The organism is Peribacillus sp. NPDC055009 (assembly GCF_053608705.1).
The window spans coordinates 173,015-288,357 of sequence record NZ_JBSGVZ010000005.1; the positions used below are offsets into that span (position 1 = coordinate 173,015).

The 115,343-nt window shown below is 38.6% G+C and carries 102 protein-coding genes and 2 pseudogenes (2 of these 104 running past the window's edge); 85 read left to right on the top strand and 19 right to left on the bottom strand.

What is annotated here, in order from left to right; genetic code table 11:
• From ACWF5P_RS10695 to ACWF5P_RS10795, 21 genes and pseudogenes are all read left to right on the top strand, one after another.
• On the top strand, positions 1-353 hold the final stretch of the coding sequence (locus tag ACWF5P_RS10695; protein WP_434169339.1) for a nitrilase-related carbon-nitrogen hydrolase. It extends 1,417 nt beyond the left edge of the window; 353 of the gene's 1,770 nt are visible here — the last part of the coding sequence; the start codon falls outside the window, past its left edge; it ends in the stop codon at positions 351-353.
• A gap of 135 nt (positions 354-488) precedes the next feature.
• The gene (locus ACWF5P_RS10700) at positions 489-2,615 is read left to right on the top strand and encodes an ATP-binding protein (protein WP_452444844.1); all 2,127 of its coding nucleotides are present in this window, start codon (positions 489-491) and stop codon (positions 2,613-2,615) included.
• Positions 2,590-4,005 carry a sigma-54-dependent transcriptional regulator gene (locus ACWF5P_RS10705; protein WP_350302267.1) on the top strand — a complete coding sequence of 472 codons (1,416 nt, stop codon included), beginning with the start codon at positions 2,590-2,592 and terminating at the stop codon, positions 4,003-4,005. Before ACWF5P_RS10700 ends, ACWF5P_RS10705 begins: the two co-directional genes overlap by 26 nt.
• A gap of 192 nt (positions 4,006-4,197) precedes the next feature.
• Positions 4,198-5,076 (top strand): DUF6282 family protein, encoded by an 879-nt coding sequence (locus ACWF5P_RS10710; protein ID WP_434169341.1) that lies wholly within the window; start codon positions 4,198-4,200, stop codon positions 5,074-5,076.
• A 12-nt stretch (positions 5,077-5,088) separates the two neighbouring features.
• On the top strand, positions 5,089-6,492 hold the full coding sequence (locus ACWF5P_RS10715; RefSeq protein ID WP_434169342.1) for an FAD-linked oxidase C-terminal domain-containing protein: 1,404 nt from the start codon (positions 5,089-5,091) through the stop codon (positions 6,490-6,492).
• Positions 6,489-7,847 (top strand): heterodisulfide reductase-related iron-sulfur binding cluster, encoded by a 1,359-nt coding sequence (locus ACWF5P_RS10720; protein ID WP_434169343.1) that lies wholly within the window; start codon positions 6,489-6,491, stop codon positions 7,845-7,847. Before ACWF5P_RS10715 ends, ACWF5P_RS10720 begins: the two co-directional genes overlap by 4 nt.
• Before the next feature lie 134 nt (positions 7,848-7,981).
• On the top strand, positions 7,982-8,635 hold the full coding sequence (locus ACWF5P_RS10725; RefSeq protein ID WP_133349104.1) for an ABC transporter permease: 654 nt from the start codon (positions 7,982-7,984) through the stop codon (positions 8,633-8,635).
• 15 nt (positions 8,636-8,650) lie between these two features.
• Complete coding sequence (locus ACWF5P_RS10730) at positions 8,651-9,655, top strand: betaine/proline/choline family ABC transporter ATP-binding protein (protein ID WP_434169344.1); 1,005 nt, start codon at positions 8,651-8,653, stop codon at positions 9,653-9,655.
• A 13-nt stretch (positions 9,656-9,668) separates the two neighbouring features.
• Positions 9,669-10,409, top strand: coding sequence for an ABC transporter permease subunit (locus ACWF5P_RS10735; protein ID WP_434169345.1), 741 nt, complete (start codon positions 9,669-9,671; stop codon positions 10,407-10,409).
• 22 nt (positions 10,410-10,431) lie between these two features.
• The gene (locus ACWF5P_RS10740; protein WP_402942212.1) at positions 10,432-11,352 is read left to right on the top strand and encodes an ABC transporter substrate-binding protein; all 921 of its coding nucleotides are present in this window, start codon (positions 10,432-10,434) and stop codon (positions 11,350-11,352) included.
• Position 11,353: 1 nt separating this feature from the next.
• Positions 11,354-12,676 carry an MmgE/PrpD family protein gene (locus ACWF5P_RS10745; protein WP_434169346.1) on the top strand — a complete coding sequence of 441 codons (1,323 nt, stop codon included), beginning with the start codon at positions 11,354-11,356 and terminating at the stop codon, positions 12,674-12,676.
• A 709-nt stretch (positions 12,677-13,385) separates the two neighbouring features.
• Positions 13,386-13,646, top strand: coding sequence for a metal-sensitive transcriptional regulator (locus ACWF5P_RS10750; protein ID WP_101221745.1), 261 nt, complete (start codon positions 13,386-13,388; stop codon positions 13,644-13,646).
• A 39-nt stretch (positions 13,647-13,685) separates the two neighbouring features.
• Complete coding sequence (locus tag ACWF5P_RS10755; RefSeq protein WP_427572799.1) at positions 13,686-13,991, top strand: monooxygenase; 306 nt, start codon at positions 13,686-13,688, stop codon at positions 13,989-13,991.
• A gap of 109 nt (positions 13,992-14,100) precedes the next feature.
• Positions 14,101-14,580 (top strand): DsrE/DsrF/DrsH-like family protein, encoded by a 480-nt coding sequence (locus tag ACWF5P_RS10760; RefSeq protein WP_336866487.1) that lies wholly within the window; start codon positions 14,101-14,103, stop codon positions 14,578-14,580.
• A gap of 13 nt (positions 14,581-14,593) precedes the next feature.
• A complete protein-coding gene (locus ACWF5P_RS10765) occupies positions 14,594-14,962 on the top strand; it encodes a rhodanese-like domain-containing protein (RefSeq protein ID WP_434169347.1) in 369 nt (122 codons plus the stop codon).
• A gap of 18 nt (positions 14,963-14,980) precedes the next feature.
• Complete coding sequence (locus ACWF5P_RS10770; protein WP_434169348.1) at positions 14,981-15,277, top strand: rhodanese-like domain-containing protein; 297 nt, start codon at positions 14,981-14,983, stop codon at positions 15,275-15,277.
• 53 nt (positions 15,278-15,330) lie between these two features.
• Entirely contained in the window at positions 15,331-15,903 is a 573-nt protein-coding gene (locus ACWF5P_RS10775; RefSeq protein ID WP_434169349.1) for a sulfurtransferase TusA family protein, read from the top strand.
• Between the two features lie 13 nt (positions 15,904-15,916).
• A pseudogene (locus ACWF5P_RS10780) lies at positions 15,917-16,169 on the top strand (DsrE/DsrF/DrsH-like family protein); the annotation flags it as partial.
• Positions 16,170-16,216: 47 nt separating this feature from the next.
• Complete coding sequence (locus ACWF5P_RS10785; RefSeq protein ID WP_434169350.1) at positions 16,217-17,344, top strand: MBL fold metallo-hydrolase; 1,128 nt, start codon at positions 16,217-16,219, stop codon at positions 17,342-17,344.
• Positions 17,345-17,381: 37 nt separating this feature from the next.
• Positions 17,382-17,609, top strand: a complete 228-nt coding sequence (locus ACWF5P_RS10790; protein WP_101221752.1) for a sulfurtransferase TusA family protein — start codon at positions 17,382-17,384, stop codon at positions 17,607-17,609.
• 50 nt (positions 17,610-17,659) lie between these two features.
• The gene (locus tag ACWF5P_RS10795) at positions 17,660-18,439 is read left to right on the top strand and encodes a sulfite exporter TauE/SafE family protein (protein ID WP_260357318.1); all 780 of its coding nucleotides are present in this window, start codon (positions 17,660-17,662) and stop codon (positions 18,437-18,439) included.
• A 219-nt stretch (positions 18,440-18,658) separates the two neighbouring features.
• On the opposite strand, the gene ACWF5P_RS10800 is transcribed toward ACWF5P_RS10795, so the two are convergent.
• On the bottom strand, positions 18,659-19,141 hold the full coding sequence (locus ACWF5P_RS10800; protein WP_101221754.1) for a DUF456 domain-containing protein: 483 nt from the start codon (positions 19,139-19,141) through the stop codon (positions 18,659-18,661).
• Between the two features lie 361 nt (positions 19,142-19,502).
• Between ACWF5P_RS10800 and ACWF5P_RS10805 the strand changes: the two genes are divergently transcribed.
• A complete protein-coding gene (locus ACWF5P_RS10805; protein ID WP_452444845.1) occupies positions 19,503-19,823 on the top strand; it encodes a hypothetical protein in 321 nt (106 codons plus the stop codon).
• Between the two features lie 508 nt (positions 19,824-20,331).
• Here the strand turns inward: ACWF5P_RS10805 and ACWF5P_RS10810 are convergent.
• The 3 genes from ACWF5P_RS10810 to ACWF5P_RS10820 all read right to left on the bottom strand — a co-directional run bounded on the left by ACWF5P_RS10810 (position 20,332) and on the right by ACWF5P_RS10820 (position 24,078).
• Positions 20,332-21,654 (bottom strand): CitMHS family transporter, encoded by a 1,323-nt coding sequence (locus tag ACWF5P_RS10810; RefSeq protein WP_452444846.1) that lies wholly within the window; start codon positions 21,652-21,654, stop codon positions 20,332-20,334.
• 390 nt (positions 21,655-22,044) lie between these two features.
• On the bottom strand, positions 22,045-23,172 hold the full coding sequence (locus ACWF5P_RS10815; protein WP_452444847.1) for an AbrB family transcriptional regulator: 1,128 nt from the start codon (positions 23,170-23,172) through the stop codon (positions 22,045-22,047).
• A gap of 45 nt (positions 23,173-23,217) precedes the next feature.
• Positions 23,218-24,078 carry a LysR family transcriptional regulator gene (locus ACWF5P_RS10820; RefSeq protein ID WP_101221758.1) on the bottom strand — a complete coding sequence of 287 codons (861 nt, stop codon included), beginning with the start codon at positions 24,076-24,078 and terminating at the stop codon, positions 23,218-23,220.
• 268 nt (positions 24,079-24,346) lie between these two features.
• Here ACWF5P_RS10820 and tcuA point away from each other — a divergent pair, with 268 nt between their 5' ends.
• Entirely contained in the window at positions 24,347-25,858 is a 1,512-nt protein-coding gene (tcuA, locus tag ACWF5P_RS10825) for an FAD-dependent tricarballylate dehydrogenase TcuA (protein ID WP_452444848.1), read from the top strand.
• 589 nt (positions 25,859-26,447) lie between these two features.
• Here the strand turns inward: tcuA and ACWF5P_RS10830 are convergent.
• Positions 26,448-26,594, bottom strand: coding sequence for a hypothetical protein (locus ACWF5P_RS10830; protein WP_230176482.1), 147 nt, complete (start codon positions 26,592-26,594; stop codon positions 26,448-26,450).
• A gap of 57 nt (positions 26,595-26,651) precedes the next feature.
• Complete coding sequence (locus tag ACWF5P_RS10835) at positions 26,652-27,779, bottom strand: 2-methylaconitate cis-trans isomerase PrpF family protein (RefSeq protein ID WP_260357335.1); 1,128 nt, start codon at positions 27,777-27,779, stop codon at positions 26,652-26,654.
• Positions 27,780-27,928: 149 nt separating this feature from the next.
• Between ACWF5P_RS10835 and ACWF5P_RS10840 the strand changes: the two genes are divergently transcribed.
• Together ACWF5P_RS10840 and ACWF5P_RS10845 are read left to right on the top strand one after the other, a co-directional pair.
• The gene (locus ACWF5P_RS10840; protein WP_034313052.1) at positions 27,929-28,792 is read left to right on the top strand and encodes a LysR family transcriptional regulator; all 864 of its coding nucleotides are present in this window, start codon (positions 27,929-27,931) and stop codon (positions 28,790-28,792) included.
• Positions 28,793-29,043: 251 nt separating this feature from the next.
• Positions 29,044-30,354, top strand: a complete 1,311-nt coding sequence (locus ACWF5P_RS10845) for a CitMHS family transporter (protein WP_452444880.1) — start codon at positions 29,044-29,046, stop codon at positions 30,352-30,354.
• 92 nt (positions 30,355-30,446) lie between these two features.
• Here ACWF5P_RS10845 and yyaC read toward each other — a convergent pair whose 3' ends face one another.
• Entirely contained in the window at positions 30,447-30,980 is a 534-nt protein-coding gene (gene yyaC, locus ACWF5P_RS10850) for a spore protease YyaC (protein WP_452444849.1), read from the bottom strand.
• Positions 30,981-31,591: 611 nt separating this feature from the next.
• On the opposite strand from yyaC, the gene ACWF5P_RS10855 reads away from it, so the two are divergent.
• The 5 genes from ACWF5P_RS10855 to ACWF5P_RS10875 all read left to right on the top strand — a co-directional run bounded on the left by ACWF5P_RS10855 (position 31,592) and on the right by ACWF5P_RS10875 (position 35,961).
• Positions 31,592-33,037, top strand: a complete 1,446-nt coding sequence (locus tag ACWF5P_RS10855) for an alkaline phosphatase PhoX (protein WP_452444850.1) — start codon at positions 31,592-31,594, stop codon at positions 33,035-33,037.
• A gap of 57 nt (positions 33,038-33,094) precedes the next feature.
• A complete protein-coding gene (tatA, locus tag ACWF5P_RS10860; RefSeq protein WP_101221764.1) occupies positions 33,095-33,322 on the top strand; it encodes a twin-arginine translocase TatA/TatE family subunit in 228 nt (75 codons plus the stop codon).
• A gap of 48 nt (positions 33,323-33,370) precedes the next feature.
• On the top strand, positions 33,371-34,384 hold the full coding sequence (locus ACWF5P_RS10865; protein ID WP_452444851.1) for a bifunctional metallophosphatase/5'-nucleotidase: 1,014 nt from the start codon (positions 33,371-33,373) through the stop codon (positions 34,382-34,384).
• A gap of 989 nt (positions 34,385-35,373) precedes the next feature.
• The gene (locus tag ACWF5P_RS10870) at positions 35,374-35,601 is read left to right on the top strand and encodes a hypothetical protein (RefSeq protein WP_452444852.1); all 228 of its coding nucleotides are present in this window, start codon (positions 35,374-35,376) and stop codon (positions 35,599-35,601) included.
• A 63-nt stretch (positions 35,602-35,664) separates the two neighbouring features.
• The gene (locus ACWF5P_RS10875; protein WP_452444853.1) at positions 35,665-35,961 is read left to right on the top strand and encodes a hypothetical protein; all 297 of its coding nucleotides are present in this window, start codon (positions 35,665-35,667) and stop codon (positions 35,959-35,961) included.
• Between the two features lie 433 nt (positions 35,962-36,394).
• Here the strand turns inward: ACWF5P_RS10875 and ACWF5P_RS10880 are convergent, their stop codons facing one another.
• A complete protein-coding gene (locus tag ACWF5P_RS10880) occupies positions 36,395-37,153 on the bottom strand; it encodes a GTP cyclohydrolase II (RefSeq protein ID WP_101221767.1) in 759 nt (252 codons plus the stop codon).
• A 674-nt stretch (positions 37,154-37,827) separates the two neighbouring features.
• Between ACWF5P_RS10880 and ACWF5P_RS10885 the strand changes: the two genes are divergently transcribed.
• The 27 genes and pseudogenes from ACWF5P_RS10885 (at position 37,828) to ACWF5P_RS11015 (ending at position 70,236) form a co-directional block, all read left to right on the top strand.
• Entirely contained in the window at positions 37,828-39,897 is a 2,070-nt protein-coding gene (locus ACWF5P_RS10885; RefSeq protein WP_452444854.1) for a bifunctional aldolase/short-chain dehydrogenase, read from the top strand.
• A 184-nt stretch (positions 39,898-40,081) separates the two neighbouring features.
• Entirely contained in the window at positions 40,082-41,335 is a 1,254-nt protein-coding gene (gene rhaA, locus ACWF5P_RS10890) for an L-rhamnose isomerase (protein ID WP_452444855.1), read from the top strand.
• 1,020 nt (positions 41,336-42,355) lie between these two features.
• The gene (locus tag ACWF5P_RS10895; protein WP_452444856.1) at positions 42,356-43,393 is read left to right on the top strand and encodes an autoinducer 2 ABC transporter substrate-binding protein; all 1,038 of its coding nucleotides are present in this window, start codon (positions 42,356-42,358) and stop codon (positions 43,391-43,393) included.
• Positions 43,383-45,254, top strand: a complete 1,872-nt coding sequence (locus ACWF5P_RS10900; protein ID WP_452444857.1) for a cache domain-containing sensor histidine kinase — start codon at positions 43,383-43,385, stop codon at positions 45,252-45,254. The genes ACWF5P_RS10895 and ACWF5P_RS10900 overlap by 11 nt, the downstream gene beginning before the upstream one ends.
• On the top strand, positions 45,220-46,833 hold the full coding sequence (locus tag ACWF5P_RS10905) for a response regulator transcription factor (protein WP_452444858.1): 1,614 nt from the start codon (positions 45,220-45,222) through the stop codon (positions 46,831-46,833). The genes ACWF5P_RS10900 and ACWF5P_RS10905 overlap by 35 nt, the downstream gene beginning before the upstream one ends.
• 192 nt (positions 46,834-47,025) lie before the next feature.
• Positions 47,026-47,715: a ribulose-phosphate 3-epimerase gene (gene rpe / locus ACWF5P_RS10910; RefSeq protein WP_452444859.1), complete on the top strand. Its 690-nt coding sequence runs from the start codon at positions 47,026-47,028 to the stop codon at positions 47,713-47,715.
• Complete coding sequence (gene rbsK, locus ACWF5P_RS10915; RefSeq protein ID WP_452444860.1) at positions 47,712-48,683, top strand: ribokinase; 972 nt, start codon at positions 47,712-47,714, stop codon at positions 48,681-48,683. The genes rpe and rbsK overlap by 4 nt, the downstream gene beginning before the upstream one ends.
• A gap of 23 nt (positions 48,684-48,706) precedes the next feature.
• Positions 48,707-50,254: a sugar ABC transporter ATP-binding protein gene (locus tag ACWF5P_RS10920; protein WP_452444861.1), complete on the top strand. Its 1,548-nt coding sequence runs from the start codon at positions 48,707-48,709 to the stop codon at positions 50,252-50,254.
• Entirely contained in the window at positions 50,251-51,234 is a 984-nt protein-coding gene (locus ACWF5P_RS10925) for an ABC transporter permease (protein WP_452444862.1), read from the top strand. Before ACWF5P_RS10920 ends, ACWF5P_RS10925 begins: the two co-directional genes overlap by 4 nt.
• A gap of 15 nt (positions 51,235-51,249) precedes the next feature.
• Complete coding sequence (locus tag ACWF5P_RS10930; protein ID WP_452444863.1) at positions 51,250-52,224, top strand: ABC transporter permease; 975 nt, start codon at positions 51,250-51,252, stop codon at positions 52,222-52,224.
• A gap of 68 nt (positions 52,225-52,292) precedes the next feature.
• Entirely contained in the window at positions 52,293-53,330 is a 1,038-nt protein-coding gene (locus tag ACWF5P_RS10935; protein WP_048677830.1) for an autoinducer 2 ABC transporter substrate-binding protein, read from the top strand.
• 95 nt (positions 53,331-53,425) lie between these two features.
• Positions 53,426-55,090 (top strand): ribulokinase, encoded by a 1,665-nt coding sequence (locus ACWF5P_RS10940; RefSeq protein ID WP_452444864.1) that lies wholly within the window; start codon positions 53,426-53,428, stop codon positions 55,088-55,090.
• Positions 55,090-56,553 carry a rhamnulokinase gene (gene rhaB / locus ACWF5P_RS10945; protein ID WP_452444865.1) on the top strand — a complete coding sequence of 488 codons (1,464 nt, stop codon included), beginning with the start codon at positions 55,090-55,092 and terminating at the stop codon, positions 56,551-56,553. The genes ACWF5P_RS10940 and rhaB overlap by 1 nt, the downstream gene beginning before the upstream one ends.
• A gap of 15 nt (positions 56,554-56,568) precedes the next feature.
• Entirely contained in the window at positions 56,569-57,864 is a 1,296-nt protein-coding gene (locus ACWF5P_RS10950) for a class II aldolase/adducin family protein (RefSeq protein ID WP_452444866.1), read from the top strand.
• 119 nt (positions 57,865-57,983) lie between these two features.
• Positions 57,984-58,745 carry a DeoR/GlpR family DNA-binding transcription regulator gene (locus tag ACWF5P_RS10955; protein WP_101221779.1) on the top strand — a complete coding sequence of 254 codons (762 nt, stop codon included), beginning with the start codon at positions 57,984-57,986 and terminating at the stop codon, positions 58,743-58,745.
• Positions 58,746-59,148: 403 nt separating this feature from the next.
• Positions 59,149-60,048: an ABC transporter ATP-binding protein gene (locus ACWF5P_RS10960; RefSeq protein ID WP_230176469.1), complete on the top strand. Its 900-nt coding sequence runs from the start codon at positions 59,149-59,151 to the stop codon at positions 60,046-60,048.
• Positions 60,041-61,291: an ABC transporter permease gene (locus ACWF5P_RS10965; protein ID WP_434169372.1), complete on the top strand. Its 1,251-nt coding sequence runs from the start codon at positions 60,041-60,043 to the stop codon at positions 61,289-61,291. Before ACWF5P_RS10960 ends, ACWF5P_RS10965 begins: the two co-directional genes overlap by 8 nt.
• A 133-nt stretch (positions 61,292-61,424) precedes the next feature.
• Positions 61,425-61,727 carry a hypothetical protein gene (locus ACWF5P_RS10970; protein WP_101221782.1) on the top strand — a complete coding sequence of 101 codons (303 nt, stop codon included), beginning with the start codon at positions 61,425-61,427 and terminating at the stop codon, positions 61,725-61,727.
• Between the two features lie 554 nt (positions 61,728-62,281).
• Entirely contained in the window at positions 62,282-62,593 is a 312-nt protein-coding gene (locus ACWF5P_RS10975) for an ATP-grasp domain-containing protein (RefSeq protein ID WP_434169373.1), read from the top strand.
• A 401-nt stretch (positions 62,594-62,994) separates the two neighbouring features.
• Positions 62,995-63,147, top strand: coding sequence for a YfhD family protein (locus ACWF5P_RS10980; RefSeq protein WP_098373080.1), 153 nt, complete (start codon positions 62,995-62,997; stop codon positions 63,145-63,147).
• A 501-nt stretch (positions 63,148-63,648) separates the two neighbouring features.
• Positions 63,649-63,993, top strand: a complete 345-nt coding sequence (locus ACWF5P_RS10985) for a glutamate synthase-related protein (RefSeq protein WP_452444868.1) — start codon at positions 63,649-63,651, stop codon at positions 63,991-63,993.
• Entirely contained in the window at positions 63,990-64,577 is a 588-nt protein-coding gene (locus ACWF5P_RS10990; protein ID WP_452444869.1) for a glutamate synthase-related protein, read from the top strand. Before ACWF5P_RS10985 ends, ACWF5P_RS10990 begins: the two co-directional genes overlap by 4 nt.
• A gap of 818 nt (positions 64,578-65,395) precedes the next feature.
• Positions 65,396-66,283, top strand: a complete 888-nt coding sequence (locus tag ACWF5P_RS10995; RefSeq protein WP_098371998.1) for a S8 family peptidase — start codon at positions 65,396-65,398, stop codon at positions 66,281-66,283.
• 274 nt (positions 66,284-66,557) lie between these two features.
• Positions 66,558-66,748, top strand: a pseudogene (locus ACWF5P_RS11000) (nucleoside transporter C-terminal domain-containing protein); the annotation flags it as partial.
• 436 nt (positions 66,749-67,184) lie between these two features.
• Positions 67,185-67,523, top strand: a complete 339-nt coding sequence (locus ACWF5P_RS11005; protein WP_230176591.1) for a metal-sensitive transcriptional regulator — start codon at positions 67,185-67,187, stop codon at positions 67,521-67,523.
• Positions 67,524-67,539: 16 nt separating this feature from the next.
• Complete coding sequence (gene copZ / locus ACWF5P_RS11010) at positions 67,540-67,746, top strand: copper chaperone CopZ (RefSeq protein WP_076368959.1); 207 nt, start codon at positions 67,540-67,542, stop codon at positions 67,744-67,746.
• A gap of 102 nt (positions 67,747-67,848) precedes the next feature.
• The gene (locus tag ACWF5P_RS11015) at positions 67,849-70,236 is read left to right on the top strand and encodes a heavy metal translocating P-type ATPase (protein ID WP_452444881.1); all 2,388 of its coding nucleotides are present in this window, start codon (positions 67,849-67,851) and stop codon (positions 70,234-70,236) included.
• A gap of 179 nt (positions 70,237-70,415) precedes the next feature.
• Here ACWF5P_RS11015 and ACWF5P_RS11020 read toward each other — a convergent pair whose 3' ends face one another.
• A complete protein-coding gene (locus ACWF5P_RS11020; protein ID WP_452444871.1) occupies positions 70,416-70,919 on the bottom strand; it encodes a DinB family protein in 504 nt (167 codons plus the stop codon).
• Between the two features lie 622 nt (positions 70,920-71,541).
• On the opposite strand from ACWF5P_RS11020, the gene ACWF5P_RS11025 reads away from it, so the two are divergent.
• From ACWF5P_RS11025 to ACWF5P_RS11035, 3 genes are all read left to right on the top strand, one after another.
• Positions 71,542-72,462, top strand: coding sequence for a patatin-like phospholipase family protein (locus ACWF5P_RS11025; protein WP_101221785.1), 921 nt, complete (start codon positions 71,542-71,544; stop codon positions 72,460-72,462).
• Between the two features lie 1,064 nt (positions 72,463-73,526).
• Positions 73,527-74,825, top strand: coding sequence for an MFS transporter (locus ACWF5P_RS11030; protein WP_098371761.1), 1,299 nt, complete (start codon positions 73,527-73,529; stop codon positions 74,823-74,825).
• A gap of 21 nt (positions 74,826-74,846) precedes the next feature.
• Positions 74,847-75,833, top strand: coding sequence for an NAD(P)-dependent oxidoreductase (locus ACWF5P_RS11035; RefSeq protein WP_434169378.1), 987 nt, complete (start codon positions 74,847-74,849; stop codon positions 75,831-75,833).
• 477 nt (positions 75,834-76,310) lie between these two features.
• Here ACWF5P_RS11035 and ACWF5P_RS11040 read toward each other — a convergent pair whose 3' ends face one another.
• Positions 76,311-76,463, bottom strand: coding sequence for an aspartyl-phosphate phosphatase Spo0E family protein (locus ACWF5P_RS11040; RefSeq protein WP_098371763.1), 153 nt, complete (start codon positions 76,461-76,463; stop codon positions 76,311-76,313).
• Between the two features lie 487 nt (positions 76,464-76,950).
• Here ACWF5P_RS11040 and ACWF5P_RS11045 point away from each other — a divergent pair, with 487 nt between their 5' ends.
• The 12 genes from ACWF5P_RS11045 (at position 76,951) to ACWF5P_RS11100 (ending at position 90,682) form a co-directional block, all read left to right on the top strand.
• A complete protein-coding gene (locus ACWF5P_RS11045; protein WP_434169379.1) occupies positions 76,951-78,693 on the top strand; it encodes an alkaline phosphatase D family protein in 1,743 nt (580 codons plus the stop codon).
• 70 nt (positions 78,694-78,763) lie between these two features.
• On the top strand, positions 78,764-78,976 hold the full coding sequence (locus tag ACWF5P_RS11050; protein WP_096338675.1) for a twin-arginine translocase TatA/TatE family subunit: 213 nt from the start codon (positions 78,764-78,766) through the stop codon (positions 78,974-78,976).
• A 147-nt stretch (positions 78,977-79,123) separates the two neighbouring features.
• The gene (gene tatC, locus ACWF5P_RS11055; protein ID WP_402903739.1) at positions 79,124-79,825 is read left to right on the top strand and encodes a twin-arginine translocase subunit TatC; all 702 of its coding nucleotides are present in this window, start codon (positions 79,124-79,126) and stop codon (positions 79,823-79,825) included.
• A gap of 499 nt (positions 79,826-80,324) precedes the next feature.
• Positions 80,325-80,957: a YitT family protein gene (locus ACWF5P_RS11060; RefSeq protein ID WP_202190545.1), complete on the top strand. Its 633-nt coding sequence runs from the start codon at positions 80,325-80,327 to the stop codon at positions 80,955-80,957.
• A gap of 371 nt (positions 80,958-81,328) precedes the next feature.
• A complete protein-coding gene (locus ACWF5P_RS11065) occupies positions 81,329-82,741 on the top strand; it encodes an amino acid permease (RefSeq protein WP_101221791.1) in 1,413 nt (470 codons plus the stop codon).
• A gap of 168 nt (positions 82,742-82,909) precedes the next feature.
• Complete coding sequence (locus ACWF5P_RS11070; protein WP_452444872.1) at positions 82,910-83,356, top strand: hypothetical protein; 447 nt, start codon at positions 82,910-82,912, stop codon at positions 83,354-83,356.
• Positions 83,357-83,427: 71 nt separating this feature from the next.
• Positions 83,428-84,258, top strand: a complete 831-nt coding sequence (gene phnX / locus ACWF5P_RS11075; protein WP_434169381.1) for a phosphonoacetaldehyde hydrolase — start codon at positions 83,428-83,430, stop codon at positions 84,256-84,258.
• Positions 84,259-84,431: 173 nt separating this feature from the next.
• A complete protein-coding gene (gene xsc, locus ACWF5P_RS11080) occupies positions 84,432-86,195 on the top strand; it encodes a sulfoacetaldehyde acetyltransferase (protein WP_101221794.1) in 1,764 nt (587 codons plus the stop codon).
• Positions 86,196-86,344: 149 nt separating this feature from the next.
• Positions 86,345-87,697 (top strand): aminotransferase, encoded by a 1,353-nt coding sequence (locus ACWF5P_RS11085; protein ID WP_452444882.1) that lies wholly within the window; start codon positions 86,345-86,347, stop codon positions 87,695-87,697.
• A gap of 150 nt (positions 87,698-87,847) precedes the next feature.
• On the top strand, positions 87,848-88,597 hold the full coding sequence (locus ACWF5P_RS11090; RefSeq protein WP_452444873.1) for a PIG-L family deacetylase: 750 nt from the start codon (positions 87,848-87,850) through the stop codon (positions 88,595-88,597).
• Positions 88,598-88,642: 45 nt separating this feature from the next.
• Positions 88,643-89,695 carry a YeiH family protein gene (locus ACWF5P_RS11095; RefSeq protein WP_101221796.1) on the top strand — a complete coding sequence of 351 codons (1,053 nt, stop codon included), beginning with the start codon at positions 88,643-88,645 and terminating at the stop codon, positions 89,693-89,695.
• Between the two features lie 279 nt (positions 89,696-89,974).
• Positions 89,975-90,682, top strand: coding sequence for a GntR family transcriptional regulator (locus ACWF5P_RS11100; protein WP_101221797.1), 708 nt, complete (start codon positions 89,975-89,977; stop codon positions 90,680-90,682).
• Between the two features lie 172 nt (positions 90,683-90,854).
• Here ACWF5P_RS11100 and ACWF5P_RS11105 read toward each other — a convergent pair whose 3' ends face one another.
• Entirely contained in the window at positions 90,855-91,379 is a 525-nt protein-coding gene (locus tag ACWF5P_RS11105) for a divergent PAP2 family protein (protein ID WP_452444883.1), read from the bottom strand.
• A gap of 278 nt (positions 91,380-91,657) precedes the next feature.
• Here ACWF5P_RS11105 and ACWF5P_RS11110 point away from each other — a divergent pair, with 278 nt between their 5' ends.
• Together ACWF5P_RS11110 and ACWF5P_RS11115 are read left to right on the top strand one after the other, a co-directional pair.
• Positions 91,658-92,011, top strand: a complete 354-nt coding sequence (locus ACWF5P_RS11110) for a hypothetical protein (RefSeq protein ID WP_230176585.1) — start codon at positions 91,658-91,660, stop codon at positions 92,009-92,011.
• Between the two features lie 29 nt (positions 92,012-92,040).
• Positions 92,041-93,309, top strand: coding sequence for an erythromycin esterase family protein (locus ACWF5P_RS11115; protein ID WP_434169385.1), 1,269 nt, complete (start codon positions 92,041-92,043; stop codon positions 93,307-93,309).
• Positions 93,310-93,958: 649 nt separating this feature from the next.
• On the opposite strand, the gene ACWF5P_RS11120 is transcribed toward ACWF5P_RS11115, so the two are convergent.
• Entirely contained in the window at positions 93,959-94,393 is a 435-nt protein-coding gene (locus ACWF5P_RS11120; protein ID WP_434169386.1) for a GNAT family N-acetyltransferase, read from the bottom strand.
• Positions 94,394-94,516: 123 nt separating this feature from the next.
• On the opposite strand from ACWF5P_RS11120, the gene ACWF5P_RS11125 reads away from it, so the two are divergent.
• A complete protein-coding gene (locus ACWF5P_RS11125; RefSeq protein ID WP_063233436.1) occupies positions 94,517-94,969 on the top strand; it encodes a MarR family winged helix-turn-helix transcriptional regulator in 453 nt (150 codons plus the stop codon).
• Positions 94,970-95,070: 101 nt separating this feature from the next.
• Here the strand turns inward: ACWF5P_RS11125 and ACWF5P_RS11130 are convergent, their stop codons facing one another.
• Genes ACWF5P_RS11130 through ACWF5P_RS11140 form a run of 3 tightly spaced genes read right to left on the bottom strand, consistent with a single transcriptional unit; the run spans position 95,071 to position 99,127 of the window.
• Positions 95,071-96,930, bottom strand: a complete 1,860-nt coding sequence (locus ACWF5P_RS11130) for an ABC transporter transmembrane domain-containing protein (protein ID WP_434169387.1) — start codon at positions 96,928-96,930, stop codon at positions 95,071-95,073.
• On the bottom strand, positions 96,927-98,651 hold the full coding sequence (locus ACWF5P_RS11135) for an ABC transporter ATP-binding protein (protein WP_260357446.1): 1,725 nt from the start codon (positions 98,649-98,651) through the stop codon (positions 96,927-96,929). The genes ACWF5P_RS11130 and ACWF5P_RS11135 overlap by 4 nt, the downstream gene beginning before the upstream one ends.
• Entirely contained in the window at positions 98,648-99,127 is a 480-nt protein-coding gene (locus ACWF5P_RS11140) for a MarR family winged helix-turn-helix transcriptional regulator (RefSeq protein ID WP_101221808.1), read from the bottom strand. Before ACWF5P_RS11140 ends, ACWF5P_RS11135 begins: the two co-directional genes overlap by 4 nt.
• 470 nt (positions 99,128-99,597) lie before the next feature.
• Here ACWF5P_RS11140 and ACWF5P_RS11145 point away from each other — a divergent pair, with 470 nt between their 5' ends.
• From ACWF5P_RS11145 to ACWF5P_RS11165, 5 genes are all read left to right on the top strand, one after another.
• On the top strand, positions 99,598-100,593 hold the full coding sequence (locus ACWF5P_RS11145) for a thiamine pyrophosphate-dependent dehydrogenase E1 component subunit alpha (protein ID WP_101221809.1): 996 nt from the start codon (positions 99,598-99,600) through the stop codon (positions 100,591-100,593).
• Between the two features lie 12 nt (positions 100,594-100,605).
• Complete coding sequence (locus ACWF5P_RS11150; protein WP_434169388.1) at positions 100,606-101,589, top strand: pyruvate dehydrogenase complex E1 component subunit beta; 984 nt, start codon at positions 100,606-100,608, stop codon at positions 101,587-101,589.
• A 386-nt stretch (positions 101,590-101,975) separates the two neighbouring features.
• Positions 101,976-102,899: an EamA family transporter gene (locus tag ACWF5P_RS11155; RefSeq protein WP_434169389.1), complete on the top strand. Its 924-nt coding sequence runs from the start codon at positions 101,976-101,978 to the stop codon at positions 102,897-102,899.
• Between the two features lie 433 nt (positions 102,900-103,332).
• Positions 103,333-104,310: a ring-cleaving dioxygenase gene (locus ACWF5P_RS11160; RefSeq protein WP_252269646.1), complete on the top strand. Its 978-nt coding sequence runs from the start codon at positions 103,333-103,335 to the stop codon at positions 104,308-104,310.
• A 111-nt stretch (positions 104,311-104,421) separates the two neighbouring features.
• Positions 104,422-105,021 carry a nitroreductase family protein gene (locus ACWF5P_RS11165; protein WP_230176453.1) on the top strand — a complete coding sequence of 200 codons (600 nt, stop codon included), beginning with the start codon at positions 104,422-104,424 and terminating at the stop codon, positions 105,019-105,021.
• Positions 105,022-105,120: 99 nt separating this feature from the next.
• Here ACWF5P_RS11165 and ACWF5P_RS11170 read toward each other — a convergent pair whose 3' ends face one another.
• Complete coding sequence (locus ACWF5P_RS11170) at positions 105,121-106,464, bottom strand: aminotransferase-like domain-containing protein (protein ID WP_452444874.1); 1,344 nt, start codon at positions 106,462-106,464, stop codon at positions 105,121-105,123.
• Between the two features lie 116 nt (positions 106,465-106,580).
• Here ACWF5P_RS11170 and ACWF5P_RS11175 point away from each other — a divergent pair, with 116 nt between their 5' ends.
• Both ACWF5P_RS11175 and ACWF5P_RS11180 read left to right on the top strand, forming a co-directional pair.
• Positions 106,581-107,537, top strand: a complete 957-nt coding sequence (locus tag ACWF5P_RS11175) for a DMT family transporter (protein ID WP_452444875.1) — start codon at positions 106,581-106,583, stop codon at positions 107,535-107,537.
• On the top strand, positions 107,538-108,422 hold the full coding sequence (locus ACWF5P_RS11180; RefSeq protein ID WP_452444876.1) for a DMT family transporter: 885 nt from the start codon (positions 107,538-107,540) through the stop codon (positions 108,420-108,422).
• Between the two features lie 236 nt (positions 108,423-108,658).
• On the opposite strand, the gene ACWF5P_RS11185 is transcribed toward ACWF5P_RS11180, so the two are convergent.
• The 3 genes from ACWF5P_RS11185 to ACWF5P_RS11195 form a co-directional block, all read right to left on the bottom strand.
• Positions 108,659-109,228, bottom strand: coding sequence for an MFS transporter (locus ACWF5P_RS11185; RefSeq protein WP_101221817.1), 570 nt, complete (start codon positions 109,226-109,228; stop codon positions 108,659-108,661).
• Positions 109,225-110,655, bottom strand: a complete 1,431-nt coding sequence (locus ACWF5P_RS11190) for an FAD-binding oxidoreductase (protein ID WP_101221818.1) — start codon at positions 110,653-110,655, stop codon at positions 109,225-109,227. Before ACWF5P_RS11190 ends, ACWF5P_RS11185 begins: the two co-directional genes overlap by 4 nt.
• A 168-nt stretch (positions 110,656-110,823) precedes the next feature.
• Positions 110,824-111,429: a TetR/AcrR family transcriptional regulator gene (locus ACWF5P_RS11195; RefSeq protein WP_101221819.1), complete on the bottom strand. Its 606-nt coding sequence runs from the start codon at positions 111,427-111,429 to the stop codon at positions 110,824-110,826.
• A gap of 479 nt (positions 111,430-111,908) precedes the next feature.
• On the opposite strand from ACWF5P_RS11195, the gene ACWF5P_RS11200 reads away from it, so the two are divergent.
• The 3 genes from ACWF5P_RS11200 to hutU form a co-directional block, all read left to right on the top strand.
• On the top strand, positions 111,909-113,225 hold the full coding sequence (locus ACWF5P_RS11200) for an MFS transporter (RefSeq protein WP_452444877.1): 1,317 nt from the start codon (positions 111,909-111,911) through the stop codon (positions 113,223-113,225).
• A gap of 318 nt (positions 113,226-113,543) precedes the next feature.
• Positions 113,544-115,013 (top strand): helix-turn-helix transcriptional regulator, encoded by a 1,470-nt coding sequence (locus tag ACWF5P_RS11205; protein WP_452444878.1) that lies wholly within the window; start codon positions 113,544-113,546, stop codon positions 115,011-115,013.
• A 194-nt stretch (positions 115,014-115,207) separates the two neighbouring features.
• Positions 115,208-115,343 carry the beginning of a urocanate hydratase gene (hutU, locus tag ACWF5P_RS11210; RefSeq protein WP_101221822.1) on the top strand. 1,541 nt of this gene lie beyond the right edge of the window, so the window shows 136 of its 1,677 coding nt (coding positions 1-136); it begins with the start codon at positions 115,208-115,210; the stop codon falls past the right edge of the window.

A 115,343-nucleotide genomic window follows, 5' to 3' on the forward strand; every position in this document is an offset into this window, starting at 1 on the left:
GCTGGCATGGTGAATTTGGTGCAACACTGGCGCTTCCTGAAAAAATAATGGAAAATAAGTTTCCGATAAATTCGATGACGACATGGGACGCCACAGCAAGATTTTCGCAAACAAAAACACTCATTGCGAATTTTATAGGTTCAGATATTGATTGTAAAGGTGGGAGTGCCGTTTATACACCTGATCCGATTTATGGAAGTGACATGCCCGTAGTTGCCTCTTCTCACAGTGAAGAGGTATTGATAGTGGCTAATTCTAAAATGGAACAAAATTGGTGGTTTGATCAGCATAAGCTATTACTATCAAGAAGGCCGATTTTTTATCGGGAACTGGTAAAGAAGTTACAAATGTAAGCGCTTTGAATCGTTAGTATACTTTAATAATAGGTAACAATTAAAAGTGAGGGTGTTAAGAAGCACAAATAAAAAGTAATTTAATAACAATGTATAAAGTGCTTTTTTCATTTCTCACATATCGAGGTTTTGTAAATGAAAGTATTTCAATCAAGGCTAATGAAGCGTTATGTAACTATTGTTTTAGTTGTCATTTTGTTTGTACTGGCCTCTCTTTATTTGATTGCCATACATGTAATGAATGGATCTGTACGGTCACAAATGGAATATCGAGATGAACTTATAGCCAAAACCCTTGGCAACCAAACAGAGAATATTTTCAAAAATTCAATTTCCGATATGAGACAGGTATCGCCCATTGTTACAAATATTGATAACAAAGCAGAGAATGCTTTTCATGTAGAAATAGAGACGATTTTGGCACAGGATCCACTTTATCTGTTCATAGAAGTATATAAAGAGAATCAGTTGAACCAACGTATTCCGAATGTACCATTTTCTGATTTTATTGAAAATGGTACTATTTTAAAAAGGCTCACCTGGAGTCAGACAAGCTATATTTCAAATATGATGGAACTGCCTGACGGCCGCAAGACCATTGCGATTGCATATCCATCCATTAATGAAAAGGGAGAATTTAAGGGGAGTGTAGTCGCTTATTTAAATTTAAACATTTTATCAGAACACCTTCAAAAATTTGCAATCGGGGAAGAGGGTGTGAATGCAATAATTGACCGCAATGGAACAATTATTGCACATACCGACCAAAGTTATATTGGCAAATCCATTAAAAATCATGAAGTTGGGATTCATCTTCAAAAAGAAGATATAGATATTTGGAATGGCGAGATTTTCAACAAAGAAATGGCCATTGCGTATCGGCCCATTCTCTTGGGAGATATTAGTTTGATTGTGGGAGAACCGATTAAACAAGCGCTAAAGCCTGCACGAGTGGTCCAAAGTTTACTTTTACAAGGTTTTACCATCGTTTTCATTATCGCAATAGGACTTGCTATGTTCAGTGCATCAAGAGTGATTCTTCCTGTCACGAAGCTCATCAAGCATGTACAAGAATATAAAGTAGGTAAGCGTAAAGAATTCATTAAAGTGAAAACAAATGATGAAATTGAGGAATTATCGATTGTTTTATCAGAGATGGCAACGGAATTGAGGGAAAAAGAAAGAAGTATGTTTTATATCTTGGAGTCCATTCCATATTGTGTTATTACTACGGACAAAGATGGTAGAATTATGACCTTTAATAAAGGAGCAGAAGATTTAATGCTTTATAGCCGGGAAGAAGTATTAAATCAGCTTATTTTTAATTTGCCGATAAAACATGATATACAAGAGTTCGTTCTTTTAAAAACGTTTAATGCAGGCAAGTCTTTTGAAGAAGTAGAAAGCTATATTATTGATAAAGAAAAGGGGTTTCATGATGTCCGTATCTATGCATCTCTTCTTAAAGGAGAACAAAATGAGTACATCGGCGCCATTCTTGTCATTCGTGATGTAAGTGAAGTGAAGAAGCTTGAAGAATACTTAAAACAAAGTGAACGGCTAGCATCCCTTGGTGAGCTCACTGCTGGGATTGCCCATGAAATAAAAAATCCTTTAAGTATTATTCAGGTTGCTGCTGAAACAATTCGCCTACAAATAGAAGATGAATTTAAAGAAAAAGAAGTGATTGATGAATTGACAGGAGATATTTTAACAGCCTCTGATCGCATGAACAAACTGCTAACTGATTTTCTGAAGCTAACAAAAGATGATGAATATAACAATCATGTTCTGACAGATTTGGTTATGATTACTGATGAATTGCTTAATTTATTAAGAAGAAAATTTAATGATGCAAACATTATGGTCACAACCGAATACAATTTTAGTAAAGCTCCCGTTTTGGGGGACCGGCATAAATTGACTCAATTGCTTTTAAATATATTTTTGAACAGTATTCAAGCGATAAAAGATGAGGGTAATATTCATGTTGCGCTTAAAGAGAAAGGGGCATATTGGCAGCTTTCCATTTCGGATACTGGAGAAGGCATTAGGAAAGAAAAATTAAACTGGGTCTTCAATCCGTTTTATTCCACGAAACCAGAGGGAACAGGTTTAGGTTTATCTATTGCTCACGAAATTATAGTTCAACATGGTGGGAAGATATGGGCGGAAAGCGTATTCTCTCAAGGAACCACAATACATATTGAAATACTAAAACATGAGGAGAATGAATATGAAGAGCATTCTGTTTGTGGATGATGAAATTAGACTTTTGCGTGTTCTATCATTGTCATTTCGCAAGAAGGGATATGAAGTAATTCTTGCTGCCAATGGACAAGAAGCACGAAGAAGAATGAAAGAAGACGGCCCCAACCTTGTTTTCCTCGATTTAAATCTTCCAGATGCAAATGGTTTGGAACTTTTAGAGGAATTCATGGCACTCTATCCTCAAAAGGTATTTGTCATCATGACGGCTTATGGCGATATAGAAAGCGCTGTATCCGCTATAAGGGCAGGTGCATTTGATTATTTAGAAAAACCAGCAAAACTAGAGGAAATAGAACTTGTTATTAACAGAGCTTATACACTACTTGAAGTGAAACAAGAGAATATCCAACTGAAAAGTCAGTTAAACAAACTTGAATCTATAGAGGGCTTTATTAGTATAAGCAAGCAAATGAAGCAGATTTACGAATTAATTGAACGTGTCTCCGCTACAGATGCAACGGTTCTTCTTCATGGGGAAAGCGGAACAGGAAAAAGTATGATCGCCAAGATGATTCATTCCTTAAGTGATCGCAATAACGGTCAATTCATTGCTGTAAACTGCGCTGCTATCCCTGAAAATTTGCTGGAAAGCGAGATTTTCGGTTATGAAAAGGGTGCATTTACCGGTGCCACAGCAAGTCGTGCAGGGAAATTTGAAGCAGCACAAAATGGTACTATCTTCTTGGATGAAATTGGCGAAGTGCCACTTACGCTTCAAGCTAAGCTTCTTCAAGTCGTGCAGGAGAAATCCTTCATGCGTCTTGGTAGCAATCAATTAAAACAAGTAGACGTTCGAATTATTTCTGCAACAAATCGTAATTTGAAACAAATGGTACAAGAGGGGAATTTCCGTGAAGATTTGTATTATCGCTTGAATATTATAGATATGCATATTCCAGCACTTAGAGAAAGAAAAGAAGATGTTCCCCTTCTGGTTGGGGAATTTTTGGAGAAGCACCGTAAAAAAATGAAGAAAAATTTTCGAGTGTCACCTCAGCTTATGAATATATTGAAAGCATATGAATGGCCAGGAAATGTTCGGGAGCTTCAAAATGCCGTTGAGCGAGCAGCAGTTTTATGTAAGGAGGAAGACTTGTCGTTACAAGATTTCCCTTCTGAAATTAGGGGATCTAGTGAAATGAATGCAGAGTTTCCTTCAATCGTTTCTTTTAATAAAAAGAGAACGCTTCCAGAACAAATGGAAGACATTGAACGGCAATTTATATTGTCTGCGGTTGAAGAGAACGATGGGCAAATTTCCGCAGCAGCCAGAGAGCTGGGAATTTCAAGACAGCGGCTATTTTACAAGATAAATAAGTATCATGAACAAATGAATAAGTCATCTGAAGAAATTAAGCAAAAAAAGGAAGAATTATTTTAATTCTTCTTTTTTTTCGTTTTCATATGTTTTTGGCAATCCTCAAAGTTTGTAAAAGTATTTTTTCAAAGCGAAAAATTTTTTTACAAACTATATCAAAAAGATATGTAGAAATTGAAAAAAAGCCCATATATAGTTGGCATGTTACTTGCATTAATTTATTAAAGAATTAACTTTTAAAAAGGAGTGGCATAGATGGATTTTCATCCGTTATTAGAAGGTGCAATAGAGTTACATTGCCATACGTATCCTAGTATTTTCCCAAGAAAGCAGACTGATTGGGAATTTATAGAAGACTTAAAAAAAGCTAAAATGGCAGGTGCCGTATTAAAAGCACATGAGGCATCAACTGTGGACCGCACGACATTAATCCGTTTAAAAGAGCCAGAACTTCATGTTTACGGTGGACTTGTTTTAAATGAATTTACAGGTGGCTTATCACCCAAAGCGGTTGATGCAGCAATAAGGCAAGGTGCCAAAATAATTTGGATGCCGACTATTTCAGCAAATCAGCATTGTTGTAATTTTGCCAAAAAAAAGACCCGCTTTTTCAATAGTGAACGAAGCCTGCCCATTGAAGAAGGTTTAACTATTTTGGATGAGAACAGACAGATAAAACCAGAAGTCATTGAAATTCTGGAACTTATCAGTGAAGCAAATATCACCCTTGCAACAGGTCATCTATCGGAAGAAGAAGTCTCTGTGTTAATTGACGCAGCCAATGAACATCATATCGACAAGATCTTAATTCAGCATGCAGATCTAGGCATTGCCCCAGTATCAATAGAAAAGCAAAAAGAGTTTGCCAAAAAAGGCGCTATAATCGAGAAATGCTATTTAGCCTGCGGTGAGGATTTTCAAGATTTAACGATAACACAAATGGCTAAGTCAATACGGGAAATTGGTCCAGCGTCATGTGTGCTTGTAACAGATTATGGCCAAGAACACAATATTCCGCCAATAGAAGCATTAAGTCGCTTTGTCAGTGCAATGATCGAAGAAGGTATAACAGAAACCGAGATTGAAAGGATGATCATTCATAATCCAAAGCAGCTTTTAGATATTGAAAAGTGAGGATGACAAGTGATGAAAGAGCAGCTATTAAGGCTTATATATACCATCGTTCCAAAAGAAAGGGTACTGACAGATTTAGCAGAGCTTTATTCTTATAGCTTTGATGCATCATTCGGTGAATACTTGCCGGAAATCGTTATTCAACCAAAAAATAAAGTAGAAGTTGCTGACTTGGTCAAGCTTGCAAACGAATTTAAAATTCCTGTTTATCCTAGAGGAGCGGCTACCTCCTTAAGCGGGGGTTCCCTTGCTGTTGAAGGGGGCATGATTCTAGATATGTCACAATTTGAAAAAAAACTTGTGATTGACCGTGAAAATTTACTGGCAATCTCCTCACCAAGTGTAATTACAAGTGACATACAACAAAAAGCAGAAGAGGTAGGCTTATTTTATCCACCGGACCCAAGCAGTTCCCATGTTTCAACAATTGGAGGGAATTTGTTGGAAAATTCAAGTGGTCCAAAGGGCTTGAAATATGGTACTACGAAGGAATATGTAATTGGTTTAGAAGTTGTTACACCAACTGGAGAAATTATTCGTACAGGAGGTCGAACAGTTAAAAATGTGACTGGCTACGATTTAACAAGACTCATAGTTGGTTCGGAAGGCACACTGGGTATTGTAACAGAAGCCATTTTGCGTCTAATACCAAAGCCGCTTGCAAGAAAAACACTTTTAGCTTCATTTGTAAGAATTGCTGATTCAGGGCATGCCATAACAAAAATATTATCAAATGGAATATTACCAAGTGCGATGGAATTAATGGATAATGCATGTATTCGTGCGGTTGAAAATTACTCACCAGCAGGTTTGCCCATTGAGGCGGAAGCCATCGTCATTATTGAAGTGGACGGCCATCCTGCGGCAATCGATGAAGAAATAAAAAAATGTGAAGATATCTGTCTTTTACAAGGGGCGACTAGTGTTAAAGTGGCGAAAACAGATGCTGAGCGTGATGAGATTTGGAAAGCTCGTAAAATGGTTTCTCCAGCTATTACACAAATGGGACCAACCAAAATTTCTGAAGATGCGACAGTACCAAGAAGCCAAATCCCTGAGATGATTGAAAAGCTTTATCAAATTCGTGAGAAATATCAGTTGAACCTGGTTGTTTTTGGTCACGCGGGGGACGGTAACCTCCATCCCAATATTATTACCGACAAGAGAAATATCGAAGAAATGAAACGTGTCGAAGATGCAGTCAGTGAAATTTTTGAAGCTGCCATCGAACTTGGCGGTACGCTTTCAGGGGAACATGGGATTGGGATATTAAAATCTCCTTATATGGAATTGGAGCTTGGATTAGATGGACTGCAAATGATGAAAAAAATTAAAGATGCATGGGATCCAAACTCTATATTAAACCCAGGAAAAATATTTCCACAGCCTGGAAAACTAAAGGTGGAATTAACATGAATAAAGCACCTCACGAAAAGGAATTAGCAATTACAGATAAGTTTACTCAAAAATTGCGTGATCTTTCGTATGAAGCAACCAATCAATGTGTGCAATGCGGATATTGTCTTCCTGCTTGTCCAACCTATGAATCTATGGGGAAAGAATCACAATCACCTCGCGGACGAATTAACCTGGTTAAAATGGCTGCAGAGGGAAAAATCGATCTTCAAAAAGATCTAGCTGAGCCAATTGACCTTTGTCTTGGTTGCAGAGCCTGTGAAGTAGCGTGCCCGGTTAATGTACCATACGGACAAATTTATGAGGCAGCTAAAGAAGTCATTACAGAACATCAAAAGCATGAACATCATAAAAAGCAAAAAAATAAACCTAAGATTCAAACAAAAGTGGTCGATTTTACGCTGACCAGTTTATTTCCGCATCGCAATCGTCTTCGTACATTAGGCAATCTAACGTGGCTATATCAAAAAACAAAAATAAATAAAGTGGTGCAAAAAACAAAAATGATTAACAAAGTGTCAGAGCCCATGGGACAGTTTGAAAAGATCCTGCCGGAGATCGAAGCACCAATCAAACGATATAAATACGGACAAAAATTTCCAGCATTAGGCGAGACAAAAGCAGTAATTGCCTTTTTCCCGGGATGCATCATGGACGCTATCATGTCAAAGATTAATAGGTTAACAATTGAACTGCTTCAAGTAATTGGCTGTGAAGTGATTATTCCGAAAAATCAAAAATGTTGCGGTGCACTTCATTCCCATCAAGGAATGAAGGATGGGGCTGTAAAACTCGCAAAAGCCAATATAGAAGCATTTGAAGCATCCGGTGCTGATTATTATGTCAATAACGCTGGGGGCTGCGGAGCGATGCTTAGTGAGTATAATCACTTATTTAACCATGATTCAGAATGGAAAAAGCGCAGTGAAGCATTTGTTAGGAAATCAAAAGATATTACCGAAATTCTGGTGAAATTTGGTCCTCTCCCGTTTAAAAAAGAATGGGTTGGTATTATTACGTATCAAGATTCTTGCCATTTGAGAAATGTCCAGGGAGTATTTCAAGAACCTAGGAAGCTTCTTAGATCCATACCAGGGGCAAGTTATATGGAGATGGAGGGAAGTGACCGTTGCTGTGCATCTGGCGGTATTTATAATTTAATGAATTTTGATGAATCGATGAAAATATTAGACGAAAAGATGTATATGGCGGGAAAAACAAATGCAAAAACAATAGTTACAACAAATCCGGGGTGCCTGCTCCAAATGAAGCTAGGTGTAGAGAGAAGCGGTACAAGAAATGTGGATGCTAAACACATTGTGGAAATTTTAGCAGAAGCTTGTTTAATTAAGTAGGAAAACATTAATAGAAGTGACATTAGACCAAATTAAGAAGCAATTTATTTTTACAACTAAATAAAAAAGTGACCTGAACTATGCAAGACTATTAAGTCATAATCGAATCATTTAAATTAAAGGAGGGTAAAAAAGTGGATTTATTGGACTTTATCGGGTCGAACTGGGGAGAGCTTTTAGCAATGACATGGGAGCACATCCAATTAGTTGGATTAGCAGTTGGTGTAGCCATATTACTCGGTGTTCCATTTGGAGTTTATATTACACAGCATGAAAAGTTATCAAATCTTGTACTGGCAGTAGCAGGTATTATTATGACGATACCAAGTATTGCACTGTTCGGTATCATGATTCCGATTTTATCTATCATTAATCAAGGGATTGGGTTTTTACCAGCGTTTATCGCATTGGTCTTGTACTCGCAGCTTCCAATCATCCGTAATACATTCATCGCTGTTAAAAATGTAGATCCCAATATGCGCGACGCTGCAATAGGAATGGGAATGACGGCATGGCAACGTCTTTTAAAAGTTGAAATCCCAATTGCCCTTCCAGTAATTATGGCAGGAATTAGAATGGCCGTTGTATTAACGATTGGAATTGGGGCAATTGCTGCCTATATCGGTGCTGGTGGACTTGGGGTATATATCGCAAGAGGAATATCCACAAGTTACACAGAGATGGTTCAAGCTGGAGCCATTGCCGTTTCAATATTAGCGATCGCTGCTGACTATTTACTAGGTCAGGTACAAAAACGGGTTTCGCCCAAAAAAGCTCATATAGGATAAGGAAGGGGATGACTTATGATTACATTTAAAAATGTGTCGAAGGTATACAAAAGCTCTGGAAAATCGGTGAAGGCAGTAGATAATGTAAATATGACAATTGAAAAAGGAGAAATTTGTGTATTTCTTGGTCCCTCAGGTTGTGGGAAAACAACTCTTTTACGAATGGTTAATCGTTTGGTTTCTATCACAGAGGGGACTATTGAAGTCGGAGGAAAAGATATTTACTCATTGGATCCAATCGAATTGAGACGTTCAATCGGTTATGTAATTCAACAAAATGGTTTGTTTCCGAATATGACAATTGAACAAAACATTAATGTTGTACCAAAGATGCTGGATTGGAACGAAGGGGAAATGAAAAAACGATACAAAGAATTAATGGAGATGATGGGGTTAAACCATGAGGAATACCGAAAGCGTTATCCTTGGGAATTATCAGGCGGACAGCAACAGCGTATTGGAGTGGCAAGGGCGCTGGCGGCAGACCCGCCAGTTATGTTGATGGATGAACCATTTGGGGCACTAGATCCGATTATTCGCGATCGGTTGCAAAAGGAATTTTTACGAATTCAAAAAGACGTAAAGAAAACGATCTTATTTATTAGTCACGATATTGATGAGGCTTTGTGTCTTGGGGATAAAATTGCTATATTTAACGATGGCCAAATCATGCAGTATGGAACACCGGATGAGATTTTGTCTAATCCCAAAAATGATTTTGTGAACAACTTTATTGGAAGTGATCGTGAAATTAAACGTTTACAACTATTAACGGTCAGGGATCTATTAAATAAAGCGAAAAAGGTAAATCGAAAAATGAATATAAAAATTGAATCTAGCGAATATGTGGTTAATATTGATGCAGATCTTCGAACAGCACTGTCTCTATTATTATCATCACCAAAAGGGGAAGCTGTGATTTTGGATCATAAAGGACAGCCAAGCGGAGTATTAAGCATTGGTGACTTTGAAGTTTTGACAGGTGTTCACCCTTCGAAGTTAAAGTCAATAATTCAATAAGGTGGGTGTCTTAATGAAGGAAATAAACAAGATAGAAATATTGATTCGCGCTTTGTTAATGTTGATTATTGTTGCACTGCTAGCTTATGCTCTCCAATCAGGTGCATTTCAATATATAAAAGATAACTCTGGTGAACTTCTTCATTTAGCTGGACAGCACATGAAATTGGTGGCGCTTTCATCCATGGCAGCCATTCTTGTGGCCGTGCCTCTTGGGATTTTTATTACGAGACCTCAGTTTAAAAAATTTGAATTTATTGTAGTTAATTTTGCGAATATCGGACAAACGGTGCCAAGTATAGCCATTTTAGCGCTTGTCATGAGTTATCTAGGTTTAGGCTGGCAAACCGCGGTATTTGCGCTGTGGTTCAGCTCACTTCTTCCAATTTTACGGAATACAATTGCTGGAATTCAATCGGTTCCTCCATCGATCATTGATGCTGGAACAGGAATGGGTATGACGCAAAAACTCATTCTTTTCAAGCTTGAACTCCCTAATGCGTCATATGCAATTCTTGCAGGCATTCGGACCGCAACCGTTATTAATGTGGGATCAGCCGCACTTGCTTTCTTAATTGGAGGAGGTGGGTTAGGTGACCTTATATTCACCGGAATCTCACTTTACGATCCAGGCATTATGCTCGCAGGTGCCATGCCCGTTATCTTTTTGGCCATTGCTATTGATTTCTTATTAGGGAAAATTGAAGTAGCCACTACTCCGAGAGGATTGCAAAGAAAAGCTGATTTTATTTAAGACAATAAAGGGGGAAGTAAAAATGAGAAAATTTAGCATGTTATTTTGTGTCGCACTTCTTGCCTGTATGCTTACAGCATGCAGTTCTTCGGAGTCTAATGCCGGTTCAAATGAAAATAAAGGGAAAATTACAGTGGGAGGAAAGGATTTTACTGAACAGCACATTTTGACACAAATTACTTCTATTTATTTGAAAGAAAAAGGATACAAAGTCGACGAAGCAAGTAGTATGGGCAGTACAGTGGCACGTTCCGCGCTTGAAAATGGTCAGCTCGATGTGTACTGGGAGTATACGGGTACAGCACTTATGGTTTATTTAAAGGAACCTGTTGAAACTGATCCCGAAAAGGCATATGAAAAAGTAAAAGAAATCGACAAAAAGAATAAACTTGAATGGTTAAATAAATCCGAATTTAATAACACATATGCTATTTTAATGCGCGAAGATTATGCTAAAGAGTTAGGAATCAAATCCATATCGGATCTAGCTGATATTGTAAATCAAGATTCTAGTAAATTAAAATTTGGATCGAACTCTGAGTTCTATGCGAGAAAAGATGGAATGAAAGGTTTGGAGAAAAAATATAATTTCTCTTTACCAGCTAAAAATGTTGTCAAAATGGATACAGGACTTCTATATAACTCTTTAAAAGAAGGCCAGGTTGATGTAGCGGTAGGTTTTGCGACAGATGGACGCATTGAAGGTTTTAAACTTGTTGTGTTAGAAGATGATAGTCAGTTTTTTCCGGCATATAATGGAGCACCTGTCATTCGTCAAGAAGTATTAAAGAAAAATCCGGAATTAAGAGATCTTCTTAATGCACTTTCAGATAAGTTAGATTCAGATACAATGAAGAATTTAAATTATCGTGTTGATATTAAGCATGAAGATATTAATGAAGTGGCTAAAACATGGCTGGATGAACAGGGAATGCTAGATTGAGATGAAAGCTAATAATTCGCTCATCACCTATATTGAATCTGAGTCGATTCAGAGTTTAGACAGTGGCACACTAACATCACTCAAAGAAGCTTTAGCAGACATTATCGCTTGTACCATTGCAGGCCGCAATACGAAAGCGGCAGAGATTGCAAAAGAATTTGCTGTTTCGCAGTGGGGGATGGGAAACAGTTCGCTTTTCCTGTTCCCAGAAAGATTAACGCCTGCCGGAGCAGCTTTTGTTAATGCGACATTGGCAAATGCCCTCGATTTAGATGATGGTCATCGCCTCACAAAAGGACATCCCGGGGCAGTTATTTTTCCCGCGGTGATCGCCGTTGCAGAGGATCATAATATAAGTGGAGCAGAATTTTTGACGGCACTTCTTATAGGCTATGAAGTGGGGATCCGTGCAGGTATTGTTGCACACCTGACCCGGCTAGATTATCACTGCACCGGTTCATGGGGAGCTGTTGGAGCTGCCGCAGGTGTTTCGTACATTTTAGGACTTAAGGGAGGAACAATTGAGCACGCACTGGGCAATGCAGAATATTTTGGTGCTTATTCTCCTATGATGCGCTGCATCGAACATCCTTCCATGTTAAAAGACGGGATTAATTGGGGGTGTATGGCCGGGGTCAGTGCTGCCCATTTGGCAAAAGCAGGCTATACAGGGATTCCATCATTATTTACAACAGAAGAAGCTGAGGGGCTTATAGACGATTTAGGAAAAAATTATCGAGTAAATGAACTGTATTATAAGCCGCATGCATGCTGTCGGTGGGCACAGCCAGCTATTGAAGCAATCAGGGAAATTCAAAGCCGGCATATACTAATATCCCAAAATATAAAAAAAATAGTCATTCATACATTTACAGAATCTGCAGCATTATCGAAAGAATATCCAGAAAATACAGAGGAAGCACAGTATAATTTACTTTTTCCTGTTGCAGCATTTCTTTCTTACGGTGAAGTGGGACCAAAACAAGTACTAGAACATCTGAATGATACAATTATTCTTAGCATGATGGACAAGATTACAGTAGTAGTTGATCAAAAACTTAACGAAGCATTTCCTGAAAAGGCATTAAGTATGGTTAAAATAGTAATGCAGGATGGTAACACTTATCAATCCGATATTATACAAGCAAGAGGAGACTTTGATTATCCGTTAAACGTTGAAGAAAAAAAAGAGAAGTTTTTCTGGCTGACAACGCCAATTCTAGGAAAAGAATCTGCGAAGAGTTTATTAGAAACTATTCAAAGCCTTGAATATATGAAAAGTATTCGAGATCTTATACCTACCATAGAAGAATTGGGTAAATAAAAAAAGTAGTGCAAACCAAGGGATAGGTTTGCACTACTTTTTTTTTACTATAAGTGGTGGAGTCAGTAGGAACCTTCAAAAAAATAGTCATTATGAAATCAAGTTGATAATAGTAGTTGATGCCATCTTATATCCAATGGCAGGATAGACATTATCGGTTCAAGAGAAATTTACTAGAGGGAGATTAGTTTGGAAATTTCATAAGCTTTCAGAAACATCTATATCAAGACAAGTTTTTCATCCCCCCGGTTAAAACGAGTTTGAAGAATTCTCCTCAAATCTTGATGCTAAACAATATAAGTTAGTCTAACTCTAGCTTGACAATATACCCCTATAGGTATAATATAAACTCACAAGTTAAGAACACATAAACTCACGAGTAAAACGCCCAAACTCACGAGTAAAACGTGCAAATTCACGAGAAAAATGCCCAAGTTCATGAAAAAGGCACTCAAATTCAAGAATAAAATGCAAAATTCACGAGTAAAATTCCTAAACTCACGAGTAAAATACGATTTAATTGGCTAGCGGCTTATAAGCATAAGCACGATAAGTTTGATTATGCCGACTAAAACGTTTTAATGAAGAAACCTGACTTGAAAACATTCATGTCATTGCTTCTAATAAACTGGAAGTGAGTTTGGGGATGCACTTCTCTTTTTAACGGAAAAAAGATTAGCTATTGTTGTAAATAGATGGGAGGCGGAGTATGGAGTTTGATAAAAGCAGCATTCATCGCTTGAAGCGGATTGAAGGACAAATCAAGGGTGTTCTTGGAATGATGGAGCAGGGAAAAGATTGCAGGGATGTCGTCACTCAGTTGTCTGCTGTACGTAATGCCATCGATAGGACCATGGGTGTTATCGTAAGTGCCAATCTAGAGCAATGCGTTCGGGAAAACGTCGAGAAAGGAGAAGGCACTGATCATTTAGTCAAGGAAGCGGTTAATTTACTAATTAAAAGCAGGTAAAAGAATTTGACCTGACTAGTAGAAAAAGGAGTGTTTTTCATGTCTTATATTTTACAAGTGGATTTTAAAATGGAGGGGCCATTTGGTCACGAAATGGTAAAAGAATTTACTGTTTTAGCAAAAAGCATTAATGATGAAGAAGGATTGATCTGGAAGATTTGGACCGAAGACAGTGAGGCAAAGGAAGCTGGTGGCATTTATCTGTTTGAAACGAAGGAATCCGCATGTAAGTACTTGTCAATGCACACAGCACGGTTAAAAGGGTTTGGTATAGAGAAGGTTAATGGAAAAATATTCGAAGTGAATGAAATTTTGTCTTCAATTAATCATGGACCAATTAAATAAAGAAAACCCTATTCCATTCATTTTTAGTGAAGTGGGTTGACGAACTATATTTTTTAGCATAATATATACCCTGTAGGGTATATAAGAATGAATCAGGGGGAAAACATAAATGACTGAAAAGAAAAGAACGACGATCATTTTATTTAGTGGTGATTATGATAAGGCAATGGCTGCTTATATCATAGCAAATGGGGCGGCTGCTTACGATCATGAAGTGACTATCTTCCATACATTCTGGGGATTGAATGCTTTAAGGAAGGATGAGCCGATTTCATTAAAAAAAGGATTTCTTGAAAAAATGTTTGCAAAAATGATGCCTCGTGGTTCTGATAAAATGGGTCTATCAAACATGAACTTTGCAGGGATGGGACCTAAAATGATCAAACATGTAATGAAAAAGCATAATGCCATGTCACTCCCAAATTTAATTGAGTTGGCCCAAGAACAGGAAATCAAACTTATAGCCTGTACGATGACAATGGATTTATTGGGTTTACAGCAAGAGGAATTATTGGATGGAATTGAGTATGCAGGTGTTGCAGCTTATTTAGCTGAAGCAGAGGATGGAAATGTAAACTTATTTATATAAATGGGGGGTTCAAATGGGAACTATATTTAATCTCATCATATTAGGTTTCATCGTTTGGTTTTTATATCAGCGATTTGTCCCGGCAAAGGGGATAAAAAATATAAATGTGGTTGAGTTAAAAGCTGTGTTGAATAATAAAGGAAATAGGCAATTCATCGATGTTCGTACTCCTAATGAATATAGGGGCAATCACATTAAGGACTTTAAAAATATACCTCTAAACGAATTTGGCAAAAGGGCACATGAACTTTCAAAAGATAAAGAAGTAATTGTTATCTGCCAAAGCGGAATGAGGAGCAGTAATGCGAGTAAAGCATTGAAGAAACTCGGGTTTAATGAAGTTACAAACGTAAAAGGCGGTATGAATTCTTGGCGCGAATAAAAGGAGGATCTTAAAAAAATGAAAGAAATTTTACCGAATGAAGTGGACGCATTATTGAAGGGATACTCCCCAGTCCATATTATTGATGTGCGGGAAGTGGATGAAGTAAAGGCAGGGAAAATACCAAAAGCTTTGAATATCCCGTTGGGTCTGGTGGAATTTAGAATGCAGGATCTGGATAAATCAAAAGAATATATCATCGTCTGCCGTTCAGGGGGCAGAAGTTCAAGGGCAGCACAGTTACTTGAGGATCATGGATATAAGGTGTTGAACATGATGGGTGGTATGAATGAATGGGAAGGTCCCACAGAATAATTTTATATCCGAATATACCCCCATCCCTATAAAAGACTCAAGGAGGAACTAAAATGATTAAAACAAATTCTGTTTTGGATGCTAAAGGTTTAGCCTGTCCAATGCCAATCGTAAAAACGAAAAAAGCCATGAATGTCCTGGAAGCGGGGGAGGTACTCGAAGTTCAAGCAACTGATAAAGGGTCAACCGCCGACATGAAAGCCTGGGCGGAAAGTTCAGGTCACCAATATTTGGGTACGGTTGAAGAAGGAACAATACTAAAACATTATCTTCGGAAAGCAATCGGAGAAGAAACAGCAGTGAAGAAGCATGAAAAAATCATTTCAAATGAAGAACTTCTTCAACTAATGCAGGAAAACCGAAATGCGATCATCCTGGATGTACGAGAATCGGCAGAGTATGCTTTTAATCATATACCAGCAGCTAGATCCCTTCCAATGGGTGAATTGGAACAACATATGGGTGAACTTGATAAAGAATCACAGATTTTTGTGGTTTGCCGTACAGGCAGCCGAAGTGATCTTGCTGCACAAAAACTGACGGCGGCCGGTTTTGAACGGGTATTCAATGTTGTACCCGGCATGAGCCAATGGAACGGTCCTTCACAAAAATCCGTGAATGAATAAAAAGTATTAAGGGTTTAACATCATAACGGCAGTAGCAACAGATCAAGAAGTGGCGATTTGCTTTAATTTCGAAGGTATTAGAAAGGCAAATGTTTCTTCCATTTCAGATTTAGTTTCCATTGCACAGGAAATGAACGTACAGTTGTTAAAAGACCAAGGCCGTATTGGGCATGGAAAAAGAAGCTTTCGTTGACCGTATCTTAGTAGGTGGAGCGGTCACATTTTTGGAGTTCGCTAAGAATGCTGATGCTACATTAACCTTTTAATGAAGGAAAAATTTTTGACATCATTGATACTGTGGGGGGTATATAAAATGGCGTTTAAGCAAATGACAGCCGCTGAGGTTTCAAAGAAAGTAATCAATAAAACCGACTTATTTATTTTGGATGTTCGAAATGAAAGTGACTACAATGATTGGAAAATTGAAGGGGAGAATTTTGAATTCCTTAATATCCCTTACTTTGATCTACTGGATGGCGTGGAAGAAATAATCGATCAAATCCCGGCCAATAAAGAAATCCTGGTAGTATGTGCAAAGGAAGGATCTTCCGTTATGGTAGCTGAAATGTTATCTGATGCTGGATTGGACGTTTCTTATTTAAAGGGCGGGATGAAAGCATGGAGTGAACACTTGGAACCTGTGAAAATCGGTGAATTGATCAATGGCGGCGGAATTTACCAATTTGTTCGACTAGGTAAAGGCTGTCTATCATACATGGTCGTTACCAATGGTGAAGCAGCCATTATCGATTCTACTCGAATGATCGATGCCTACCTTGATTTCGCCGATGATATCGGGGTGAAAATTACACATGTTCTGGATACACACTTACATGCCGATCATATTTCAGGTGGAAGACGAATAGCGGAAGTAACAAATGCAACTTACTGGCTGCCGCCAAAAGATGCGGCTGAAGTAACCTTTGAATATCAGCCATTAGAAAGCGGGAAAGTGATAACGATTGGTCATACTTCGATTGATATTCAAGCAATATATTCCCCGGGCCATACCATTGGTTCGACTTCATTTGTGGTCGATCAAAAATACTTGTTAAGCGGGGATATACTATTCATCGATTCGATTGGCAGACCGGACCTAGCTGGATTGGCTGAGGATTGGGTAGGCGACTTGAGAGAAACACTGTATACACGTTATAGAGGATTATCAGACGAGTTAATCGTATTGCCATCACATTTCATGATCGTTGATGAATTGAATGAAGATGGAAGTGTCGCTAAAAAGTTGGGTGCGCTGTTTGCTGAAAATCATGGATTGAACATTGTAGATGAAACGGAATTCAGAGAGCTGGTAACAGGTAATTTACCGCCTCAGCCAAACGCTTATCAAGAAATTCGCGAAACCAATATGGGGAAAATCGAGCCTGATGATGAAAAACAGCGTGAAATGGAAATCGGGCCAAATCGCTGTGCGGTTCGTTAATACCGATAAAAAGCCAAGAAAATAGGAGGAATGAAATATGCATTCAGATAAAGTGTTAAATGCTAAGGGACTAGCTTGTCCAATGCCGATCGTTAAAACGAGAAAAGCGATGAATGATTTGCAAACCGGGCAAGTGCTGGAAATACATGTAACCGATAAAGGAGCTAAAGCAGACTTAGCCGCTTGGTCAAAATCCGGTGGCCATGAACTGGTGGAAACGGCAGAAGAAAATGATATACTGAAATTTTGGATTAGAAAAGGCTGATAAAAGAAGGGAACCATTAGGGTTCCCTTCTTTTAAGGGAGGCACTTACAATGGATATCACCTTTATCATTACCATCTTTTTGATTGGTTTTATAGGTTCCTACGTTTCAGGGATGCTCGGCATCGGCGGTTCGATAATAAATTATCCAATGCTGCTGTTTATTCCCCCAATCTTCGGTTTAGCGGCATTTAGTGCCCATGATGTGACAGGTATAAGTGCTGTACAAGTCTTATTCGCTTCCATCGGAGGAATATGGAGCTATCGTAAGAGCGGACATTTAAATAAAACGCTGATTCTCTATATGGGGATCAGTGTGTTAATCGGAAGCGTGGTTGGAAGTTTTGGATCACAATCGATGTCGGAAAACGGAGTGAATATCGTCTATGGCATTTTGGCGTTGATAGCGGCTGTCATGATGTTCATTCCGAAGAAAGGGATAGATGACATTCCTTTGGATCAAGTTACCTTCAACAAATGGCTTGCGGCCATTCTTGCCTTAATCGTAGGTTTAGGTGCCGGGATAGTCGGTGCCGGAGGAGGCTTTCTATTAGTTCCGATTATGCTTATCGTTTTAAGAATACCGACCAGGGTCACGATTGCGTCTTCATTAGCTATCACATTCATTTCATCCATTGGTGCAACAGCAGGGAAAATCTCAACGGGACAAGTTGACTTCTATCCGGCATTGATTATGGTGGGAGCGAGTTTAATAGCATCTCCGCTTGGGGCGATGGCCGGTAAAAATATGAATGTAAAAGTGCTGCAAGTTATACTGGCTTTATTGATTTTAGCGACGGCTGTGAAAACTTGGGTGGGGATAATGTCTTGAGTTTTGACACGGAAGGAAGCAGTTGTGAAAATTATATTAGAATTCTAAAAAGAGTTCCATCGTTAAAGAATTGTTCACAATAGGCCACAATAATAGTTCCTTTTCCTCCATCACTTTTTTTCTTATTATCTGTACCAGATAAGTAAATGGGACTTCTGTTAATAGAAAAAGCTGACTGTTGAAAGTCAGCTTTTTCTTATTGTGGCCGTTTACAAATAATTAAAAAATTACCGCTAAAATAAACCAAACAATCATCAATAATTGAATTAATACTTTGGCTAAGCTGCCGCCTAAAAAACCGATGATAGTTGCAAACCCAACTTTAGTAGCCTTCATTATATCTTTTTGAATGATTAATTCCGAAACGAGGACTGCTAAAAATGGTACGAGAATTATTCCAAAAGGAGGAAAGACAAATGAACCAACAATCGTGGCAATAGCTGCTATTGTCTCGGATGTTTTTGATCCCCCATACTTTTTAACAAAATAACTATTTGCGATAATGTCGGCCGCGATTAATACACCGCTCAACACAACCATACTGATCCAGAACCATAACGATAACTCATCAGAATTAATGAGGAATTGATAAACTGCAAATCCTCCCCAAATAGCAACAACCGAAGGAATAATAGGATAGACAATTCCTACAAAACTTAAAGCAAATAAGACGATCGTTAACCCCCACCATAAAATATCCAATGAAACTCCACCTTTTCATACTTACTTTTTCATATATCTATTAAATTATATTTCTATTTAGGGACAAACACCATTTATTCTTTTTTTGTATATTCAAATCCCTCACACTTTAATTAACACTAGATGTATAATGTGTAAAATTAGAGTAAGTGTATGATGAAATAAAAATATTTCCCAAATTGCCAAAAAGAACTTGTTGATGAATCTTTATAATAACACTTTAACTAGGGGTGTTGCTGCTACCTTTTCCTTATTCAAAAAACTGGGCAGGTTAGTTGAAGATCATTTTCAAGCAAATGACATATATAAGCCATCATATAAAGATGTTGTAATATTAAAGGAAAAGTAGGAGGTTAAGAAGATGAAAACTTTTGATTTAAAATCAGGAACAAAAGTAATAATAGACGAAAGTAGAATAGTAATAGAAAGAACAGGTGGAAAAAGTGCAATGAAGGGTTTGTTTGCAGGGCGAGCAATGGGGCAAATGACCATAAAAACGTCAGCAGTGACTGGGTTAATTCACTTTGCTGACTTTTTAATGATTTGTGCTTCTGGACTCCCGACTCCCAATGATTTTAAATTATCCAGCATAGCAGAGATAAAACAATACCCTAACTGTATTGTTGCAAAAGAAAGTGAATTAGAAGAGTTATATCAATTTCTCAACGGATTTATTAAGTAATGATTCCATAAAAGCCTTAACCTTTAGAGGTTTCCATATAGGGAACAAAAAAACACAACGAAAGCAGTTGATTTCATCTAAGAAATACAACTGCTTTTAGCTTTTGAAACAGTTATTTACGGTATAGTTCAAATACAATTGGTTATGATTTGAGAGCAATTAATAAGATTGAAGCTGTCTTTAGAGCAGCTTTTTACTTTATGCAACTATCAGGGCAGTTTCATAACAAAATAAGAATATATTTTTTGTAATAACCAAAACTTTATCAGACGCAACATTTTTAAGACCAGCTTAATTTCAACTACTTCTTCATTGTCTTTCAAATGGGATATTAGAGTACTAAGTGAAGAATATGTGATAATCTGTTAATTATACGTCGCTGAGTCTTTCTTTCAAGAGTTGTTAGGTCCTCATCATTATGAAATTGATCAAAAGTCCTTAGTAGTTGTTTTTGGAAAGGATCCTGCGGATATTTACTAGCAAACAAGTAAACAAGGACTTTTATAATTTACAAAAAAGAAATAGCGCCGCTAATTATAGCTAACACTGTTAAGGTTAACGATGTCAAGATGGCCCATTTGTATGCAAATTTCTGATATTCCCCAAGGTCTTTATCAACCATGCCAACCAATAGAATGGTTGATGCAACAAGTGGACTCATTAAATGAGCGGGTTGTCCCAATATAGAAGCGCGAGCAATTTCTAACGGACTAATACCATAAGCTGAAGCTGCCTCTGCAAGAATAGGGAGAACTCCAAAATAATAGGCATCATTAGATAAAACGAAAGTGAATGGCATACTTGTAATGCCAACAATGACAGGGAAAAACTGTCCTAATGAAGCAGGTATTATCGCAACCAGTCCATTAGCAATAGCATCAACCATTTTTGTACCGGAAAAGATTCCTGCAAATACTCCAGCTGCAAAAACTAGTAGAACAACAATTAGGGCATTTCCAGAATGTGCTAATATACGTCTTTTTTGCATTTCCAGATTAGGGTAGTTAATCATTAAAGCAATAGCGAAACCGACCAAAAATAAAATAGGGGAAGGTACCAATCCCATAATGAGAATGACCATAATGCCTACCACAATTAATAAGTTAATCCACAAAAAACGAGGGCGTTTAATGTCAATATGAGGAAATGCATCAGTGGCTTCATTTTCTACAGTAGCAGCTATTTCATTTTTTAACTCTTCTATGTGTATTACACCCAGTCGTTTACGTTCTTTTTTCCCTAAAATAAATGCGACGAAAATAACCCAAATAGCACCACCGATCATGGTAGGAATAAGTGGAACAAAAAATTCGGATGCATCAAGTCCCAATACTGCTATTGCTCTGGTAGCAGGTCCACCCCAGGGGGTCATGCCACTCATAACACTTAAAGCTAGCATGGCTACTGTGGCTAAAACCAATGGATTCATACCGATTCGTTTATAAAGTGGATATATAGCTGAAACAGTAATGATATACGTTGTTGTACCGTCTCCATCTAGGGCCACGAGTAATGCAAGAATTGTGGTACCTATCGAAATTTTGACAGGATCTCCCTTGACAACTTCTAATAACTTTTTGATAAGTGGGTCAAATAATCCCGTGTCTATCATAATACCAAAAAACAATATGGCGAATAATAATAGAGCTGCAGAAGGAGCGACTAGCTTAATGCCTTCCATCATCATAGTGCCAATTTTACTTCCAAAACCACCAACTACTGCAAAAACGATCGGAACTAAAGTTAAAGCAACAATGGGCGATAAACGTTTGGACATAATTAAATAGGTAAAAACGGTAACCATGGAGATGCCTAAAATTGTAAGAAACATTATTAAATCCCCTCCCATATTTTGAATGCGCTTTCAAATGATCTCTGGATGACTAAGAAATAATTTTGTGACTCTTCAGAAAAATTAACTTGTAGATTAATAAGTTTTACACTATGCTTATGCGCTTTTCTTTATTAAAGGTAATACAGAGAGGACAATAAGTTAAATACATATTTTTTTTGTATTGGTATCAAAATAATTTATTCTTTAAAAAAGAATGGGGAGGGGAGCAAATAAAGCCATAGGATAAGTGATTCAATAACGAAATTTTTTTAATATTTAATGCAACTTTTAGTAACAAAAAAGAAGGTCATCAATTTTGTGTAAGATAACCTTCTTTTCTTTATAAATCAGACTTTTCATTGTCCTTGAGCAAAGCTTCCTCCTTTTTTATTTAACATTTAGTTTTACATTACTGTTCTTGTCTTTTCTTCTTAAACTTATTTTTAATACCAATTTCAGTAATGGAGGCACTGCGGCATAAATAAAAGCCATCCGAAATAGTTGATAGCTGGTAACAGTAGATACATCAGCATTTACTTCTTGTGCAATGATTCCCATTTGATCCATTCCACCAGGGGCTAAACTTAAAAAACCCGTAATAGTCGATAAATCATAATACTGGGTCAGTAGAAAACTAAAAAACATTGTTGCGCTAATCAAAATTAGTCCGTTCATCAAAGCCAATAATAAGGTTTTTCTTTTGTTGTTAAGTTGTTCCGGTTTTAATAGTAAACCGATATAACCGCCAACCATAAATTGAGATATATCAAGAAGTGTAGGAGGAAGTGGTGGTCCCTGCAAACCTAAAAGACCTATTGCAGCAGCAACGATTACTGGTCCTAAAAAGTAAGGAGCTGGTAATTTGAATATTTTACCTATTCTTGCTGCCAGAAAACAAATAAGGGCGAACAGAAAGATAAGAGGAAATAAACCACTCCACTCTGGAATAACGTTATCCGTTATTTTAGAGGAATCATTGGTACTATTCGCTGCAAAAATGGGACTGATAATTAAAAGGGGGACTAAGAAAACAACCATTATCACTCTTGTAACATGGAAAAAGGTTACTGTAGTAATATCAATACCTTTCATATCTTCTGCAAACACAACGATTTGTGACAAACCTCCAGGAATACTACTCGTTAAAGATGTAGGATAGTCAATGCCGGAATATTTTGACATAACCAAAGCAGAACATGCACACACAAGGACAATTAAGGTTGTAAGGATCAACATTGAGGGAAGGTGACTAATCATATCAGACAGTGAGCTCTTGGTAAAGGAGATGCCTATTGAATAACCTACAATAATTAATCCAGTATTTCTCATCGAAACGGGCCAAATTAATTTAACGTTTTTGAAACGTGATGCAATTAATAGGGCTGCCATTGGACCAAGTAGCCAGGGGATTGGAAACCTGATAAGAGAGAAAAGGCCGCCTCCAATAAAAGCAGTTAGAAGTGCAGCCGAAAATTGGATTGTCTTGCTTGCATTATTTAAATCCCACTTTTTCATATTAATTCTCTTCCTTTGTATTAGTTTTACTCGTTTCGTCTTGTTTCATTGTTTAGAATCATTAAGAAAATCAATAAATGCTTTTACTTGTGCCAAATCCATAGTCACATCCCGATAAAATACCCAAGTTTCTCTAAGCAAATAGCTATTATCGCTTAATACAATGGGGAAAGTATACAGTGGTTCATCATTTTTAATACAGATTTCTGGTAAAATGGCATATCCTAAACCATTAAGAACCAGTTCCTTACATGTTTCAATCCGATCTACCTCCATTGAAATCTTAGGTGGTAACGCAAATGTTTCCTGCCACCAGTTTTCAATAGTATTTCTTAACGATTGGTCTGTCTGATAATTAACTCTAGGAAGAAAAGGAAGTTCTTTTAATTCAATTTTTTTACTGGAGGCAATACAAATCTTTTCTTCTTGAAATAACACTTTATTTTCCTGCCATTTGTAAGGACCTCTAACTATCCCGAGATGTGCTTCTTCTTTTTGAAGCATTTGATGAATTTGAGAACTCCATCCAGTTTTCAAACTGATTTCAACCTCTGGATATAGAGTTAGAAATTCTTTTAATAATAATGGTAGTTTATATCGGGCAAACAAGCCAGATACACCCAATCGCAAAGTTCCTTTTACTTTTTTATCCAAATTTGAAATATGCTCTTTTGCAGCTCCTAATTGCTTACGCATATTTTTTGAGTATTGAACGAGGTATTCCCCTTCAACTGTAAACTCGACACCTCTTTTGCCTCTAGAGATTAAATTTGTTTTGAACTCTTTTTCCAGCTGTTTTATACGATAGGATAAAGCTGGCTGGGAAATAAATAGTCGTTGTGCTGCCTTTGTTATATTTCTTTCTTCGTAAAGAGTAATTAATATAAGCCAGTCTTTTTCATCCATAAAATTTTTCTCCTTTAACCATAAAAAATATTTATGGGTAATTATAAAAAATGATAATTTATTTGATTTCTAAAAGTATAATACAACTAATGAAAAAAGAAATCTATCTTTTTATGTAAATCAATAGACTCACTATAGTTTTGCGTTTCCAGCATTCTTTCATAAATTTTTTCTATGGCAATGAATAAAAAAACAATATTATTTTTATTCATTATTTTCACTTATTATTTACATGAAGAGTTATCACAACTTAACAGGAGGGGTAAAAATGTCAAATACACAAAATTATGATGTAGTTGTAGTAGGGGCAGGAAACGCAGCTTTATGTGCCGCGATCTCAGCAAAAGAGGGAGGTGCTAGAGTTCTTGTATTAGAACGGGGACCAGTGGAAAAGCGTGGAGGGAACTCTTTCTTCACGGATGGAGCCATTCGTGTTGCATACAATAATTTAGACGCAATCAGAAATATAATACCTGAATTAACAGATGAAGAATCCGAATTAATTGTAATGCCTGAATACACGGAAACCGATTATTACAAAGATCTAATGCGAGTAACAGGTGGACAAAGTAATCCTGAGTTAGCAAAGCAGCTGGTTTCTAGATCATATGAAACAATTGCGTGGATGCGTGATCAGGGAATAAAATTTGAATTGAATTATGAAAATCAATCTTTCGTACAAGCTGGCAAGCGCAATTTCTGGGGAGGACTGCCTATCAAAACGGAGGATAAAGGCGTTGGCTTAATGAGACAGCTCTTTGCGCGGACAGAAGAAATTGGCATCGACGTTTGGTACGATTCACGTGCTGTGGAGCTTGTATCAGAGGATAACACAATAACCGGTGTCGTTGTTGAGAAGGGTCATACAATGGTAACTGTTCAGACATCCGGTGTGATTTTGGCTTGTGGCGGCTTTGAAGCCAATAAGAAAATGAGAAGTGAAAATATTGGTGAAGAATGGGAAGCGGCTATTGTTCGTGGAACCGAGTTCAACACAGGAGACGGCATTTCCATGGCTATGGCAGTGGGGGCTCAAAAATTTGGGCAGTGGTCTGGATGTCATTCTATTGGGACAGATTATAATGCGCCAAAAGTAGGGGACTTCACGAAGCCGGGGGATATTTTTAAAAAGCATTCTTATCCGTACAGCGTCATGCTTAATAATGAAGGGAAACGGTTTGTTGATGAAGGAGCAGATTTACGAAATTACACCTATGCCAAATACGGCCGTGAGGTATTAAAACAGCCTGGACATGTGGCATATCAAATTTATGATGCACAGGTACGCCCGATGCTGCGTAAAGAATATGACCTTGAAGAAGCGACTATTTATAAAGCAGATACGCTTGGAGAGTTGGCTAGTTTACTGCCGGTCAATCAAACACAATTTCTAAAAACGATCGAAGAGTATAACAGTGCGGTACAAGATGGCGAGTATAGACCAGCAGAGAAAGATGGCAAAGGAACGAAAGGAATTACCCCTCCTAAATCCAACTGGGCACTTCGAATTGAGCAAGGTCCATTCTATGCTTTCCCTGTAACGTGCGGTATAACCTTCTCGTTCGGTGGTCTGCATGTAGATACAACGGGTCATGTGTTAGACAAAGAAGAACAACCGATAAAAGGTCTCTTTGCGGCTGGTGAAATGATTGGGGGGATTTTTTATGAAAACTATCCTGGTGGATCCGGGTTAATGTCTGGAGCAGTCTTTGGAAAATTAGCTGGTTCATCAGCAGCACGCTATACTCAAGAAAAGGTTGAAACGATCAATAATCACTGAGTCTTTTCCTTGAATGGTTTATTAGATAAGAATGTGTCCAAAAAATAATAGAGATACGTGAAGTAGAAGAATGAAAAATAGCCAAGGCTTAAAAAGTCCTTGGCTGTTTGGTATTTTAACATATTTAAAGTCTTTATGCTTTGACTAAAACTCATATCATATAGGAATATAAAAGGTCAAACTTAGTAACAGATTATCTATTGGAGTTTTTTCAGATGGAGTGATTGTATAGCTTTAAGCGTCCTGATGGCCAGACAATAAGGTTCTTCAGTACTAGCTTTTCGAGTTCAGCACTAGCTTGAAAGGATCAGCATTAACGCTTATGAAGTCAGTTCTAACTTATCAAGATTTACCAGTTATATTGCTGTTTATCACTCCGATGCTAAAATTCAGCATGAAAAGGGGAGGGATTTGTGTATTGGTATTTTTCTCTAAACAATAGATAGTTATTAGCTTTTTTTAAATAATATAGTAACCATAAAAATCTGTATCTGTACCCTAATTTGTATAGGGGGTTTAGCTTATTTGGGGAAATTCACTTATATTCTCAATCCTAGTTTATAGAGTTTGGGCTCTTTTGAAGTCTCACTTATACAGAACAAGGATCATTAAAGTAAACTATTTCGGAAAGAATTTTAGTGCCTTTCATATTTTTGAATATTTCTTTCGCTTCTTTTTCTGTGTCAAATTCAAATATTTTAATATTTTCCTTTAAAAAGATAGTGATGACCCACATTTGCCAAGCCTCCAAGTGATAGAAAATTTTTTGCTGTAATTTGCAGATCAATTCAAATCAAGCTAATTGATAGGAATGCTCGTAATTTTTTTTCGTGTACACGTATCCCTCCAAAATGATTCTTGCTGTGCGTACCACTTTAATAGCACGTATGTGTCCTGCCAAGAAATCAACCTTTGTTTCCATTATCCCCGCAGGATGGGCTAATCGGAAAATTTCGTGTTTAATGTTCACCATCTCAGATAAAACCGTATCCTGTAAGTAAGCCCCTGCTGTTGCACAGATGGCTCCTGTAATTGCAAGCGCTTGATGGGGCTTTTGCATTGACATCATCCGGATCATCAAATCCATCTCTGACGCTTTTCTTTCAGATCCGTTTAGATCGACGTAATCCATAGGAGGAGCAATTAGAGTCATTTTAGGTACAGCAGGAGATTTGACAGTAGCTGATTTCTTATCGGAAAATTGACACATTTCAGCTGCAATTGACCGGATTTCTTCCAGTTCATTTAATTTTTCCTGTGAATAATCATTGGGTAATTCGGTTCCGCTTAGACCAATATCCTGTGCCCTTACAAAAACGAGTGGATTGGCAACATCAATAATTGAAACTTGAATTAGCCTATCCTTGGTTTTAATCATGTCAATCGGATTTCCTGTAGGGAAAAGTTTTCCTGTAACTGCTCCTTCTGCACGAGTAAAAGAAAGATAAATAGGTGATCCTTTACCAGGCACCCCAGGTATTGAGCAGCATCCTTCTGATTTCACTTGTCCATTTTCAACCTCAACTTCTGCAATAATCAGTTTTTGTGTATTCACGTTAAAAATTTTCACCGTTGTAACAGGTTCTTTTACAGGGACTAATCCTTGCTCAATTGCGTAAGGTCCTACAGCAGATGAAATATTTCCACAATTTCCTTTAAAATCGACCATTTGATTATCGATGCTGACCTGAGCAAATGTATATTCCACATCGAATTCTGGTGATTCTGATTTTTTGATGATCGCTGCTTTACTTGTCAATGAATTCGCTCCTCCAAGACCATCGATCTGTCTCCGATCCGGACTGCCCATCACGTCAAGTAAGAAATCCTCCCAGTGTAAGGGATTCGAAGGCATATGATCAAAATTAAGGAACACACCTTTACTTGTCCCTCCGCGCATTACAACTACAGGTACTTTCATTGTATAACCACCTTTTCTCAAATCAATATTTATAGCACTACCGGTTCCTTTGAAAATATAGTATGATATGTTTATTCATAAGTAAAATACATATTTTTTTAATAAAAATGATAAAAAAACTTATAATCCAAAAAGTGGGGGATGGTTAAGTGGACGAAAAAGATTGGATTGCGATAAGGGTACTATATGAAGAAAAAAACATTAGCCGTGCCGCAGAGCGTTTATATATATCGCAGCCGGCGTTAACGTACCGGCTTAAAAATTTAGAAAAAGAATTTAGCACAAACCTATTTTTCAAAATAAAAGGAGGCATTGAGTTCACTTCAGAAGGGATACATTTAGCGGGTTATGCGGAAGAAATGGTGAAAAAGTTGCAAAAAACGAAAGATTATATGCTGAATATGAAAAATGAGGTAAGAGGAACGTTAAGGCTTGGCGTTTCCAGCAACTTCGCCCAATATAAACTACCAGAAATATTGAAAAAGTTTTCAACACAATATCCTCATGTACAATTTAATGTGAATACAGGCTGGAGTACTGAAATCATGCATCTTCTGGATTCCTCTAGTGTTCAATTAGGCATTCTGCGTGGAAATTATGAATGGTATGGAATCAAATCGTTACTGCATAAAGAAAGACTTTGTTTAATTTCTAAGAAAGAGGTAGACTTGGATAATTTGCCAGAACTTCCATTCATAAATTATAAGACCGACAGTTCTTTAAAAAACTTAATAAATGGCTGGTGGCATGATAGATTCCCAGAGCCACCATTTGTAACCATGGAAACGGATCGGCAGGAGACGTGCAAAGAGATGGTCAAAAATGATCTTGGTGTTTCTATTCTGCCGGAAATATGCCTGCAGCCTTCAGATAATTTGCATACATACGGGTTATCCTACAAAAATGGGAAGCCGGTGTTAAGAAATACTTGGTTAATGTATAATCAGGATTCATTAAAACTCTCTACTGTGAAAAACTTTATTGATTTCTTGAATAAAAATTCCAATCTTTAACGAAAAAGCACAATGAAATTATTGACAATTTCATTGTGCTTTTTGGATTTCTTAATTTAATATAAAGTGGATTATAAGTTTTTTTTTCGAAAAAGTACAAAAAATATGTATTTCACTTATTTAATGATATGAACTATTCTAAAAATAGAAAACAAAGCAACAGGGAAGCAGAAAATAATATGTAATATTTTTTAATTATTCAAGACTCTTTATCCAATTTGTAAGCGGTTTCTTTAATAGGAGGGATTAATATTCTAACTTTACTTGGAATTTCAATGGTCGTTGTCTTTACTTATTTAATCATGTCTAAACGGTTATCACCTGTTAATTCTCTTGTAGTCATTCCAATTATCTTTGCATTAATTGGCGGATTTGGTCCAGAGCTCGGAGATATGATGCTCGATGGATTAAAGGTTGTCGCACCTTCAGCCGCTTTGCTATTGTTCGCTATTTTGTTTTTCGGAGTTCTGATTGACGCTGGATTATTTGATCCACTTATTAAAACTATGTTGAAAATCGTAAAAGGGGATCCGGTTAAAATAGCGATAGGAACAGCGGTAATCGCAATGACCGTTGCCTTGGATGGTGATGGTACCACGACTCATATGATTACGATTTCCGCCATGCTGCCTCTTTACTTACGACTTGGTATGAATCCACTTATTCTTGCCACTATTTCTATGCTGGCTGTCAGTATTATGAGTGGTATGACTCCTTGGGGAGGACCTGCAACTAGAGCAATAGCATCATTAGGTCTGGATGCAAATGAATTCTTTGTCCCGATTATCCCAACACTATTCTCAGGAATAGCAGCTATTCTTTTTACCGCTTATGTACTTGGTAAAAAAGAGCGCAAAAGGCTTGGCGTTGTTTATATCAAATCTGCACCTGAAATGAAAGAGGCTCTTGCTGAAGCAGCTGTAGCTTCCGCCATACAAGACGATTTAAAGCGCCCTAAATTAATATGGGTCAATCTTTTGTTGACGCTCACAGTCATGGTCGTACTTGTAATGGGCTTAGTACCTGTACCGGTGTTGTTTCTAATCGGGTTTGTTCTTGCTTCGATCATTAATTACCCTAATTTAGAACAGCAAAAAGAGCGAATCGGGTCACATGCAGGAAACGCTATAACCGTTGTTACATTAGTATTTGCGGCTGGTATTTTCACAGGGATCTTTTCCGGAACGAAAATGGTAGACGCCATAGCAAATTCATTAGTGGCCATCATTCCGGATTCTTTAGGCTCTTTTTTACCGATGGTCGTTGCGTTCACAAGTATGCCATTTACGTTCGTTTTATCAAATGATGCTTACTACTTTGGTGTTTTACCAATTCTTGCCGAAGCAGGAGAAGCTTATGGTGTGAGTCCTTTAGAAATTGCCAGAGCTTCCGTACTGGGGCAGCCTGTACATTTCTTAAGTCCACTCGTGGCCTCGACTCTTTTACTGGTAGGGATGGTAAAGACAGATATCGGGGAACTACAGCGGTATGCATTTAAATGGGCTCTAATTTGTTCATTAGTCCTTATTATTACTGCTATCTTGACAGGGGCTATTATTTAAGTATAACGTTATCATTTAAATTCTCGAACTTAAAAAATTAGGGCTGTGCCAAAACCAATTATTATTAGTGGTTTTTGGGACAGCCCATTCTTTTAAAAAGGTCTAGAAGTCTCGCCGGTCGCTTGAGTAATGATTTTTACGATTTTATTCGCCAAATTCATAACCGTGTAAAGACGAGTATCATTTAAAAATTGCATCGTTGGCAGCGGATCTATATAATTTACCATTCCTATAATGTGATAGTCTCCCACTTCAGGTAATACTTTTTTTAAAGCTTTCCCTGGGACAAGAGGTCCATCCTTCAAGAAAACATAACCGACCTGGTTTTGATCCCCTAAACAAGCATCCACACTAAAAATAAGAGGCCTTTTGAATTGTTTTTTAATTTCTTTCAACGTCTCTTTTAAATTAAATGCATGAACGGGATTTTCCAAGGTACCGTAAACACGATAAGGCACCGTGTGTTCTTTTAGCATCGTCCCGACTAAAGGGCCCAATGAATCCCCAACCGATCGATCTGAACCAATGCACAGAAAGATTACATCTTCATTTTGACATCCTGAAGATTGAATAATCTCTTTGACTTTTAATGCTAAACTGTTTATTTCTTCGCCTTTTGGTTCCACAGAACAAATCTGCTCCCTCCTTTTGTAAATTAGACTCACTTTGATTCCCATTTATTCTATTATACGAATTAAAAAGTTATCATGCATGTAAATATGAGCATATGCTTGAGACTGATGGATATTTTTAAATTATTAGTATTTAACATTTTGAAAAATGGCAGTAATTCAAAACATGCGAGTAAGTGGGAGTAGGTTTACAACTAGAATATTTCTAGATCAATTATATAGCATGTCTTTAACCGATACCCCTTTCAAAAATTTTATTGGATTTGGGTAGAATTAATCGGTTAACTAGTTTGTCATAGTGTATCTCTTATATTTACAAACTATTAATAAGCTTTAATATTCTGCATCATTCTTTTTATGACAAAATCCTTAGTTTTTTCTCCATTTTTGACTAATTCCACCAATTTCCATCCTTTACATGTTATAAATGTCGTTATAACCTCCTTTGTTTTCGAATAAACCATGACTTTTGGTTTATCTTTCATGTGAAGGAATAAAATCACATGGGTTTAACAGAGCATTTAAAATGGTCTGTTAATTTTAAGGGTAGAGTTTGCTATAAGGAATATAGCATCCCTAAAAAAGATTTTTTGGAGGTAATGTTGATGAAATCTAGCAATAGCGGTTTAAACAGACGTAATTTCTTAAAAGTTGGCGGAATGAGTACATTAGCATTAACACTTGGTTCAACAGGGGTATTTTCTCTTGCGGGAGCTACAAAAGGATTTGCTGCGGAATCCAGCAATCCAACAAGTGGATTTGGTGGCTATGGCCCACTAGTAAAAGATCCAAATGGAGTTCTTGATCTGCCAAGGGGATTTCATTACAAAATGCTTTCACGAACTGGTGATATCATGCCTAATGGTGACCTTGTCCCTTCTGCCCACGATGGAATGGCTGCCTATAAAGGAGAGAAGGGTACAACCATTCTTGTAAGAAACCATGAAAATGGGACAAATTCGGATTACCCTGTAAACGGAAAAAAACCTTGGAGTGCTGGTGCTGCCGGCGGCACAACCACATTAATCGTTGGACAAAATAACAAGGTCATTGATCAGTATGTATCAAGTTCAGGTACAATCCGTAACTGTGCTGGTGGTGCTACGACTTGGGGCACTTGGTTAACAATGGAAGAAACTCGTGATATGGGACATGGCTTTGTATTTGAAGTAAATCCGCTTGATCCTGAAAACGAAATGTCAAGAACACCGATCCGTGATATGGGTTATTTCTCCCATGAAGCTGGGCATGTTGACCCTTCAACAGGAATTTGGTATTTAACCGAAGACGCAAGTCCAAGCTTCTTGTACCGTTTTACACCACATGACCGAAGTCAAAAGCTAGGTTCTCTGCAAAAGGGCGGTCTACTTGAAGCGGCAGCAATCGAGGAATTGCCGGCTGCAGCAGCAAGTCAATTTAGTACTAGACAAAAATTCGGGATTGTTTGGAAAAAATTAAATCCTGAAATCGCACAGCAAGATGCTAAGGATAAAGGCTGTATTCAGTTTAGCCGCTTAGAAGGGGCTTATTTTTCTGAAGGTACTTTATGGTTTGATGATACAAGTGCAGGTTCAGCACGCCTTGGCCGTGTTTATCGCTACACTCCAGCGACAAACACCTTAGAACTATTCTATGAGTCTACTGATAAAAATGATTTAGAAGCACCGGATAACATTACAATCACTCCTTGGGGAGATCTTTGGATCGCCGAAGATGGTGGCGGTAATGATCGTATTGTCGGATTAACTCCTGAAGGAAATATTTATACTTTTGCTGAAAATATGATGAACGGTTCTGAATTTGCTGGCCCTACATTTTCTCCAGATGGAAATACTTTCTTTGTAAATATGCAAACACCAGGTATCACCTTTGCGATTTGGGGGCCATTTGCACGCAGAAATTCTACCCGCAGACGAGCTATGAACCAGGCTCAACCGCCAGCAAGTCTTGCTCCTGTCGTTTCGGATAAACTTACTGCATTTGCAGATGAACAAGGCATGTCTATATTAGAAGCAGCAGCTTTAGAGCGTCATGGTATGCCAATTTTATAAGTAATGAACGCATTTTTTGAGTACTATCAAACCATCATGGTATAGGAGGTGAGACGTTTGTTATCTAGTATCGGCATCCCCGGTCTAATTCTCATTCTAGTCATTGCGTTAATCATTTTTGGTCCTTCGAAATTACCGGAAATCGGAAGTGCTTTTGGAAACACTTTAAAAGAATTTAAAAAAGCAACAAATGACTTGATCAGCCATGACAAAGAAGAAAAAACTAACTCTGAAGAGAAAAATAAACTAGTAGGTCTTGAGAAATCCGAAAAGACCGGAAACTAAATAACTTGTTTTACAACTTAATAGAGTAATTTGCTTGGAGGAAATAGTATGAAAAAAATGGGAAAGATATTTTTGACGGGCTGCTTTTCGCTGGCGATGGCTGCCGTTTTTGTCGCCAAGCCCGTTACGGCAGATGCGGAGGAAAAGCTCAAGGAGGGAGAGAAGTTTAAACTCACCATTCTCCAGACGAATGACTTTCATGGTCATCTGGATGACATCGTCTCGCTGGATGATGGAACCCTTCATCACAATTCTATTGCGAAGTATGCCACCATCATTGAAAATGTGCGCAATGAAGAGGAGAATGTGCTTCTCGTCGATGGCGGGGATGTCTTCCTGCGCGGCGAGTTTCAGGCGGGTCAAGGAGAGTTGGAGACGTCCCTTTTGAAAGCTTTGGACTATGATGCGATGGCTCTAGGAAACAACGACTTCCGCGTTTACCCTGTCGGGGAGGGCACACCGGACAGCCGTTATGAACAGTTAAAGGATTACCACCGCAACGTGAATTTCCCCATCCTTACTGGTAATGTAATTGACAGGGAAACAGGAAAGTACATTCAGAATGTAAAACCTTGGAAGATCTTTGCTTTCAATGGCGTTAAAATCGGCATGATCGGCCTCACATCGATGAAGCCGGAAATTCGCGGTTGGGATGATGTTGCAGACCTCGATTTCATCGAACCGGTTCAAGCCTTGAATGCGTTGCTTCCTGAAGTGAGTGAAAAGTCAGATGTTAACATTGTCCTTTCGCATGCCGGAAATCCTGAAGACCATAAGCTGGCTCAGGTTTCCGGAGTTTCAGCGGTAATCGGGGCAGATACACACAAGGTCATCGAAACTCCCGAATACGAATTCAACGGAGAGGTGATGGTGCCAATTACTCAAGCTGGCGGAGAACAAGAACATTATTTGGGCCGCCTGAATTTGACTTTTGAAGTCGTTGACGCCAAAATGACTTTGGTCGAATCCAATGGATTCCTCTACGACGTCACAAATGTTCCGGCAGATCCGGAGATACAAGCGATTATAGACGATTATCGTGCAGATTTGAAAGCGCAATAATCAATTCTTCATAATGCTATGAGGTAAGGACAAAGCGAGGTTATTCGCTTTGTCCTTTCTATATTAATGATAAAGTAAAGACTGCAAGGGCCTGTCCCAGAAAGTCGGAAAACTAACTGACTTGCGGCCTTTTTATTTTTGCTCATTTCCCGTCATTTCAACTGACAGAGTTGAGCTTAGAGTTTGTCTGTTTAGTTTAGCTTTAATACCACTAATTAATGTGCAAAAAAATAGTTAGGGAACAAAGCATTTGTTATGTCATTGAGATTGCGAAGATTTTCACTTAAATTACCATTAAATGCCTTTTTTTGTTTACTGAAAATCGTTAGAAAGAGTACTAATGAGTTTTTCATTATATAGCTATAAATTGATTTTAAACAATTCTCGATATCCATAAACAACCAGTTATTTTTTTACCGCTAATGGTCATTATAAATAAAGAAGAAGGGGCTACTGATTACGTATGATTCACATCATATAGTAAATGAGGTGTTAGTTAAAGACGTTTAACTTAACTACAGGTAGCTTCATTAAAAAATCGATTCGAGCAAGGAGATGGTTCGCTTGCACGTAAAAGCAGAAAACTCATTCAATAATTGTCATTTATGCATTGAAAGTTGCTAAAACTTTTAAGATATAGGGGATGGTTGCTTTGGATGGAAAACTCTAGTCAGATACCCGTATTTACTCTAATGTAGATGAGGTGTTTATCGCAGAGAATTTATGCTGATTCGAAATGAAGCAAACCCCTTTTTCAGACAGGGTGCAACTTTCCGTTGCATCCTGTTTTTATGTAATTTCTTGTTATCACTAGCGTGAGCCCCTTTATTTATAGCCCCTATACTTGTATATTTTTTCATTTTTACCGTAACCTGGCTGTTAAAAATAAAAGCCCCCAATAAGGAAAAGCATATGGGTAACAAGATGATAAAAAAATAATACACTATTATCGGGGAAGACATAAATCAAACAAGAAGGATGGGATCCTGATGGTTGATGAAAATATACAAAAAAACAAACGGGAACAATGGAAAAAGCAAGTTATGAATAATCTGAAGAGGGAAGCTGTCAAAAATATCATAGCAGGAATGGGAGACCTAGCAAGATCAGATGCTAAAGTCAATAATACTTACACTGTATACATCAAGGATGGAAGGGTGATAAAGCAATCTTCAAATGGGAAGTGTGTTGTCATTAATGGAAAAGTCCAAAGTTAACTCAGAAGGGTTAGGAAAAACATTAAGGGTTCTTTTTGTAATTCAACTCCGGCTGCTTTTCTATTGAATTCACTGCGATTTGCCAGGACTGCCACAATTGTTTTAGGGCGGATTCCCATTTCATTTGCGATTTTCGCTCCAGATATACTAAGTACGGTCTGCTTTGCTAGGGCATTAAGAACCACTCTAGCCGTCAATGTTGTTTTGATGATTTATTTCCCGCGTTTTAGCAGTGGCCGAGGTGCAGTATTGGGAATGCTCTTTGCAGTAGTTACGACAACTGTCTGGTATCTATCGGTAATCCATGAGGAAATAGAAAATATTTATATCGGTGCGGTTACACCCTTGTTATCCTCCTGATTAACCATATCATCGGGAAGAATGATTGTGTTCTGCACGAGCAGCAAAAGCAATAAGGAAGGGAAGGTCATCAAACTTGTAGCTTTGGGGACATAGGGTATATAACAACGATAATATGATATAGAAAGAGGGGGGATATCCCCTCTTTTTTTTATCAAAAATCTGCGATTGTATTGAATGACATTGTGAGAAACTCAGTATTGAATATGTTTTTTGGAATAAATTCCTTTTTCAACAAATAGTTTGGTCGAATCGAAAATCTTTTTTACCTTTTTATCAAATAATCTTTTAATAACACATTTGATTTCCATGACAAATGATTTTTTAAAGCATATCTACAGGATAATACATTCATCGATTCTAGAGGTCCCACGATTATTCCGAAAATTCAAACCTATTCAGGGGTATAAACAATTTCATATAAAAAAATAAGTCATTCGTTTTTACTATCTTTTAAATGACCGGAACGAACCACTTTAGTTTTTAAATATTTTTCATTAAACTCGGAAATATCACCCCATAACGGAACTCTGCCTGCAACATTCGCACCTGAGTTTTGAAGGGCCTCTAATTTTTTCGGATTGTTGGTGATAAGCGTCACTGGATTAGAGCGCAGTTTTTTTAACACCCGAATGGCGTCATCATAGTTACGTGCATCATCCACAAACCCAAGCTCCAAATTCGCTTCAACCGTATCCAATCCTTTTTCTTGCAGAACATAAGCCATGGCTTTACTAAATAATCCGATGCCTCTTCCTTCGTGATTCGCTAAATAAAATAAAGCTCCGGATCCTTGAGCTGCAATCATTTTCATAGCCTGCTTTAATTGAAAGCCACAATCACAGCGTTTGCTGCCAAATATATCCCCAGTATGACAAATACTATGCATCCGAATAAGGGCTTCAGCTGAATGTTGGAAATCTCCATACAGTAACACACTTGATTGCTGCATTTCCGCTAAGTTGGAAGAGGCTAAAGTTTCAATGATCTTTTCTATATTATAAGTGCCGTCACCACAAAAATGACCCGCCATATTCTCACATCTTAACCAGCAATACCACTGGAATATAATTGTTTCGCCCTCTAAGTTAACGGGTAATTTGATTGGGCCGACTAAATAAATGGATGTTTCATCACTTTTAATAACGTTAATTTTATCTTCTAATATCAAAGCCACTTTTTCATTAATCATATAAACTTCCTCCCGAAACTTCTAATACTACGATAACGTTTACTTGTTCATTTCATATTGTACCCAATCCACTCTTTTGTGAATCTTTGATTTTAAATAGAAAAAAAAGCTTCAAATGTACTAAAACGAAAGACAATATCAAAAGGTTAACCCCATCTTTGGTGTGAAAGCCCAAGACCGTTTCTTATTTGAACCACAGCACCGATTTTTCAAATGGAATTCGATTAAAAACAATGTATCTCTTAATTTCAGTAAAAAGGATTGAGAAGCATTATTGTATCGATGGTATTTGGATTAGAAAGAAGTTTGTCTAGCTGCCTGTTTACACGTGAAAATTAAGTCTTTCCGTAGGAAATGTCCTGCGAAGTCTTTGGGAAGTTTTGCATCTTTCTTTTTCTAAGATGGAAGGGACGTGGTGGTTACATTCCTGGTCATTTGTTGTATTTACGTTTATTTTACAGACTTCATCTAAGGAAAATCGTGATTTTTAAGCTGATTTTACCTTGCAGAATGAGTTGGACTATCGAAAATGGGATACATCTTTGGTCTTTCACTCTCAACGATTTTCCTTGTTTTCGTAAAATTGGTAACAATTAAAAAAACTTCTTCAAATGAAAACAAAAGTGTTATACAATAAAACAAACACAAATAAAGATAAACGGGGGTAAAACAAAATGGTTAATAATTTATGGAATGATAAAGAAGCGTCAAAAGTAACATCTGGAGTAGAAGAACTGGTTTATCGGTCTAATTTAATCGGTACAGATCGAGCCGTCTGCAACTGGGGAGGTGGCAATACATCCATGAAAACAATGGAAAAAGATTTTCGTGGCCGGGAAATTGAAGTCATGTGGGTTAAAGGAAGCGGTTCCGACCTTGCGACAATGAAAGCGGGCAATTTCACAGGTTTGAATCTAGCGGACATTCACCCTTTAATCGAGCGTGATGAAATGCCTGATGCAGAAATGGTTGAATATTTGTCACACTGCATGATCGACAGTAAGCATCCACGTATGTCGATTGAAACTTTACTTCATGCCTTCCTTCCCTTTAAACATGTTGACCACACACATCCAGATGCAATTATTAGTCTTTGCTGTGCAGACAATGGAAAAGAAGTCGCCAATGAAATTTTCGGTGATCGTTTTGTCTGGGTACCATATGAGCGCCCTGGCTTCACTTTGTCTAAAATGATCGCAAAAGGTGTGAAAAATAACCCGCAAGCCGAGCTTGTTTTAATGGAAAAACACGGATTGGTTACTTGGGGTGAAACATCGAAAGAAGCCTATGAAAAAACCATTTCGATCATAACGGAAGCAGAAGAGTTTATTAAAAGCCGCCAGCATGAAGAAGATGCATTTGGTGGACAGGCATTTGACTCTTTACCTGAAGCAGAGCGCAAAAAGGTACTTGCTTCAATTATGCCGGTTATCCGCGGTGCTGTGGGCGAGGAGAAAAAAATGCTTTTAACCTTTGACGATGCAGATGATGTCCTGCAATTTTTGAATAGCAAAAATGCGGCAGCCTTATCACAAGTCGGTGCCGCTTGCCCGGATCACCTTGTACATACAAAAATGAAGCCGCTTTTCATTAACTGGGATCCTCAAAATGAACGGACTGTATCCTTGGTGGAAAAAGTTAAAACGGGTATTCAACAATATAAGGAAGAATATAAGCAATACTTCGAGCGCAATAAAAACGAAGGAGATGTGATGTTTGAGGCGGCACCACGAGTTATTTTGATTCCAGGTGTCGGAATGGTCAACACAGGCAGAAACGTAGCCATGGCAAACGTGAGCGGAGCACTTTACCATCGAGCGATTGCGGTTATGAAAGGGGCAACAGCACTTGGCGAGTTCGTATCTCTCAGTGAAAATGAGTCATATAACGTTGAATACTGGCCACTTGAGCTTTATAAATTGTCTCTTTCACCGGCAGAAGCGGAGTTCTCACGCAAAGTAGCCTTCATTACAGGCGGTGCGGGCGGTATTGGCAGCGCAACAGCACGGCGTTTAGTTTCTGAAGGTGCCCATGTAGTTCTAGCTGATTTAAATATTGAAGGAGCTGAAAAAGTTGCGGATGAAATCAATAAAGAATACGGGGAAATACGTGCTGCAGCTTTTAAAATGGATGTTACCAGTGAAGAGCAGGTACAGGATGCCTTTGAGAAATCAGCTCTTACATTTGGGGGAATTGATATTATCGTCAACAATGCCGGCCTTGCCACATCCAGCCCGTTTGATGAAACAACCTTAAAAGAATGGAACTTAAACATGAATGTACTGGGAACAGGCTATTTCCTTGTAGCACGTGAAGCTTTTAAGCAAATGAAACAACAGGGAACAGGAGGAAATATGGTATTTGTGGGATCGAAAAACTCTGTTTACGCTGGAAAAAATGCTTCTGCTTACAGTTCAGTCAAAGCACTTGAAACACATCTAGCACGATGCATTGCAGTGGAAGGCGGGGATTTCGGAATCCGTGTTAATTCTGTTTTGCCAGACGCCGTATTACAAGGATCTTCCATTTGGGGATCGGGTTGGCGTCAAGAGCGTGCCGCTGCATACGGAATAGAACCAGACCAGCTTGAAGATCATTACAAAAAACGTACGACATTGCTAGTAAACATATTCCCGGATGACATTGCTGAGTCCATAGCGTTTTTCGCTTCATCAAAAGCAGACAAAACAACGGGTTGCATGGTCACTGTAGACGGCGGTGTACCTGGAGCTTTTAATCGCTGAATAGGTTTTGCCTGTTTTCTTGGATTTTGTTGCTTTAAGTGGAGGGGTTTGTCATAGGTGGAATCAATCTATCGAAAAATAATAGATTAAGTATGTACTGCCCATTATGATAAGTGAAGAATATGTGAAAAGGTAGTAGGAATCATGGAGTAATTAATTCAATCCGTTAAAAGGATGGGACGATATGACAATTAAAGAACAGTACGTAGCAGCGAAACAAGCGTATGCGAATTGGGGAATTGATGTTGATACGGCACTCGAAACACTGAAAAAAGTGCCCATTTCGATTCATTGCTGGCAGGGTGATGATATTGGTGGATTTGAAGTGAACAAAAGTGAATTATCTGGCGGTATTGATATAACGGGAAATTATCCAGGAAAAGCCACTACGCCGGAAGAGCTGCGCATGGATCTTGAAAAAGCGCTATCTCTTATTCCGGGGAAACATCGGGTCAATTTGCATGCCATTTATGCGGAAACAAATGGAGAAGCAGTCGAACGCGATCAGCTTGAGCCAAAGCACTTCGAAAACTGGTTGAATTGGGCTAAAGAAAACGGTCTTGGTTTGGATTTTAACCCGACACTATTTTCCCATGAAAAAGCAGCAGACGGCTTGACACTTTCTCATCCAAATGAAGAAATTCGTGAATTCTGGATTGATCATTGCATCGCCAGCCGAAAAATCGGAGAGTACTTTGGCCGTGAACTAGGCAATCCCTGCTTAACAAATATATGGATTCCAGACGGCTACAAAGATATTCCAAGCGACCGTTTGACACCGAGAAAGAGATTAAAAGAATCCCTTGATCGAATTTTTACAGCAGAAGTGGATGAAACATGTAATTGGGATGCTGTGGAAAGTAAAGTATTCGGTATTGGCTCTGAGTCATATGTCGTAGGATCGCATGAATTCTACCTTGGCTACGCACTGAAAAATAACAAGATTTGCTTAGTGGATACAGGTCATTATCATCCGACTGAAACTGTATCGAACAAAATTTCTTCGATGCTATTATACAGTGATAAACTAGCACTTCATGTTTCGCGCCCGGTTCGATGGGACAGTGACCACGTCGTAATTTTAGACGATGAGCTTCGTGAAATTGCGCTTGAAATTGTTCGCAATGATGCATTAAACCAGGTGATTATTGGTCTTGATTTCTTTGATGCCAGCATCAATCGTGTTGCTGCCTGGACGATTGGTACGCGTAATATGATTAAGGCCCTCTTATATGCTTTACTTGTACCGAACGATCATTTGAAAGAACTGCAAGAAAAAGGCGATTTTACTGAGCGACTGGCATTAATGGAGGAATTTAAAACCTATCCATTTGGTGCAATTTGGGATTATTATTGTGAAAAAATGAATGTGCCGGTAAAGGAAAGATGGCTGACGCAAGTGAAAGAATATGAACGTGATGTTTTAGCAAAGCGTTAATATAACAGGTTGTCCTGAATCCGCAAACCGATGTGTGACTAATTCCGCTGAATTAATATGGGGTCTATCGATTCGTCCCGAGTGAATGGTCTGGAATTACCGAAATATAACGAAGAAGTGGAGAAAAAGTAAAAAAGTTTTTGTTTAAATTAGAAAATTAATATAGTTAAAAAGGAAAACTTATTAGAAAGGTAATTCCTTTGTAAAATATACCTATAACGATCTATGACACAGGTCTTTCTATGGGTATATTTTTTTTGATTGCACGTTAATAAATAGACATGAAAGCTAGTCAATTTGTGTTAAATCCGGAATGAGAGTCTCGTGCAACAAATTGATTTAACCAGTTGAAAATTAGACTGAGGATTGAGGAGGAATCGTTAAAGTAACTTTTTCTAAAAGGGGAGGATTTGGATTGAAGGTATCAATCTACAGTTTAAGATAATAAAAGCACTATGAAAAAAGGATATAGAAAATGTAATGACGTAGACTGCTTTGTAATTTTCCAATACAACTAAAAATGAAACACTATGAGCAAGTGAAACTATATAAAAATATTATTTGAATTTTAAAAATGTTTGTGAAATTTAAATTGACAAACCTTTCAAAAACAGTAAAAATCAATAATAAAAAGAAAAAAATGATGGGGTTCAAATGTACAATAGAGATATTTTTAATACATATAGAAGAGAATGAGAAAGGCGCTCACTCTTGTTGCTAAAATACGATTTTTCCAGTTTCCATCTCGCTTTTTGTGTAAGTTAGTGATTGAACATAACAGAGAAGGACATGGCTGGACAATAAATTATAGGGAAACCTGTAAGTATATAAAGGTTTCCTATTTTAGTAAAGAAATTAAGGTTATACTCCCGGTAAAATCCATCATTTATGAAACCGTTTTCTTAGAAAGAAGCAGCGGTGAATGTAACCGGATGAGAAATGCACTTCTTAAGTCATTCCTTATTACAATATCCATGATACGTGCTAATGTTTAGAATTTAAGAAAGAAGGTAGCTAATCATGTTAAGGATGCCCATCTTTTTTATTTTGTTTTTATTTATACTAAGCGGCTGTGATCATTCTGCAGAATACGAGATTATTTACAATGATGAAGAAAGTATCGACGTCAATACAAAACCTGTCGAGAATAAAAAAGATTCGTATACGATAGCTGTTATACCTAAAATTGACGGAATACCTTATTTTAAAGCGGTAGAGGAGGGGGCGTTGGAGGCGGGAAAAGACTTAGGTGTTAAGGTCATATATACAGGCCCACCTACCCCCAGCTCTGAAAAGCAGGAAGAGATTATAACAAAATTAATTGAAAAAAAAGTGGACGTAATTGCGGTATCTGCAAATGATCCATATAAATTAGGCAGGGTGCTGAAAAAAGCAAAGCGTAAAGGAATCAAGGTGATCACCTGGGATTCTGATACTAATGCATCATACAGAAGCTTTTTTGTGAACATGATAGATCCTGAGATAATTGGCAGGCATGTAATGGATACCCTCGCTATTGAAATGGAAGATAAAGGGGAGTTTGCGATTATGACGGGATCTCCTACCGCTGCCAATCTTAATACATGGATTGATTGGATTCAAATCCAACAAAAAGAATATTATCCAACTATGAAACTAGTTGAAGTGGAATATACAAACGAAGATATTCATAAAGCGTATAAGGTAACACAAAATTTATTTAAAAAATACCCGGACCTAAAAGGAATTATTGGTATTTCAACGGTTAATCCTCCTGCTGCGGCTCAGGCTGTGAAAGATGCAGGGAAAATCGGCAAGGTTGCTGTAGTCGGTACATCGACTCCTAATTTAATGAATGGGTATTTACAGGAAGGGGCTGCCCAGACCATTACGTTATGGAGTCCGCAAAAGTTAGGTTACTTGACTGTTAGCCTAGCAAAAAACTTATTGAATGATGAATTTCCGTATGAAGGACAGAACATTAAGAACATAGGTAGGATTAAATTCAACGGTGATATGGTCATTATGGGAGAGCCCATCGATTTTACAAAGGGAAATGTGAACCAGTATGATTTTTAAAGGAAAAAAGCCTATCCTGATAAAAAACCTGCGTTTAACGACAAAACTAGTTACAACCTATACATTATTAACGGTTCTACCTATGGCCTTCCTTGGGTTCATTGCATACTGGCAATACACAAAATCAATAGAAGAAGAAGTAGGCGAATATATTCCCCGTCTTGTTAAACAGGTTAATGGCAACATTGAAAATGACATTCAAAAACTAGAGACCTTACCTGATTTAATTTATAATTCCGGTGATGTTATGGCTATTTTAAGAGACAGCCAATCAAAAAAAAAATCGGTTTTGCTACACGATGAATATATCATGAAGAGTTATTTGACAAGAACCTATTTAAATAACAATTCATCTCATATTTTGGGGGCGTTTCTTGTTTCCAAGAATCGTACATTTGCAAGTACAAGTCTGCATTATGACAGTTTTGGTTTTGAAGATGGTTCCTTGCCATATGCAGATGACCTAGGATTGCTAGGCGAGATGCAGTTGCTCCTTCCTAATCAGACTAATTTAACGTTTGAAGGGGATCCCTCCTATTTTATGCTGGTCAAAACAATTACTGATTTCGATAATAGAAAAAATTTAGGAACGCTCTATATAGCCATCGATGTAGCCTTTTTTGAGCAATCACTTCAGGATTTGCAAAAGGAAGAGAATGTTACGATGTGGATCATGAATAAGCAGGGGAAGATAATTTATCATAAGGATCATTCAAAAATTGGTACAGTGGAAAAAGGGATACATGATTACCCATTACTGAATGGTAGTTTTCGTACAGAAATCGATGGAAAACGGAATTTAATCAGTATAAGTGAATCAAATGAGCTGCCATGGGTACTCGTTCATAGCATGCCTATCAAAAACATGACAGAAAAAACGGATGTTATCCGAAATGTGACAATTTTCGTTTTTATCCTTTTTACACTCATTACTACATTGATCTCTATCTTTTTTGCCTGGACCGTTACACGTCCACTAAACGAATTAGGAGATATAATGAAGCGGGTGGAAAAAGGTGATTTATTAGTAGATATACCTATACATTCCGAGGATGAAGTCGGGATGCTCGCGAACAGTTTTCGATCAATGCTTGCAGAGATAAGAGAGCTGATTCATAAAAACTACCACATTGAACTGCGAAAAAAAACAGCTGAATTATACGCCCTTCAATCTCAAATAAATCCTCACTTTATGTATAATACGCTGGAAACCATAGGCATGGCTGTGGAAGAAGGAGAGAGCGATGAAGTCGTGAAGATGGTGACTCTGCTTGGTAGAATGATGCGCTTTTCAATCAGTAATAAAGAAAGCTTGGTTCTTATAAACAGTGAGGTTCAGCACATTGAAGATTATTTAAGCATCCAACAATTCCGTTTTGAAGATCGTTTGCATTTTATGATAGAAAAAGGAGCAGATGTAGTTAATTATTATATACCCAAGTTTGTTTTACAGCCAATCGTTGAAAATTCCATTAAATATGGATTGGAAAAAAGAAAGGAAATAGACATTCAAATACATATTTCTGAAGAGGAAACTCAGACAGGTGAGGAATATCTTTTGCTGATAGTCAGTGATAACGGACCAGGGATGACAGAAAGCAAATTAATTGAATTAAATGAAAAGTTACATTTGGATCCAATGATGAAACGGGACTCTGGCTTTGGGATTATCAATGTAAATGCAAGAATTGGCATGATGTTCGGGGAACAATATAATCTTCAAATTAATAGCGAATACGGAAAGGGAACGAGTGTGATTATCCGACTTCCCAAAATAAATGCCCAACAAGTAAGCATGTATGTTCAAGGAGAGGAGAAGAACAGAGATGATACAAAGGGTCAGGACGGTCATTGTAGATGATGAACCAAGGATAAGAAGAGGCATAGAAAGACTAGTACAATCTTGTGGGGAAGAGTGGCATGTTGTAGGTGTTTACTCCGATGGTCAAGAGGCATACGATGCAATTATCAATCAAGTAGAAGAAGTTGATGTATTAATAACAGATGTACAAATGCCTGTCATGGACGGGTTAACGTTAATTCAACATTTGAAAAAAACTAAAACAAGGCTATTTCCATTCATTATAAGCGGGTATGATGATTTTCTCTATGTACAGACTGCCCTAAGGGAAGGAGCTGTCGATTATATATTGAAACCGATTGATCGAGAAAAGTTTAAACTGCAGTTGAAGACTGTGCAGGAAAAAGTAATTGAGGCACGAAAGGAAAGGGAAAAGATAGGAGAAATAGAAGAAAGAGCCATGATATTAACCCATGAAAAGCAGCTTCAATTGCTGATGGAAATTACGTGGAAAGATGCAATGGACTTATCATTACTTGAATGGACGCGGCAATTTCCAGAAGGAACCTATTCCCTGATCCATATTGGAATCGATCATACATCTGCCAAAACCCAAAGTTTTTCACCAGAAGATTGGGGTGGATGGAATGATGTAATAAAAAATCTTATAACAGACTTACTAGATGATCATTCAACGCATTGGATGTGGAAAGATAGTCTACATGCCAGTTGGTTATTGATTAAGGATATTACCCCTACAGCTTTGGAGCAATTGTGTATAACATTAAAAACAAGTGTCCAACGGCAAACCCCTTTTACGGTTTCCATTGCCCTTGGGAATGAGTTTAATGACCTTACCCTTTTAGTAAATATTAAAGATGAATTACGATCTACCTTGCAATATCGAATGATACAAGGAGGCAATAAAATTTTCAGAACTGAAATGCTTAAACATGTATCATATAATAAAGTGATTGAAGTGCCGCCATCCATCTATAAATGGGCAGAAGAGACAGTGGAGGCGATGGAGCATGGTGAAGAAGCTGCCATTCGTTCTCTCAGGCAATTTTTTAACGAACTGAAAGATGTCACTTCCCCTTTCATAATACAAGAATCGGTTCGCTATTTGTCTATTAGAATTATTAATAAATGGATTAAAAGTGATGGTTTTAAAGACCTTCCGCTTTTACTTGAGGAAGCATTTAGCATTGCCGAGGATTCTTCTCATTTTAATCATTTAAAAAAGGAGACGGAGCGCTGGGTCTTGAATATGTTAAAAAAGCAAGCAGCATTTCAAAATGACCAAACAGATCCCATACGCCAGGCAAAAGAATGGATTCTTAAACATATAGGCGATAATATCACAATAAAAAAAATCGCCAATCATGTCCATTTAAATTCAACCTATTTTTGTGAGTATTTTAAAAATCAGACAGGTGAAACCGTGCTTGACTATGTAACCAATGAACGGTTAAAAGTGGCGAAGGAATTATTAAGTCATACAGATTTAAAGATTTACGATATCGCTTCAAAAGTAGGCTATCAAGATACCAAATATTTTAGTCGGCTGTTTAAGCAATGGACAGGACAACTTCCGTCTCAATATCGAGATACTCATGAGTTTTTTGTGAAAAAGTAGAAGCTTCCATTCCGGAGCTTTTTTTTTATGTCTACATTGAAAATGTCCCGAAGAAAATCCCCCCTACCCGAATTTTATCACCTACCAGCTTATGCCAATTCCCTTTATAGTGAAAGTATCAGAAAAGAAAGCGCTTCCTTTATGAGGAAAACGCTTTCTTGATAAAAGACGAAATGGAACGGGAGTGTTTATATGACCTTAATTGGACCCTCACTTATGTGTGCAGATATGGGGAATTTACAAGAATCAGTAATGGGATTAGACCGTGCAGGTGTTGATTTCTTTCATCTAGATATAATGGATGGATCGTTTGTTCCTAATTTTACAATGGGCCCGGATCTAATTAAACGCATTAGGCAATTCTCGGATAAACCATTTGATGTTCACTTAATGGTTGAAAGACCGGAAGACCATTTAGATCTTTTCATTCAGTCGGGGGCAGATATGATTTCCATTCATGCAGAGGCAACTGCCCATTTACAGAGATCACTACAAAAGCTGAAGAATGAAGGGATTAAAGCAGGGGTGGCCTTAAATCCATCTACCCCCATCACAGAGCTTGAACATGTATTGGATGTAGTCGATTATGTAACGGTGATGACTGTGAATCCTGGTTTTGCAGGGCAGTCCTTTGTACCGCTTATGTATAAGAAAATAAAAAAGATTAAAGAATTAATTCAATCGGAAGGCTACCAAATTGATATTCAGGTAGATGGAAACATTGGGTTCGAAACCATTCCGGGTGTATTGAAAAATGGAGCCGACATGTTGGTTTGCGGGACGTCCTGTTTATTTAAAAACGATGTATTACTGGAAGATGCCGTTGGCCAACTCCGGGCATTCTTAGAGCAAATGAAAATGAAAAACGAGGGTTGTGCATGAAAGGGGTTGTAGTGGTAGGGAGTATTAATATGGATATTGTCGCAGTCACTAATCAGTATCCAGCGCATGGGGAAACGATTTTTGGAGAAAATATGAAACTATTAAGTGGTGGAAAAGGCGCAAATCAAGCAACGACGTGCGCTAAACTTGGAAAACCAGTAAAACTGATCGGTGCGGTTGGCGACGACGCATTCGGGCATGAAATAGAACGTTCTCTTCTTCAAAATAACGTGAACATATCCTCCTTGAAACATGTTGCAGGACATCCAACTGGATGCGCAGTCATTACAGTAGATGCTACAGCAGAAAACACCATGCTTGTCATTAAAGGGGCCAATGAACATTTGACAAGAAGTGATATTGACATTTGTTTTTCTACCATCAGTGATGACTATGCTGTTTTACTTGTACAGATGGAAATTCCTAGTGAGGCTGTTCTACAAGCCATGAAAAGGGCTAAAGAAAAAAATATGTTTATTATCCTGGACCCTGCTCCGGCAGAAGGGGTAACGACTGAAGCACTGACGTATGCCAATTTGATTACGCCGAATTGGCAGGAAACAAAAGTGTTGACTGGGATCGACGTCAACTCGAAGGAAAGTGCATGCAAAGCGGGTGTTTTCTTTGAGAATCATTTTGGCGTGGAGAATAGCATTATTAAGTTGGGCCATAAAGGAGCATTGGTTTATCAAAACGGTGAAACAAACTTTATCGAGCCCATTGCTGTAAAAGCTGTTGATACAGTGGGGGCAGGAGACTCGTTCGCAGGAGCCCTTGCTTGTGCCATTGCAGATGGGGAGACGATCGAATCAGCAGCCGAGTTTGCTTCAATTGTAGCGGCGATGAAGGTAACGAAAATGGGGGCCCAAGATGGTGTGCCGAGGCTAGCAGAAGTGGAACATTTTTGTGAAACCAATAACATTAATTATTATGGTAAAAAACAAAAGTTGAATCAAATTTATGACTGATTAAGGTTGGAAAGGAGAGAAACATGTCTGATTTCTTATTGCAAATGACGAATGTCAGTAAAACCTTCCCAGGTGTAAAAGCACTGGATAGCGTTCAGCTTGAAGTGAAAAAAGGAGAAGTTCATGCGTTAATAGGTGAGAATGGTGCCGGGAAATCAACGCTCATTAAAATATTAGCTGGCATTTATCGACCGGACCCAGGCGCCAAGTTTTACTTTGAAGGAAAAGAAGCCGAAATTCAAAAACCGATTGATGCTACGCTAAAAGGCATTTCAATCATTTATCAGGATTTAAGTTTATTTTCAAACCTATCTGTAGCTGAAAATATCTATATTGGCCGGGATAGTGACAAAAAACCATGGAAAAAGATTAGATGGAAGGAGATGGAGGATACAGCAAAACGGGCACTTAAAGAACTAGAATTTGAGATTGATGTTCATACACCCGTTGAAAAATTAAGCATTGCTCAACAGCAGCTGATTGAAATCGCCAGAGCCCTCGCTTTTGATTCCAAGTTGATTGTAATGGACGAACCGACTTCATCCCTATCCGCAGGGGAAGTTGAAAAGCTTTATAAAGTTATAAAAAAATTAAAGGATCGCGGAATTTCCATAATCTTTGTCAGCCACAAGTTAAAAGAGTTATTTACTGTTTCCGATCGATTTACAATATTGCGAGATGGGAAATATGTAGGCACTTATGAAACTGAAGAACTTGATGAAGATAAATTAATCACACTAATGGTGGGACGTCAGATTTTATATAACAAGAATATGGTAAAAGGAAAAACAGGAAAAACTCTTTTGGAACTGAATGGTTTATCAAAAGAAGGTAACTTTAAAGATATTTCCTTTGAATTGAAAGCTGGAGAAGTCCTTGGGATTACAGGACTTGTCGGATCAGGAAGAACAGAGCTTGCACAAGCGATATTCGGGGTCAACAGGCCCTACGATGGCAGTATGAAAATAAATGGGGTTTCTACTAAAATCACCTCTTCTGAACATGCTGTAAAGCAAGGGATTGCATATATTCCAGAAAGCAGAAAAACGCAAGGACTCATCCTTCGCCAGTCCATAATCAATAATATTTCATTACCTGTTTTGAAACAATTGAGAAATAAATTCAAATTGATTAAGCGAAAGGAAGAAGTTAAGCTGGCTGATCATTATATGAAAACGCTAGATGTTAGACCCGCTTTGCCTAAAAGGGCAGCTGGTGACCTATCAGGCGGAAATCAACAGAAAGTAGTGATCGGCAAGTGGCTTTCTACTAAACCACAAATCCTAATTATTGACGAACCGACGAATGGGATTGATATTGGGGCGAAGTCAGAAATTCATAAGTTAATGAGGGAACTGGCTGCTGAAGGAATGGGCATTATTGTGATTTCTTCAGAGCTTCCAGAAGTACTTGCTGTCAGTGATCGGATTTTGGTCATGAGACATGGAAGAATAGCTGGAGAGCTTGGTATAGAAGAAGCGACACAGGAAAATATCATGAATTATGCTCTGCTTGGTTCTCAATCTCCTTCCAAAAAAGGGCTTCCGCTAAAAGAGGAGGTACGTGCATGAACGCCATTTTGAAGTCGAAGGAAATCAGCATCGCAATGATTGTTTTGCTTCTATGTATTACATTGACATTCTTAAGCCCGTATTTTTTAACTGTAGACAATTTGCTGGATGTACTAAAAGGGAATGCTGTACTTGGAATTCTGGCGGTGGGTATGACACTTGTAATCATCACTGGTGGGATTGACGTATCGGTGGCCGCTGTTACAAGCGCTGTCTGTGTCATCGTTGGAAAAGTAATGATGCTCATGCCTGACCATCCCATCTCTATACTATTACTCTTTTTGATTGGGCCATTTCTTGGGGTTTGTTTAGGTGCACTGAATGGACTGCTTGTTGCAAAGGTTCAAATTCCAGCTATTGTCGTGACACTTGGAATGATGAGTATCATTAATGGGCTCGTGTTGTACATTACGAATGGACAGTATTTGAACAGCAGCAGTTTTCCAACCGTATTCATCAAGTTTGCCAGTTTTGAGATGTTTGGTATATCTATCATCATTCTAATTTTTATCACCGTAGCACTGTTTACTTGGTATATTTTGAAATACACATTAATCGGTCGCGAAGTATTGGCGATTGGCGGTAATAAAGATTCAGCCATTCGGGTTGGGATAAATTTTGACAAAGTTCAAATATTTGTTTTCTCCTATATGGGGTTTCTTGCAGGAATAGCAGCCATTGCTCAAACAGCATATACAAAGGCTGTGGATCCTAATGGAATGCTTGGTCTGGAGCTGATGGTCATAGCAGCCGTTGTTTTGGGCGGTGCGAACATCATGGGGGGGCGCGGTACCATTTTGGGAACGGTTTTGGGCGTTCTTCTGCTAGGCATTGTACAAAATGGACTTATCTTGGCAAAAATTGATACCTTCTGGCAAAAAGTATTCACTGGATTGATTATATTACTGGCTGTGTCATACGACCACATTCAATATAAACGCTCAAAAGATAAGTTAGCGAAAATTGAAGTGGAAGCGTAAGAAAGAGGTGAAAAAATGAAACGGCTTTCAATATCAAAAGAAAATACTTTAGGTGTAATTACAGCAGGCTTGTTTGTGTTAATGAGTTTTTCAATACCTGGATTCTTTTCTTCAAATAATTTAACCAATATGATGTTCCAGCTCCCGGAGTTTGGTTTAATCGCATTAGCAATGATGGTGGTGATTGTAACTGGAGGGATTGACCTATCGATTACGTATACAGCTGCCTTGTCTGGCGTTACAATCGCACTTATGGCAAGCAGCGGATACCCAATGCTAGGCGCAATCTTAATCGGTGTTTTAGTCGGGCTGAGCTGCGGATTGATTAACGGCGTACTCATCTCAAAAATCGGTGTTTCGCCAATACTGGTAACACTCGGAACGATGGTGCTTTTTGAAGGTTTGATCTTAAGCATTACGAAAGGAAATTCAATTTCAGGATTCAGTGAAGGTTATAGCTTAATTGGAAACGGCTACTATATGGGGATCGTTCCTCTTTCCATCATTATTTTTGTACTATTTGCAATAATAACAGCGATATTGCTGTCAAAAACCAAATGGGGCAGAAGTGTTTATATGGTGGGTAGCAATCCGATCGCCACATTATTTTCAGGTATAAATAATAGCAAGGTATTAATGAGGGTTTACTTATATGCGGCACTTCTTGCCACAATTGCTTCTATTATTATGACATCCCGTTATAATACAGCAAAAGTGGATCTGGGATCTTCTTATTTATTACAAAGTGTAGCGGCAGCCGTGCTTGGCGGAACGGAAATTCAAGGTGGATATGGCAAAGTTATCGGCACTGTTTACGCAGTGGTCATTTTCCAAATGTTATCAAGTGGATTGAATTTAATGGGGGTACCACGTTCGATCGTGACTGTAATGATGGGGGTTATTTTAATCACGGTATTGGTCATAAACTTCGTGAAAACGAAATTAGATGAAAAAAGTCAAAAGAATTTACCTTCAAACTCTGTAGCGTAATGTACAAGACCATGTAATCTCTGAAAATACTTTAGAAAAAAATAAGAAAAAATTCAAGGGGGATCATTATGAAGAAAATGACGGGGATATTGGCAACAGCTATTTTAGCTGGGGGACTGTTAGCAGGCTGTGTATCACAAGAAGGAGCATCGGGGAACAGTGAAAAAGAAACAAGTGGCGGAGGTGGTAATGAGAAGTTGAAAATTGCCGTAGTTCCAAAATTAATGGGGATACCATATTTCAATGCTTCTGAAAAAGGAGCGATTCAAGCAGGTAAAGATCTTGGTGTGGAAACCATTTACACAGGACCTACGGAACCGGATGCTGCACAGCAAGTAAAAGTCATTGAAGACTTAATTAGTCAAGATGTGGATGTAATCGCAGTAGCACCAAATGACGCTGCATCACTCTCACCAGTCCTTCAAAAGGCGAAGGATGAAGGAATAATTGTAATGGATTGGGATACACCAGCTGATCAATCCCTTGTAGAATTATCCGTCCACCAAATAGACGATGAAGCATACGGTCGCCATATTGCTAAATCACTCGTAAAACAAATGGGTGTTGAAAAAGGGCAAATCGCTATATTAACTGGAGGGCTTTCAGCTGCAAACTTAAACACCTGGATTGATGCAGCAAAAAAAGAACTGGAAGAGAATTATCCAGGTATTGAATTAGTATCGGATAAAATCGCGACAGATGAAAAACAACAGGTGGCATACCAAAAAACACTGGATTTAATAAAATCAAATCCTGAATTAAAAGGAATCATGGCTTTTTCTACTCCGGCACCTCTTGGGGCAGCCCAAGCTGTTCAGGAAAAAGGACTGCAAGATGATATAACAGTTGTTGGAACTGCTCTACCGAAAGACTCTTCACCATATTTAAATGATGGATCTCTAGATGTAGCCATTCTTTGGGAGCCAGACAAACTAGGTTATTTAACAGTTGCCCTCGCCAAACGTCTAGCTGAAGGGGAGAAACCAGAAGATGGTTTGAAAGTTGAAAATGTAGGTGAAATTGACGTGTGGGAGGATGGAAAAACAATCATCATGGGACCACCGACAGATTTTACGAAAGACAATGCAGCTGATTTTAATTTTTAAGGTTAGATAGACCGAAAAGTCCCCTCTCAACTATCTAGAGGGGCCTTTTTATTAAATATCATTGCGTGACTTGCATGTTAGGAGATGATGAAGGGATGAATGAGAGATATACAATCGGAATTGATTTTGGCACTGAATCAGGAAGAGTGCTGCTAGTAGATATAGAGAACGGAAATGAAATGGCTACACATGTTACACCTTATCGTCATGGAGTATTGTCTAATAGGCTTCCAGACGGATGTAAACTTGAAAAAGATTGGGCTCTCCAGCATCCAGGTGATTATTTGGACGTTTTATACACTTCTGTTCCTGAAGTGATTCGGTTAAGCGGAGTAGATGCGAATGATGTGATAGGCATTGGAATCGATTTTACCTCATGTACCATTTTGCCTGTTGATAAGAAGGGAGATCCCCTTTGTTTTGATGAGAAGTGGAAAAGGGACCCTCACAGTTGGGTCAAATTATGGAAGCATCATGCCGCACAAAAAGAAGCGGATGATATTACACGCATTGCACAGGCAACGAATCAACCATTCCTGCAACGATATGGCGGGAAAATTTCTTCTGAATGGATGTTCCCTAAGATTTTACAAGTGTTACGTGAATCACCTGATATCTATGAAGAAACGGATCTATTTATGGAAGCCGGAGATTGGATTACCTTCCGTCTGACGAATGAGCTGGTACGCAGCAGTAATATGAGCGGTTATAAAGCATTTTGGGATAAAAAAGATGGATATCCGGACCCTGCTTTTTTAGCGGCTATTGATGAACGTCTTCTGGATATACTGGATACAAAAATGCGTGGTGAAGTATTACCCATCGCTGGACGGTCGGGTGGTTTAACAGAAGGGATGGCTAAGAAGATGGGGTTGAAATCTGGTACGGCTGTTTCTGTATCCATAATCGATGCCCATGCAGGTGTTCCAGCTGTAGGAGCTGTCCATCCAGGCCAATTCGTGATGACGATGGGAACCTCTACTTGCCACATGTTAATTTCTGAGAAAAAACAAACCGTAGAAGGTATTTGTGGAGTAGTGGAGGATGGAATAATTCCCGGATCATTCAGTTATGAAACGGGACAGGTGGCTGTTGGCGATTCGTTTGCATGGTATATTGAGCAAGCTGCTCCTGAGTATGTAAAGAAAGAAGCTGAGCAAGAGGGTGTCAATCTACATAGCTTACTGGAAAAAAAGGCTTCTTGCTTAAGACCTGGTCAATCTGGGTTAGTGGCGTTAGATTGGTGGAATGGCAACCGAACAGTCCTTGTAGATGCGAACTTGTCAGGTGTGATAGCAGGGATTACTCTTTCTACGAAGCCGGAAGAAATATACCGTGCACTTTTAGAATCAACAGCCTTTGGAACAAGGAAAATCCTTGAAACCTTTGAGAATGATGGTATAGAGATAAACGATTTGTTTGCCTGTGGCGGATTACCTCAAAAAAATAAACTGTTAATGCAGATATATGCCGATATATTAAATCGTGAAATTAAAATCGCGGAAGGGGAACAAGTTGTTGCATTAGGAGCAGCCATATACGCTGCCACGGCTGCCGGCCGTATAAATGGTGGGTATGATTCCATAGAGGAGGCATCCTCTAAGATGGCAAAAGTAAAAGAAGATACTTTTATACCGGTTAAAGAAAATGTAAGTATTTATCAACAACTGTATGCTTATTATTTAGAACTGCATGACTTCTTTGGCCGCGATCATATTTCCATAATGCATGGTTTAAAGAAATTGAGGAGTGTGGACTAATGATACATATTGCGGTGGATATTGGTGCTTCAAGTGGCCGGCTGGTCTTAGGGAAAATGGAGAACGGGAAATTAGTAATTGAAGAAATCCATCGATTTGCGAATGGTTTCACCAACCAAAATGAAACATGTTTTTGGGATATTGATCATTTATTGAATGAAATCTTAAAGGGGTTAGAATCAGCAAAAAAGCTTGGATACGACCACTGTACACTTGGAATTGATACGTGGGGAACGGATTACGTATTGTTGGATGATAATGGACACAGAGTGCAAGAAGTTATCTCTTATCGTGATAAGCGCACCGAAAATACAATCGAAAAGGTCACAAGAACACTACCTAAAGAAATCATTTATCAAAAAACGGGGATTCAATTCTTATCATTTAACACGTTATACCAATTGTACGAAGAAGATATAAAGAACCTGAAAGTTACTAGGAATGTCATGACTGTGCCAGATTATTTAGGTTACTGCCTAACGGGGAAAAAGGTCACAGAAGTTACAAGTGCTTCTTCGATGCAATTATTGAATGTAAACACGAAGAAGTTTGATGAAGAGTTACTAAACCTGATTGCATTGTCAAAAGATCAATTCCCGCCTTTTGCTAATCCGGGAGAACGATTAGGGAAACTGATGAAAGAACGTTTTTCTACTTTTGATCTTCCCAATACAGAAGTGATTATCGTTGCTTCACATGATACTGCTTCCGCCATAGTCGGTTCACCTGGTAATGGAGAGAAATGGGCCTATATTAGTAGTGGAACGTGGTCGTTGCTTGGGATTGAAAGCGATAAACCGATAGTGAATGAGTTAGCCCTTAAAAACAATTATACAAATGAATGGGGTGCATACGGAACCTACCGCTTTCTGAAAAATATCATTGGTATGTGGGTTATTCAAGAGGTCAGAAGACATTTAAAGGAAGACTATAACTTCGAGCAATTTGTATATGAGGCAGAGAAAATAAAGGTGTGCAGGCAGTTCATCAACTTTAATGATAAACGATTTTTAAATCCAGAAAATATGATTCAAGAAATTCAGCAGTATTGTCGGGAGACGAATCAGGAGATTCCACATACAGTGGGCGAATTAGCGAACTGTATATTTACAAATATGTCTATTATTTATGCGATGTCCATTCGGCAAATAGAAGAGATAACCGGGAAAAGAATCGAGCAACTTCATATTGTCGGAGGAGGGGCGAAAAATGAATTCGTTAATCAACTTACGGCAGACCTTAGCGGGAAAACCATATACGCTGGACCAACAGAGGCTACGGCGATTGGGAATATACTAGTACAAATGATTTCAGGCAATGAAATAAGCGATTTACAAACGGCACGTCAGTTAATAGAACACTCGTTCCTTATAAAAAAATATGAGCCAAAAGAAAAAATTGAATCATCATCCCTGATTGAAAAATTCAAACAAGCAATTTCCATGAAAGAAGAATGTAAATAATAGGAGTGATAAAGTATGAATGAAAATCTGCATCCAGCCAAACAAATTGTTATGATCATGGAACGTGTCTATAAATATGGCATGACAACAATTTCAGGAGGAAACCTTTCTATTCTAGATGAAAATGGTGACCTTTGGATTACTCCATCGGGAATTGATAAAGGGGCATTAACCATGGATGATATCATGTGCGTCAAAAAGGACGGTACATTCATAGGGAAACATAAACCATCGGTAGAGCTTCCTTTTCATCAAGGAATTTATGAAGCAAGGCCCGATATAAAAGCTATCGTACATGCACACCCCCCGGCTTTGGTTTCCTTTAGCATGGCTCGTAAAGGACCAAACCCAAAGTTGCTTTTACATGCATATAAGAGTGTAGCAGATTCCCTTCAGGTTGCACCCTATGCGATCCCTGGAAGCGACAAATTAAAGGAAAATATTTCGGCTGAATTTGCAAAAGGAGGAGATGCGGTCATATTGGAGAATCATGGTATTGTGGTAGGGAAACCCACTATATTTGATGCCTTTATGTTGTTTGAAACACTTGAAGATACTGCTTGTATGGAAATAAATGCAAGGAATATAGGGAAACCATTTGAACTGACCGAACAAAATTTACAAGAAATAGATTTATATAAAGCGGATAAATTAACACAGATAGAAATGAAGCACCATTCTGTCGAAGAGGTTTCTTGCCGTCAAGAAATGATCAGGTTATTGGAACGGTTATATGATCGTCAGCTTTTTACAAGTATCTCAGGCAGCTTTTCAACCCGCCTTAAAGATGGCTCTATTTTAATCACGCCTGCTCAACAGGACCGTAAATATATTAAGGAAGATGAATTGGTTCTGATTCATCAGGAGTATAGTGAAGCTGGAAAGGAACCATGTGAGTTTTTTGAGCTTCATCAAAAAATATATGAGTTAAACCCGGAGCTTACATCCGTAGTCATTGCGAACCCAAGATTTTTAATGGCCTATGCTGTGACAGATGTTAAATATAATACACATATAATTCCAGAGGCCTACATTGTTCTTCGGGATATAGATAAAGTGCCTTTTGGAATGGGAGAAGATCATAATAGAATGATTGCAGATAAACTAGCAGAGGATAATCCTGCCCTATTAATTGAAAATGGGTATGCAGTTGTCTCAGGAAAAAGTTTACTGAGTGTATTTGATAGGCTAGAAGTAGCTGAATATAGTGCAAAAGCATTGGTGTACGCTAAAAGTATTGGCGAAGTAATCGATATTAGTGATGAAGATATTGAAGAAATTATTGAAGGTTTTAAGCTAATTGCCAAATAACCATATCAATGAAAAAAGGCAGTTCCTAAGCTCTCTATTTATATAGAGGGCTTTATATATGTTACAATACAAAAACAAACAAAAGTAAACAAAGATTATATAGATAGGAGAAAGTTGGTATGCTTGTAGCTCAAAGACACCAAAAAATTGTCGAACTCGTAAATGAACGTTCGAGTATTCGTGTTACAGAATTAAGTGAAATCTTTTCAGTAACAGAGGAAACAATCCGACGTGATCTCGAAAAGCTTGAGAAAGAAACAAAACTAAAACGCAGCCACGGCGGTGCCGTTAGCCTGCAAGAAGATGATTCGGAAATCCATTTTTCCGAAAGAGTGATAACAAATGTCAACGAAAAAAAAGTGATAGCATATGAAGCGGCAAAGAGGATAGTGGAAGGTGACAGGATTATTTTAGATGCAAGTACAACTGCCTGGTATATGTCAAAAGCCTTACCAAACATACCGCTAACGGTTATTACCAATTCCACCAAAGTGGTGATGGAATTGAGTAAAAAAGAAAAAATAGAGGTTATTTCAACCGGGGGAAGATTACTGTCAAAGTCTTTATCATTTGTTGGTCCGATAGCAGAGAAATCATTAACGATGTATCATGTCAACAAAACGTTTTTGTCTTGCAAGGGGATTCACTTAGAAGAAGGACTCAGTGATTCTAATGAAGGGCAGGCTTTATTAAAAAAGAAAATGATCGAGAGGTCGGATGCAGTGATCCTGATGGTGGATTCCTCAAAGTTTGGAAAAAAGGCGTTTTCGCTAATCGTACCGCCTAGTGAAGTGGATGAGGTCATTACGGATAGAGAAATAGATGAAGCATCAAGAAAATTGCTTGAAAAAAGAAATGTAAAAGTAACGATTGTAAAATAAAATAGAATCATTAGCGACAGTTGGGAAATGTGTCCTTTAAAGCGAGCAATCTATTATAGAGGTTGGGTATCTTTACGGTACCCAATCTATTTTTATTATTGCCTCGTTTCCAAAAAAAGGGCTTTCAGTTTAGTAACATGCTTGCGTTAGGGAAATGCAGGAGACGTACGGGAATGTGAAAATGTTAACCATGTCATTACCAATAGGAAGGGAAAGGGGGTTTTGTCTTAAGTTTCGCAGAAAAAATACCATTAGGGTAAAGGGCAAACGTGAAACGTTAATTTTTTCTGGAAATTTGCATATAATCGCAGAGAAGTAGATTTATTTGGTCTTTGGTGATAGTTGAAATTGGAAAACCTTTCCGTTAACATATAATAAGAATCATATTTTAGGAGGTTGTGCATTGGCTTTGCAAATTAAAGAAGTTACGAAAAAATTCGGGGAATTCACAGCTGTAAACCAGCTTGATTTAACTATCCCCGAGAAGGAAATGTTCGGCTTTTTAGGCGGGAACGGGGCGGGGAAAACGACCACGTTCCGGATGATACTTGGCCTGCTTGACCCCACTGAAGGGGAAGTTGTCTGGGATGGTAAGAAAATCGATTATACGACCAGTTCAATGATTGGCTATCTTCCTGAGGAACGCGGACTATATCCAAAACTGAAGGTGCGCGATCAAATTGTGTATTTGGCTAGATTAAGAGGGATGAACAAACGTGATGCTTTGAAAGAATTGGAGTATTGGCTGGACCGCTTTATGGTACCCGAGTATATCGATAAGCGAGTTGAAGAGCTTTCAAAGGGAAATCAGCAAAAAATCCAGCTGATCGCCTCGATGATCCATAAACCTGAATTACTTATCCTTGACGAACCCTTCAGCGGACTGGATCCAGTGAATGTGGAAATCCTGAAGAAAGCTGTCATTGACTTAAAGGACAGCGGCACGACGATCGTTTTCTCGAGCCATCGCATGGAGCATGTCGAGGAGATGTGCGAGCATCTTTGCATCATGCATAAAGGTTCCCCTGTTGTGGCTGGAAAATTAAAAGAAATCAAGCGTTCTTTTGGTAAAAAGAATGTCTCAATCAAAGCAGATTTTGATCTATCTTTCTTGGATAATTATTCAGGTGTAACAAAAGTCAAGAACACGATGGAAGGGAAAATTCTTCAAGTAACTGGTGAAGATGTGGCTGAGAACATGCTACGTGATCTTGTTCCAAGAGGTTTCGTCCGGAAATTCGAATTGGAAGAACCATCGCTGACGGATATTTTCATTGAAAAAGTAGGTGCCGTCTATGAATAAATTTTGGATTGTCCTTTCCCATACATATCTATCAAAATTAAAGACGAAATCCTTTATCATTTCTACAATCATTATGATGGCACTGATTCTCGTTCTTTCGAATCTTTCGAATCTTATTGATAAATTCGACAGTGATGAACAGGAAAAGGTTGCCGTTATCGATCAGACTGAAGGCAGCTTATTTGATCCTTTTAAAAAAGCGATAGCAGGTGTGAACGATGACCTATCGATAATATCCGCCCAGGATGAAAAGGAAGCGGAGGAAATGGTCAGCGCGGAAGAAATCGTTGGGTATTTGTTAATCGAAAAGGATGAAACTCTCGGCTTCAAGGGAACGTATAAAGCGAATCAAATTTCAGATTCTGCGGTAAGTAATGATTTGCTTTTAGCGCTAACCCAATTGAAGGGTCAAATAACCGCGAAGGAATTGAATTTGACAGAGCAGCAAATCGCTCAATTGAATACGCCGCCAGCATTTGATACGATTGCGCTTCAGAAAAATGCAAAGACGGAAGAGGATCTCAATCAAGCACGAGGTCTCGTGTATGTTCTCCTATTCGTGATTTACTTCGGTGTGTTGATGTATGCAACGATGATTGCAATGGAAGTAGCCACTGAGAAAACATCACGAGTCATGGAAATCCTGATTTCAAGTGTCCCGCCAGTCACACAGATGTTTGCCAAAATAATGGGTGTTGCTTTACTTAGTCTTACTCAAATGATTTTATTTTTTGGGGTGGGCTATTTCTCGATTAAACAAAACTTGACGGGTATGGACGAAGGATTCTTTTCATTTTTCGGTTTCGGCAGTACCGATATCTCAACGATCATTTATGCAATCATCTTCGCTTTGCTTGGGTATTTTCTGTACGCGACTCTTGCGGCATGCCTTGGGTCCGTTGTCAGCAAAATTGAAGATGTCCAGCAAATGATTTCACCGATGACCATGTTGGTTGTCATCGCCTTCATGATTGCGATGTTTGGACTGGGGAATCCATCAGCCAGTTATATTACAATCACATCATTCATTCCATTTTTCACGCCGATGATCATGTTCTTGCGTGTAGGGATGCTTGAAGTTCCATTCTGGGAAATCGCCATCAGCATTGCAGTCTTGATCTTAACGATTGTTTTACTTGGAATAATCGGAGCAAAAATCTATCGGGGTGGAGTCTTGATGTATGGAAGCTCAAAATCACTGAAAAGCATCAAGAATGCCTTGCAATTATCCAAGAAAAATTAACATGAAACCTGGATCCTTCATTTGAAGGCATTCAGGTTTTTTTAAGATAATAATATAGGAACGAAAAGTAGCATAGATATAAGGGAACATAAATATATTCCATTTATGCAACCGCGATTAGGAGTGAATTATTATGAGCAATCTGGTAACGTTGACAATAGCTTCAGAAGCGTTTCTCTTGCTATCCTTCATCATTATTATTTTATCAACCAAGAATCCGAAAAGAAATGTTCTCTGGGTCATCCTGTTCATCATTGGAGCTGCACCGCTTTTATATTTAGCCATAGATCATGTGAAAAACGACTATATGGATGCAAATATCGGATTGGGCCTTGCTTTTATGTTTACCTGGATATATAGTGCAGTAGCCTTTATCATTGCCATCATTCTTTTAGTGAAAAAGAAAAGGAATAATAATATTTCAAAAGAACAGTAATATTCCCATTATCCAATCAAGTTCCGGTTTTAAATTAGCTTTTTTGGATTTGAGGATATATGGGTTCCACATTTACGTTCTTAAGAGTGGAGTCCAAACTTCTCGATCATGGTAATGACTTAAAAATATGGAGATACCCCTTAAAGAAGTATCACCAAGCCAATACGAAAAAGGGTTGCCCCTAAAAGTCATTTTACTGACTTTTAGGGGCAACCCCTTTTTTTGTTTTTAAATCCTTTTTAAATCAATGAAAATAAATGTAAAGAAGGTGAGGGTTAATGAACACACTATTGTTCGTAACAGATTTATACTATGAAGCAAAATGAAGAAATTATTATGAGGAGGTTTGTTCCTTACTTCGAAGCTTAGAGAAGATTTTAAGTTGGGTATTTGTCATCCTGAAGACACTGAAACGTTTGAAAAAGATTTTGACTTAATAGTATTTCGAAATGCTGGTCCAGTAGCGAATTTTAAGGATACGTATCAAGCATTCCGCAATAGAGTAGTTTCTGGATATTCTGAAAACATACAATTCATTTAACGGAAAGGCTGATATGAACGGGAAGGAATACTTAATTGAACTAACGAATGCTCAATTTCCTGTTATTCCAACTATAGAAACTCTTGATTCATTAGATAAACTCCCTAATGTAGAGACGTATATTGTAAAGCCGAAAGATGGTGCAGAATCAATCGGTTTGGAATTTGTAACGAAAGATGAATTGATAGATAAATTTGATCCAGAATCAAAAAACACATTAGTACAACCATTTATCAACTTTGAGTATGAGGTTTCATTTTATTTTATCGAAAAGAATTTCAGTATGCTCTTTATGCACCAGATAAAGAGCAAAGATGGGAATTAAAAGAATATTCACCTACTGAAGAAGATTTAACTTTTGCTAACAAATTTATTGAATGGAATAATCTTGGTTGGGGGATTCAACGAGTTGATGCTTGTCGGAATGAACAAGGTGAACTTTTATTAGTTGAATTAGAAGATTTAAATCCCTATCTTTCCTTGTTAGAATTATCTGATGAAACACTGAAGAACTTTGTAGAGGCAATGAAAAAGTCATTACTGAAAACTCTTCAGCTTAAATTTGAATTTTTCTTATAGAACTATCAGGTGCGTAGTAGTAAAAGAAGGAGCAGTCCCAAAAAAATTTTATAAGGAAAAAAGTCGTTCATGAACAAATCTAAAGATATATAAATGTGATTCTTAGCCATACTAATAAAGATTAAAATATAGTTAGGAGGCAATATTATGGGAAGATCAAACAATCAAAAATCATCTAGCAGAAAAAAATCATTAGCTCAAACTCCCAATAACTTAAAAATCGAACCGGATCGTGTGAATGAAGAGTTTTCACGTGAGCTAGGTGAAAGTGCGAAAATAAGAGCTACAAGACCTAAATGATACTACAAAATAAGTGAAAGATACGGATTGATTACACTCTTTTTTAAAATTTTAGTAAAACAAATCGCGCTGTTTTTTAATAATTTCTATATAACCAACCTTGCGTTTGTTGAAGAAGATGTTTCACAAGGACCCTATTAATATGGTCCTTTTTTCTTTGTGAAAAATCAACAGCATTTAACCAGTGCCTTTAAATAAAAAAATGTGGCAATAGTATAAGATCAGAGCAAAAAACACGGTTTTATGCTTTGAAGCTAGACTTTTGTACCTAATAAAATTACATAACTGTAGTATTCGTTTAAAAAAACAAACTAGTTCTGAAGCAGGCGACGTCCTGCATCGACCACTAGGCTCTTCAAAAAAATGGCCGCATTTGGATCCAATTACCTTTATCCCTGCTTAAACGACACCATTTCCTATTGATGGTGAAGAAGACGTTGATGTTAAGGTAACCATTGGACCAAAAAGAAAAAAAACCAAATTCCTCTTATGATTACAGGGATGACCTATGGTATCACACTTAGTGAACAAACAAGGCTTTCTTTGGCGGAAGCAGCAAAAAATGTAGGAACCGTGATTAATTCCGGAGAAGGCGGAGTAATACCTGAAGAATTAGATAAAGCAGGAAAATATATTTTACAGTTTTCAAAAACAGTATGGTCAAAGGAAGAAGATCTTATTAAACGTGCCGACATGATAGAAATTAAGTTCGGACAAGGCGCACTAGCTGGGATGGGTGGAAAAATTTTACCCAAAAATTTAACAGGTCGGGCTCATGAAGTGGTGGTGCTTAAAGAGAATGAGAATGGAGTCTTTTTGAACATTTTTTTGAAAATCAAACATTGAAAGATATTAAAAAAATTGTTAATGAACTTCGGAGCATAACTGGTGGTGTTCCCATTGGTGTGAAAATGGGGGCAGGGGGAAAAATTGAAGAAGATATAGACCATTTATTGAACTCGGTGTTGATTTCATTACGATTGACGGCGGCCAAGCAGCCACAAAACGGTGCACTACTACCCATTTTATCCGATGACATGGGAATACCGACATTACATGCAGTTGTCTGGGCTGTTAATCATTTAGAAACGAGAAAAATGAAGGGTCAAATTAGTTTAATTGTCTCAGAAGGGCTAATAGTACCTGGGCACTTTTTAAAAGTACTTGCACTCGGTGCTGATGCTGTTTATGTAGGATCTGCCATATTATTTGCTGTCTCACATAGTCAAGCATTGAATGCTCTACCCTTTGAACCACCTACACAAGATGTTTGGAATCAAGATAAATTCAAGGATCAATTTAAGATAGAAGATGGAGTAAACAGCAGAGAAATTCTTTACAGCAAGTATAGAAGAAATGAAAATGGCATTAAGAGCGATGGGGAAACGTTCCTTAAAGGAGTTGTCAAAAAAAGATTTAGTTTCCTATGATGAATTGACTGCTAAAATGATTGGAATTCCCTTTTCATTTGTACCTTGGGAAGACATACAAAAAGAGTAATAATTGAGTGTGTACGCAGCTATCAGCAAATTTATGAAAAACAGGAACAGAATCATATATACAATATAAAATAGTTGAAAAATTAACTAAAGAATGAATGACCTTGATGGATGGATATCCACCCAACCTGTTAGAGGGAGATGCTAAGTTTACTAATCCCTTGGCGAATCTCGATATCTTTATAATGAAAATTGTAGTTCCTTTAAAAAGGGTTTGTTTAGTCATCAATTATTTACCCTTTACCTAGTCCATATTTGAATATATGCATAAAAAATGTAAGTCTATATTGGTTATTATGATGGAAGTGCAAAAGCTGCCGAGGAGGTAGCTTTTTTTCCTTTCCAATAAGGTCGTTTATGTAATTACTATTTTTGCTAAGGTTCTGATGATTATAGATTTCCATTTCTTCTTTTTACTAAGGATTTGTAAACGGTGATATATCTATTCCATCTCAATTAAATGTATTTTGTTTTAGTAAACTAAAATATCAAATTAGACTAAGGTTTATAGCAAAAGCTTGTCTCCATTCATAGGATAAAGAAAGGCTGTAATCAATGTTATTGGATTCAGCGTTCCTAAACGGGTTTTAAGTGTGGATTCCCCTCAATGGTTATTACAAAAGGAGGTGTTTCTGCCCGTCTTAGGGTTAATATGAAGGGAGAGGCTAGAATTGCCAAATGTTCAATTAGTACCCTTCCAAGTAGAAGGAATAACAGAAAATACCTTGGAAGTTCCACGAGGTATTAGAATGATTCGTGCACGCTCTATTTGGAGAGAAGGGTTTAAGGGTGAGAACATAGTAGTAGCCGTAATCGATACAGGATGCCAGTCAGATCACCCTGATTTGATTGATCAAATTATTGGTGGATATAATTTCACGGACGATTATTATGGTGATCCTGTCAAATTTGCCGATAATAACGGACACGGGACTCATGTTTGCGGAACCATTGCAGCAGCAGAAAATGGTTTTGGAGTTGTAGGTGCAGCACCTAAAGCGAAGTTGCTGGTACTTAAGGTTTTAAATGGATCAGGAGAAGGAACAACAGAAAACATTACGTCAGCTATTAATTACGCTGTCAATTGGACAGGTCCTAATGGCGAAAAAGTACGGGTTATCTCGATGTCATTAGGGGGACCGGATAATGATCCGGCCTTACATTCGTCGATTATAAACGCCGTTCAATCTAATATAATGGTCGTGTGTGCCGCGGGAAATGAAGGCGATGGTAAGGCCGAAACAAACGAGTACAGTTATCCAGCTGCATATCCGGAAGTTGTGGCAGTAGGCTCAGTTGACCGGCGTGAACGAATTTCCAGATTTAGTAATTCTAATGGTGAGGTGGATTTAGTAGCCCCTGGGGAGAAAGTTGTATCAACCTTTCCTGGTAACCAATTTGCCGTCTTATCAGGTACATCCATGGCTGCCCCACATGTGTCAGGGGCTGTTGCGCTTTTGATAAATAAATTTGAAACAATACTTGGCCGTAAATTAACAGAGTTAGAAGAATTTAATGAACTCATAAATAATACAGTTTCGCTGGGCAAACCAAAGACTCAAGAAGGGCATGGAATGCTGAAACTAAATCACCAGAAATTAGAAAATATAAAAAAAGTTTTAAGGGAGTTTAGGTAGCATTAAGATAGAGAACAGAAAAGTATATGATCCTAATTTCATTGCATATTGTGTTAGGAACTCGGAGCATATTGTGTTAGGAACTCGGATACAAAGTGATACAAACCCTCTGGGAGTTAAAGGTTTTATTAAACTACTATGAAAATAAAACTCTAGGTCTAACAAGCTGAAATATTATTAAACCTAAAAAGCTTCTTCAAAGTTGAACTCTGCAGTAGCCGCCTACTTATAACTTTCTATATTTCTCTGGCACTCTGGAATCGAATAAAGGAACGCAGTGGCAGTTACGTATCTCACCTCATTTGCCAATTTCAGTACAGTTGGCATGATTTGATTTATGGTACGTTCAATTCTATCTTAGGTGATGAAAAATCGCACATTATCGGAAGGAATGTTTGGAAGCTGTTGCTTAGCGGCATGGCTGTCTCCTTGTTAAGTGCTATGATTGTTGGATTATTTGTTTGATAACCAATAAAAAATATATTATTTTTTTGTGTATTCAACAAAAAGGTGTGGAGTAAGAACATCCTTTATTTGAAAACAAACATATCTATTAATTTCGGTGTGTTAACTATACAATTTTAAAACAGACAACCAACTAAAAAATTGAAATCCGTTAAACTTTATCGGGATTATGCCAGCGTAGGGTATTAAGATCCAAAAACACTCATTTCTCCGGAGATGAGTGTTTTTATTTGCATCCTTAGTAGATCATGTAGTTCATCCTTTTTTGTTTAGCTTCGCATGGGGTATTTTGTGTGTAGTTTTGTTAAACAGACTAAGGAATAGATATACTTAAAAAGCAAAGAATAAAGAAATATTTGACACAATTGCTTTTCTCTTTTCATAGGATAGGAGGGTATGGTATATTAATTTCAAGGAGGGATGGGAAATGGATGAAATGTTGAATGATAAAGATTCTGTGAATGAAGAAGAATGCTGTACGACCTCTTCCCACGGCCGAAGAAGTCATCACTCAGAAGCAGTAAAAAAGAATTTAACGACCCGGTTAAATCGAATTGAAGGTCAAATTCGCGGTATAAAGGGTCTAATTGAAAAAGATACGTATTGTGATGATGTGATTACCCAAATAGCAGCTACACAAAGCGCGATGAATAGTGTAGCCAAGATATTATTGGAAGGCCATCTAAGGAATTGTGTGGTCGAACGCCTGAATGAAGGGGATACAGAAGTTATAGATGAAGTGCTTGTAACGATACAAAAATTAATGAAAAAATAAAGGAGTAGATGTTGAAATGGAAAATGTAACATTGAGTGTAAGTGGAATGTCTTGTGGTCATTGTGTGAATGCAGTTGAAGGGAATGTAGGAAAACTTGCAGGTGTTGAAAGCGTAAAAGTACATTTGGACGCAGGAAAAGTAGATGTAGCGTTTGATAAGGAAAAAGTATCACTTGAGAAAATAAAAGAAACAATCGATGATCAAGGCTACGATGTCGAATAAGTCATGGGAGTGCTGTTAAGCACTTTTTTTTACAAAAAAATATACCCCATAGCGGTATAGGAAGGCGGGGATGATGTGAGCGGCCAAATAAAAGAAACAACAATGCAGATTACAGGAATGACTTGCGCTGCCTGTGCAAACCGGATTGAAAAAGGGTTAAACCGAATGGAAGGCGTTGAGGAAGCCACCGTTAATTTGGCTCTTGAGAAATCGGTCATTAAATATGATACGGAAAAATTAAGCAACAAGGACTTTGAAAAGAAAATTCAAGATCTTGGCTATGATGTAGTAAAAGAGAAAAAGGAATTTACGATTACGGGCATGACCTGTGCTGCCTGTGCAAACCGAATTGAAAAAGGGTTAAATAAGCTGGATGGAGTAAGCATGGCCAATGTGAACCTTGCGCTTGAAAATGCGACAGTCGAATATGATCCTTCCGAAGCCTCCCCAGTTGACATCATTCAACGGGTGGAGAAGTTAGGGTATGGGGCGATCATCAAGGAAGATAACACGGAATCCGTGGATTTCCGTCAAAAAGAAATTCAAAAACAAAAGAATACATTCATTCTTTCGGTCATATTATCATTTCCATTGTTATGGGCGATGGTAAGTCATTTTAGTTTTACTTCGTTTATTTATATGCCTGATTTCCTCATGAATCCTTGGGTGCAAATGGCATTCGCCACCCCAGTGCAATTTCTGATTGGAAAGCAGTTTTATGTTGGGGCTTATAAAGCCTTGAAAAATAAAAGTGCCAATATGGATGTATTAGTCGCAATGGGAACATCCGCTGCCTATTTTTACAGTGTTTATCAGGCGATCATATCGATGGGGTCCCATCACAATACGGCACAACTTTATTTCGAAACTAGTTCGATTCTTATCACCCTCATTCTATTAGGGAAGCTTTTTGAAGCAAAAGCAAAAGGACGTTCTTCCGAGGCCATCAAAAAATTAATGGGGCTTCAGGCCAAAACGGCACTGGTGTTAAGGAACGGGGAAGAACGCGAAATACCACTTGAGGAAGTCATCGTGGGAGATACGATATTGGTGAAGCCGGGTGAAAAGATCCCTGTCGATGGAGAAGTAGTCGAAGGGAACTCTGCCGTTGATGAATCCATGTTAACGGGTGAGAGCATTCCGGTGGATAAAACAAACGGGGATACTGTAATCGGTTCAACATTGAATAAGAATGGTTTTCTCAAAATGAAAGCGACAAAGATCGGAAGGGATACAGCTCTTTCTCAAATCATAAAAGTGGTTGAAGATGCTCAAGGGTCCAAAGCCCCGATTCAACGTCTTGCTGACCAAATTTCCGGTGTCTTCGTTCCCATTGTTGTCGGAATCGCCCTTTTAACTTTTCTGGTTTGGATGATATGGGTTAACCCTGGAGAATTCACACCAGCTTTTGAAGCGATGATTGCAGTGCTAGTCATAGCCTGTCCATGTGCTTTAGGTCTGGCCACTCCAACATCCATCATGGCAGGATCAGGTCGGGCCGCTGAATTCGGTATTTTATTTAAAGGCGGGGAACACTTGGAAACCACACACCGTATAGATACGGTCATTTTGGATAAAACGGGAACAGTGACAAATGGTACCCCAGTGTTGACCGATGTCCTCATCGAGAACGGTATGGAAGAAGAACAGTTTTTATCTCTAATCGGCGCAGCTGAAAAACAATCTGAACACCCTCTTGCGCAATCAATCGTTCAAGGAATTCAAGCAAGACAGATATCACTTGCTGCGATTGAGGAATTTGAAGCGATTCCTGGATACGGCGTGAGAGCTGTAGTGGGTCAAAAAGTGTTATACGTCGGAACGCGTAAATTGATGATGCAAAATAACGTGGATATTACTAATGCCCTAACAGCGATGGAAGCTTTTGAAGAGCAAGGGAAGACAGCAATGCTTGCTAGCATTGAAGGTGAATATGCAGGCCTCATTGCCGTTGCCGATACGATAAAAGATACCTCGCTAACGGCGATTAAAAGGTTGAAAGCAATGGATATCCAGGTCATCATGATAACCGGGGATAATCAAAGGACAGCAAATGCCATCGGCAATCAAGTGGGCATTGACCAAGTGATTGCAGAAGTCCTTCCTGAAGGGAAAGCGGAAGAAGTGAAAAAACTGCAGGCAGCCGGTAAAAGAGTGGCAATGGTCGGAGATGGTATAAATGATGCTCCCGCGCTGGCACTAGCCGATATAGGAATGGCCATAGGAACCGGGACGGACGTAGCCATGGAAGCTGCCGATATCACTTTGATCCGGGGTGATTTGAACAGTATTGCTGATGCAATCCTCATGAGCAGGAAAACGATGCGGAATATCAAACAAAACCTATTCTGGGCTTTTGCCTACAACGTAATCGGGATACCAATTGCGGCAATCGGACTGCTTGCCCCCTGGTTAGCTGGTGCTGCCATGGCTTTCAGCTCTGTATCAGTCGTATTGAATGCACTTCGCCTTCAACGGGTAAAGCTCTGAAGATCATGTAACATATAATGAAGGCATTTGTACTGACTAACCATGCCACGAGCGTTTGGATTTTCATTCCCAACAAATAAAAGCCGATGATTCCTTGGCAAGTGAATCATCGGCTTTCATCTGGATGTTTAAAGCGACCCCTAAATGATGTTCCTTCATACTTTCGGTTGCCAAACCGCTTATTTTAAACAGTAAAATACATAATCCGTTGGTGCGCCATGCTCGCCTTGTTGATGGAGCATCGCTGATACGTTACCGCGATGATAGGTCCCATGATTCACTACATGATGGATGAGGTCGGCAAGTACAAACTCACAAGCCCCCATTTTGGGATGTTCGGTTACAATGGTCCGTTCAAAATCAGGCTGTGAAGTAAAAAAAATATTATAATCCTTTGCAAGTTCATCATAGGAGGATTCAAGTTCACTTATTGAGACTCCGTCCACTTCTTTCCGCCGCTGTTCAACTTTCTTAAAAGTATCTTGAATGGTGCATCCTTTCATTATTTCCAACCAGGTAATATCCGTTGCGTAAAGGTGAACAAGGACTTCCTTGATGGATGGAAAGACACTTTTTATCGTGTCGCCATAGACTCCGTCCGGTAATTGTTTTAGGTTTTGGAACACTTGCTGATTAGCCCACACGTGGTAATCATACATTTTCCTTGCACGGTTCATTTCCATTTTTTCACTCCTTCAATTGTTACATATCCATTTCGACATAATTTAAAGAATACCTTTTTCAAAAGTTGCTTCCTAATCTGATAATTTGTCCATGCAAAACTTCGTTTTAGACATACCATGTTAATAGATGCTATCCTACTATTGTTTTTACGTTTATTACCATCAATGTTGCGTTAAGGGAGTCTAACACCTTTTAATAATATTGCAGTAGAGCCTGTGTAAATGATTAATGGTTTCTCAAGTAGAGAGTCCAAAGACATGTAATAATAAAAGTTGTAAAAAAAAAGTAAAAATGATAGATATGCAACCATTTGATCGAGGTTGAAGAGCATAAACATAGACTAGAAGTGCGGTTAATCATGTGAACAACCTGAAAATCAGGCAAGGTCAAAGAACATGATATTACGGAAGTTGTGTTGGAGATTGAAAAACACAACCATGAGAATCTAGATACTGTTAGCGAATTAATTTATTAGAAAAATAGAACCGTCTTCCATCGATGTCAAGCACTTTTAATCTTCAACTGACGGGGATGATTTTTGGATTTCAAGAGTGTGAAAATTCGCTTTATTTGAAAGTATTGTTAATAATTATAATAACTCTTATCGAGGGGTGGAAAAAAATGAAAGCAGATGCCGTTTTTGAAGGTGGGGGGGTCAGGGGAATTGCTTTTATTGGAGCGATTCAAGCAATGGAAGAGGAAAAAGTAGAATGGGAAAGACTCGCTGGGACATCAGCAGGAGCAGTAATCGCAGCTCTTTTGGCCAGTGGCTATAAAAGCCATGAAATTAGAGAACGGTATAGTGAAATCAACTACTCAAAGATGCGAGGCAGGACAATTCTAAATCGAATTCCCGTTTTTGGCTCCTTTTTGGAACTTATGGTTCACCTTGGGATTTATAAAAACGACTATTTGGAAACGTGGGTGGATTCTCTTCTTTCAGAAAAAGGGATTAGGACATTCGCGGATCTTCCAGATGGAAAGTTGAAGATAATTGCGTCTGATGTTTCGAATGGTCAGATGCTTATTTTGCCAGATGATTTGGAACGCTATGGGATGTCTCCTGCTGATTTAAAAGTTTCAACTGCCGTAATGATGAGTGCCTCTCTACCATTTTTCTTCCGTCCGGTTATTTGGAAATCAAAAGACCGGAAAAAATCCTACATTTTAGATGGTGGTTTACTTAGTAACTTCCCAATATGGATTTTCGATACAGACAATCCTCGCTTTCCAACATTCGGATTCCATTTTGTGAAAGATGAAGTTAACATAGATCCGGTAATACCAACGCCAATCCACCTTTTCAAAAATATATTTAAAACGATGCTTCAAGCCCATGATTTACGACATATGAACGAAGAAACGATTGAACGCACGATTCAAATTCCTACTGGCGGCATCAACGCAACGGACTTTGAACTGAATGAGGATGAAATCGACTTTCTCTATAAATCAGGCTATACTTCTGCAAAAGAATTTTTGTCTGAGTGGGATTTTGAACAATATAAGCATAAACGGATGCAAAGAGTAAAAAATAAGTAGGAGAAACATTACCCTATCGTTTCAAAAGGGTGAAAGAGTGGGACAAGGAGCTGTTACAACGGCTCTTTTTCTTATTGAACTAACGATCAATAGTTTAATATGAGGCATAGTTGTCTTGAGCTTAAAAGCAATAAATGGAAATGCGAAATCATAAAAAATTAACCAGAGATATTATTTTAGAATTTTTTAAATGGATAAACGGAAATAAAAGATTGAAAAAAGAAAACAACGTTGGAAGAAATATATACCATAAATGAATTCCCTTACAAGATTCAGGAGATGGATCAATCGAATAAATCGTTTCCGCAATAAATTATGAAATTCAAAAGATCCTAAAAGGAGAAGAGATAGGTGTAACCTAATGTCACTGTAAGGAACGGATGATGAGCCAGTCTTTCAGTCCTCTTTTAAAAATGCTGTTAAAAAATATAGTAGTAGTAAATGTGCATAGAGATGGAATCTTCACAATAAATGAAAACAGTATTCCGGGTGCTTATCAGGAAGTAGTGGAAGCTCCGTTAACCATCCCAGCTTCCATTAAGATATTGTAATACCAATAGAAAAGTGGATTCAGCAGCGCCAAGCGAACAATTAATGTCCCACTTATCTGGTAAACTACATACTGCTTTATCAGGTACGTCTATGGATGTCCCGCATGTATCAGGAGCGCTTGCTTATATTATAGAAAAGTAATAAAAAACGTCTCTAAGCCTTTCCGGTAGCAAAGCCAGAGATGGAAATGGATCGTGGGCTAAAGTTTGTTATGATTTTACTCTCAAAAAAACGGTCTATCAATTTTTCCCCACTTGGCATAAAACGTTTGCTAGGAATATAATCCTAAAAATAAGAATAAAGATTGACAATCACACATCCTCATAATACGATACTTTACAGAATAAATAGAATTTTCTTTTTATTTTTTGTCACAAAACAAAAACCGAGTTTTATATTATAAAACAATAACCTCCTTGTATATACATATTCTCCAAGCGTGAACTTTGACTTTTTCTAATTTTGGAAGCGCTGCCAATTACGGCGTTTTATATAACAAGGGGGAATAAGGTATGGAAGCAAGAATGGAAACAAAGCAAGAAAAGCCATTAAATATTGGCCGGAAATTTCGCTGGACCGTCGTCATCTGGTTATTGATTGGGGGAATAATCAACTATCTAGATCGGGCCAACCTCTCCATTGCGGCTCCCGAAATGATGAAGGATCTCGGACTGAGCGTGACCGAAATCGGGTTATTGGGAACCTTTTTTTCTTGGAGTTATGCATTAATGCAGCTTCCTTCCGGCTGGCTGATTGATCGGTTCGGGACCAAAAAGGTGTATACAATTGCGCTTATTTGGTGGAGCGGTGCGACCATTTTAACCGGAGCCGTTCATAAAATGAGTTCATTTATTGCTGCACGGATTTTACTTGGAGTGGGAGAAGCACCGTGTTTTCCGACGATGGCTAAGATCACTTCGTATTGGTTTCCTAAAAAGGAACGAGGCTTGGCAACTGGAATTTGGGATTCTTCGTCCAAATGGGGACCAGCCATTGCACCGCCAATTCTCGTTTTCATCATGGTGACGTTTGGATGGAGAGCGCTGTTTTATATAACGGGTGTGATCGGCATCATCTTCGCGATCGGTTTTGTTATTTTTTATAAAAATCCTGAAAAAAGCCAAAAACTTTCCAAGGAGGAATTTGATTACATTAAGTCGGAAGGTGGTGGAGTGGAGCAAGGTATTCAATCATCAAAAATAAAATGGGGTTCGTTATTTAAATATCGAAGCGTGTGGGGGATGATTCTGGGCTTCTTCTGTACCATTTGGATTTGGAACATTTTCCTTGTCTTCCTTCCCCTTTATTTGTTTGATGTCCATCATGTCTCACTTAAAGAAATGGGTATATATGCTGGTATTCCTTGGCTTGGCGGAATCTTTGGCAATATTTTCGGAGGATATCTTACTAAAAAATGGGTCGACAAAGGAATTACTACACCTATTAAAGCAAAGCGTGCCTTAATTAGTATATGTGCCATCTCGGCCGCTATTGTTGTATGTGCAGTTCCACTTGCCAAAGGGCTCGCTATTACCTTAACATTACTGACCCTTGCCCTTTGTTTTATTTCTGCCATTACAGGCAGCGCGTGGGCACTTGCCGGTGACATTGCTCCTCCTTCCATGGTTGCTTCCGTAGGTGCAATTCAGAATTTTGGCGGTTATTTTGGTGGAGCCTTTTCCCCTGTTGTGGCAGGCATGATAGTGGATGCAACTGGTTCTTACTCTCTTGCCTTTATATCTGGCGGTTTAATCGCCGGATGCGCCGCAATCTGTTATTGGTTTATTGTAAAACATCCTATTCAAGAATAGGGTAATCGAGGAGGACATAAATTGATGCCAAAAGTGTATATAGCAAGACCAGTACCGGCCGAGGTAGAGGCATTTATTTCGAAATATTGTCAGTATGAAAAATGGAAAGGCCCTGAACCAATCACCAGAAGCCAGCTGTTAAAGGAAATTTCCGATGTGGAGGGACTGCTCATCACAGGAGAAAAAATAAATGATGAATTTCTGGACCATGCACCATGTCTAAAGGCTGTCAGCAATATCTCGGTAGGCTACAACAACTTTGATCTAGAGGCAATGAAAAAGAGAAGCATAATCGGTACAAATACACCTGATGTTCTCAATGAAACCGTGGCTGATTTAGCTTTAGCCTTAATGCTCTCAGCAGCCCGCCGTATTCCGGAACTGGACAAGCTTGTAAAGGATGGCAAGTGGGGAAATAAAGGCGATGAACCCCTCTTTGGCGTTGATGTTCATGGGAAAACATTGGGCATCATCGGTATGGGGAGAATTGGGGAATCTATTGCAAGACGAGGCAAATTCGGTTTTAACATGGAAGTTTTGTATCATAATCGGCGAAGAAAATCCGAAGTGGAGGAAACGCTAAGTACAACCTACTCCTCTTTAGAGCACCTTTTACGGGAATCCGATTTCGTTCTTTTAATGGTCCCTTATTCTCCGGAGACGAGGCATCTTATGGGACGGGAGCAATTCGCGCTGATGAAAAAATCTGCGATCTTTATCAATACATCCCGCGGTCAGACGGTGGACGAAAAGGCCCTCATTGAAGCACTGCGAAATAAGGAAATCCTTGCAGCTGGTTTGGATGTATTTGAACAGGAACCCGTATCGCCTGACAATCCGCTTTTAGCCATGCCGAACGTGGTTACCTTGCCGCATATAGGTTCAGCTACTCATCAAACACGATTTGATATGGCCATGCTTGCGGCGAAGAACCTCGTTGCAGCGGTTACTGGAAGGGAGGTAAGCAATGTTGTCCCTGAATTGAAAGGACTTCAGTCACAAAAATAGTAAAAATTATTAACACAGCGGAAATATTAGGTTGGCCATGACAAATTAAAAGAATCGTTGATATTTAAAACTCACACCATTCATAAATTTAGATGAGATAGATAGTTTTTTATTAAATGCAGGACATAAAAGAAAAATTCGTTAAAAAGGCATCCATTCAATTTGGATGCCTTTTTAATGGGGAGAAAGTATGTGTTCAAAATGACCCTAAACAATTTGTTCTACGGCACAATTCCAACCAACAAAATAAGACGTAGAAGACTTGACTAGGAAGCATTAGGTTAGAAGGGATGATCATTCATTAGATATATTACAGAAAGAATAGTCCACGGGTCCAAGAAAAGAATACGAGGTGGTTAAGAAGAGAAATATGCTGCATGAACTGCATAGTGACTATTAAAAATAATTCTAAAATAACTCCATGTGTGCAGTTGTAATGATTCCAAGAAGTATTAGTAGAATTAGACATATTTTAAATCATTTGGTTCTTTTTCTTTTCCTAAGTAAATTCAATAGTTTATCTAGTTCCTGGCTTTTATATAATGTTGTTGGGGCTGTAAAACCATATATCATTCCTATAGTTATTAATTCTTTCCTCAATATCTCAATTTTTTCATTTAATTCTTCCATACTCTCCAATGCAGAATCCCTCAAGTACTTTCATTTTTTATTATGAAACCATTATTACATAAATTAGGATGTTTTTAAATAAAAGGTGAGTGACTACTCATTAATTATTTGGACATTCATTAGTCCGATTTTGTATCTTGCTTTTATTCTACTTTCCCGCAGACTTCATTAGGCTTACATAAACAGATGAAATACTATAAGTTTATTAAAAATTTTTCATTGTTAAAAAAGCCCATGGAAGTTATTTGTAACGATTAAATAAATGATTCATGAAGAGAACTAGGTCGAAAGACTGTCGTTATATGTTAATGTTTGTAGGTCTATGTAAATGCATGAGTGAATCAAAACTCTTTTTGTGTTCCATGGGGACCATTAGTCCTGAATGAAAATTCCTAATTGGAAATTTATTGATTTACACTTCTTCATACACCTTTAAAAATGCCCTTCTATACTTGAACCAGATTCAAATAATAGGAGGGAAAGATCAATGAATAATGAAAGAGCAATGGATGATTTAATTAAGAATTGGAGCGAATTAGGTAAGAATATGGACCGCCGAAACTTTATCCAGGGAGCAAGTAAGCTTGCCGGACTTTCATTAGGTCTTGCCCTTGCCCAATCAATGGGCGGGATTGAAGTGAATGCTGCCCCGAAATTCAGTGATTATCCATTTACTCTCGGAGTAGCTTCAGGTGATCCGCTCTCGGACAGTGTAGTTTTATGGACAAGGTTGGCACCTGATCCGTTGAATGGCGGAGGAATGCCAAAAGAAGCCATTTCCGTTAAATGGGAAGTGGCAAAGGATGAGAATTTCAGAAAGATTGTCCAGCAAGGCAAGGAAATAGCCAGGCCGGAACTTGGCCACTCCGTTCATGTGGAAGTAAGCGGGTTAAAACCTGATAAGGTCTATTTTTACCGTTTTAAAAGCGGAGGGGAAGTAAGTCAGACTGGGAAAACGAAAACACTTCCGCCAATAGGTTCAAGTGTATCTAGCTTGTCATTCGCGTTTGTTTCATGCCAGCAATTTGAGCATGGTTATTATACGGCCTATAAACATTTGGCAAAAGAAGATCTGGATATTGTCTTTCACCTAGGCGATTACATATATGAATATGGCCCAAATGAATATGTTTCTTCTTCAGGTAATGTCCGTGTACATAGTGGTCCGGAGATCATCACGCTTGAGGATTATCGAAATAGGTACGCACAATACCGCTCCGATACCCATTTAAAAGCGGCACACGCAGCTTTCCCATGGGTCGTGACTTGGGATGATCATGAAGTTGAAAACAATTATGCAAATGTCATTCCGGAAAAAGGACAATCGGTAGAAGCATTCATCAAGAGAAGGGCCGCCGCCTATCAAGCTTACTATGAGCATATGCCCCTTCGTAAATCATCTTTGCCTAAGGGAGCGGATATGCGGTTATACAGAAATTTCACATATGGCGATCTGGCCTCTTTCTTTGTATTGGATTCCCGTCAATACCGGGATGATCAGGCAAACGGCGATGGAAGTTCCCCGCAAACGCCTGAGTCACTTGATCCGAAAAGGACATTGCTAGGTCCAGAGCAGGAACTGTGGTTAACTGACAATCTATCAAAATCAAAAACGAAGTGGAACGTTCTGCCTCAGCAGATTTTCTTTGCACAAAGGAATTATGGAACACCAGCAGCTCCCAAATTCAGCATGGATTCCTGGGATGGTTACCCGGCTGCACGCGATCGTTTAATTGAAGTAATCAAAAGAAACAATCTGGAAAATCTAGTTGTGTTGACTGGTGATGTACACGCAAGCTGGGCAGCCAATTTAAAGGCGGATTTCGATGATCCAAATTCAAAGATTTTCGGTGTGGAGTTTGTCGGCACATCCATCACATCTGGTGGAAATGGAGCGGATAAGCGTGCGGATACGGATAAAATTCTAAGTCAGAATCCACATATAAAGTTCTTTAATGATTACCGGGGATATGTCCGATGCAAAGTAACACCAGAACAATGGAAGGCTGACTATCGTGTAGTCCCATTCGTGACAGAACCAGGTGCGGATATATCGACAAGAGCATCCTTTGTTTTTGATAAGGATCAATCAGGGTTGCGAAAGGTTGCATCAGCAGCGGTTATGGAAGGTGTACAAAAAACGAACGAAGTCGAGGAAGATCGGACACGTGCCCATAATCGCGCACATGAAAAACAAAGAATGAAAAGTCAGGGGAAAGTGACCAATTGATAGGGAACCATTATGATGCTTGACAAGGATATAGCGAAGAAAAATGAGAAGATCAGAGGAGTGAATAAGAATGCTTTCAAATATAGGAATACCTGGTTTGGTGATTGTACTCGTGATTGCACTGATTATTTTTGGACCGTCCAAACTGCCGGAAATAGGCCGTGCATTTGGCCGGACATTGTCCGAATTCAAAAGTGCAACAAAAGGATTAGTGAATGATACAGAAAAAGAGGATGAAAACGAGAATAAAGCTGCGTTAAGAGCTGTTAAAAAAGAGGGATGAAGTAAATGAGATATAGCGGGCGGAAAGACTCGCCTGCTTCTTTTCATGAAAAGAGTTCGAGGGGAAGTGCCTTTTGCTATAGTGCAAGAAAATGTCTTAGAAGGAGGAGTGAAAGTGGAGAGTAAGGATTTACACGTTATTGAGCATATGGAGGAACTCCGAAGCAGAATCATTAAAACACTGATAGGTTTTGTGGCTTTTTTCATAGTGAGTTTCATATTCGTACAGGATATTTATGAACTGCTCATTAAGGATTTGGAAGGAAAGCTTGCCGTGCTCGGTCCGAGTGAGATCCTATGGGTTTATATGATAATCGCTGGGGTTTGCGCAATAGCTGCAACGATTCCGCTGGCAGCCTATCAGTTATGGCGCTTTGTGGCTCCAGCTTTGAAACCGGAAGAAAGAAGAGTTACATTTCGTTTCATACCTGGGCTGTTCATTTTATTCATCACAGGTATCTCATTTGGATATTTTGTGTTGTTTCCAATAGTGTTGGGTTTCCTCACTTCCCTATCGGCCGGGCAGTTCGAGATGATGTTCACTGCGGAAAAGTACTTTCGGTTCATGATTAATTTGATCTTACCTTTCGGAATTTTATTCGAGATGCCGCTTGTGGTCATGTTCCTGACCAGATTAGGGATCATCAATCCAGCCGTGTTGAAAAAGTCTCGTAAGATTTCTTATTTCGTCCTGGTCATAATCTCGATCCTGATTACGCCTCCAGATATAATTTCGGACATTTTGGTTATCGTCCCTTTGCTTGTGCTTTATGAAGTGAGTGTACAGCTGTCCAATATGGTTTATCGAAAAAGGCTTATGAAAGATGAGTCAGCATTACCTGTAACATGAAAATGATAATCACGACCTATTGAATAAATCATTTCTTAGGAAATAGTTAATGGAACACTAAAAAGTTGAGGGGCATATCCCTCAACTTTTTTATTGCGGAATAATATTTGTTGGAAATAATCGGGAAATTTTTTGAAGCGAGCATTATTAGATGACTTCTCGATGTACTACCTGTGGAAATTTAGTTCATTCATTCAGATAACTTTGTACAGAACCTCTACAATGTATAAATGATTTTGTGGTGAACAAGGAAATCTTCAACTTTTAAGGGGGATGTTTTATTTTATTTATTAGAAGGAGAGAGGATTCTGGTTAGCGAATTCTTCTAATCACTTGAACAAAAATATGTACCCTACGTAAAATCATTCAAAAAATATCGAAAGGGATAAGGGTCGAACAAATTGGTGTAAGAGATGAATGTGTATCTTATGGTTCAAGTATAAATATATATTTAGGGGGGAAAGCATTATCAAAAAACAATTGGGATGGTGAGAAGTTTATGAAGGATTTGATGAAAATCATCGCAGGAAACATTTCCATGACCTTTGCCTATGCTTATTTAATCGTTCCAAATGAAATTATCAATGGCGGGGTAACTAGTTCGGCATTATTATTGAATGCATTATCGGGTTATAACATTGCCATGCTAGCCAATTTCGTTACAGGGCTACTATTAATCATTTGTTTAGTTTTTCTAGGGAAAGAGTACTTTTTTAAGTCGATCGTAAGTTCCCTTAGCTATATGGTTTTTTTTAATTTTTTTTATTCATTGAAGATTAATTTCGATATGAATATCGCTTTAGTGATTATCATTTCGTCGATTTTGATAGCGATAGGATATTATTTATGTATAACAGCAAATGCCTCCACTGTTGGTTTTGACGTGATCGCCTTAATTTTGCATCATAAAAATGAAAAAATTGATATTGCAGCTACAATCAGGATCATAAATCTTATAGTACTCATACTGGGCCTTCTTGTTTACGGATTTACTTCGATTGTTAAGGGAATAGCGTTTACATTGTTTTTTTCATTTCTTCTAAAGAAAATGCTGGATAGAAAGCAGAAGGCCGTAAAGTCAGCAGTGGAAAGTGTGTTGGATGAAACCTCCAAGGTTAAAGAATTAAAATGAAAAAATTGCCGACTAACTGGAGACCGTTTGTTGTATTTAATAATTTTCATTTTGTTATCTAAATATTCTGATTTTTAAATTGACTTTAAAAAAATGAGAGTGTATTATACACATAGAAAGTGGTACTAACATCATGACGTAGTGATGTTATATCTGCTTCGAATTTCAAAATAGCACTTAGGAAGGAGGAACAGTGATATAGAATCTTAATTTCATAGTCATCTCCTGTGTTGTTTTTAAAATGCCATGTTTCCAAGTTCCCACTATCTTTGTGAAATTGTAAAGGACAGGCGGTAGAAAAGCCCTGTTTTTACATTCAAGTAGCGATTATGTTAGTTGATTCCCCAAAATATTGAAAGTTGGTGGAGGGTATGAAACATCAACAGGAAGAACTGAAACCAGGTCTGAAACAAAGACATTTAACGATGATATCTTTGAGTGGAGTCATAGGCGCTGGTTTATTCGTAGGAAGCGGTATCATAATTGGTCAAACGGGCCCCGGGGCGATATTATCATATGTTTTGGCGGGCTTGATCGTTGTTTTAGTCATGAGGATGCTTGGGGAAATGGCCACAGTTAATCCCAATACTGGATCTTTTGCCGTTTATGCAAGAGAGGGGATAGGTGAATGGGCCGGTTTTACAACAGGTTGGTTATATTGGTTCTTTTGGGTTATCGTAATTGCTTTGGAAGCAACAGCTGGAGCAGCAATCATACACAGCTGGCTTCCTTCCGTCCCCGTCTGGGTCATAAGTCTATCATTGATCATCCTATTGAAAATGACGAATATTTTTTCCGTAAAATCGTTTGGTGAATTCGAATACTGGTTTTCAATCATTAAAATAATCAGTATCATACTATTTTTGTGCCTGGGTGTGGCAGTGATATTAGGGTTTATCCCAACGATAAAACCACCTGGCACTTCGAATCTTTTAAATTTTGGCGGTTTTATTCCGAACGGGCTAAGTTCTGTGCTTGTTGGCGTCGCCATTGTTTTTCATGCATTTGTTGGAGTGGAGATTCCAGCGATTGCCGCGGGTGAGACCAGTGACCCGGTAAAATCAGTTAGAAGTGCATTGAATAGTGTCGTTTGGCGAATCCTGATTTTCTATATTGGATCCATCGCGATACTAGTGACGCTATTACCCTGGAATTCGGCTTCTCTGCTGAAAAGTCCATTTGTTGCCGTCCTTGAATTATTGGGAATCCCTTCTGCTGCACTGATCATGAATATAGTGATTCTCATTGCATTGCTATCCTGTTTGAATTCGGGATTATATACGAGTTCACGCATGTTATTTTCACTTGCACAAAAGGGCGACGCTCCAAAGGTATTTTCAAAAGTGAGCAAGAACGGCGTTCCTATATTTGCTGTAGTCGGCTCTACTTTATTTGCCTTTATCAGCACCATTTTCAGTTATGTTTCACCTGATAAAATCTTTTTCTTTTTAGTGAATTCCTCAGGTGGAGTCGGAATTCTTGTTTATCTGGCCATTGCGGTTTCCCATCTCCGATTAAGGAAGAGAATGGAGAAAGAGAATCCCGGAATTTTCAAGATCAAGATGTGGTTATTCCCTTATTTGACTTATGCAACCATAATTTCCATGATCTCCGTGTTGATATTAATGGCCTTTATCGATTCGCAGCGCCCACAGTTTATCTTTACCATGCTATTTAGCTTGATCGTTATCTGTTCATTCTTTTTCATTCGAAGAAAAAAAGCGAAGTCCATGGAGAATGAATTGAATATTGTTTCTGGTTCCCCTAATTCCGAAAAGTTATAGATTTGGCTCTATACATTATAAGGCAATTCTTCTTTTGCTTCTAAGGAACTCCTCAGACAGAATTCTTCAATCACTAATCAGCTAGAATATGATTCCCATAGAAAAAGAGAGTTGTGCCATTAAGTGCTTGGTGCCATCTGTCCTTTAAATCATGAAGGAGGGATTATGTTGAATGGTTTCCGTGTAATAACTTATGGGACTGTCCTTGGATCCATATTGCTGTCAGGCTGCAACAATTCAGCTGAACCGGACGAGGCTCAACAGGAAAATAGTCCAGTCATGAATGAAAATCCCGATTCAAATACGGGTGAAACCCAGGTTATTAAAAAAGGTGTCGGCGATGTGATTCGATCCATAAAAGGATTGGATTCAGAAATAAGTATGGAGGCGGGTTCAGAGAAAATTCAAGAATTGGGAAAAGAGATCAGTTCTAATTGGGATTCGATAGAAAAGCAAGTGGAGGATGAATACCCAAATTGGTATGAACGGATTGAGAAAAACCTTTACCCATTAATTGGGGAGTCAGGGAATCCGGATAAGGACCTTGAAAAGATGAAAAGACTCTCTGAAGCTACTAAAAAAGATCTTCAGTTATTTTTGGAAGAAGTTAACTGAATTTTTTCTATAGCCGGGTTTAGCATGTTTGGTGATTTTTGAGGAGGTAAGGATAAGGAGGGGAGCATAGATTGGAAAATGAAAAAGAATGCAAAGAGGTTCAGGCAGTCATATTTGATTGGGCAGGAACGACGGTGGATTATGGTTGTTTTGCGCCGGTCCAAGCATTTGTCGAGATATTCAGGATAAGGGGGATAGATATTACCATTAGGGAAGCAAGGGAACCTATGGGTTTATTGAAAATGGATCATATAATGGAACTCCTGAAAATGAAACGAATCTCCAATTTATGGATTGCTAAATTCGGGAAAGAACCGGACGAAAGAGATCTAAAATCATTATATAAGGACTTTGAGGCTTTGCTTTTTAATGTTCTCAAGGAGAACGCCAAGCCAATACCAGGCGTAATTGAATTAGTCAGCCGATTAAGGAAGCAAGGAATAAAAATCGGTTCGACAACAGGGTATTCTCGTGAAATGATTGATGTTGTTAAAGAAGAGGCAGAAAAAGGGGGCTATCAACCAGATTCCATCGTTGCGTCTACCGAAGTGCCGGCAGGAAGGCCTGCCCCTTGGATGTGCTTTAAGACGGCGATGAATCTCCAAGTGTATCCACTCAGCAAAATCGTTAAAGTCGGCGATACGATCAGTGACATCAAAGAAGGCATTTCTGCGGGAATGTGGACTGTTGCCGTATTGAAGGGCGGCAGTGAAATCGGCCTTTCAGAAGCAGAAATCAACGAAATGGACCCATATGATCTGCAAAAAAGGATGAAGCATGCAGAAAATCGTTTTTGGAATGCAGGTGCCGATTTCGTAATTGATGAAATAGGTGATTTATTGGAAATCATCGATAGGATCAACTACAGATTGACAGAAAAAAAGGATACATTCATTGGTTAAAAAGATTCTTATATATGAGTTAGTGACTATAATGATAAGATACTTTAAATAAATTCAAAATATTCAATTTATTTATTGACTGTTTCATTCAATGGTAGTATTATACATCTTATAACTGGTACGGACGTCGCAACGTCATTATCAGAAATAACTATAATTAAGGAGAATGTGCTATGGTCGAAACAAAAATGTTAAGAGGTACGAAAGTTAAAATGACACCAAGTGAAGCCATCGTTGAGACATTAGTGGCCGAGGGAGTTAAACATATCTCGGGAATTCTGGGATCTGCTTTCATGGATATGCTTGATTTATTGCCAACTGCAGGCATTCGTTTCATTGGTGTCCGCCATGAACAAAGTGCAGCACATATGGAAGATGCATATTGTCGTGTCTCCGGGGTTGCAGGAGTTGTCATCGGGCAAAACGGGCCTGGAATGACGAATATGGTCACCTCTGTTGCAGCGGCCAATCAAGCTCATACTCCTATGGTGGTCATATCACCTTCAGCTGGTACACCAACGGTTGGATGGGATGGTTTTCAAGAATGTGATCAGGTTTCCATCTTCAAGGCCATCACGAAAGAAACGGTTAGAGTGACACACCCTGGCCGGGTCGCTGATTGCCTCAGGACAGCATTTCGGATTGCCTATGCCGAGAGGGGGCCGGTTTTATTCGATATTCCCCGTGATTACTTCTATGGTGAAGTGGAAGATCAAATACTTCAACCACATCAATATCGCGTAGATGAACGGGGATGCGGATCATCTGCATCATTGGATAGAGCAGCTGAAATTTTAGCTGAAGCTGAGTATCCTGTCATCATTTCCGGTAGGGGAACAGTTGATTCGGATGGCATTGAAGAAATTAAGAATATTGCAGAATATTTAACAGCTCCAGTAGCTGTCTCCTATATGCATAATGATGCCTTTCCTGCTGATCATCCATTATCAGTCGGCCCAATCGGTTACATGGGTTCAAAGGCTGCCATGAATACGCTTAAGAAGGCGGACGTCATATTGGCGGTCGGTACTAGATTATCGGTATTTGGAACGCTACCATGCTATGACATTGATTATTTCCCTAAAGATGCGCAAATCATCCAAATAGATATTAACCCGAGGCAAATAGCGAGGACGCACCCTGTGGAAGTTGGGATCATCGGAGATGCCCGTGAAGCTAGCCATGAAATCTTGAAACGGTTGAAGGCTAGTAAACCTAACCTGAAACAAGAAAAAAAGCGGATGGTCGAAGTAACGAATGAAAAACAAAAATGGGAAGAAGAATTGGTGAGACTTGCGATGATCGATGGAACGCCAATCAATCCGCGTCGAGCCCTATTGGAATTGACTAAAGTGTTGCCTGAAAATGCCATCGTTACTACAGATATCGGTAATGTATCGTCAACTGCAAACGCTTACTTAAAGTTCAACCAGAGCCGCAGGCATATCGCTGCCCTTACATTCGGGAACACGGGATTTGCTTACCCATCCGCACTTGGTGCCAAGTTAGCTGAGCCGAATACGCCTGTTTTAGCCATTGTTGGAGATGGAGCGTGGGGCATGAGCTTACATGAAGTGAGTACGGCCGTTGAAGAAAATATACCGGTCATAGCATGTGTCTTCAATAATAATGCATGGTGTGCAGAGAAAAAGAATCAGGTCGATTTTTATAATAACCGTTTTGTAGGGGCGGATATCCAAAATCCTGATTTCGCAGAAGTTGCCCGGTCAATGGGTGCTGTTGGTATAAGAGTCGAAAAAGCTGACGAGTTAGGGGCTGTCATTGAAGAAGCAATAAAATCAAATAAACCGACTGTCATTGATATACAAGTAGATGGAACACAATTAGCTCCGCCATTTAGAAAAGATGCATTAAAAATGCCTACTAGATTATTAGAAAAGTATTCTCATTTAGATCATAAAAACTGGGATAAATAATGGTATGAAACTAGAGTGATATGACAGGTGCGATGACTTGAATTTTGGGTCATTGCACCATCACCCATTCGCTCTATAAAGGTCAGTAACAACATGGGAACTCAACTTAATTGCATTCGATGAATAATAAGGGGGTTTCAAAAGTGAAGATGGAAACTGAAACGAAAGACCTTGTTCAAATGGATAAAGACCATTTATGGCATGCGATGCATCGCTATAATGAAAAGGATGCTCCCATGATGGCTACAGAAGGATTCGGCTCATGGTTCACAGATGCTAAAGGGGATAAATATTTAGATGGGGTTTCCGGTTTGTGGTGCTTGAACCTGGGTCACGGAAGAAAAGAGATTGCCCAGGCAGCGTATGAACAAATGGTTAACTTATCTTACTTCCCTTTAACGTTAAGCCATAAGCCGGCAATCGAATTATCTGCAAAAATAAGTGAGCATTTAAAGGGCTCCTATACAACGTTTTTTACGAACAGCGGCTCTGAGGCGAATGAGACAGCTTTTAAAATAGCCAGGCAATATCATTCCCAAAATGGAAATCAGGGTAAATACAAATTCATCTCTAGGTACAGAGCTTATCATGGCAATACTTTTGGCGCGCTAAGCGCGACCGCACAGGCAAACCGGAGAGTGAAATATGATCCGGCGGTTCCAGGTTTCCTGCATGTGCCACCGCCGTACAATTATCGAAGCCCATTTGGGGAAAACGTTGAAAACTCCGATTTGCTTGCAGCTGAATATATCGATCAGGTCATTAATTTTGAAGGAGCTGAAACGGTAGCGGGTGTTATTCTTGAACCATTCATCTCTGGTGGCGGGGTCCTTATTCCTTCAAAAGAATACTTAACGAGGGTTTCGGAAATCTGTAAGAAGCATGATGTTCTTTTAATTGTGGATGAAGTGGTTTCAGGTTTTGGAAGAACCGGAAAAATGTTTGGGTTCATGCACTCCGATGGCGTTCAACCGGATATTGTAACAATGGCAAAGGGTTTGACCAGCGGTTATCTTCCACTTGGAGCAACGGCAGTGAATTCGAGGATTTATGAGAAATTCAAAGAGAACGGAAATTTAAATCATTTCAGGCATGTGTCAACATATGGAGGTCACCCTGCATCTTGCGCAGTTGCCCTTAAGAACATTGAAATCTTGGAAAATGAAAAAATCGTTCAGCGAGTATCTGAACTTAGTGAGTCGACACTAAGTGAGCTATTTGAATTGACAGCCCTTGATAAAGTAGGGGAAGTTCGTGGAGTAGGGTTTTTATACGGCATTGAATTAGTGGAAGATAAAAAGGCAAAAACACCAGTTTCCGATGAGTTCATGGGTAAAATAATCGGAGCTTGCAAGGAAAAGGGCCTTATCATCGGCCGGAATGGTGATACAGTTCCTGGATATGGTAATGTACTGATCATTGCGCCGCCTTTATCTTCGACCGTTGAAGATTTACGCTTTGTCATAGAAACCGTTAAATCCGTTTTATATGAATTATGCTAACAAAAAAGATGATTAACTTTAGGGTGCTATATTTATAGACGAAAAAAGAAGATGGGCATGATATGTCTAGCAGCTTTGACATCCATGTCCATTTTTTCATATTGGGTCTAACAGTGTGGGAAAACTGGAGAATCCGGAGTAGGAGGATATATGCAATCACAACAAAGATTATTGGTGGTTCTGGCACATCCTGATGATGAGTCATTCCTGTGTGGCGGAACCATTGCTAAAATGTCTGAGCAAGGTGTTCATATAACCTTACTATGTGCGACAAAAGGCGAAATGGGCAGGCGCATGGGAAATCCCATTCTTACAACAAGGGAGGCATTGCCTGGACTAAGGGTAAAGGAGTTAAAAAATGCTTGTGAAGAATTGGGGATCAGCGACCTGCGATTTTTAAACGTGAGGGATAAAACGATAGAATTTGAGAGCTTCGATCTATTGGCGGAGAGAATCGTAAAGGTGATACGTGAAGTTCAGCCAGAGGCACTAGTAACATTCCATGAGAAATATGGGGGGCATCCAGACCATTGTGCGATTGGCCGTGCTGCCGAATTTGCTTATCTAAATTCCGGTGATCCCGATTTTTATCCAGATCCAGTATTTCCAGCTTTTAAGGTTCATAGTCTGTACTTTGTCCTTTGGCATGCTTTTTATGATGAATGGTTTAAGGAATACGGGCTGAGCAGGATCACAGAAGTGGATATAGCAGGGACTTTACAGAAAAAGATCCGTGCCTTAAGGGCCCATCGCTCTCAGACTCTAGCAGTTCCTGAATTATGGGGGAATCAAAATCCAAGCTTGCCTTTTTTAAAGGAATCCGAGTATTTTATCAAAGGGAATTCGCCTACCAATATAGAAGAAATCGATTTTTTTCAAACGATTGAAAGGTTGGGATGATTCGTAATTTGGGCATTAGTTTATCTGGAAAGGGGGAAGGAATGTATGGAATTAGAAAAATATGAGCCACTGGAAGAAATACCTCAGGCACAGCAAAAACCGCTTCAAAATAAGGTGCTTTTGTGGCTGAGCGGTATCGCTTTCACCTTTTTTATTGCCCTCTTAGGCTTGGGGCTGTCCAAGATTTCGGGATTCAATCGAATCGGCCCTCTTGCATGCTCGATCATCATTGCCGTGATTTATCGTCAAATTGCGGGATATCCAGAAAAGTTCCGGACGGGAATTGAATTTTCCGCAAAAAAACTTTTGCGTTTTGCCATCATTTTATACGGGTTGAAATTAAATATCGATGTTATTTTCAATCAAGGACTGCCATTGTTGGTTCGTGACATAGGGACAGTAACATTTGCCATAGTCGTGATGGTCCTGATTGCAAAGTGGTTTAAGGCAGATGCTTCCATTTCGCTTCTTCTTGCTGTAGGAACCGGTATATGCGGGGCAGCAGCCATCGCAGCCATATCTCCAATCGTGAAAGCGAAGGAAGAGGATACAGCCATCGGCGTTGGGATAATAGCTTTAATGGGAACACTTTTCTCGATTATATATACCCTTTTACGTCCGATTCTTCCGCTGTCTGCTTTGGATTATGGAATCTGGTCTGGGATCAGCCTTCATGAAATCGCCCATGTTGCATTGGCAGGTGCACCGGCTGGTGAAGATGCGCTAGCGATTGCACTACTCGCAAAATTAGGCCGTGTCTTTTTACTTATCCCATTATGTTTCATTTTTATGTATTGGATGAAAAAACGCACATCCGGGAAGATGGGCCATGATGCTAAAATTGATTTTCCATGGTTCCTCGTTGGTTTTATAATCATGAGTTTAATAGGAAGTTATGTGTTTGGAACTTATATTACGGTGTCTCCTCTTGTAATGGATGGCATTTCCAAAACGACTACATTTATATTGACAATGGCCATGATCGGTCTTGGACTGAATGTAAGCCTGCAGGCACTGCGGACAAAAGCCATGCGTCCTCTTTTAGCCATGACCATTACCTCTTTGCTGCTTTCCATCATCTCGTACTTTATCGTTTAATATATAAGCTTTCCATTGATGTCCCAGTTAGATAAGCCTGAAAATGTGATGAATAATGCATATGGATAGCCCTGAATATATTAATCTATTCAGGTTTTTTTTATTCGTTCGAAGAAAACGTTTTTGGAAATGTAGGAGTGGAAATTTGATAAAATCCTAATTTAAGGAAAAAAATAAGTGTTGACATGTTTGAATATTATAACTATTTGGTTTACAATATAAGAAATATAAGAACTGATACGAACATTACGATGTCTTTTTCTGTTTGGAGGAAATTTTATGGAGTTAGACTTTAAAAATCCAATCCCTTTGCATGCTCAATTGAAAACCATATTGGAAAATCAGATTTTGGAAGGTTATTATAAAGACAAAATCCCTAGTGAAAGGGAACTCATGGATATGTATTCTGTCAGCAGGAGTACTGTACGGGAAGCCGTATCCATCCTGGTTCGTGAGGGAATATTGGAAAAGAGGCATGGAAAGGGAACGTTCGTTTCCCTTAAACCTGTACAAGAATGGCTAAAGATGATAAGTTTCACTGAAACCACTAAAAGCATGGGAATTAAATTACTAGATCATGGCCGTGTAATGACACCTGAAAATATTGCTGATGCAAATGGGTTCGAAGATGAATCTTACCATATTAAAAGGCTGCGGTTACAGGGAGATGTCCCAATAGCCATTGAATTGCATTATTATTCTTTGGACCTAGGAAAAAAATTGACGAAATTCGATTTAAGTACGACCGTATTGTATGATGCACTCGAAGGTGATCTAAACATTGACTTTTGTGAGGCGGAACAAATCATAACCTGCGGCTTTCCAACAAAAGAAGATGCAGAACATTTAGGTATAGCCGAAACGATGTGCTTGTTGATTACAGAACGAATGATTTTTGATTCTGATGGTAATTTAGTAGAGTATTACAAAGGATTATTCCGATCTGATATGTACTCATTCGCAATGAAAATGTCCCGGAAGAATTGATTTTGGGGACATGATATAACCTAAGCCTTTCTAAGAAGTAGAGAGGCTTAGGTTATTTTAAATCCTACCAGTATATACTATGGTACGACTTTTAATGGAGAGTTTGTCTATGTTTATAACATAGGCATGTTTTAATATAATCTATTGTTATGATCAAATTACATACCTTATTTCAAGATCTAGAATATCTATGCTTGACCAACGTTTTCAGTCGTTTGGTTTTTGAGGGCTTGTCATCCTCCAATTTAGCTGAGATAAGCCCAAGTACCACTCCAAGCAACGCACCTGCCCCCACTTCCACAGGCTGATGTCCGAGCAGTTCATTCAGTTCCTTCTCACGCTCCACAAACTCAAAGCTCGGAAACTCTCCCGAAAATTTCGCCATATTATCTTCAAGATCATTCACAAGCTTAGCAATTTCGCCTGTATGGCGCCGAATCCCCTGAGCATCATACATCACAATCACGCCAAAGACTGTCGCAAGAGCTGTTTCCGTATGCAGCCATCCTTTATTAGCTGCCACATAGGATGCCAGTGCGGCCACACCGGCAGAGTGCGAACTAGGCATGCCACCTGTTGTGAAAGCCTGCTTCAAGTCCCACTTTCCCGTCAGCTTATAATGCGTTAAAATTTTCAGTCCTTGCGCAATGCCGATCGCCGAAAGCGCCGTTAAAATTCCCCGATTCATCTTTTCCATGAGCAACTCCTCCACTCCAGACCAGTCCAACCCAATCCAGGATTTTATCTTCCCTCTTTTGATACCCCAATAATAATTTTTATATGCAGCAGTTCCATGATTATCGGCATTTAATAAGAGCCTGCTTAATTTCCGACCTAGGGGGTTCTGACTTGCTTTTTTCGGAGAAGGTCACCATTTTATAATAATATTTATAGGATGGGTCACTTAAGGAAAATATATAACGGAAGATTATTAACAGGTGTTAAGGTGGCAATGGGGTGAACAAGATCAAGGATATGAATCCGGAAGAGTTAAAAAAGATCATGACGGTAACCGAGCGAATGTCTTTCACAAAAAACTTCAGGTCTGCTACTGCTGAAGAATGGTTTGTTTTCATTCCCGGCTTTAATGATCCAGTTACTGGAGGAGCTGCTGGAAAGGCTATAGTTCACTACAATCTATATGGAAACAAAGATATGTTCATTAACACGACGGTCATTCTGGATGACCCTGTTTTATTTGAGGTGAAAAACTTTCAGCTGGTTTACTCTATTTGTGATGAACTTATAAATCGTCTCGTGGGATACGCTGATACTTTACTTTCCGTTCACGCAGGTTCAAATTCTTACAATGCTGAGTATAAACGATAATGTTCGTAAGAGAACAAGGAGGAAAAACAGTGCATCATAATCTGGTTCAGTCAATAATCGAACAATCAGTCATGCTTAAAAGTGAAGCGGATTGGGATAAACTCGTTGAACAAGTCAATAAATCCAAATTTGTTTTGCTGGGTGAGGCATCACATGGAACATCCGAGTTTTACACGGCCCGAGTTGAAATTACAAAAAAACTGATTCAAGAAAAAGGGTTCACCTTTGTAGCAGTTGAAGGCGATTGGCCCGCTTGCCAGGCAATCAATAGGTATGTTAAAGGCTATGACCTAGTGACTAAATCGGCAAGTGATGTGCTTAAAAGTTTTAACCGCTGGCCGACATGGATGTGGGCAAACGAGGAAATGATCGACCTGATTGAATGGATGAAAGAATACAATGAGTCCGGACAAAATCAAACGAAAGTTGGATTTTATGGGATAGATATCTATAGTCTTTGGGAATCCATGGATGAAGTTATCCATTACTTAAAACAAATTGATTCACCTGACCTCGAGGCTGCCAGACAGGCGTTCACATGTTTTGAGCCATTCAATCGGAATAATGAGGAGTACGCAGTTTCCGCAGGCATTTTTTCAGAAGACTGTATAGATGAGGTTGCCAAATTGCTGACGACTATTCAACGAAAAAAAGAAAAATACCCTCATCATGAAGAATTGAATTTGAACCTTCAAGTGAATGCATTGGTAGCGTATAATGCAGAAAATTATTACAGGACGATGGTGGTTCATGATGATAAATCATGGAATATTCGAGATATGCATATGGTGGATGCGCTTAATGAAATTATGGATTTTTACGGTTCTGAAGGCAAGGCGATTGTATGGGAACATAATACCCATGTTGGCGATGCCAGCGCTACAGATATGAGAGATTCCGGGATGATTAACGTCGGCCAGGTCATTCGTGAACAAAACTCAACTGAAGATGTATTTATCACAGGTTTCGGAACCTATAGGGGAACCGTTATTGCAGCAGATGAATGGGGCAAGGATTTTGAAATAAAAACAGTACCACCGGCTATGAATGGAAGTTGGGAGGAGGCTATGCACCTTTCAGGCGCGTATGATAAGTTGCTCATTTTCACCGATGAAAATCGTCAGCTATTCCAAGATAGAATTGGACATCGGGCTATCGGGGTTGTATACCGACCGGAATATGAACAATACGGAAACTATGTACCTTCTGTAATGTCAGATAGATATGATGCGTTTGTTTACATTGATGAAACGCAGGCCCTTCACCCGCTTGTTCATGAAAAAGCACCCGTTATGTAAAAAAGACAAAGCCATATAACTTTCGTGTTATAAATGGCTTTGTCTTTTGTTCGTGCTTATTCTTAACAACGCTGCCTTTTATTTTAAGACTTATGAAAAGCTAATGAAATCGTTGCGTGCAAAGCGATTTAATATTTAAATTAAAAACCATTCTTTTAAGAAAGGTTTTTATCTTGATATCTATTTGCAGAAGGGCATCCAAAACAGACGGTGTAATAAAGAAAGAGGTAAGAAAAATGCCAAAGACAGTGCGAGATGACTACACCTGAAAAGACTGATACATCAGCTTTTTTTCTTTGTTTAAAAATTAACTAGTACCAATTATGTAGAAAACAATTGACCTAGACCATATTAAATGGAGCAGGTGTGCGAGACTCCTGCGGGAAAAGCAAGTCAAAGGGGAGACCCAGCAGGCGCAAAGGCGCAGAGGAGGCCCCGGTTTTACAAACACATAAAACTGTAGACAAACTTGATTTTCATCGAGTTTGTCTACAGTTTGAGAAGACTAAAAATAGTCTTTTTTTATATTTACAAATTGGCTAACGTAAGTATATTTTATGGTTAAAGAAAAGCCAAGTGTAAAATAGTATGATCCCCATCAAATTAGGTTAATGTTTGTTTTACCCACATTTAGCACACTTTTCATTCATTAATTGATTCTTTTTATCATTAAAAGATGTGGACCGCCATCTTCCATAAAGACATCGGATGAAGTCTGATAGCCGAGTTTTTTATAAAAACCCTCTGCCTGTGTTTGCCCATGTAATTTCACCTGGGATATTTCCTTTTTCTTTGCGATTTCTTCCAACGTTTTAATTATTATTTTTCCAAGACCAAACTTACGGTAGGGCTCTAAGATGCAAATTCTCTCCAATTTTCCTAAACCATCAACAACTCTTAACCTACCAGTTCCGACTGGTTTTTCATTATAATAGACTAATATGTGTTCAGATAAAGCATTAAGTGTATCGTATTCATCAAATTCACTTTCTAAAGCGAAGCCTTGTTCCTCAACAAATACCTCTTTTCTGATTTGAAAGGCTACTTTTAAATCACTTTCTGTAGTTATTCTCTTTGAATCCAATGTTCTTCATCCCTTTTCTAGATTTATTCAGTAAGACAAGTCATAATATATGTATAACTTTTTTATAGTATATACGAAATTAATTTTGTTGTAAATACAACAAAAAAGTCAGGGGCTTTTTGAATGAAGGAAATACTCCGTGAAATTGGAATGATAGCAAGGGCATTGGACTCTATAAGTAATATCGAATTTAAAGAATTTGACCTAACAAAAGGGCAGTATTTGTATCTTGTTCGAATATGTGAAAATCCAGGAATCATTCAGGAAAAGTTAGCAGAGATGATTAAGGTTGACCGGACGACAGCAGCTCGGGCCATTAAAAAACTTGAAATTCAAGGGTTTATTGAAAAGAAAAATGATGAGGAAAACAAAAAAATTAAAAAGTTATATGCTACCGATAAAGGTGAGAAGGTTTATCCCTTTTTGAAAAAAGAAGGAGAGTACACCGACAAGGTTGCATTATCGGGATTTTCTTTGGAAGAGACGGAAACGATGTTTCATCTTCTTCAAAGGGTCAGAAAAAATATTGAGGTAGATTGGGAATTTGTGAAAAAGGGCAATAAAAGGGGGTATTGATACGGCTTATAAGTTATTACAGATTCATGAATGGAATGGTATTGGATAAGAATTTTATAAAGAGAGGCTCGATTCCGATTGGGAAATGAGCCTCTTTCTAATTATCCAGCTACATTTTCAGTGAACTGACTATTGTATAGCTCTGCATAGAAACCATTCTCCTTTAAAAGGTCTGAATGCGTTCCCTTCTCTATCACTTTCCCTTGATCCATAACAAGAATCAAATCTGCATCCTTAATTGTTGAGAGGCGATGGGCAATGACAAAGCTAGTTCGTCCTTCCATGAGTCGGTTCATGGCCTTTTGGATAAAGACTTCTGTCCGAGTGTCCACACTAGACGTCGCTTCATCCAATATCATGATTGGTGGATCTGCTAGAACCGCTCGGGCGATTGTCAAAAGCTGCTTTTGGCCTTGTGAGATGTTCGAAGCTTCTTCGTTTAAGATTGTCTCATAACCATCTGGCAGTGTCCGAATGAAATGGTCGGCATGTGCCGTTCGAGCAGCTGCAAAAATTTCTTCATCAGTTGCTCCATTTTTGCCATAAGCGATATTTTCTTTAATCGTACCATTAAAGAGCCAGGTATCTTGAAGTACCATTCCAAAATTCTTTCGAAGATCATTCCGTGACATATTCCGTGTATCAAGACCATCAATATTAATTTTTCCGCCATTGAGTTCATAAAATCTCATCAATAGATTTATCATAGTTGTTTTTCCAGCACCAGTCGGTCCAACAATTGCGACCGTTTGTCCAGGCAAGACATCGATGTTCATATCTTCAATTAACATTTCTTCCCCATATCCAAAGTCCACATGTTCGAAAGAGACAGCACCATTTGCCCTTTTAATATTAGCTGTGGTTTGTTCTTTCATTTCCTCTTCTTCATCTAGTAGTTCAAAAACACGCTCAGCTGCTGCCACCGTCGACTGAATAATGTTAGCGATGTTAGCCGTTTGTGTGATTGGCTGGGTGAACTGCTTTGAATATGTGATGAATGCTTGTATGTCACCAATTGAAATCGAACGTTGCGTTACTAATATTCCCCCGACAACGCTGATGAGGACATAGCTCAAATTTCCGATAAAGAACATTATGGGCATGATGATACCCGATATAAACTGGGCTTTGCTTCCCGCCTTATACAATTCTTCATTAACCGCAGTAAACTGGGCACTCGCCTTTTTTTCATATCCGAATGCTTTAACGACTTGATGGCCGGTATATATCTCTTCAATGTGACCATTTAATTGTCCGAGTTTACGCTGTTGATCGGCAAAATATTTTTGGGATCTTTTTAAAATAGGCCGGATTGCAAATATTGACAAAGGTAAGCTGACTATCGAGATTAATGTCAATAACGGGCTTATCGAAAGCATCATGATGATAATCCCCAAAATCGTTACGATTGATGTGATGAACTGCGTTAAGCTTTGCTGAAGGGTGCTACCGATTGTATCAATATCATTTGTCATTCGGCTAAGTGTTTCTCCGTTTGGACGTCCTTCAAAATATTTGAGTGGAAGTTTCTCGAGCTTTTCGTTCACATCTTGTCGAAGATCATATACCGTTTCTTGAGCAACACTTGACATAATGTATTGTTGTACATAGCTGAAAAGGCTGCTTAAAGCATAAAGTCCGGCAAGGAGTAGAAGGATCTGGCCAATTTTATCAAAGTTAATAGCTGCTCCTGGTATTCCCTGGAATTTCCCGTAAGCTCCTTCGAATAATTCTGTAATTGCATTTCCCATGATCTTTGGTCCAACAATCATAAAAATCGTACTCATGATTGCAGCGAAAAACACGGAAATCAATTTGTTGCGCCGCGGTTTTAAATAGGTTAATAGACGTTTTAGAGTTCCTTTAAAATCTTTTGCTTTTTGACCCATCATCATCATGTTACCGCCACCAGGACCATGCCCAACCTGACCGCCGCCTTGAGGTTTTTTTTGATTACTCATGCAATTTCCTCCTCTGTGAGCTGTGATAAGGCGATTTCACGGTAAATGTCGTTTGTACTAAGCAAATCTTGGTGTGTTCCCATACCTACAATGCGGCCTTCGTCCAACACGATGATTCGGTCAGCGTCCACGACCGTACTGACACGCTGTGCAACGAGTAGTACCGTCGAATTTTTCGTTTCATCTTTCAGGGCTGCGCGAAGGTTGGCATCCGTCTTGTAGTCAAGTGCAGAAAAACTATCGTCGAATATATATATATCCGGTTTTCGAATTAGTGCCCGTGCAATCGAAAGCCGTTGTTTTTGCCCTCCTGATAGGTTTGAACCGCCTTGATCGATTTCTGCCTCATAGCCGCCTTTCATGTTGCTGATAAAATCCTCCGCTTGCGCGATCCGAGCCGCATGCTCAACTTCATCTTGTGTGGCTGTTTGTTTTCCAAAGCGAATGTTTTCAGCGATAGTACCTGTAAAGAGGAAGGCCTTTTGTGGTACAAAGCCAATTTTTGAACGAACTTCATCTTGTGATGACTTACGAATATCAACACCATTGACGCGAATCGTTCCACTTGAAATATCATAGAAGCGAGGGATCAAATTGACGAGCGTCGTTTTCCCTGAACCTGTTCCACCAATTATTGCGGTGATTTCACCTGGACTAGCAGTAAAACTAATATCCGATAATGCAGGTTCTTCTGCTCCTGGGTAACTGAACGTCACATGTTCAAATTCAAGAGTACCGTGTACACGATCTGCCTTTTCTGTACCCTCATCCAGGAATGATGGTTTCATGTCAAGGACTTCGTTTATCCTTGTTGCCGACACGGCCGCTCGTGGAACCATAACGAACATCATGGATGCCATAACGAGAGCGAACATAATTTGCATAACATATTGGATAAATGCCATTAAGTCCCCGATCTGCATACCACCGTTATCAATACGAACTCCACCAAACCAAATGATACCAACAACCGTCAAGTTCATTACAAGCATCATTACAGGCATCATGAAGGCCATGATTTTATTGACTTTGATTGAGACATCCGTCAATTCCTTATTCGCTTTCTTTAGACGTTCTTTCTCTTGTGTTTCACGATTGAAGGCACGAATGACGCGAATACCAGTTAAATTTTCCCGTAATACAAGGTTCAACCGGTCTAATCGTTTTTGCACCGTTTGAAAGAGAGGGACACCTTTATATAGAATAAGCAAGATCGAGCCAATCAACAAAGGCATTGTGACAACAATGACAAGGGATAATTTTGCATCCATGGATACAGCCATGATCACTCCGCCGATTAACATGATGGGTGCACTGATAACCATACGAAGCATCATGATAACCACTTGCTGGACTTGTGTTATATCATTGGTCGTCCTTGTAATCAATGACGCCGTACCGACTTCATCAAATTCTTGTAACGAAAATTTTTCAACATGGTTAAAGACTCTCAGGCGGAGATCGCGTCCCATCCCCATTGCCGCTTTGGACGAATAATAGCTTGCGATTATGGATGCACAAGCGCCAAGTGCGGAAACCAACAGCATCAAACCACCGATTTTCCAAATATAAGGAGTGTCTCCTCGAACGACGCCTTTGTCAATAATATCGGCCATTAGTGTAGGCAGAAAGAGGTCGGACATGGACTGAATAAAAACCAGACCGATAACTGCTGAAATAATCCACTTATAAACGGATAAATTTTTCAGTATTTTTATCATTTTGTACACTCTCCCTGTTCGGTTGCTTGTGCTTCTAAAAAGTTTGTAATTTGAAGATGTGTTTCTAGCAACTCTTCAAACTGTTCTTCAGAAAGCATTTCAATGGCCATTTGAAAGACTTGGTGAATGCTTCCTTCGTGAAAATGAATCGTTTTTAATAAATCTTTTCCCTGATCTGTGATTGACAACTGAATCTCACGCCGATTGCCCTCCACATGCTCTCGATGGAGCATGCCTGCGCGAACGAGACCATCGACCGCTTGGCTCAAGGTGCTTTTTGGAAGAAATGTTTTCTCCCCGACATTTTTTTGAGTGGTCTCTTTGTAAAGGGTAATGGTCATCAAAATGGAATATTGAGGAACTGTTAATCCATTTTCTGCGGCAGTCTTTTGAACGAATCGCATTATATTTTTCTGCACGTTCCAAAATGAACGCAATAGTTGTACGGAACGCATTAATTGTTTTTCATTCTCCATTCAGCTTCACCATTCTTTCTGTTTTGAACTGTTCCATTACGAACATTTAATTTTATGAATCAATTTAATTTACAGCTATATATCGTCTTAGTCAACAAAAAAATAACTTCAACTCCCCAGTGTTTAGTCTTTGGTGCATGTATTGAAATGAGTTTTCAAGTCAGGTAAGGCTTTCGCGTGAAAACAACCCATACAAAGTGAAATTAACTTGAAAATGTGAGATGAAAAGTGTTAGGATAATATTGAGTTAGTACCAGGTAATAATACTAGATGATAACGCAAATGAGAATGTACGGGTGTTAAGTGGAAAGCGCATGTATACATATAAGAATTTTTCTTCAGTAGATACATAACAGGATTTAAGTTTGCGAGACAAACAAACAGATTAGAAAGATTGGTATTTGTGATACAGGGCCCCATTAAAACAGGGAAATGTATTAATTATTAGGTATTGGGAGGGATGATGAGACATGGATAAAAATCGTCATCTAAAGGCAGGTCTGAGTGATGAGCAGGTGCTTGAGATGTATAGAGTTATGTTGTTGGCAAGACGAATTGATGAACGTATGTGGCTGTTGAACAGATCTGGAAAAATTCCATTTGTCGTTTCTTGTCAAGGGCAAGAAGCAGCTCAAGTGGGGGCTGCATTTGCATTGAATCGTGAAAAGGATTATGTACTTCCTTATTATCGGGATCTCGGAGTGGTGCTCGCGTTTGGGATGACCGCCAGGGATTTAATGTTATCCAGTTTTGCCAAAGCAGAAGATCCTAATTCAGGCGGGCGTCAAATGCCTGGACATTTTGGGCAAAAAAAGAATCGCATCGTGACGGGATCTTCGCCAGTTACCACTCAAGTGCCACATGCAGTGGGGATTGCGCTCGCTGCCAAAATGGAAGGAAAAGATATTGTTTCATTCGTTACATTCGGAGAGGGTTCATCAAACCAAGGTGACTTCCATGAAGGAGCGAATTTTGCAGGTGTACATAAACTTCCGGTTATCTTGATGTGCGAGAATAATCAGTATGCCATTTCCGTCCCTATTGAAAAGCAATTGGCTTGCGGAAAAGTGTCCGACAGGGCCATTGGTTATGGAATGCCAGGGGTGACGGTTGATGGAAATGATCCGATCGAAGTATACCGGGTGGTGAAAGAAGCGGCTGAGAGAGGAAGGCGCGGTGAAGGCCCAAGCTTAATCGAAACGGTTTCATACAGGCTTACACCACACTCAAGCGATGATGATGATAGTCAATACAGGTCGCCTGATGAAGTATCGGAGGCAAAAAAAATAGATTCGATCATTACTTTTGGCGCCTATTTAAAAGCAACAGGAATAATGGATGATCTCATGGAGAAACAAATGAATGAGGAAATAATGAAAGTTGTGAACGAAGCGACGGATTATGCGGAAAATGCTCCATTTGCAAATGAAGACACGCTCTCAAAATATGTTTACGCAGAAAGGTAAGGAGGAAAGAAAATGGCAGTGATATCTTATATAGATGCGGTGATAATGGCGATGCGGGAAGAAATGGAACGTGATCCCCGTGTATTTGTATTAGGTGAGGACGTAGGGATAAAAGGCGGCGTTTTTAAAGCGACTTCAGGGTTATACGAACAATTCGGTGAACAGCGTGTCATTGATACACCGCTTGCTGAATCCGCAATCGCAGGAGTTGGCATCGGCGCGGCCATGTATGGAATGAGGCCGATTGCGGAAATGCAGTTCGCTGATTTTATCATGCCTGCAATCAACCAAATCATTTCAGAAGCTGCAAAAATCCGTTATCGCTCCAATAATGACTGGCATTGCCCTATCGTCATCAGAGCTCCATATGGTGGGGGCGTACATGGGGCGTTATACCATTCACAATCCGTTGAAGCCATTTTTGCCAATCAACCGGGACTTAAAATTGTCATGCCCTCTACACCCTATGACGTGAAAGGTTTATTGAAAGCAGCCATTCGTGATGATGACCCGGTCCTCTTCTTTGAACATAAGCGAGCCTATCGCCTAATTAAAGAAGAAGTGCCGAATGATGATTATGTTTTACCCATTGGTAAAGCGGATATAAAACGTGAAGGCGAGGACGTTACAGTGATTACTTACGGCCTTTGTGTTCATTTTGCGCTTCAGGCAGCTGAAAAGCTGGCCAGTGATGGCATATCTGTTCATATACTTGATTTACGAACCGTTTATCCATTAGATCAAGAAGCCATTATGGAAGCTGCATCTAAAACGGGAAAAGTTCTATTGATTACTGAAGATAATAAGGAAGGGAGCATCATTAGTGAAGTATCGGCGATCATTGCAGAAAACTGCCTTTTCGATCTTGATGCCCCAATCATGAGACTCGCGGGTCCGGATGTTCCAGCAATGCCATATTCACCATCATTAGAGAAATCATTCATGGTGAATCCAGAAAAAGTGGAAAAGGCACTGCGTGACCTGGCTGCCTATTAAATGATCGGCATGGAGGAACGAACCTTGCGCATCCGTTTAAATTGTTGTTTATATTGGGAGTGATCTTAAAATAAACTTAAGTCTAGCAACTATAAAAAAGGTTGCCAGGCTTTTTTTTGCGCTAAATAAATCATTTATAGTGAAAAAAAAACCCATTGGATTATGATAGAGAGGGCATATAAAACTCAGTGATTTTCAGGGAATTTTCAATTGTAAATATATATTGAATAAATTGCGTGGTATTATATGGTAAAGTGTTCTAGGTAAAGGGGAAATGTCGATTGTCACGTGAAAATTCAATATATTAGCAATAAAGATTGTGAATTTTTAAATGTTGAACGCAATACAGTGATTGGCAAACATTGAAAGTAGCAAGGGGGAACATCATGCTTCGATTATACGGGGCTTTAATCGGCCTTAGTTTGATATGGGGTTTATCGTTTGTTTTTATGAAGTGGCTGCTATCGCCTGCGGGCATTTGGGGGATTGTATTTCTCCGCTGTTTGGCGGGTGCTGTTGTTCTGCTTCCCATTTTATGGTGGAAGCGCAGGGAAATCAACTGGAAATTGCCGTGGAAAGCACTGGTCGTTGTCGGAACCTTCAATTGCGGATTAGCATGGGGATTAATACCTTTAAGTGAAACAGAGATTAACAGCAGCACGGCATCGATTCTAAATGCAACCACTCCGATCTGGACGGGGATCATCGGATTTATCATTTTTTCATACGTACTAACAGCCCGACAATGGATGGGCATTTTAATTGGCTTCTTCGGAATTCTAGTATTGATGGATTTTCAAATCGGTCAGCTTTTCGGAAAGGAATTCATCGGGATTGGGACAATGCTGCTAGCGTCCATCTGTTATGGTTTTGCCGGTCATTTTACGAAAAGATTTCTTTCCAGTACCAGCATATTGGTCATTACGACGTTTACGCTTCTCACGGGTGCCGTTATCGGTTTGATCGGGATGCTAATAACAGAGCCGATAAAGCCAGTGATGTTGATGGAACCGCTGACGATTTTCGCCATAGTCGGTCTTGGGTGCTTTGGCTCTGGGGTCGGCCAGCTGATCTATTTCTACATCAATAAAAATGGCAGCCCTGAGTTAGCCGCATCTGTTACATACCTTATTCCTGCAACCGCTATGGTTTGGGGTTATGTCCTGCTGGGAGAAGCGATTAATCCCAATGTAATTATTGGCCTGCTGATTATTTTCGCAGGAGTTTATCTTTCCTCTAAGAAGTCAAAAGAAAATGATGGCACAAACTCTTCATCCGGAAAACAAGCGGATTTGCATCACGTAAAATAAGTAACCAAAACGAAAAAGCCCTCACCTAAAGATTTTGTTTTATGGTGGGGGCTTTCGTATGGTAACACATTAAAATTTTCACTTCATTTTTGCCAAAGAATTGCTTGATTTTCTTTGCCGCTATTTATAGCTATAGACATTAACACAAATACTGAATGGTCTTTACTTAAGGAAAATTGACAGTGGTGTTTTTTCGTCTGAAATTATTTTGATTTCAAGATATATTAATTTGAGATAATGTTGTTGACAGTGAATGGCATTCATGATAAATTATCTTTAAGTTAAGATATATTAATTCAAGATAAAAAGTAGCATGTAAAACCTTATCAAACCCCTTTAATGAATAGCCACTCTTATTGAAGGAAAAATATAGGGGATTAATGAAAAAGCTGAACATCCAAAAATTGATTCGTTTTAATGGGAGGAATAGTTTATGAATGGATTAAAAGGTATACACCACGTAACGGCCATAACAAGTAGTGCAGAAAAGAATTATGAATTTTTCACAAATATATTAGGCATGCGTTTAGTCAAGAAAACAGTCAACCAAGATGATATCCAAACTTATCACCTGTTTTTTGCCGACGATGTTGGCGGTGCGGGTACTGACATGACATTCTTCGATTTTCCTGGTATTCCTAAAGGAGAGCATGGGACTAATGAGATTTCCAAAACATCCTTCCGTGTACCGACTGATGCGGCATTGGAGTATTGGGTTAAACGCTTTGACCGTTTAGAGGTAAAGAATACAGGAATCCAAGAACAGTTTGGCAAAAAGATCATTTCTTTTGTGGATTTTGATGATCAGCAATATCAATTGATTTCAGATGAAAATAATGAAGGGGTTGCAGCTGGAATCCCTTGGCAAAAAGGGCCGATTCCTCTGGAATACGCTATTACAGGATTAGGACCAATTTTCATTCGGATCGCCAATTTCGATTACTTTAAAGAAATGATGGAAAAAGTCCTATTATTCAAAGAAATAGACAAGGAAGGATCATTTCACCTATTTGAGGTAGGGGAAGGGGGGAATGGTGCTCAAGTTATCGTCGAGCATAATTCGATCCTCCCTCAGGCACGGCAGGGTTTTGGGACTGTTCACCATACAGCCTTCCGTGTTGAAGACCGTTCAGTTCTGGAAGAATGGATCAAACGAATGGAAAGCTTCCAATTTCATACGTCCGGTTATGTTGATCGTCATTTCTTTGAGTCGCTTTACGTAAGAGTGGCGCCGCAAATTTTATTCGAGTTTGCCACGGATGGTCCTGGATTTATGGGGGATGAGCCGTATGAAACGCTTGGGGAAAAATTATCTTTACCACCGTTCTTAGAATCAAAGAGGGAGCAAATCGAAAAGTTGGTCCGTCCCATTGATACAGTAAGAAGCACCAAAGAATTCATTAAAGAATAATTGACAATCTTTAGCGAATGATATGTTGGTTTATGCCCATACTAAATCAGGTAGAAAATAAAAAATGGAATAATCATTTGAAATAGAAAAAATGCTCTGGAGGAATGACTTATGACAAAAGATTTTTACACGGCCATTAAAGAGAGACGTTCATTTTATGGAATCAATAAAGAGGTCGGAGTATCCGATGAGAAAATTAAAGAAATAGTAGAATTTGCGGTAAAACATACGCCATCGGCTTTTAATTCCCAATCCTCACGCCTTGTTGTTTTGACAGGATCGGCACATGATAAATTATGGGATATTACGACGCAGGCATTAAAGAAAGCGGTTGGTGAGGGAGATTTCTCTGGCACTCAACAAAAAATGGATTCATTTAAAGCGGGATATGGGTCAATATTATTCTTTGAAGATGAATCTGTTGTGAAATCACTTCAAGAACAATTTGCAACGTATGCAGATAACTTCCCAATCTGGTCACAACAAACATCAGGCATGCATCAATTAGTTGTTTGGACGGCACTTGAAGCAGAAGGATTGGGAGCAACTTTACAGCATTATAATCCTCTAATTGATGATGAAGTGAAAAAAGAATGGAGTGTTCCAAGCAATTGGAAATTGATTGCGCAAATGCCATTTGGAAATCCAACAGCTCAACCGGGTGATAAAGAATTCAAACCACTTGAGGATCGTATAAAATTTTATAAATAAAGTGGACTGATAAGAGCAACCTTGTAAAGAGCCAATTCTAATTGGCTCTTTTTTGTTTATTGCCCTGTGTGGAAAGTGACTATACCTTATGTAAAAGCTTTATAAGTAATAGTTCTGCTTGTTATTCAATTCTTTAAAAATGATAGCTATTCCTTGGTCCAATTTTTGTATATTTGTATTGGACACGTTTAATTTTAATATTTTTTCCTGGTGAAAGCCATCTAAATAATTTTGACCCATCGTCTCTACCAGTACTTGTTGATTCTGTAAGTTTTTGATGAGGTGAGTACTATTTAAACGATGAGGCAGTACGATATGAGCGTTCATACATATGGATGGTGGGCGATAAAAGCCTGAAGCAGAGTGCTTTTCTAGAGCATCATATAGCAAGTTTGCTCGCAATAAATAGGAAAGACGCACTTTGTTTCTATGGTGTTTAAACATACCGCTTTTTATGTAGATTTCCAAGGCTGCTTGTGAAATCATGGAACTATCAATATCAGCTGTTCTTTTATATAGTTGGAAGCTGTCCGTTAATGGTTTAGGCAATACGGCAACACCTATGCGTAATCCCGGAAACATTATTTTAGAGAAGCTTTTTAAATAAATGACCATGTTATGGGTATCCTCGGAAAAAATAGGGTCCACCTTCATATTTTCTTCGAAATCTGCTAAATAATCATCTTCTACAATATAGACACCATACTTTACTGCAAGTTTTAGTATCTCCTCTCTTTCCATTTTAGAGTAAGATGTCCCTAACGGATTATGAAAACGAGGCATCGTATAAAAGAATTTAATTTCCTGATCACTAAAAATCCGTTCTAATTCCTCTAAATCAATACCTTCTGCTGTTCGTTGGATTCCTAGCACGGGAATCTTGTACGCTTTCAATTGCTCCACAAATAGATGATAACTAGGCTGCTCAACAAGTATATGGGTACGTTCATTTGGAAAGGGGATGAACGTTAATAAGGAAAGTGCTTGCTGCACGCCAGAAGTAATGAAAATCTGTTCTTCTTTTGCGAAAACCTGATACTGCTCTAATTGTTTTTGTATCACTTTAATTAAAGAGGGCAGTCCTTTAGGAGTGCCATAGATAAACAATTCTTGCTGATAGGTATCGATGGCTTTGTTGATACAATGTTGAAAGTCATGATACGGAAATTGATGCCAAGCAGGAGCGGAGGTAAAAAAGTCGATTTCCATTGTTGGTTCGCTTTTACCATCAAATTCTTTTTGGACGACATAATATCCACTTTTAGGAACCGCGTAGATTAAATGCCTCTTTTCCAATTCTTGCAGTGCTTTCAAGACTGTACTTTTACTACATTGATGTTGGTCGCTTAATTGACGAATAGATGGGAGTTTAAAGCCCGCTTTGAGCCGTCCATTCTGGATGAGAGATTCAAATTCATTAAACAAGGCTATGTATTTTAGCATGAATACCTCCTAAAACTGTACCGTTACAGATGCTTCTTATTTGTATTGTATCGTAGTGGAACTTTTAATACGATACTAACAACCGGCCGGGTGTTGAAAAGGAGGAGTTACTAAATATGCCAGAAAATAAAAAAGCCTATTTTGCGGCGATACTATATGCCATTATTATTGGATTTTCATTTATCTTTACAAAAATATCATTAATGGAAGCTAGTCCGTTAGATACATTGGCACATCGATTTACGATGGCTTTTTTGATCGCCATAATTTTTAAGCTATATAGGAGGACATCAGTGAAAATAAGTGCAAAGGATACTTTGAAAATTCTTCCGTTGGTGTTCCTTTATCCAATTTTATTCTTTACATTTCAAGTGTTTGGTCTCTTGTATACCTCATCTTCAGAAGCGGGTATTATCCAAGCTACCATACCAATTTTTACGTTATTATCAGCTTCATTATTTTTGAAAGAATACGCTGGTAGAGGTCAGAAATTCTTTCTTTATTTATCTGTGATGGGGGTTATCTTTATCTTTGTCATGAATGACTTGCAACTTGCGGATCACAGTTTGAAAGGAACGATCCTGATCTTATTATCCTCGATTGCTGCCGCTCTCTATAATGTGGTGGCGAGGAAGGTAACAAAGCAATATTCACTATTTACGTTAACTTATGTGATGACGTTCTTTGGTTTTGTGACTTTTAATAGTATGGCCGTCATCAACCATATAATTAACCAATCTATTAGTAGCTTTTTATTACCCTTCACAAGTAATGCATTCCTCATTTCAATCGTATATCTTGGGGTATTATCATCACTGCTTACTGCTTTTTTATCAAACTATTCATTATCTATATTACCAGCATCTAAAATGAGCGTTTTTAGTAATTTAGCGACATTGATTACGATAATAGCAGGGGTGATTTTCTTACATGAATCGATTCATTATTATCATGTAATAGGTGCAATGATTATTCTTGCTGGGGTAATCGGCACGAATTATTTTGGTGGAATTCAATCAAAGCATAATAGTAAGACTTTTGCCGATCCATTGCTGAAAAGGGAGGTAAAGTGAATGAATAAATATGTGTTGTTACTCTTGATTAGTGGTATATGGGGATCTCAATTCTTCTTTATTGCATTAGTCATAGATAATGTTGGGGTTATTACATTGTCAGCCATCAAAGCATGTATCGGCGGTATCTGTTTACTCTTCTTTGGTTTTTTTTTATCAAAAGAAGAGCGAAGAGTACCCAGGAGTTATTATAAATGGTATATAATCATTGCTTTTTTCGAGGTTATACTGCCATTCGTGTTTATTGCACAAGGCCAGAAATCGGTGCCTAGCAGTATCGCAGCGGTGCTGATTGGAATGGTTCCCGTCTTTACCATCCTCTTTTTACTAGCATTTTTCAAAAGAAAAAGCACAAGGCCGGAGATTACAAGTATTCTATTCGGATTTGCAGGTATTGTCTTCCTTTCCTGGCCAACACAAGGAATCCAAGACCTTTCTAACAGTATTCAGGGGAACATCCTATTGATATTGGCTGCCATGAGTTTTGGATTATCATTGATTTTCATGGAGAAATTAAACGAGGGATCTTCCGTTATTCATATGAGAAATGTATTACTGATTGCCAGTGCATTGCTCATACCCATGTCCCTTTTGTTTGAGCAATCTTTCAAATTGGATTTAGCACGATCTCAAACTATCTACTTAGCGATTTTAGGCATTTTCCATGCAGGTGTTGTTTATGCATTATTTAATAGGCTGATTCGGCAAGAAGGCGCATTATTTACTTCATATAGTAATTATATAGTGCCTGTCATAGGAATGATTTTAGGCTTTTTCTTTTTACATGAAGCGTTGTCTATTCATCAGTTGATTGGAATGGGAATAGTTATGACGTCATTAGTTTTTTTAGACGGAAAAATAATAACCAAGTTGATAAGAAAGTAGTATTTTATTATATGTACTCTGGTCCGTTATCTTTAATTGTACTAATAAACGCAGTAAGTTTAGAACTCGTATATTTAACGAAACCAAATTGAGAAAAGGGGAGCAGGTTTTTTGTAAGATCATTTTTTGTTTTTTGATCCGCAAATGATTTATATAGTGGAAGAAGCATCTGCTGAGGTCCATGCAGATGCTTCTTCCACTAAAAGGGCTAACTGAATTATAGGCGTAATAAATGCTTATATTTTTATTTTTTCTGCATTAGATAGTGAAGTATTTTTCTCCATCTTCATTATAATAAATCCACTCCAGGCAAACATTAAGGAGGCAATGTAAAAGATGCTGCCAATCGTTAAAAAGTCGACTAAATATCCGGTTGCAATCACCGCTGCTGCAGCACCGATGGATGTCCAAACATGGTAGTTTCCAATTTCCTCACCCGCTGTTTTCTTCGTAACATACCTTGCAAGTACGGTTTTTTCAGTGTTTTTTTGCACTGCCCCAAGTACCCCCATAATGATTTGCAGGAGATAGACATGCCAAATTTCATATGCGAGAGGAAAGGCAAGAAGGATTAATGCCATCCCCCATGAATAGATAAGGAGAAATGCTTTGTCACCGGCTTTGTCAGTGAATTTTCCGATTAAAGGATAACTAACTGCTGCAGTCAGTGAGAATATTCCATATGCCCACCCGAATTGTGAATAACTTGTACCTACATTTTTGATCAGCAAAATATAAAAAGGGAAAATCATGCTGGCAGCCATTCCAACAGTGCCTTGGTAAAAAACAAACCGTTTATAATTCATGGATGATACTCCTCATAGAAAAGATTCATGAAGCGATTATCAGGATCATACTTCTTCTTTAATCGAAAGAATTCCTCAGTATGCGGATAAGCTTCATATAATTGGGTCTTGGTTGGATACCCATAATAGGGCAAATAGTAGCTTCCGTTATGGTCAAGCGTCACATTAATCATATTACGGATGACCCTTCCCGTATTTTCCTTACTATCGTTATCTGTCCCTTGATTGATGAGCATCACAAGAGCGAACATATCATCCTTGGCATAGGACATGAGTGATTCATCATTATGTTCCACATAACGAATTGTAATATTTAATAAATTAAAATCTTTCTCATCAGATAAGGTATTTCTTAAATCATCGATATAATCTGCAAATTGATCAATCGGAACGAAGTATTCTTGCAGCACTTCAGTTTTGGTGGGGTTGCTGTAATCCATAAAGGCTGAGTCCGACCGCATCACATTATTCCTCGAAACCAAGTTGCCAGCAATATTGGCCGTGTAGGCTTTTTGAGTTTCCCAAAACCTTTTTTTACCCCAGTCATTAAATCGTGATAGGCCAAGAAAGAATTTAGGCACGGCAATGATCGTTTCCCGTTTGAGAGTATTGTAGTCAGATAGCTGTGTTTGGTCATTTGCCTTATAATAGTCCGTTACATACATTTCATCCAAATAGGAGCCAGGAGCAACCGATATTCTCGCAAGATGCATTTTAACATCATCGTTATTGAGAACTTCTCTTTTAAAGTACGACGTATATTCATCATAATGGAGTGATTTAGTTTTAATGTTATAAAGTTCGTCATCGGTAAGGTGGAGTGTTACATCAAGTATTACGCCAAACAAACCATACCCGCCAATAACCGAATGGAAGAGCTCCGAATTTTCTTCGCGGCTCACTGTTAGGATTTGTCCTTTTGCGTTAAGCAATCTAAAAGAATCCACGGTTTCTATCAAGGCATGATGACGGATATCGCGGCCATGGACATTAACGCTCAAAGAACCGCCGATGGTAAAAATATTTTGAGATTGACTTACCTTCAGTGCAAGTCCATATGGGTTGATATATTCCTGGAGAGCAGCCCAGGTTGCCCCGCTTTGGACCGTGATGCGTTTTTCTTTTACATCCAAATCAAGTATTTTATCATAGTGCTTCATATCGAGCAGGATCCCATTTGGATATAATGTCTGCCCTCCTTGGCTATGCTGCATTCCGGCAATGGAAATGGGATCATCGTTTTTTTCGGCATCCATAACGACCTTTTTGATTTCTTCTTCACTATCTTCCGCCTTAATCGTTTTCATTTTAACCGGCATCAGCCGGCTGATATCTTTGGCAATAGGGTGGTCAAGCCTGAAATTAAAAGCCTGCAGCGATAATCCAAATAATAGTGCATATAGGATGATAAATAAAAATCGTTTCATGATATCTGGCTTTCGACTCCTTGTTTAATATGTCTGACACTCAATTGAAAATAATGAAAAAGTATGAACTTTATAGATTAATGGAGTTACCCTGACCATTCAGTGAGATTGGGGTTAATATTGAATTAATGTCAGATTTTTTGAAAATGAATCTTTTGATTTAAGGTATTAGTTCTTAGTTTTCAGCCCGTTAATGATTGTTTTGGTTAGCGGTATGGATAGTGATTCCAAGCTTTGTTCTGAGTTGTTTAATCCCCAATGATAGATGATTCCCATTAGGCTTTGGGTGATTAGTTGTGAAACTTCGTTAACTGATTGGTCAGTGCCAATGTCGTTTTGTTCTTTCGCCTCTTCAATTAATGAACGAATAATTAGGAAGAGTGAGCGATTTGAATTTGAAAAGTAAGTATGTTCTTTCGAATCTAAAGCGGAACTGTAAATCACTTTCATTAAATCTTTGCCCATTTCTTCTTCCAGAAAACGCATCAATTTGCGTATGAAAATAAATAATTTCTCGGTAGCGTCCATATCGACTGGGAACGAACGGAAGACTTCACGATAGTAATCATCAACTTCTATGAATCTCACTAAAAAAATATCCGATTTTGCTGAAAAGTGTTGGTAAAATGACCCTTTTGATGTACCGCTTTTTTTCACGATTTCGTCAACGGTGACTTTATCATAACCTTTTTCGCTAAATAGCTTTAAAGATATTTTTAATATTTTTTCACGAGTCTTTTCTCCCCTAAGCTGTTTCTTTCTAGGCTCAATCATAAAAAACCTCCAAATGATAATTGACAGAATATTCCTGAATAGTTTAATATCAGACTACAGTCTAGTTAATTGATTGGTGGTCTATTTAATCTAACTTAGATCATCAATAATCACAACGCTTTCTTAATCACATTTTGCATTTTTAGAAAGCGCTTACAAAGTTTTGGGATCAAGTATGGAGGAGGTTAGTTCAGTTTAAATTAGGAGGTTTTACAAGTGGAAGAATCAGGTGAAAAGGTTGGTTGGATTTTCTGAAGCTTCTTATACTATTGGTTACTGTCATGTAGAAAGACTAAGTACTCCTTAGCATGAGCATATGGAATATATTTATAAAATTTGGATGCAGTATATGTAAATGGAGGGGGTATCAGAATAAACTTAAAGCCTAGGAATGTAACATAGTATTGGGATGCAGGAAAGTGATGTGCGTTAAACGGATTATTTTGGGAAATAGTAGCAAGAAAAGGGAGGGAATTATCATGAATCATTCCAGTGGTGAGATAGAGAAAAGAACGATCAGTAAAACGATGAAACGCATTCTTCCATTTATCTTGCTCCTTTATATCATTGCTTACTTGGACAGGGTCAATTTAGGCTATGCTGCTTTACAAATGAACGCAGAATTAGCTTTATCCGCTGAAGTTTTTGGATTGCTTTCCGGCATTTTTTTTATAGGCTATTTCTTCTTTGAAGTTCCTAGCAACATGATCATGCATAAAGTGGGAGCTCGGATATGGATTGCCCGCATCATGATTTCGTGGGGACTCGTGGTAATATTAACAGGTTTTGCGCAAACAACGATGCATTTATATATTCTCCGTTTTTTATTAGGTGTTGCCGAAGCTGGTTTTTTTCCTGGTATAATTTTGTATTTAACTTATTGGTTCAGGGCCCGCGAGAGGGGACGGGCAACAGCAGCCCTGCTTTTAGCCTTACCGATTGGCGGATTGATAGGTGCGCCTGTGTCGACGTGGATACTTGACAATATTTCCTGGTTCGGTATGGCCGGCTGGAGGTGGATGTTCATCCTTGAAGGCATTCCGGCCATTATTATCGGTGTTGTTGTTGTTTTCTATTTAACTAATAGACCGACTAACGCTAAATGGTTATCTAAGGAAGAAAGTGATTGGTTAGAAGGGGAATTGAGTGCGGAAAGAAAAGTTAGCTCAAAAGTAAATAAGGTCACAAAGCTTGCTATGCTGAAAGATGCGAAAATTTGGAAGCTGGCCCTATTTTATTTCGCGGGGTACACATCCATCTATGGATTGTCATTCTGGATGCCCACCATCATTAAATCTTTATCGGAAAATGCAACAACCAATTTAGAAATAGGCTGGTTAGCGATGATTCCATCGTTAGTAGGCATACCTGCCATTATGTTTGTGGGCTGGAATTCAGATCGGACCAATGAACATAAATCACACTTGCTCGTTTGCCTCATGATAGCAGTTGTCGGTTTTATCGGGTGCGGCTTTTCAGATAGTGTTTTTATGATGGTGCTTATGTTAACGATTACATCATTCGGTTTATACGGGTTTAGTGGATGTTTCTTCGCCTATATGACATTTTTCTTCTCTGAGTCCACTGCACCAGTTGGAATAGCCATCGTCAATTCATTTGCGGCTTTAGGCGGTTTTGTAGGACCGATGATTCTCGGAACTGTTGCATTTACTCAAGGTATGTTTATTTTATCTGGATTACTTGTAATAGGAGTCATCACTCTATTAACATTAAAATTGACAGATGCTTCAGCGGAAAACATCGTAAAAGAAGTTGAAGTCATTATTAATCGATAATAAAGGTTCTATATGTATTGAAGATTAAAAGTGACTAAAAAAGAAACATCATTGGAAATCTTAAAAGTTCCTATGATGTTTCTTTTTATATTTTTCATATGGCTACTTCCCGAGTAGATAAAAATAACGGTTGAGCATATCAAAAATTTAATCTTAATCGCAGGTTCTGTCCAATAAGACTTGTTTGTAGTTTTCGGCGGGATTAGAATGAGATGAGATACAAGTGCATTCGAAAAGACCAGGCATTCCTTTTCTCTTCAAGTTGTGCCTTTATATTTATTTTCATTACACGAATATCAGCAGAAATGAGGTGATGATGTGGAAATTCATTTGGTGGCAAAAGATGAGATTGAGGCTCAAGGAATTCGTTGGATAGTCGAGTCCCACCTAACGGGAGTTAGACTGATCTTATGGAAAACGATTGAAGAATTTGAAAAGGGCATCCGCAATCAGCAACCGGAATTCGTTATTTTGGATATGGATATTTGGACGGATGAAAGTGAGGCGATGGGTGTTTCATTAAAGCGAAGGGGAATTCGATGGTTAGGGATTTCATCTGAGCGAATTTTTCAAACGGCTTATCGAGCCTTACGTTTCCGTGCTGAAGATGTATTATTCCGTCCTTTTTCTTCGGCGGATTTGGTAAAACATATCCAACAATTGCGTTTTCAATTGAGAAATGGTCCAAATCTTCTCTCGTCAAACACCATGGATGATGAGAATGCTCTGGATATTGGGTATCCTGATTTCTTCTTGACGGACCGGAGGCATGAAAGTCGAATAACCATGGTCGCTTTTTTGACACCTGATAACAAGACCCTGCCATTAGTTTATGATGAATTGCAACGATATTCTTTTACTGGAAAAAATCAAATCTTCGCTTTATCGGATTTTATTTTATGTGTCCAGGAAACAAAGGAAGTTGAAGTTTATAAGGAAGAGTATCAAGCTTTTCTTGCCCACTGGAAAGAAAGAATGGATGAGCCCCTTGCTATCATTATAAAAGCGGCATCTTCAGATGAGTCTTTAAAAAGGATGTATCAGCAAACACGTGAGTTTACGAGACAAATCTTTTTTGATGGATATGATATCATTTTAGCCGAAAGTCAACAAACTTCACCTCAAGAGATGGATCCATTCCTCACGCCTCTTGAACAAAGACTTTGGATAGAAATGCTCGAACGACGGGATGCAAAAGCCATCAGGAACTGGATTGAACGTGAATTCCTTACCTTTGAACGACCATACCCCGACCCGGAAATCATTCGTATCCGCCTTACAAGCGTACTCGCGCAGATTCGTAGGCATATGAAATCATACAACTTGCAAAATGCTTCCCTAGAAGCAATTTACTATGATGTATTTCAGCAAATTGTACATAAACCCGTCATTCATCAAATAGTAAAAGAGCTGCATGCGTTCACGACGCATATGCTTATGCAGGATCATGGACAGTTACAGGAAGGGGCACGCACAATTAGTGAAAAGGCAAGAGAGCTGATCGAGTCCAACTATTGGGACGCCCAGTGGAATCTAGCGAGTTGTGCAGAGACTCTGCGTATCAATAAAAGCACACTCAGCCGACGTTTTGCGGCTGAATCAGGCGAGTCTTTTCGAACTACGCTCCATCAAGTTCGAATTAGGGAAGCTAAACGTTTATTAAAGGAAACGGATATATCATTGGAGGAAATCTCACAATTGGCTGGCTATTCACATCAAACTTATTTTAATGCCAAATTCAAATTGCTTGAATCTTGTACACCATCAGCATATCGGTCTGGATTATAAAAAAGGACGATTCAATAAATGAATCGTCCTTTTTTATTTATTTCATAACAATGTAATTATTGAAATTATTCATAAAAAAATAAAGTTAACGACAAATCTTTAAAATAAATTATAAAATAATCATCAAACTATAATAAATTATTCTGAATTTTTCTTATAGAATGAATATATAACAAAACAAGGGGGAAATGAAAATGAACACGATTACAAACAAGGTTATCCGTTATACAGGAACAGAATTGCATACTAAAGGATGGCAACAAGAAGCAGTGCTTAGAATGCTGATGAATAATTTGGATCCTGAAGTTGCTGAACGTCCAGAAGATTTGG

Bases quoted from the DNA above. Each gene is read 5' to 3' on its own strand.
- ACWF5P_RS11030 (WP_098371761.1), top strand. From the start codon at position 73,527: ATGGAAGCAAGAATGGAAACAAAGCAAGAAAAGCCATTAAATATTGGC.
- ACWF5P_RS10895 (WP_452444856.1), top strand. From the start codon at position 42,356: ATGTTAAGGATGCCCATCTTTTTTATTTTGTTTTTATTTATACTAAGC.
- ACWF5P_RS11045 (WP_434169379.1), top strand. From the start codon at position 76,951: ATGAATAATGAAAGAGCAATGGATGATTTAATTAAGAATTGGAGCGAA.
- ACWF5P_RS11040 (WP_098371763.1), bottom strand. From the start codon at position 76,463: ATGGAAGAATTAAATGAAAAAATTGAGATATTGAGGAAAGAATTAATA.
- rhaA (WP_452444855.1), top strand. From the start codon at position 40,082: ATGACAATTAAAGAACAGTACGTAGCAGCGAAACAAGCGTATGCGAAT.
- ACWF5P_RS10905 (WP_452444858.1), top strand. From the start codon at position 45,220: ATGATACAAAGGGTCAGGACGGTCATTGTAGATGATGAACCAAGGATA.
- ACWF5P_RS10750 (WP_101221745.1), top strand. From the start codon at position 13,386: ATGGAGTTTGATAAAAGCAGCATTCATCGCTTGAAGCGGATTGAAGGA.
- ACWF5P_RS11065 (WP_101221791.1), top strand. From the start codon at position 81,329: ATGAAACATCAACAGGAAGAACTGAAACCAGGTCTGAAACAAAGACAT.
- ACWF5P_RS10720 (WP_434169343.1), top strand. From the start codon at position 6,489: ATGAATAAAGCACCTCACGAAAAGGAATTAGCAATTACAGATAAGTTT.
- ACWF5P_RS10790 (WP_101221752.1), top strand. From the start codon at position 17,382: ATGCATTCAGATAAAGTGTTAAATGCTAAGGGACTAGCTTGTCCAATG.
- ACWF5P_RS10935 (WP_048677830.1), top strand. From the start codon at position 52,293: ATGAAGAAAATGACGGGGATATTGGCAACAGCTATTTTAGCTGGGGGA.
- ACWF5P_RS10760 (WP_336866487.1), top strand. From the start codon at position 14,101: ATGACTGAAAAGAAAAGAACGACGATCATTTTATTTAGTGGTGATTAT.
- ACWF5P_RS11005 (WP_230176591.1), top strand. From the start codon at position 67,185: ATGTTGAATGATAAAGATTCTGTGAATGAAGAAGAATGCTGTACGACC.
- xsc (WP_101221794.1), top strand. From the start codon at position 84,432: ATGGTCGAAACAAAAATGTTAAGAGGTACGAAAGTTAAAATGACACCA.
- ACWF5P_RS11165 (WP_230176453.1), top strand. From the start codon at position 104,422: ATGACAAAAGATTTTTACACGGCCATTAAAGAGAGACGTTCATTTTAT.
- ACWF5P_RS11090 (WP_452444873.1), top strand. From the start codon at position 87,848: ATGCAATCACAACAAAGATTATTGGTGGTTCTGGCACATCCTGATGAT.
- ACWF5P_RS10950 (WP_452444866.1), top strand. From the start codon at position 56,569: ATGAATGAAAATCTGCATCCAGCCAAACAAATTGTTATGATCATGGAA.
- ACWF5P_RS11135 (WP_260357446.1), bottom strand. From the start codon at position 98,651: ATGATAAAAATACTGAAAAATTTATCCGTTTATAAGTGGATTATTTCA.
- ACWF5P_RS10705 (WP_350302267.1), top strand. From the start codon at position 2,590: ATGAAGAGCATTCTGTTTGTGGATGATGAAATTAGACTTTTGCGTGTT.
- ACWF5P_RS10765 (WP_434169347.1), top strand. From the start codon at position 14,594: ATGGGAACTATATTTAATCTCATCATATTAGGTTTCATCGTTTGGTTT.
- ACWF5P_RS11050 (WP_096338675.1), top strand. From the start codon at position 78,764: ATGCTTTCAAATATAGGAATACCTGGTTTGGTGATTGTACTCGTGATT.
- ACWF5P_RS10735 (WP_434169345.1), top strand. From the start codon at position 9,669: ATGAAGGAAATAAACAAGATAGAAATATTGATTCGCGCTTTGTTAATG.
- ACWF5P_RS11140 (WP_101221808.1), bottom strand. From the start codon at position 99,127: ATGGAGAATGAAAAACAATTAATGCGTTCCGTACAACTATTGCGTTCA.
- ACWF5P_RS10775 (WP_434169349.1), top strand. From the start codon at position 15,331: ATGATTAAAACAAATTCTGTTTTGGATGCTAAAGGTTTAGCCTGTCCA.
- ACWF5P_RS11095 (WP_101221796.1), top strand. From the start codon at position 88,643: ATGGAATTAGAAAAATATGAGCCACTGGAAGAAATACCTCAGGCACAG.
- ACWF5P_RS10710 (WP_434169341.1), top strand. From the start codon at position 4,198: ATGGATTTTCATCCGTTATTAGAAGGTGCAATAGAGTTACATTGCCAT.
- ACWF5P_RS10820 (WP_101221758.1), bottom strand. From the start codon at position 24,078: ATGGATGAAAAAGACTGGCTTATATTAATTACTCTTTACGAAGAAAGA.
- ACWF5P_RS11105 (WP_452444883.1), bottom strand. From the start codon at position 91,379: ATGGAAAAGATGAATCGGGGAATTTTAACGGCGCTTTCGGCGATCGGC.
- ACWF5P_RS11085 (WP_452444882.1), top strand. From the start codon at position 86,345: ATGGAAACTGAAACGAAAGACCTTGTTCAAATGGATAAAGACCATTTA.
- ACWF5P_RS11110 (WP_230176585.1), top strand. From the start codon at position 91,658: ATGAATCCGGAAGAGTTAAAAAAGATCATGACGGTAACCGAGCGAATG.
- ACWF5P_RS10830 (WP_230176482.1), bottom strand. From the start codon at position 26,594: ATGTGGGTCATCACTATCTTTTTAAAGGAAAATATTAAAATATTTGAA.
- ACWF5P_RS10795 (WP_260357318.1), top strand. From the start codon at position 17,660: ATGGATATCACCTTTATCATTACCATCTTTTTGATTGGTTTTATAGGT.
- ACWF5P_RS11145 (WP_101221809.1), top strand. From the start codon at position 99,598: ATGGATAAAAATCGTCATCTAAAGGCAGGTCTGAGTGATGAGCAGGTG.
- ACWF5P_RS11170 (WP_452444874.1), bottom strand. From the start codon at position 106,464: ATGCTAAAATACATAGCCTTGTTTAATGAATTTGAATCTCTCATCCAG.
- copZ (WP_076368959.1), top strand. From the start codon at position 67,540: ATGGAAAATGTAACATTGAGTGTAAGTGGAATGTCTTGTGGTCATTGT.
- ACWF5P_RS11060 (WP_202190545.1), top strand. From the start codon at position 80,325: ATGAAGGATTTGATGAAAATCATCGCAGGAAACATTTCCATGACCTTT.
- ACWF5P_RS10815 (WP_452444847.1), bottom strand. From the start codon at position 23,172: ATGAAAAAGTGGGATTTAAATAATGCAAGCAAGACAATCCAATTTTCG.
- ACWF5P_RS10740 (WP_402942212.1), top strand. From the start codon at position 10,432: ATGAGAAAATTTAGCATGTTATTTTGTGTCGCACTTCTTGCCTGTATG.
- ACWF5P_RS10855 (WP_452444850.1), top strand. From the start codon at position 31,592: ATGAAATCTAGCAATAGCGGTTTAAACAGACGTAATTTCTTAAAAGTT.
- ACWF5P_RS10885 (WP_452444854.1), top strand. From the start codon at position 37,828: ATGGTTAATAATTTATGGAATGATAAAGAAGCGTCAAAAGTAACATCT.
- ACWF5P_RS11195 (WP_101221819.1), bottom strand. From the start codon at position 111,429: ATGATTGAGCCTAGAAAGAAACAGCTTAGGGGAGAAAAGACTCGTGAA.
- rhaB (WP_452444865.1), top strand. From the start codon at position 55,090: ATGATACATATTGCGGTGGATATTGGTGCTTCAAGTGGCCGGCTGGTC.
- ACWF5P_RS10940 (WP_452444864.1), top strand. From the start codon at position 53,426: ATGAATGAGAGATATACAATCGGAATTGATTTTGGCACTGAATCAGGA.
- ACWF5P_RS10930 (WP_452444863.1), top strand. From the start codon at position 51,250: ATGAAACGGCTTTCAATATCAAAAGAAAATACTTTAGGTGTAATTACA.
- ACWF5P_RS10700 (WP_452444844.1), top strand. From the start codon at position 489: ATGAAAGTATTTCAATCAAGGCTAATGAAGCGTTATGTAACTATTGTT.
- ACWF5P_RS11150 (WP_434169388.1), top strand. From the start codon at position 100,606: ATGGCAGTGATATCTTATATAGATGCGGTGATAATGGCGATGCGGGAA.
- ACWF5P_RS10900 (WP_452444857.1), top strand. From the start codon at position 43,383: ATGATTTTTAAAGGAAAAAAGCCTATCCTGATAAAAAACCTGCGTTTA.
- ACWF5P_RS10870 (WP_452444852.1), top strand. From the start codon at position 35,374: ATGGTTGATGAAAATATACAAAAAAACAAACGGGAACAATGGAAAAAG.
- ACWF5P_RS10715 (WP_434169342.1), top strand. From the start codon at position 5,089: ATGAAAGAGCAGCTATTAAGGCTTATATATACCATCGTTCCAAAAGAA.
- ACWF5P_RS10965 (WP_434169372.1), top strand. From the start codon at position 60,041: ATGAATAAATTTTGGATTGTCCTTTCCCATACATATCTATCAAAATTA.
- ACWF5P_RS11020 (WP_452444871.1), bottom strand. From the start codon at position 70,919: ATGGAAATGAACCGTGCAAGGAAAATGTATGATTACCACGTGTGGGCT.
- ACWF5P_RS11155 (WP_434169389.1), top strand. From the start codon at position 101,976: ATGCTTCGATTATACGGGGCTTTAATCGGCCTTAGTTTGATATGGGGT.
- ACWF5P_RS10730 (WP_434169344.1), top strand. From the start codon at position 8,651: ATGATTACATTTAAAAATGTGTCGAAGGTATACAAAAGCTCTGGAAAA.
- ACWF5P_RS10805 (WP_452444845.1), top strand. From the start codon at position 19,503: ATGAAAACTTTTGATTTAAAATCAGGAACAAAAGTAATAATAGACGAA.
- ACWF5P_RS11175 (WP_452444875.1), top strand. From the start codon at position 106,581: ATGCCAGAAAATAAAAAAGCCTATTTTGCGGCGATACTATATGCCATT.
- ACWF5P_RS11185 (WP_101221817.1), bottom strand. From the start codon at position 109,228: ATGAATTATAAACGGTTTGTTTTTTACCAAGGCACTGTTGGAATGGCT.
- ACWF5P_RS11100 (WP_101221797.1), top strand. From the start codon at position 89,975: ATGGAGTTAGACTTTAAAAATCCAATCCCTTTGCATGCTCAATTGAAA.
- ACWF5P_RS10955 (WP_101221779.1), top strand. From the start codon at position 57,984: ATGCTTGTAGCTCAAAGACACCAAAAAATTGTCGAACTCGTAAATGAA.
- ACWF5P_RS10970 (WP_101221782.1), top strand. From the start codon at position 61,425: ATGAGCAATCTGGTAACGTTGACAATAGCTTCAGAAGCGTTTCTCTTG.
- ACWF5P_RS10880 (WP_101221767.1), bottom strand. From the start codon at position 37,153: ATGATTAATGAAAAAGTGGCTTTGATATTAGAAGATAAAATTAACGTT.
- ACWF5P_RS11160 (WP_252269646.1), top strand. From the start codon at position 103,333: ATGAATGGATTAAAAGGTATACACCACGTAACGGCCATAACAAGTAGT.
- ACWF5P_RS10985 (WP_452444868.1), top strand. From the start codon at position 63,649: ATGACCTATGGTATCACACTTAGTGAACAAACAAGGCTTTCTTTGGCG.
- ACWF5P_RS10835 (WP_260357335.1), bottom strand. From the start codon at position 27,779: ATGAAAGTACCTGTAGTTGTAATGCGCGGAGGGACAAGTAAAGGTGTG.
- ACWF5P_RS11180 (WP_452444876.1), top strand. From the start codon at position 107,538: ATGAATAAATATGTGTTGTTACTCTTGATTAGTGGTATATGGGGATCT.
- rpe (WP_452444859.1), top strand. From the start codon at position 47,026: ATGACCTTAATTGGACCCTCACTTATGTGTGCAGATATGGGGAATTTA.
- ACWF5P_RS10755 (WP_427572799.1), top strand. From the start codon at position 13,686: ATGTCTTATATTTTACAAGTGGATTTTAAAATGGAGGGGCCATTTGGT.
- ACWF5P_RS11025 (WP_101221785.1), top strand. From the start codon at position 71,542: ATGAAAGCAGATGCCGTTTTTGAAGGTGGGGGGGTCAGGGGAATTGCT.
- ACWF5P_RS10785 (WP_434169350.1), top strand. From the start codon at position 16,217: ATGGCGTTTAAGCAAATGACAGCCGCTGAGGTTTCAAAGAAAGTAATC.
- ACWF5P_RS10770 (WP_434169348.1), top strand. From the start codon at position 14,981: ATGAAAGAAATTTTACCGAATGAAGTGGACGCATTATTGAAGGGATAC.
- ACWF5P_RS10745 (WP_434169346.1), top strand. From the start codon at position 11,354: ATGAAAGCTAATAATTCGCTCATCACCTATATTGAATCTGAGTCGATT.
- tatC (WP_402903739.1), top strand. From the start codon at position 79,124: ATGGAGGAACTCCGAAGCAGAATCATTAAAACACTGATAGGTTTTGTG.
- ACWF5P_RS10865 (WP_452444851.1), top strand. From the start codon at position 33,371: ATGAAAAAAATGGGAAAGATATTTTTGACGGGCTGCTTTTCGCTGGCG.
- ACWF5P_RS10995 (WP_098371998.1), top strand. From the start codon at position 65,396: ATGATTCGTGCACGCTCTATTTGGAGAGAAGGGTTTAAGGGTGAGAAC.
- ACWF5P_RS11200 (WP_452444877.1), top strand. From the start codon at position 111,909: ATGAATCATTCCAGTGGTGAGATAGAGAAAAGAACGATCAGTAAAACG.
- ACWF5P_RS10975 (WP_434169373.1), top strand. From the start codon at position 62,282: ATGAACGGGAAGGAATACTTAATTGAACTAACGAATGCTCAATTTCCT.
- tcuA (WP_452444848.1), top strand. From the start codon at position 24,347: ATGTCAAATACACAAAATTATGATGTAGTTGTAGTAGGGGCAGGAAAC.
- ACWF5P_RS10925 (WP_452444862.1), top strand. From the start codon at position 50,251: ATGAACGCCATTTTGAAGTCGAAGGAAATCAGCATCGCAATGATTGTT.
- ACWF5P_RS10920 (WP_452444861.1), top strand. From the start codon at position 48,707: ATGTCTGATTTCTTATTGCAAATGACGAATGTCAGTAAAACCTTCCCA.
- ACWF5P_RS11015 (WP_452444881.1), top strand. From the start codon at position 67,849: ATGCAGATTACAGGAATGACTTGCGCTGCCTGTGCAAACCGGATTGAA.
- ACWF5P_RS11130 (WP_434169387.1), bottom strand. From the start codon at position 96,930: ATGAGTAATCAAAAAAAACCTCAAGGCGGCGGTCAGGTTGGGCATGGT.
- ACWF5P_RS10980 (WP_098373080.1), top strand. From the start codon at position 62,995: ATGGGAAGATCAAACAATCAAAAATCATCTAGCAGAAAAAAATCATTA.
- ACWF5P_RS10810 (WP_452444846.1), bottom strand. From the start codon at position 21,654: ATGTTTCTTACAATTTTAGGCATCTCCATGGTTACCGTTTTTACCTAT.
- rbsK (WP_452444860.1), top strand. From the start codon at position 47,712: ATGAAAGGGGTTGTAGTGGTAGGGAGTATTAATATGGATATTGTCGCA.
- ACWF5P_RS11190 (WP_101221818.1), bottom strand. From the start codon at position 110,655: ATGAAACGATTTTTATTTATCATCCTATATGCACTATTATTTGGATTA.
- ACWF5P_RS11125 (WP_063233436.1), top strand. From the start codon at position 94,517: ATGAAGGAAATACTCCGTGAAATTGGAATGATAGCAAGGGCATTGGAC.